Below are 115,343 nucleotides of genomic sequence, written 5' to 3'. Positions count from 1 at the left end.
GAAAGCGATTGGAAAAGGCTCATAGTTTTTATTGATATATCCAACCGTTTCTTGACATGGGCGGTATGCTTTCCGACTATGTTTTGCCAAAAGATCTTAAGGGTCGAGGACCCTGGCTACTTTGTTATGCATCATGTTTACAAACTCTTAGTGATGTGAACAGGGTGGCTTTTTCGTTTCCTGAGTATGGGTACGCCCATTGGTGATACTCAGGCAACAAGTAAACTTTGAGAATAATTCCGTATTATGACTGAACAATATAATGCTGGTGCCATTGAAGTACTGAATGGCTTAGAGCCAGTACGTCGCCGACCAGGGATGTATACGGATACAGCGCGCCCAAACCATTTGGGCCAAGAAGTTATCGACAACAGTGTCGATGAAGCGCTAGCCGGACATGCCTCAAAAGTACAAGTCATCCTACATGCTGACCAATCACTCGAAGTGATCGATGATGGTCGAGGCATGCCTGTTGATATCCACCCAGAAGAGAAAGTATCAGGCGTAGAGCTAATTCTATGTAAGCTACATGCGGGTGGTAAGTTCTCTAACAAAAACTACCAATTCTCTGGTGGTTTGCACGGGGTAGGTATATCTGTAGTAAACGCGTTGTCAAAACGCGTTGAAGTAACAGTTCGTCGTGATGGTCAAGTGTATGAAATTGCATTTGAACACGGCGAGAAAGTGTCTGATCTGACCGTAACTGGCACATGTGGTCGTCGCAATCGCGGTACCAGCGTGCATTTCTGGCCTGATGCGAAGTACTTCGATTCGGCTAACTTCTCTGTGACGCGCTTAGTCAACAACCTGCGCGCAAAAGCGGTTTTGTGTCCGGGCTTAGAAATCACATTAACCGACAAAGTTAATGGCAAAGACTATAAGTGGTACTACGAAGATGGTTTGAAAGACTATCTTGCGGAAGGTGTAAAAGGCTATCCAGTTATTCCTGAAGAACCATTTACTGGTGAGTTCTTGGCGGATACCGAAGCGGCAAACTGGGCGGTAATTTGGCAGCCAGAAGGTGGTGAGATGATCACCGAAAGCTACGTTAACCTGATCCCAACCGCTCAAGGTGGTACGCACGTTAATGGTTTACGCCAAGGCTTGTTGGAAGCGATGCGCGAATTCTGTGAGTTCCGTAATCTATTACCTCGTGGCGTGAAGCTAACGGGTGATGACGTTTTCGACCGCTGTTCTTACGTGCTGTCGGTTAAGATTCAAGACCCGCAATTTGCAGGCCAGACCAAAGAACGTCTGTCTTCTCGTCAAACCGCGGCATTTGTCTCTGGCGTTGTAAAAGATGCGTTCAGTCTTTGGTTGAACGAAAAGCCTCAGCTCGCAGAGCAATTGGCAGAAGTCTGTATCGCTAACGCACACCGTCGTATGCGTGCAGCGAAAAAAGTCGTACGTAAGAAAGTGGCGTCCGGCCCAGCACTGCCAGGTAAGTTGACCGACTGTTCAGCACAGGACTTAAGTCGCACTGAAATCTTCTTTGTGGAGGGTGACTCTGCGGGTGGCTCGGCAAAACAGGCACGTGACCGTGAATTCCAAGCCGTGATGCCACTGCGTGGTAAGATCTTGAACACGTGGGAAGTCTCTGCCGATCAAGTTCTTGCGTCTCAAGAAGTACACGATATCTCCGTTGCTTTGGGTATTGACCCAGATAGCGACAACCTCGAGAGTCTTCGTTACGGTAAGATCTGTATCCTTGCCGATGCGGACTCGGATGGTCTTCACATCGCAACGCTGCTTTGTGCTCTATTTACTCGTCACTTCCGCGCACTAGTGGAAGCGGGCCATATCTATGTGGCGATGCCGCCTCTGTATCGAATCGACTGCGGGAAAGAAGTGTTCTACGCCCTCGATGACGATGAAAAAGATGGCATTTTAGAGCGCTTGTCGAAGAAGAAAGCCAAAATCAACGTGCAACGATTCAAAGGTCTGGGTGAGATGAACCCACTTCAGTTGCGTGAAACCACCATGGATCCGAACACGCGTCGCTTAGTGCAGTTAACCATTGACGACTCTACGGCGACCATGGAAATGATGGACATGCTGCTAGGTAAAAAGCGTGCAGATGACCGTCGTTCTTGGCTACAAAACAACGGCGACTTGGCAGAGGTGTAACGGATGTCTACAGAAATTACCTACGATGGCGTCGAACAATTGCCAATGCGCAAGTTCACTGAAGACGCTTATCTGAACTACTCGATGTACGTAATCATGGACCGCGCCTTGCCATACATTGGCGATGGCTTAAAGCCGGTTCAACGACGCATCATTTATGCGATGTCAGAGCTTGGTCTCTCTGCATCAGCAAAATACAAAAAATCTGCACGTACCGTTGGTGACGTGCTAGGTAAATACCATCCGCACGGTGATTCAGCGTGCTACGAAGCGATGGTATTGATGGCTCAGCCATTCTCTTACCGCTATCCATTAGTGGATGGTCAAGGTAACTGGGGTGCGCCAGATGATCCGAAATCATTTGCGGCAATGCGTTATACCGAAGCAAAACTGTCTAAGTTTGCTGAAGTATTGCTTGGCGAACTTGGCCAGGGCACGGTTGAATGGCAACCTAACTTTGATGGCACAATGAAAGAGCCACAAATGTTGCCAGCACGTCTGCCTCACATCCTGCTTAACGGTGTAACCGGCATTGCCGTTGGTATGGCAACAGACATCCCACCGCACAACGTTCGTGAAATCGCAGATGCGACTATTCATTTGATCGACAACCCGAAAGCAGAACTGCCGGACGTGATGCAGTATGTCAAAGGACCGGATTACCCAACAGAAGCAGAAATTATCTCGCCGCAAGCGGATATCGAGAAGATTTACCGCAACGGTCGTGGCAGCATCAAAATGCGCGCGGTTTGGCATAAAGAAGGTTCTGATATTGTTATCACTTCTTTGCCTCACCAAGTATCGGGTGCCAAACTGCTTGAGCAAATCGCTAACCAGATGCGTGCGAAGAAGCTGCCAATGGTTGACGATCTTCGTGACGAATCGGATCACGAGAACCCAACGCGTATCGTTGTGGTGCCTAAGTCAAACCGCGTCGATTGTGATTTGTTGATGAACCACTTGTTCGCATCAACGGATCTTGAGCGCAGTTACCGCGTTAACTTGAACATGATTGGTTTGGATAACCGTCCTCAAGTTAAAGGTTTGGTGCAAATTCTATCTGAGTGGATCGAGTTCCGTCGTACGACTGTGCGTCGTCGTTTACAACACCGCCTAGACAAAGTCATGGCTCGTCTACACATCTTGGAAGGTTTGTTGGTTGCTTACCTCAACCTAGATGAAGTGATTGAGATCATCCGTACTGAAGACGATCCAAAAGCGGTGCTGATGGAACGCTTTGGTATTACCGATATCCAAGCGGATGCAATTTTAGATACCAAACTTCGTCATCTAGCAAAACTAGAAGAGATGAAGATCCGTGGTGAGCAAGACGAGCTAGAGAAAGAGCGTGAGAAGCTAGAACAGCTACTCGGTTCTGAGCGTCGTCTGAACACACTACTGAAAAAAGAAATCAAAGCAGATGCAGAGAAATACGGTGATGACCGTCGCTCTCCAATGGTTGAGCGTGCAGAAGCAAAAGCGCTGACTGAACGTGACCTCGTACCAAGTGAGCCAATCACGGTTGTGCTTTCTGAGAAAGGTTGGATTCGTCACGCGAAAGGCCATGACGTGGATGCCGAAGGCTTAAACTATAAGTCGGGTGATAAGTATTTAGCGCATGCTCGAGGTAAGAGTAATCAGCCTGCGGTATTCCTAGGTAGTGACGGTCGAAGTTACTCTCTGGAATCGCACTCACTGCCTTCTGCTCGTAGTCAAGGTGAGCCGATTACCGGTCGCTTGAATATTACGGCTGGTAGCAGTATTCGCCAAGTCATCATGAGTGAAGAAGATCAGCTGTGGCTGGTGGGCTCAGATGCAGGTTACGGCTTTGTATGTAAAGGCGCGGACTTACTGTCTAAAAACCGCAGTGGTAAAGCGCTCGTCACTTTACCGGCTAACTCTGAGATAATGACGCCAAAAGAGATTGAAGATTTAGACTCTGATGAAATCTTAGCAATCACTAACCAAGGTCGCATGCTGCTGTTCCCAATCAAAGACTTGCCACAACTGGCGAAAGGTAAGGGGAATAAGATCATCAACATTCCTGCTGCTAAAGCAAAAGAGCGAGAAGAAGTACTATCTCACTTAATGTCTTTACCAAAAGGTGCATCGTTAACGCTGTACGCGGGTAAGCGAAAGTTGGGTCTTAAACCGTCTGATCTTGATAACTTCCGTGGCGAACGTGGTCGCCGAGGTGGGTTATTACCGAGAGGTTTGCAGCGAGTCACTCGCATTGAAGTTGAGCTAGATGATTCCGATACGACGGAAACACCGAGCGATAGCGAGTAACGCACAAATAAAAATCCCAGCCAATGGCTGGGATTTTTTATGCTTCTTGCTTGTCTTCGGCAATGGTGACTTTCAAGGTCATCTCTTTTCCTTTGCGAATGATACCGACGTCCACGGTGGTGCCAGGACGTAAATCGGTGACGATATCCATAACGCTCTGACGCCCTTGCACTTTATTGCCATCAATGCTGATAATGATGTCCTGCTTTTGGAAGCCTGCCGCATTGGCTGGACCATTTGGATCAATACCAAGTACGACAATACCACCTATGTGTTCATTTCCAAGTAGGCGAGCAGTGACCGCATTAATGTCTTGGCCGTCGATTCCAATATAACCACGAATCACGCGGCCATCAGCGATGATTTTCTGCATGATCTTACTCGCTAGCGGCGCAGGGATCGCAAAAGAAATACCGTAAGTTTCTAAGTCTGTCGCTTGCTGAAAAGAGGCGGTGTTAATGCCGACGAGCTCGCCTTGTGTGTTCACTAGGGCTCCACCAGAGTTACCTTCATTGATGGCGGCATCGGTTTGAATGAATGCTTGACGACCGTCGCTAATAGATGAACGACCTGTGGCAGAAATAATGCCGAACGTTGTGGTTTGTCCAAGGTTGTATGGGTTACCGATGGCTAGTACTACGTCGCCCACTTGTGGTTTGTAATTAGAGTTCAGAGGGATTACGGGCAAATTCGAACCTTCGACACGCAGCACGGCTATATCAGTACGTTTGTCTGTCCCTACGAGCTGAGCCGCTGCGGCTCTGCCGTCTTGTAATGCCACAACAATTTGATCAGCTTGAGCAACCACATGATAGTTAGTAATGATGTAGCCTTTCTCACTAACAATGACACCTGACCCCAGGCCTTGAGTCGAGAGTTTACTGCGATCATTCTCAACATACTTACGACTGTAGATGTTTACCACTGCAGGCGCTGCTCTTCGGACCGCTTGATTAAACGTCAACTCGACTGATGCGATATTAACAGGTTGAGGATCAAGCGCGGCAGGAATTACGTTGTTGCGCAAAGATGGAACCGCCAGTAATACCACTGCGGCAGTAGCCAAGCCTAAAAAGACAGAACGTAATAAAAAGCTGAGCATATCCTCTCCATGCGTGAGCGCCAAAATGGCATCGAAGATGAAGAATAGCATTACATTGAAAAATAACAAAAGGGCAGCACGTCATCGCGCTGCCCTTTTCATTAGTTATTGAGCGATAAGGAAAAGTGATCGAGCCTTATCACTCAGCATTATGCATCGAAAACCTTATTTTCTATCACTTTGAAAGTGGTTAACGAATGACAAGATAAATAGTACGTTCACCACGTTGAATATTAAGAGCCAGTACACCTTTGTGTTTCTCTACGATTGTACGAAGCTCGGCAAGGTTTTTCACTCGTTGACGGTTCACACCGATAATAATGTCACCTTGTTGTAATTGATATTGAGCAGCCGGAGAGTTATCTGCAACGCTCGATACTTTAACACCTTGGATTACATCACTTGGTGTTGTATTGCTTAATTCCGCACCTTTGAGTCCCTCATGTAATGTCTCCGCTTTAGCTTTCATATTCGTAGATTCGCCAAGCGTTACATCAAAGGTTTTATTCTTACCATCTCGAACCACACCTAATGTGATTTCTTTACCTGCGCCCAGTGTTGCCACTTTTGCGCGGAGCTCTGAGAAAGTATTAATCGCTTTGCCGTTCACCGATACAATTACGTCACCGGCTTTTAACCCTGCTTTATCGGCTGCGCTGTCCGGTACGACTTGACCAATAAAGGCCCCTTTACTCGACTCGTAACCCAATGCATCAGCTAGCTCAGAGGTTACTTCGCCACCTTGCACACCCAACATGCCGCGTTTGACTTCACCAAACTCTAGAATTTGATCAGTGAGGTTTTTCATCATGTTTGATGGAATCGCAAAGCCAATACCCACATTACCGCCGTTAGGGCCTAAAATCGCAGTATTAATACCGATCAGCTCACCATTAAGGTTGACCAATGCACCACCAGAGTTACCGCTGTTAATTGCGGCATCGGTTTGGATGAAGTTTTCGAAGTTTTCAACGTTTAAGCCACTACGACCAAGGGCTGAAACAATACCCGAAGTCACAGTTTGACCGAGTCCAAATGGGTTACCAATCGCAACCGTAAAGTCACCGACACGCAGTTTGTCGGAATCCGCGACTTTAATCTGCGTTAAGTTTTTCGCTTTCTCTAATTTAAGTAACGCAACATCGGCCATTTCATCACCGCCAACGAGCGTAGCGTCATACTCGCGCCCGTCAAAGAGGCGAACTCGAATCTCATCTGCCCCCTTGATCACATGGTAGTTAGTGACAATATGGCCTTTCTTCGCATCAATAATGACACCAGACCCTAAACCTCTGAACGGGCGCTCTCGCCTTTGTTCCATAGGAAAGTCTGGGCCAAAGAAAAATTGAAATTGCTCGGGAATGCGACTGGTTTGTACTTGTTTACCTTCTACAGCAATACTCACAACAGCTGGGGTCACCTTCTCAAGCATTGGTGCCAAGCTAGGTAACTGTTGGCCATCCACATTCAAAGGTAATGCGGCAGTGGCTTGAACTGGGGCAATAATCGACCCCAAACTCAGAGATAGAACGGTGAGCGCAAGCAGTGGTTTTTTCATCCAATAACTCCTCTTGAAACATGTCTGCCAAAAAGAAATATCCGAACGGTTAGTTCACTTTGTTAATAACTAATATAGGGTCTAGTTCGGACAATCAAAAGGGGAGGCAGTGCACATCCAAGTTAGAGCGAAGGTGAGGTGAAAAAGTTCAAAAAAGGGCCGATACAAATGTATCGGCCCTAGATAGAAGTAAGAGAGAATTATGATGCTTTTGCGGTTACCGCTTCGGGAGCATTAATGATTTCTTTCTCTTGATCCTTCAAAAGACCGGTGGCGCCATTAGCGTAGTCTTTTGGTTGTTCGTTAAACTCTGGTTGATCTTCTGCAATGGTTTCAGACGACATTGCCGTTTTCTTATCAAACGGGTTGTCTTGTTCTGGTAAGTTTGGCAAAAGCTCAGAAGAGGTCTTGGCCATATGTTGGTATAGCTTGGTGTAATCTTTACCTAGGGTGTCCAACATTTCTGCGGTTTGTGCAAAATGATCGACGAGCTCTTGACGTTGTTGCTCTAATTCAAACTTGGCCGCTTCAAGTTCTTTCTGCACAGACTTTTGTTTCTTGTATTCAGGGGTGGTTAGTCTACTAATGACTACGCCTACGATTGTACCGACCAGCAAACCCACAATGGCATAAATCCAAGGCATAACTGCTCCTTATAGTTGTTTTAACAAGTCTTTTACTACTTAGTTACACGCGGTGCTCGTCCATGTTACTATGGCTTGAACAGCCGATAAAGAAAAATAGCAGTATGTCTTCGGGGACTGATAACTACTTCTCTCTATTCTCAAAGTTGACCCCGAGGTAACCCTTTTCTCTATACCTCTATACGACTTAATACGATGACACCACTACAACAATATCAAAAAGACATAGCAGAACACGGGTTTCAGCGTGATGAAGCTCAGTATCAAGCGGTCGTTGCATTAGACAAGCTTTACCATGCTATCGTTGAATTTCAGTCAGCGCCTGTGCCTCAGCTTTCCAAATGGCAAAAGCTAATGGGGAAAAAAATCGACAAGCCTGAACCACCAAAAGGCCTTTACTTTTGGGGTGGGGTAGGTCGCGGTAAAACCTACCTTATGGACGCATTTTTTGATGCTTTACCGACCCAAAGAAAAATGCGCGTCCACTTCCATCGATTTATGTATCGAGTACATGATGAGTTGAAGCTGTTAGGTGATGTCGAAAATCCTCTATCAAAAGTGGCGGATAAATTTAAAGAAGAAGCCGATGTGGTTTGCTTTGATGAATTTTTTGTTTCCGACATTACTGATGCGATGATCCTTGCAACGCTACTTCAAGAAATGTTCAAGCGGCAGATGATCCTAGTCGCGACTTCAAACATCGAGCCGCAGAACTTATATCGTAACGGTTTGCAAAGAGCGCGCTTTTTGCCCGCGATCGATATGATTTTGGCACGTTGTGAAGTGTTGAATGTCGATAGTGGCGTTGATTATCGCTTAAGAACGTTAGAACAGGCTGAAATATACCATTACCCGCTTGATGAGCAGGCTAGCATAAACCTTAACAAATATTATCAGCAGCTGACTGGAGAGCGTCAGTTTGTTGCTCATCAAATCGAAGTTAACCACCGTCAACTAGCGGTGATTGAAGCAAGCGACGGGGTGCTGCATGCGTCGTTTGCTCAGTTGTGTCAAACTGCTCGCAGTCAAAATGACTACATTGAATTGTCTCGTATTTACCACACGGTATTACTGGCAGATGTTCAACAAATGAACCGAAAAATCGATGATGCGGCGAGACGCTTTATCGCGCTGGTCGATGAGTTTTACGAGCGCAATGTTAAGTTGATTATTTCTGCTGAAGTGCCAATGGCCGACTTATATACTGACGGGCAGTTAGAGTTCGAATTTAAGCGCTGTTTGTCTCGGCTTACTGAGATGCAAAGTCATGAGTATCTCGCGCGTGAACATTTGGCCTAGATCCAATGGGTTCTTAAAAAAGTGAAGAAAAAATTAGTGATTTGGCGCAAAAAAAGGTGATTTTTTCTTCGCTCTTCTCTATAATCCTGCGACCCACCGTTACTGCAGACCTGATTATCGAAGTTATTTCGAAATTGAAGGTCGAGAGTACCAACGACTCGAAGGGGTGATGACTGGGCTCTTAGACAGTGTGGGAGCACTATTGGGTGTTCCTTTAAAGTTTAAAATTTAATTAACGGGTTATTGTTAGCATGAAAACTTTCGTTGCTAAACCAGAAACTGTAAAACGCGACTGGTACGTTGTAGACGCTGAAGGTAAAACTCTTGGCCGTCTAGCAAGTGAAATTGCATCTCGCCTACGTGGCAAACATAAAGCTGAATACACTCCTCACGTTGACACTGGTGATTACATCATCGTTATCAACGCTGAGAAAGTTGCTGTAACTGGTAACAAAGCTAAGAACAAAGTGTACTACCGTCACTCTGAATTCCCAGGTGGTCTAAAATCTATCACTTTTGAAAAGTTGATCGATCGTAAACCTGAGATGGCTCTTGAGCTTGCAGTTAAAGGCATGCTTCCACGTGGTCCTCTAGGCCGTGCTATGTACCGTAAGCTAAAAGTTTACGCGGGCGCTGAGCACAACCATGTTGCTCAACAACCACAAGTACTAGACATCTAATTGGGGATTTCGAAAATGGCAGAGAATCAATACTACGGCACTGGCCGTCGCAAAAGCTCAGCTGCACGTGTTTTCATTAAACCAGGCAGCGGTAACATTGTAGTAAACAAGCGTAACCTTGACGAATACTTCGGTCGTCCAACAGCACGTATGGTTGTACAACAACCTCTAGAGCTAGTTGAACTAACTGAAAAGCTAGACCTTTACGTAACAGTTAAAGGCGGCGGTATTTCTGGTCAAGCTGGTGCTATCCGTCACGGTATCACTCGCGCGCTTATGGAATACGATGAGTCTCTACGTCCTGCTCTACGCGCAGCTGGCTACGTTACTCGTGACGCTCGTTGCGTTGAACGTAAGAAAGTTGGTCTACGTAAAGCACGTCGTCGTCCACAGTTCTCTAAGCGTTAATTTCCTCTTATCGGGAATTATGCTTTCAGAGTTACTCTGGAAACTGTGTACCAAAAGCTCGGCTCTATGCCGGGCTTTTTTGTATTTAAAGCAACGAACAGCCTTCACTTATCATCACACTCCGAGCAGGCCTTCTTATTCGTCCTCTTCGTCGAAAGTTTGCCAGTGCTGTTTTATATGTGTGCCTTATTTAATCGCGACTCACCACGCTTTCTCTTGCGATGCTGCATAGATGTATTCATCAGCAAGAATGTCTTTGTATCTTATTCTTCCTGTAACATGTTTTAAAATGACTTACGCTCCTTTTTGAGCATTCTGCGTGCTACAAAATTGAAAATATAAACACAGCAAGCTGAACGCGTAATACGAAATATTTCTCTGCGTAATTAACTGAAAACTACCAAGATAAAAGGTTTTATCCGCTTTCAGCGGGGCTTCTATGTGGTGCTTTCTTGTTACAAATCACATCAATTTTTTATAATTCTGCCGCTTTTGTGACGACGCGAGCGATTTGCCTCACAAATGTTACAAAAAGGTAGCTTTATCTTGTCAAAAAGTAGGGTTTTCTTTATCATTTCCCTCCAATAAATAGAACTAAATTCATTATTTGTTAGCCATGCTCTTATAAGCGGAATAATAACGATCCAAAGGGAGCAAATGGGAGAATGTTTGGATGAGCAACGCGCCTTTAAATAACGGTCGCAGGCGTTTTCTAACCGCTACAACGGCAGTTGTTGGTGGGTTAGGGGCAGTCGCCGTCGCCGTGCCTTTTATCAAATCATGGAATCCGAGTGCTAAAGCCAAAGCGGCGGGCGCACCGGTGGAAGTGGATATAAGTAAAATTGAACCAGGTCAGCTGGTTCGTGTTGAGTGGCAGGGAAAACCTGTATGGATTGTTCGCCGCACTCAAAGCGTTCTGGATAACTTAAAATCGATCGGTGATAAGCTTCGCGATCCACAATCTGAAATGGAGCAGCAGCCTGAGTACGCTCAGAATGAGTTTCGTTCGATTAAGGAAGAGTTTTTCGTCGCAGTTGGTTTCTGTACCCACTTAGGTTGTTCACCAACCTATCTACCTGACTCTTTCTCAGAGCAGGTGCAGGGCGTAAGATCTGGCTTCTTCTGTCCTTGTCATGGTTCTAAGTTCGACATGGCTGGTCGAGTGTTCCAAGGAGTACCTGCTCCGTTGAACCTTGTCGTTCCTAAGCACATGTATTTGAGCGATACCAAGCTCATTGTGGGTGTTGATGAGGGAGATGCATAATGCAAGCAATGTTAGATTGGGTTGAAAAGCGTATTCCTGCAATGAATGCTTATAAAAAGCATTTGTCTGAATACCCAATGCCTAAGAACTTCAACTTTTGGTACCTTTTCGGTTCTCTGGCGATGCTGGTTCTTGTTAACCAAATCCTAACGGGTATTTGGCTAACGATGAACTATGTTCCTTCAGGTGACGGTGCATTTGCGTCTATCGAATACATTATGCGTGATGTAGAGTACGGTTGGCTTCTGCGTTACATGCATTCCACTGGCGCGTCAGCGTTTTTCGTTGTTGTGTATCTTCACATGTTCCGTGGTTTGATCTACGGTTCATACCAAAAACCTCGTGAACTGTTGTGGATCTTCGGTATGTTGATCTTCCTAGTTCTCATGGCTGAAGCGTTCATGGGTTACCTACTTCCATGGGGTCAGATGTCATACTGGGGTGCGCAGGTAATCATTTCCCTGTTTGGTGCTATTCCTGTTATCGGTGATGACCTAACACTTTGGATTCGTGGTGACTACATCATCTCTGGTGCAACGCTAAACCGTTTCTTCGCACTACACGTTATTGCACTGCCTATCGTTTTGCTTCTTCTTGTTGTTCTGCACGTATTGGCGCTGCACGAAGTAGGCTCAAACAACCCGGATGGTATCGAAACTAAGCTGCCAAAAGGCACAATGGGCGACGATTACAAAACGCAATTCAAGTTCCACGATTACTACACGAAGAAATATGACATCATTGATTCGATTCCTTTCCATCCGTACGGCACGGTTAAGGACTTGGTCGGTGTTGCTGGTTTCTTGTTCTTCTTCTGTTACGTGCTGTTCTTTAACCCAGAAATGGGTGGGTACTTCCTTGAGCCGCCTAACTTTGAAGCTGCAAACCCACTGAAGACACCAGAGCATATTGCTCCGGTATGGTACTTCACGCCGTTCTACGCAATCTTACGCGCGGTTCCAGACAAACTATTAGGTGTTATCCTAATGGGCGCGTCAATTGCAGTGCTGTTTGTTCTACCTTGGTTGGATCGTTGTAAAGTTCGTTCATACCGTTACCGTAGCAAACTTCATCTATTGAATATTGTACAGTTCACTATCGCCTTTATCGCTCTGGGTATTTTAGGTGCGTTACCTGCGACACCAACGTACACACTACTATCTCAGATCTTTAGCTTGTGTTACTTCATGTTCTTTGTGTTGCTGTTCTTCTACAGCAAAAATGAAGCAACCAAACCATTACCAGAGAGGGTGACATTCAAATGAAGAAGTGGATTGTAATTCTATTTGCTATGTTGCCATCACTAGCGATGGCAGCTGGGGCCAATGTTCCGCTGGATAAAGCGAATGTTGACCTTACGGATAAAGCTTCGCTACAAAACGGCGCGAAGTTGTTCATGAACTACTGTTTTGCTTGTCACTCTACGCAATACCAGCGTTACGAGCGTGTAGCAACAGACTTGGAAATTCCAACAGACTTAATGAAAGAAAACCTGATTTTCAATCCTGAAGCGAAAATCGGTGATCTAATGGTCAATGCTATGCCACCGAAGCAAGCGGCAAACTGGTTTGGTGCTCCACCACCAGATCTTACGTTGGTTGCACGAGTTCGTGGTGCTGATTGGTTATACACTTACTTACGCTCTTTCTATGTTGATCCATCTCGTCCATTCGGCGTGAACAACATCGTCTTCCCGAGTGTTGGTATGCCGCATGTGCTTGAAGAGCTACAGGGCATCCCGACGCCGATTTACGCTACGAAAATCGTAGATGGCGAAGAAGTACAAGTTGTTGTTGGTACTGAAACCGATGGCACGGGTGAGCTGAGTGAAGGCGAATATGACAAAGCGGTTGGCGATCTCGTTAACTTCTTAGTTTATTCAGGTGACCCAGTGCAGCTTGAGCGTCATGCTCTAGGCTGGTGGGCAATGGGCTTCTTAGTGCTTCTAACCATCGTTGTTGTGATGCTCAAGAAAGAGTATTGGCGCGATGTGCATTAATTGTGCTAAAATACCGTGCTAATTCCCAATTTTAATTGATGTACAATGGAGGCTTAGCCTCCATTGTTTTTATTTGTAAGTGTACTGGAGGGCTCCATGGCTGTAGCTGCCAATAAACGTTCTGTGATGACTCTTTTCTCAAGTGCATCAGATTTGTATAGCCATCAGGTTCGCATTGTACTAGCTGAAAAAGGCGTAAGTGTTGAAGTTGAGCTTGTTGACGAAGCAAACCTTCCTGCTGAGCTTGTTGAGCTAAACCCATATAAATCAGTGCCAACTCTTGTTGACCGTGAGCTAGCTCTTTACGATTCAAAAATCATCATGGAGTACTTGGACGAGCGTTTCCCTCATCCACCTCTAATGCCGGTTTACCCTGTTGCTCGTGGCAACAGCCGCTTGATGATGTACCGTATCGAACGCAACTGGTATTCACTCGCTGAAAAAGTGATGAAAGGTAATGCGGAAGAATCAGAAAAAGCACGCACAAAGCTGCGTAATGATCTTCTGACGTTAGCGCCAATTTTTGCTGAATATGAGTACTTCATGAGCGAAGAATTCAGCTTGATCGATTGTTACCTAGCTCCACTATTGTGGCGTTTGCCTCAACTTGGTATCGATCTTGTTGGCCCTGGTTCAAAAGAAATCAAGGTATACATGAACCGCGTATTTGAACGTGATTCGTTCCTTGCTTCTTTGACTGAAGCTGAACGTGAAATGCGCCTAGTTCGCTAAGCGATTTAAAACACGTTATGGATATTGCAAAAATGACTGCTCGCCGCCCGTATATGCTTCGCGCATTTTACGACTGGTTAGTAGACAATGACTTGACTCCTCACTTGGTTGTGGATGCAACAATGCCAGGGGTGCGTGTCCCGGTTGAATTTATTCAAGATGGTCAAATTATTTTGAATATTGCGCCACGTGCAGTGGGTAATCTTGAGTTAGGTAATGATGCGATTACCTTCCATGCTCGCTTTAGCGGTCGTCCGCACTCAGTGATCGTGCCTGTGTATGCTGTTCAAGCTATTTATGCACGTGAGAATGGTGCTGGTACTATGTTTGAACCAGAAGAAGCGTACACTCACATCGAAGAAGAAGCGATGACCGAGGAAGAATCATCCCCATCGTTCACAACGGTTAGCGATGAGCCTTCTGAGTTAGTTTCTGATTCAGATGCCGAAGAGGACGATGCTCCTCGACCAAAAGGCAAACCAAGCTTAAGAGTGATTAAATAATAAAAAAGCAGCGTAACGCTGCTTTTTTCTTTTTAACTTGTTGAAGATGATTTCAAGCCAGACTTTGGAAATTACTCACTAATCGTAAAGACTTCGACGTTCTCTTCACTTTCTGTACTTGCCTCACTTTCTATTGTTTGTACACCGTCACTCGGTAAGTCTACTTCAACAGGCTCCATTTCGCCGTATTGGAACCCTTTAATGACTTGTTTTACGCCTGAGATATTACGCGCGATTTCTGTCGCTCGATCGCCTTGCTCTGGCGTGACATAACCAAACAGAAAAACGTCGCCATCTTCGGTGATCACTTTAACCTTAACACCATTAAGCTCAGAATCAGTAAGCAAAGCTGACTTTACTTTGGTTGTGATCCAGCTGTCATTGCTAATCTGGGTAACAGTGAGTGGCTCTTTTTGTTTGATTTGATTGTGTATGACTTTTACACCACTAACTTCTCGAGCCCTTCGCTCTAAAGCAAGGATAAGGTCTTGTGTCGGAGCTTGTCCCATAAGGACTACAGTCCCATTATATGAACTGGCAACGACACGAACTTCACCTTTAAACGGTGCTTTATTGCCGATCGCCGCAACTTCGAATTCGATGTTATTGTCCTGCCAGATTTGTTTTGTCGTGCGTGTGTCCGTGACAATATTCGCTGTGGTTGCTGCACCTGCGATAAACAAACCTGCGCAACCACTTAAACTCAATGCTGTTAATAAGATAACAAGGCTACGTATCATAATTCTGACTCTCAGTCTTGGTTACTCTTCGTGAGCAGGGAAAAGCACTTGGTCAATAAGATCACAAAGGCAATGGAGTGTTACCATATGTACTTCGTGAATACGTGCAGTGCGGTGTGATGGAATACGAATTTCGACGTCGTTCTCACCGAGCAGTCCTGCCATCTCTCCGCCATCTTTTCCTGTTAGCGCGATAATCGTCATGTCTCGAGTTACGGCTGCTTCCATCGCTTTGATAATATTTTTACTGTTACCGCTAGTCGACATGGCAAGCAAAATGTCGCCTGGTTGACCAAACGCTCGTACCTGTTTTGAGAAGATTTCCTGGTAGTGGTAATCGTTGGCCACTGCGGTTAGGGTAGTATTATCGGCGGTTAAGGCCATTGCTGGTAGGCTAGGGCGCTCAGTTTCAAAACGGTTTAAAAGACAAGAAACAAATTGTTGAGCGTTTGAAGCACTGCCGCCATTACCACAACATAAAATTTTATTGCCATTAAGCAGGCTCGACACCATCGCTTGAGCTGCATGAGTAATGGCATCAGGCAGCGCCTCTGCTGCTGCGATTTGAATTTGAATACTTTCTGTAAAGCTGTCTTTAATGCTGTCTAGCATCGCTTATCCTTCAGAGATTGCGTTTTCTATCCAGTTGATATCTCGCCCATTATCATGAATGGCGATGACATCAAATCGATAATCGATATTGTGTTTTAAGCGCTTTTGTTGGCTAAGCCAAACTTGTGCGGTTTTGACTAGCTTGCGCATTTTAGCGTGCGTCACCATTTCTGCTGCCGAGCCAAAGTGATTGTTCTTACGGTATTTGACTTCAACAAACACAATAGTTTCACCTTGTTGGAAGATTAAATCAATCTCACCGACCTTAGTCAGAAAATTTTGTTCAATAAAGTTTAAGCCCTGGCGTTGTAAATATTGCTTCGCCAGAGCTTCATATTGATTTCCGATTTGGCGCTTGCTAAAGAGCCCCACGCTCAGCCCAGCTTAGCTCACGCTGTACAACACAATTATTGTCGATACTTAAAATACCGGTTTGGCCGCCAACTGAGTAGCCCGGAACGACCTTCATTTGTGGCAGCTCCCCAATCAATTTATACGCATCCATACCCAGTGCTTTCAAACGTTTTTCCATGTTAGATTGCTCTGACCACAACTCGTTCATTTCAGCGGTCACGCTAGGGTCTGGGTCAATCAGTAATGGGATATCGCTGTAGATGATGCCTGTTAGATCTTCGTAAGTCGCGCCGCCACTGTTGCTACGCGAGCTAGAGAAAATTTGAGGAGCTTTGGCGTCTGGGTTAATCGCTACCTCAATAAATGGCTTGATCAAAGTCAGTTCCGTGCTTCTAGCAACAATATAAACCGCATCGACATCACGACGGCTACGTGGCTGTGTTTCAAGCTTGATACGCATTAGTGATTGCATCTGAGCAATACGTTGTTTGCTTTCTTGCAGACCAAATACTTCATTGATGTCTTTTTGAAGTTGGCGCTTGTCGCCAAAATAACTTGCTGCGACTTTATTAGAGCTGTACTTGCGCCATTCTTTGTTGAACGCTTCAGTTACGCGCTCACCAAAGCTGCCCTTTGGTGCCAGGATCAGAGGGAAGTTATAGCCTTCGCTGAACAAGTGTTTCGCTGCTTGTGCGGCTTCTTGTTCTGGTGATAATGCCAAGTAGCAAATATTGCTATCTGGTTGCACATCTTCGGGAATATTTAGCGCAAGGGCTGGAATCGTAGGACCATTTTCTGAGCCATCCATGGTTGTGTGTAATAGCTCAACGTTTTCTTTTTCTAGGGGACCAACAACAAAGTCGATGTTTTCATTGATCAAACGTTGTTTAATTTGGTCGGCGTTATACGCATTAGTGTCTATTACCGTGAGGGTAGCGCTTGGATCACGGTTACGATCATTCATCATCGCAAACACAAAACCATCACGAATTAATTGCGCTTGTGGCGAGAATTTACCAGTAAGCGGCAGTAACAAAGCGGTGTTGTTTGGTTTAACGATGTCTAGAGAGAGAATGTTTTGAATCTCTTCTGGTGTGTAGATAGCGGCTGGGTGCGATGGGTTCTCGTTTAACCAGCGTTCTAGGGTATTTTTTAGTTGAGATAAGTTGCCCGACAACGTTTTCGCATAAATAGCGAGTTGTAGCCAACCATCCAAAACATCTTCATTTGGCTCTGTTTCTAATGAGGTCAGTTCGTACTCGGAATAGCTGCCAAAGTTCATCCAAATACGGCTAGAAATCTCTCTCTGCTCCGCGGACGATGCATATTGGCCAAATGCAACCAGTTGGCGGTTTGCCTCAAACGCTTGGTTAAGACCTTGATAAGCGTCGGCACGCATCAAGTAATAGTCTTTCCATTGCTCATTTGGCAACTTCCACCAAGGTTTAAAATTCAACAATTGCAGCAACTGAGAGTAATTACCCTGTTTTTGCTGTATGGTCGCACGCGCTAGTTGCCACTCTGCTTGCTGAACTTCGGTTAACTGTTGACGAGCCAGGCGCTTGATCAACATTTCTGCTTGATCAAACTGGTTTGCTTGAATCGCGGCTTTGGTTGCCATGATCAACCAGTCATTTTGTAAACTGCCTTCCGTGCTATCAGCTTGGATCATATAGTTCTGAACAGACTGAGTAGGCTCAAGTGTTACATCAACGCCATCAGGCTGTCTTGGACCTGAAGAACAGGCGGCGAGCGTAATTGCTAGTGCAACAGGAGTAAGTATGCGTGGTACACTGAGTCTCTTATGGTTAATCATTGCCGTGAGTTCTCTATAATTTTGTACAAAATTGTCTCTATATTAATCGTTGAAGTGATGGTAAACAAATGACAGATAAAAATAAGTTGCCGAATGAGGGGCCAACTCTCTATATCGTACCGACTCCAATCGGAAATTTAGCGGATATCACCCAACGTGCTATCGAAATTCTGTCGACTGTGGACATCATTGCCGCTGAGGATACTCGACATACGGGCAAATTACTGTCTCACTTCAATATTCAAACCAAAACTTTTGCTCTACACGACCACAATGAGCAGCAAAAAGCACAAGTTTTGGTAGAAAAGCTGCTTTCCGGTCAGTCTATCGCATTAGTTTCTGACGCTGGTACGCCACTTATCAGCGACCCAGGATACCATTTGGTGACAAAATGTCGTCAAGCGGGCGTTAGAGTTGTGCCTCTTCCAGGTGCTTGTGCGGTCATTACGGCGTTAAGTGCCTCTGGCTTGCCATCGGATCGCTTTAGCTTCGAAGGTTTTTTACCACCGAAAAGCAAAGGTCGTAAGGATAAATTCCTAGAGATTGCTTCGGTAGAGCGTACGTGTATTTTTTACGAGTCACCGCACCGTATTTTAGACTCTCTACAAGACATGTTAGACGTTCTTGGCCCAGATAGAGAAGTTGTGTTGGCAAGAGAGCTAACAAAAACCTTTGAAACCATTCAAGGCATGCCGTTAGGTGAGCTGATTGAATGGGTGAAAAGTGACGATAACCAACAGCGTGGTGAAATGGTATTGTTGGTACATGGCCATCGTGAAACAACAGACGACTCACTACCTGAAGATGCTTTACGCACGTTAGGGATTTTGACCAAAGAGCTGCCTTTGAAAAAAGCAGCTGCTTTGGTGGCAGAAATACATAACTTGAAGAAGAATGCGCTATATAAATGGGGCTTAGAAAACTTAGACTAAGTGCCGCTAGCGAGATAAATGGTCAATGAGGGCTGATGTGTAGGCATCGGCCTTTTTATTATCTATTTTTGGCGCTTTGACTAAAAAGTCATCACTTGGTGCATTCATTTCATCATATCTGTGATCTAACTAGACTCTGAAGTGAGAACTCTATACAATCCGCCCTCGGAGCTGACTGGGTAGTCGCTGCTTTGTTGATGTCCTTCGGGAGACTGACGTCGAAGTCCCTTTGGGAGACTGACGTTGACGTCCTTCGGGAGACTGACAAAGGGGAGGAAAGTCCGGGCTTCATAGAGCAAGGTGCCAGGTAACGCCTGGGGGGCGCAAGCCTACGACAAGTGCAGCAGAGAGAAGACCGCCGATGGCCCGTAAGGGTACAGGTAAGGGTGAAAGGGTGCGGTAAGAGCGCACCGGACGACTAGCAATAGTTCGTAGCAGGGTAAACTCCACCTGAAGCAAGACCAAATAGGCCTCCACATTGCGTTGCTCGCGTAAGGAGGCGGGTAGGTTGCTCGAGCCAGTGAGTGATTGCTGGCCTAGACGAATGGCTACCGCCGCGCAAGCGGAACAGAACCCGGCTTATGTGTCGGCTCCACCTATTCGAGACCCATCATTACTTTTAGTAGTGATGGGTTTTTTGCATTTAATTGACGCAAACTATGTCATTACCAATAAACTTGGCGTAAATCACGTCTAACTTTAGACTTGTGGTGGCGATGATGTAGGAAATCAGTACACTAAAGAATCGCTTCAAGATCATTCAACGAGAAAGCTATGACCGAAACCTTCCAACATATTTCCGTGTTATTAAATGAATCCATTGATGGCTTAGCTATCAAACCAGACGGCGTCTATATTGATGGAACATTTGGCCGTGGCGGTCACAGCCGGACAATTCTATCTAAACTCGGTGAAAATGGCCGACTGTACAGTATCGACCGTGACCCTCAAGCGATCGCTGAGGCAGGAAAAATCAATGACCCTCGCTTCACCATTATTCATGGTCCATTTTCTGGTATTGCTGAGTATGCTGAAGAGTATGGGCTAGTTGGAAAAGTGGATGGTGTTCTGCTGGATTTAGGCGTTTCTTCTCCTCAGTTAGACGACGCAGAGCGTGGCTTTAGCTTTATGAAAGACGGTCCGCTAGATATGCGTATGGACCCGACATCAGGTGTTCCAGTATCTCAATGGTTGATGGAAGCAGACCTCGATGATATCACTTGGGTCATTCGCGAGTTTGGGGAAGATAAACATGCGCGCCGTATTGCAAAAGCGATTGTTGCCTACCGTGAAGATGAAGAAAATGAGCCAATGGTTCGCACAGGTCAGCTGGCAAAATTGATTTCAGATGCCGCACCGAAAAGTTTTAAAGAGAAAAAACACCCTGCGACTCGTGCTTTCCAGGCTTTTCGTATTTACATCAACAGTGAGTTAGAAGAAATTGATACGGCACTTAAAGGCGCGGCGAGCATTCTGGCTCCTGAAGGCCGTTTATCTGTGATTAGCTTCCACTCTCTGGAAGATCGTATGGTCAAACGTTTTATCCGTAAAGAGAGCAAAGGGCCTGAAGTGCCACACGGTATTCCAATGACGGAAGAGCAAATTCGTGCTCTTGGTAGTGCGAATATGAAAGCGGTGAGCAAAGCGATTAAGCCAAGCAAACAAGAAATTGAAATGAACCCTCGTTCGCGCAGCTCTGTGTTAAGAATTGCAGAAAAGCTTTAATTATTATGACGAAATCCACTCCTAATCTTGCTAAGTTGATTGCAACGGATCTCCTCACCGTTGGTCGCTGGCCATTACTGTTGTTGCTATTGATCGTGGCATCGGCAATGGGAGTGGTATTTGCTACCCACCATGCGCGTCAAGCGATCACTGAGAAAGATCACACGTTGGTTGAACGAGAACGGTTAGATAGCGAATGGCGTAACTTAATGTTGGAAGAAACTGCCCTCGCGGAACACAGTCGTGTTCAAGACCTTGCCAAAAAAGAACTTGAAATGAAACGACCTGATGGCGATAAAGAAGTGGTTGTCACGCTCAAATGATTAGAAAAAAATCCAACACGAAACAAGCCAATAAGCGTAAACCTGTAGCAAAAGAGAAAGCGGCTACGGGGGATAAGAAAACCGATAACAAAGCAGTGAAAGTGGCGGTCGAAGAATCTTTCTTGATTCGTTGGCGCTTCCACCTATTACTGTTTTTTGTTTTTTGTGCATTTGCCCTTTTGGTGGCACGCGTAGCCTACATCCAAATCATTGAGCCAGATAACCTGATTAAACAAGGTGACCTACGTTCGGTTCGTGTTAAATCCATTCCTTCTGCTCGCGGTATTATTTCGGATCGAAATGGTGAGCCGCTTGCTGTCAGTGTGCCGGTTGAGGCGGTTTGGGCAGATCCTGCCACTATATTTAAAGAAAACGCGCTAAGCCAGACCAAAAGTTGGCATGCATTAGCGGATGTTCTTGGTATTGACCGACAAGGGTTAATAGACAAAATTAAGCGCAATGAAAAACGTCGCTTTATCTACTTGCAGCGCCAGGTCAGTCCGGCCATGGCGAACTATATTCGTGAGCTAAAGCTGCCAGGTGTTGGCCTTAAGTCGGAATCTCGTCGTTATTATCCTGCAGGTGAGGTTAGTGCTCACTTAGTCGGTGTAACAGGCATTGACGGGCATGGCCTAGAAGGTGTGGAGCGTAGCTACGATGAGTGGCTCACTGGCGCGGCGGGTAAGAAAACTATTCGTAAAGATCGCTATGGTCGTGTTGTGGAAAACATTGCTTGGCAAGACAAGCAAGAAGGTAAATCACTTCAGTTAACCATCGATCAGCGCCTACAGGCGATTGCGTATCGTGCGATTAAGCAAGCCGTTGCGGACCACCGCGCCACTTCAGGTTCCGTTGTCATGTTGGATGTAAAAACGGGCGCCGTATTGGCCATGGTTAATGCTCCTTCTTACAACCCTAACAATCGTAGCGATTGGCAAAGCTATCAAATGCGTAACCGAGTGATCACGGACTCAATGGAGCCCGGTTCGACCATTAAGCCTTTCGTTATTTTAGCCGCCTTAGAAAATGGGATAGCCGATAAAGATACCATCGTAGATACCGGTAATGGTGTCCTACGTTTAGGTGGTAGTCGAGTCAGAGATGTCTCTCGCGTAGGTAAAGCGAGCTTGACCACGATCCTTAAAAAGTCGAGTAATATCGGTGTGACGAAGCTAGCAATGCAAATGCCGGTAGAGGCGCTTCTTGGGCTGTACAGTTCAGTGGGTTTTGGTGAGCTTTCTGGCCTAAACCTAGTTGGGGAAGTGACGGGTATTTTTCCTACACGAACTCGTTGGTCGCCAATTGAGCGCGCCACGATTGCGTTTGGTTATGGTCTATCAATTACACCAATCCAGCTAGCCCATGCTTATGCGACGCTTGGAAACCTTGGCAAATACGAGCCTATTCATATTATCGAAAGCAATGATCATGACATGTCACGCCAAGTGGTGAGTGCGAAGTATGCGCGTCAAGTATTAGACATGTTGGAAACCGTAACTCAAAAAGGGGGCTCGGCTCGCAGAGCGGCAGTTCCTGGTTATCGAGTAGGAGCGAAAACGGGTACATCACGTAAAGCTTCTGCCGGTGGGTACAGCGACGAGTACATCACCTACACGGCTGGGCTTGCTCCGGTTAGCGATCCGCGAATTGCTTTAGTAGTGATCGTAAACGAGCCTCAAGGCGATGACTACTATGGTGGTTCGGTAGCGTCTCCTGTCTTCTCTGAAATCATGAAAGGCGCGCTACAAATACTCAATGTTGCACCTGACGAAAACAAATTCCAACAGTAAGCCCTGTGGTTTACTGAGCAAACAAAATTAAGAAAACCTGAGCCAAAGCTCGGAGAACAAATATGACTAAAGCCATCAGTATGGACGTGCTGCTTTCCCCTTGGGTGGATTGCCCTAGCTTATCGTCCGTTCTTGTTTCTGAATTGGAGCTCGACAGCCGAAGAGTTCAACCTGGAACCACGTTTGTAGCAGTGATTGGCCATGTTGTGGATGGGCGTAAATTCATTGCCTCTGCAATTGAGCAAGGTGCAAATGCAGCCCTGGCGCAAGCCTGCGATGTCAAAACACATGGTACGGTGGAAATCATTGATGATGTTCCCGTCATTTACATTGATAGGTTGGACCAACGTTTATCCGCAATTGCTGGAAAGCTTTATGCTTACCCTGATATGGATTTGATTGGTGTCACCGGCACCAACGGCAAAACCACCATTACCCAGTTAATAGCGCAATGGCTAGAACTGCTTGACCATAAAGCGGCGGTAATGGGAACAACAGGAAATGGCTTCCTCAATAACTTGCAACAAGCTGCGAATACAACGGGGAATGCCGTTGAAATTCAGAAAACGCTTTCCTCTCTCGCAAATCAACAAGCCACATACACCGCGCTAGAAGTATCTTCCCATGGCCTGACGCAAGGTCGTGTCAAAGCATTATCATTTGCGGCGGGCGTGTTTACTAACTTAAGTCGTGACCATCTTGATTACCATGGCACGATGGAAGAGTATGCCAATGCAAAGCTTGGGTTGTTCACGCAACACCAATGTGAACGTGCCATTATCAATGTTGATGATGAAGTAGGTCATCAATGGGCGTCGCAGTTAAGTAATGCGGTCGCTGTTTCGCTCAAACCGAACACTGAATTTGAAAGCGCAATTTGGGCGACGGAAGTCAGTTACGCGGAGTCAGGGATTACTATTAAGTTCCATGGTAAGTTTGGCTCAGGTGAATTGCGCGCGCCATTGATTGGTGAGTTTAATGCAACCAACTTAATGCTCGCTTTTGCGACCTTATTAAGCTTAGGTAAAGAGAAACAAGCGTTACTCGAAACCGCAGGTCAACTGCAACCTGTACTCGGCCGAATGGAGTTATTCCAAACTGAGGATCGTGCCAAAGTCGTGGTCGATTATGCCCATACTCCTGATGCTTTAGAAAAAGCGCTGCAAGCTTTACGAGTTCATTGTGAAGGCCAGCTGTGGGCTATTTTTGGCTGCGGTGGTGATCGCGATGCAGGTAAGCGCCCGATGATGGCGGAAATTGCAGAGCGACTAGGTGATAGAGTGGTGTTGACTGACGATAACCCACGCAGCGAAGATCCGGTTCAGATTGTGAAAGATATGTTAGCTGGGCTGTCAAAACCTGCTGAAGCGATTGTTCAGCATGACCGCTTCAAAGCGCTGTCTTATGCCATTGAAAGTGCTTCGCCAAACGACATTATCTTGTTAGCTGGAAAGGGCCATGAAGATTATCAGATTCGTAATGGCGAAACGATTCATTACTCCGACCGCGAGTCCGCAATGCAACTTTTAGGATTGACCTCATGATCAAAGTAACGTTATCTCAAATTGCAGACATCACTCGTGGTGAGCGATTCGGCGACGAGCTACTTATCGACGCGGTTTCTACTGATACACGAACGATTGAGCGTGGGGCTTTATTCGTCGCGTTAGTTGGGGAGCGCTTTGATGCGCACAACTTTTGCCAACAAGCGGTAGATGCAGGTGCCGGTGCTTTACTCGTAGAAAAACGCTTAGATGTGAATGTGCCGCAAATTGTGGTGTCGGATACCAAACTTGCATTGGGTGAGTTTGCTTCTTGGGTGCATCAAGCATGCAAAACACCTACCGTTGCCATCACCGGAAGTTGCGGTAAAACGACCGTAAAAGAAATGGTTGCGAGTATCCTGCAATTGAAAGGCAAAGTGTTATTCACGGCGGGTAACTTCAATAATGATATTGGTGTTCCGTTGACATTATTGCGCTCACAGCAGGATGATGATTATGCCGTGATTGAGCTTGGTGCTAATCATATAGGTGAAATTGCTTACACGACTCAGTTAGTAAAACCAGATATCGCGTTAGTGAACAATGTAGCCGCCGCTCACCTTGAAGGCTTTGGTTCTATCGATGGCGTGAAACAAGCCAAAGGTGAAATCTACCAAGGCCTTTCAGCTGGTGGTATTGCGATTGTTAACCTAGACAGCAATGGTGAAGCCAAGTGGGATGAAGTGTTAGCAGATAAGAAAGTCATTACTTTTTCACAAAGTAATACTGATGCAGACTTCTTCGCTTCTAACATCGTATTGAACGCCGCAGGTGAAGCAAGCTTTGACTTACATATCGCAGCAAGCTCACAAGAAATTGAACTGTCTCTGGGTATTATAGGTCAACACAACGTTGCGAATGCGATCGCTGCTTCTATTATTGCGTTACAAATGGGCGCCACATCAGAAGAGGTTCGTGCTGGCCTTAAACATTTGAACAAAGTGAAAGGTCGCGTCGAGGTTGAAGCGCTGAGCGAAAAGATAAAATTGATTGACGACAGCTACAACGCGAGCGTGCCAGCCATGAAAGCGGCAGTTGATTTATTGGCCGCTTTCCCAGGTCAACGTTGGCTGATTTTAGGTAATATGGCGGAATTGGGCGAGGAAAGTCTTGCACTTCATCGTCAAGTCGGGGAACATGCTGCCCCACAAAAATTTGAACATGTTCTCACATATGGTGCAGACGCCAAGGTGATCAGTGATCTTTGCCAAGGCATTCATTTTGAGACGCACCAAGAGATGATTGAATACATCAAGCAGCATCTAGACCAAGCCGTTCCTGAAAGCCATACGATGTTGGTGAAAGGAGCGAACGGTGCACGTATGTTTGAAGTCGCTGCTGCTTTGAAGGAGTATTATTAATGATTATTTGGCTTGCCGAGCTGCTACAGCCATACCTGTCTTTTTTCCGATTGTTTGAATACTTGTCTTTTCGAGCAATCCTAAGCGTATTAACCGCTCTAGGTCTGTCATTATGGATGGGACCAATCATGATCAAGCGTTTGCAAATGCTGCAAATTGGTCAGGTAGTGCGTAACGAAGGTCCTGAATCTCACTTTAGTAAGCGTGGTACCCCAACAATGGGCGGTATCATGATCTTAGCGGCCATCTCAATCACGATTTTGCTATGGACAGACTTATCCAACCCTTACGTATGGGCGGTACTGACAGTCTTACTTGGCTACGGTGCGGTCGGATTTGTTGATGATTATCGTAAAGTGGTGCGAAAAAATACCGATGGCTTGATCGCGCGTTGGAAGTACTTCTGGCAGTCGTTGATCGCGTTTGTCGTCGCTTTCGCATTGTATGCTTACGGTAAAGACACAGCAGCAACTCAGCTAGTGGTGCCATTCTTTAAAGACATCATGCCGCAGCTTGGTTTGATGTATATCATTCTGACTTACTTTGTCATTGTAGGTACAAGTAACGCGGTCAACCTGACTGATGGTCTAGACGGTTTGGCAATCATGCCAACGGTTCTTGTTGCAGCAGGCTTCGCGGTTATTGCATGGGCGACCGGTAACGTTAACTTCTCTGAATACCTTCATATACCATACTTACCACATGCTTCTGAGTTAGTTGTCGTATGTACAGCAATCGTAGGTGCAGGCCTTGGTTTCTTGTGGTTTAACACGTACCCAGCACAAGTGTTCATGGGCGATGTGGGCTCACTAGCGCTTGGCGGTGCATTGGGCACCATTGCTGTTCTAGTTCGTCAAGAGTTGGTGTTGGTGATCATGGGTGGCGTATTTGTAATGGAAACGCTATCAGTCATCCTGCAGGTAGGTTCTTACAAATTACGTGGTCAGCGCATTTTCCGTATGGCACCAATTCACCACCACTACGAATTGAAAGGTTGGCCAGAACCTCGCGTAATCGTGCGCTTCTGGATTATTTCTATGGTTCTTGTTCTGATTGGTCTTGCGACATTGAAAGTGCGTTAATCGCGCTTTCCAAGAACAAGATTTACAGTGTGATCAAATATGGAACGTTGGCAAAACATACATAGTGTTGTCGTCGTAGGGCTCGGTATTACCGGGCTCTCTGTCGTTAAACACCTAAGAAAAAATCAGCCACAACTTGTGGTCAAAGTCATTGATACTCGTGTAAACCCTCCCGGTGCAGAGCGCTTGCCGGAAAGTGTTCAACTGCATAGTGGTGGTTGGAATACAGACTGGCTTTCTGACGCGGATCTTATCGTGACCAACCCTGGTATTGCGCTAGCGACACCAGAGATCCAAGCCGTATTAGCAAAAGGTACGGCAGTAGTAGGTGATATCGAGTTATTCGCTTGGGCGGTGCAGAAACCGGTGATTGCGATTACGGGCTCAAACGGTAAGAGCACAGTAACCGACCTCACAGGTGTGATGGCTAAGGCTGCAGGTTTGGATGTTGGCGTTGGTGGTAACATCGGTGTGCCTGCACTGGATTTGTTAGAACAAGACGCAGACCTATATGTACTCGAACTCTCGAGCTTCCAGTTAGAAACGACGTCAAGCTTAAAGCTCAAAGCCGCTGCGTTTCTGAATCTTTCTGAAGATCATATGGATCGTTATCAAGGCATGTCTGACTATCGACAAGCTAAGTTGCGTATTTTTAACCATGCTGCTCTTGCAGTCGTGAACCGTGATGATCAAGAAACCTTCCCAGACGCAGAGATGCCATTGGTGACATTTGGCAGCGACAATCAGGACTTTGGTCTCGAGGTGGATGGCAACCGTACTTGGCTGCTCGATCACGGTCAACGAGTTGTCGCAAGTGATGAGCTTAAGTTGGTTGGTAAGCACAACTTATCTAACGCTCTGGTTGCTTTAGCGCTATTAAAAGCGGCGGACGTAAACTATCACAAAGCATTGAATGCACTTAAAAATTACACGGGACTGACACACCGATGCCAGGTGGTTGCGGATAATCAAGGCGTCAAATGGGTGAATGACTCTAAAGCAACTAATATTGCCAGCACTATGGCTGCGCTATCTGGTTTGGAATCGACAGGCAAGCTCTACTTACTCGTTGGTGGTGTTGGCAAAGGTGCTGACTTCTCGCCATTAAAACCGATCTTCGCGACGCTTAACTTGCAACTGTGTTGCTTTGGCGCTGATGGCGATGAATTTATGCCACTGCATGAATCTGCAATACGTTTCGACACTATGGAAGATGTGATTCAACAAGTATCTTCGCAGTTAAAACCAGGTGATATGGTGATGCTGTCTCCTGCATGTGCTAGCTTTGATCAATTCGACAACTTTATGGCAAGAGGTGATGCTTTCGCTGCTCTTGCTCAGAAATATGCATAATTAAAGGTTACACACTTCGTGGGTTTAGGTAACGTTAAACGCAGTATTGGCAATTGGCTCAAGCATCCAGCCCCAGAGGCGATGTTTGATCGTCAGTTAGTGTGGATTGCACTGGGTTTGATGTTGACTGGTTTGGTCATGGTAACCTCTGCATCATTTCCAATCAGCTCTCGATTAACGGAACAGCCGTTCCACTTTATGTTTCGTCATGCGACGTTTCTCGTGCTGGCGTTAGGGACCTCCGCTGTTATTTTGCAAGTGCCTTTGCAAGAGTGGTTTAAGAAGAGCCATTACTTACTTTGGGCTTCTTTCGCACTGTTGATCATCGTGCTCTTGGCGGGTAAGTCGGTTAATGGTGCGTCTCGTTGGATTCCCCTCGGGCTGTTTAACCTTCAGCCAGCGGAGGTCGCGAAGCTATCGCTGTTTATCTTCATGTCTGGTTACTTAGTTCGAAAGCAAGACGAAGTACGACAAACGTTCTTTGGTGGCTTTATGAAGCCAATCATGGTGTTTGCCTTCTTCGCAGTATTACTACTTGGTCAGCCAGACTTGGGGACGGTGGTCGTGATGCTGGTCACGCTGTTTGGCATGCTTTTTATCGCAGGTGCAAAACTAACCCAGTTTCTCGCCTTGATGGTGGCAGGTATCGGCGCTGTGGTAGGTTTGATTCTCGTCGAGCCATACCGTATGCGACGAGTAACCTCCTTCCTTGACCCGTGGGAAGACCCATTTGGCAGTGGCTATCAGTTGACTCAGTCTTTGATGGCGTTTGGTCGTGGTGAATGGTTCGGTCAAGGTCTCGGTAATTCAATTCAAAAACTGGAATATCTACCGGAAGCGCATACCGACTTTGTGTTTGCCGTACTTGCTGAAGAGCTTGGTTTCGTAGGCGTAGTGCTGGTCTTAATGCTGATTTTTAGCTTGGTGCTAAAAGCGGTTTACATCGGCAAGCGTGCATTTGAAGAAGGCGAAATGTTCGGAGGTTATCTGGCTTTCGGAATTGGTATTTGGTTTGCGTTTCAAACCTTGGTTAATGTTGGAGCTGCCGCCGGTATTGTTCCAACAAAAGGTTTAACACTTCCACTCATCAGTTATGGTGGTTCTAGTCTAATAATTATGTCCGTCGCAGTGTCCATATTACTGCGTATCGATTACGAATGCCGCTTGAAACGCGAGCAACAACAATCAGAACAACAAACTAATGAAACAAAATAAACGTTTGATGGTGATGGCTGGTGGTACTGGCGGTCACGTATTCCCAGGTTTGGCGGTAGCAAAACAGCTTCAAGAGCAAGGTTGGGAGATCCGTTGGTTAGGTACGGCGGATCGAATGGAAGCGGATTTGGTGCCAAAACATGGCATTGAAATCGACTTTATCAAAGTGAAAGGGTTACGAGGTCAAGGCGTTAAACGTCTTCTTGCAGCACCATTTCAAATTATCAATGCCATTATGCAGGCTCGTGCTCACATGAAACGCTGGCAGCCAGACGCAGTGCTTGGTATGGGCGGTTATGTTAGCGGCCCGGGCGGTATTGCCGCTTGGATGAGTGGTATTCCTGTTGTTCTGCATGAACAAAATGCAGTAGCAGGTTTAACGAACCAATGGTTATCGAAAATCGCTAAGAAGGTTTTTCAGGCTTTCCCAGGCGCTTTTCCAAATGCCGAAGTGGTTGGGAACCCAGTTCGTGAGGACGTGACTCAATTAGCAGCGCCAATTGAGCGCATGCAAGAGCGCCAAGGTCCAATTCGCATTTTGGTTATGGGTGGCAGCCAAGGCGCACGTATTCTTAACCAAACTCTGCCAGACGTGATGTCGAAATTGGGCGAAGATTACTGTATTCGTCATCAAGCGGGCAAAGGTGCCGCCGAAGAAGTGAATGCAGCATACCAAGCTAATGGTGTGGTAAATGCAGAAGTAATGGAATTCATTGATGACGTTGCAGAAGCTTACGCATGGGCTGACCTTTTAGTTTGTCGCTCTGGAGCGTTAACCGTTTCTGAAGTCTCGGCGGCAGGTGTAGGCGCTATTTTTGTTCCATTCATGCACAAAGACCGCCAGCAAGCACTTAATGCAGACCACTTGGTGGATTGCGGCGCGGCGAAAATGATTGAACAACCAGATTTAACCGTTGAGTCTCTGACTCAGCAGATCCAACAATTGGATCGCCAAGCTTTACTTACAATGGCTGAGCAAGCGCGTGGCGCTGCAAAATTGAATGCTGACCGAGTTGTCGCACAAGCCATTGTCGCTTTGACCGAAAAGCGTTAACCGAATTATTGAGAATAGAATTGATGACAATCCAACATACACAAGACTTAGCTCAGATTCGCGCAATGGTGCCAGAGATGCGCCGCGTGAAATCCATCCACTTCATCGGTATTGGTGGTGCGGGCATGAGCGGCATTGCAGAAGTGCTGTTGAACGAAGGCTACCAAATCACAGGTTCTGATCTATCAGAGAACGCTGTGACAGAGCGTTTGGTATCAAAAGGTGCGACGGTATTTATTGGTCATCAAGCCAGTAATGTAGAAAAAGCCAGTGTGGTTGTTGTGTCAACGGCGATCAACGAAGAAAACCCAGAAGTGATGGCGGCACGTGAATTACGCATCCCTATTGTACGCCGCGCAGAGATGTTGGCTGAATTGATGCGATTCCGTCACGGTATTGCCGTTGCGGGTACACACGGTAAAACCACGACGACCGCTCTTGTTACTCAAATCTATTCTGAAGCCGGTCTTGATCCAACGTTTGTGAATGGCGGTTTGGTGAAAAGCGCAGGTACAAATGCGCGTCTAGGCTCGAGTCGTATTCTAATTGCAGAGGCAGATGAAAGTGACGCGTCATTCCTGCATTTGCAACCAATGGTGAGCATTGTTACCAATATCGAAGCCGATCATATGGATACCTATGGTGGTGACTTTGAAACCTTAAAGCAAACCTTCATCGATTTCCTTCATAATCTACCGTTTTACGGCCAAGCAATTGTTTGCATTGATGATCCTGTGGTTCGAGAGTTAATCCCACGTATTAGTCGTCAAGTGATAACTTACGGTTTTTCTGAAGATGCCGACGTACGTATTGAAGATTATCGTCAAGAGGGGCAGCAAGGCAAATTTACGGTAGTACGTAAAGGGCGAGCTAACTTAGATATCACGCTGAATATTCCAGGTCGTCACAATGCATTGAATGCGTCTGCTGCGATTGCGGTTGCTACTGAAGATGACATTGAAGACGATGCGATCCTAAAGGCAATGGCTGGTACGCAAGGTACGGGAAGACGTTTTGATCACCTTGGCGAGTTTGATACTGGCAACGGCCATGCAATGCTTGTTGATGATTACGGCCATCATCCAACAGAAGTGGATGTAACCATTAATGCAGCACGCAGTGGTTGGCAAGACAAGCGTTTGGTGATGATTTTCCAACCGCACCGTTATAGCCGTACTCGTGATTTATACGATGATTTCGCGAATGTGCTTGAACAGGTGGATGTATTGATCATGCTGGATGTTTACGCAGCGGGTGAAAAGCCGATTGCAGGTGCTGATGGGCGCGCTTTATGTCGCACAATTCGCAGCCGAGGCAAGGTAGACCCGATTTTTGTTCCAGAAATCGAGCAATTACCTTCAGTTTTAGCTAACGTTATACAAGACGGCGACCTAATCTTAACGCAAGGTGCGGGTGATATTGGTAAAGTGGCGAAACAGCTGGCAGGTCTTAAATTGAATATAAACAAGATGCTTGGCTGACACATATTGTTGATGCGAAGGACAGATAAAGACTCAGATCTCGATTTTGCGTCAATATCATTGTGATTTATTGCTATCAGTGTTTGATAGTTTACAAGAGCTCAGTATAATCCCAAGGTTAAAGTCAAGACTTTTACCTCTGCGTAATTATATGGGTAAAAAGTACACGACAAAAGTCAGGAAACGAAGACGTTGTTGAATATTGCACTGAATGACGAGCGACCAAATACGGGTAACAACCCTGGTCGCCAAGAAAAAATCTTGGGTGCGTTATTTTTCGTTGTGGTTGTGACTTTAATTAGTTCTGTTTTGTACGCGGCGATCAGTTGGATGTGGGATGACCAAAGGTTACCTCTCTCCAAAATAGTACTTCAGGGGAAACTGGAGTATGTCCAAGCTGACGATGTGCAGGCTGCATTTAGTCGAATCGATCACATCGGTACATTTATGTCCCAGGATATTGATGTATTACAGCAAAGTGTCGAAGCTCTGCCATGGGTAGCGCATGCCGCAATCCGAAAGCAGTGGCCGGATACAGTAAAAGTTTTTTTGACGGAGCATCAACCAGAAGCCATTTGGAATGGCAACGAACTGTTAGATAAAAACGGGTTCGTTTTTGATGGAGATGTTGCTCTGTTGCAAGAAGAAAAAGTGAAGCTGTACGGACCCAAAGATAGCGGACCGGAAGTCTTACAGACTTACCGTGATTTGAGTCCTAAGTTTCAGCAATTGGGTTTAGCGATATCGTCTCTGGTATTAAACGAGCGACGAGCTTGGCAAATCATCCTTGATAACGGTATTCGATTAGAGCTCGGTAAAGAGTCTCTTCTTGAGCGTATAGAGCGCTTTTTTAAGCTCTATAACAAGCTTGGCAGTGACACGCAAAGAATCAGTTATATCGATCTTAGGTACGATACAGGAGCCGCAGTTGGTTGGTTTCCTGAACAAGAGTTAGAAGAGAGTACAGATGACTAAGGCCGCTGATGACAACATTATTGTTGGTCTTGATATAGGCACTGCAACCGTATCGGCTCTAGTGGGTGAGGTTTTACCAGACGGTCAAATTAATATTATTGGCGCAGGTAGTAGCCCCTCACGCGGCATGGATAAAGGTGGCGTGAATGATTTGGAGTCGGTTGTAAAATCAGTACAACGTGCAATTGATCAAGCTGAATTAATGGCAGAGTGCCAGATCAGCCGAGTCTTCATTTCGTTGTCTGGTAAGCATATCGCAAGCCGAATTGAAAAAGGTATGGGCACGATTTCTGATGAAGAGGTGTCTCAAGAAGACATGGATCGCGCTATCCATACCGCAAAATCGATTAAAATCGGTGATGAACAGCGAATTCTTCATGTGATCCCGCAAGAGTTCACCATTGATTACCAAGAAGGAATCAAAAATCCGCTTGGTTTATCTGGGGTAAGAATGGAAGTGAGTGTCCACCTTATCTCATGCCATAATGACATGGCACGCAACATTATTAAGGCGGTAGAACGCTGCGGCCTTAAAGTAGAACAACTCGTATTTTCTGGGCTTGCTGCTAGTAATGCAGTAATCACCGAGGATGAAAGAGAGCTTGGAGTTTGTGTGGTTGATATTGGCGCCGGCACGATGGATGTGGCCATCTGGACTGGCGGTGCGTTACGTCACACAGAAGTATTTTCGTACGCAGGAAATGCTGTAACCAGTGATATTGCTTTTGCTTTTGGCACGCCAGTGAGCGATGCTGAAGAAATAAAAGTCAAATATGGCTGTGCTTTGAGTGAACTGGTCAGTAAGGATGACACGGTTAATGTACCAAGCGTAGGTGGACGACCATCACGTAGCCTGCAACGTCAAACGTTGTCAGAAGTGATTGAGCCACGCTACTCTGAGCTTATGGGACTGGTTAACCAAACTATCGACTCTGTACAAGCAAAATTGCGCGAAGAGGGTATCAAGCACCATCTGGCTGCGGGAGTTGTACTCACCGGCGGTGCTGCGCAAATGGACGGAGTGGTAGAATGTGCGGAACGCGTATTCCGCAATCAAGTAAGGGTCGGCAAACCGCTCGAAGTCAGCGGATTAACTGACTATGTAAAAGAGCCGTACCATTCTACGGCAGTTGGATTACTTCATTACGCAAGAGACATGCAGTCTAGCGACGATAGCGATTATAATGAACCTAAACGCTCATCTGTAACTGGCTTTTTCGATAAATTGCGTAACTGGATACAAAAAGAGTTTTAACCTGAGTTGCAGGATAAACGGAGACAACACATGTTTGAACCGATGATGGAAATGTCTGACGATGCAGTAATCAAGGTCGTTGGGGTTGGTGGCGGCGGTGGTAACGCCGTTGAACACATGGTGCGTGAATCCATCGAAGGTGTGGAATTCATCAGCGTCAACACTGATGCGCAAGCACTTCGTAAGACAAGCGTTGGCAATGTAATTCAGATCGGTGGTGATATCACTAAAGGTCTGGGTGCAGGTGCTAATCCACAGGTTGGCCGTGACGCAGCTCTCGAAGACAGAGATCGAATTAAAGATTCCCTGACTGGCGCCGATATGGTGTTTATCGCAGCTGGTATGGGTGGCGGTACCGGTACTGGTGCAGCGCCTGTTATTGCTGAAGTGGCTAAAGAGCTTGGCATTCTAACAGTAGCGGTAGTAACTAAACCGTTTAGTTTTGAAGGTAAAAAGCGTTTGGCATTTGCTGAGCAAGGTATCGATGAGCTCTCTAAGCATGTTGACTCTTTGATCACGATTCCAAACGAAAAGCTACTTAAAGTACTTGGTCGTGGTGTAACACTACTAGAAGCTTTTGCAAGCGCTAACGATGTTCTTAAGAATGCCGTTCAAGGTATTGCTGAGCTAATTACTCGCCCTGGCATGATCAACGTCGACTTTGCGGACGTAAGAACTGTAATGTCTGAAATGGGTCACGCAATGATGGGTAGCGGCATCGCCAAAGGTGAAGACCGTGCTGAAGAAGCGGCTGAAATGGCAATTTCTAGCCCACTTCTGGAAGACATCGATCTAGCGGGCGCTCGTGGTGTTCTTGTCAATATTACTGCTGGTCTGGATATGCGTCTTGACGAGTTTGAGACGGTTGGTAATACAGTGAAGGCATTCGCTTCTGACAATGCGACTGTTGTTATCGGTACTTCTCTAGACCCTGATATGACTGACGAAATCCGCGTAACAGTTGTAGCGACAGGTATTGGTAATGAGAAAAAGCCAGATATCACGCTAGTTGCGGGTGGTAAAGCTAAAGTGGCACCGACGCCGCAAGCTCAACCACAGCAACAAGCAGCGGCAACGCAAGCTGAAGAAAAACCGGCACAGACTTTGCAGAATAATCAAGTGCAAGAGAAGCCACAGGTAACTCCTCAGCCGACAAACACTGCTCCTTCTTCTCCAGCTTCGTCGAGCCAAAGTTCTGCGGCTCCAAAGCAAGAAAAGGAAAGTGGTTATTTAGACATACCGGCATTTTTGCGTCGTCAGGCTGATTAATCTTTAACCCATAAATTTGACATGGCTCAAAATTATGGTAGCATTCACGGTCGACGTTACAGACGGCCGTGTTTTGTAGCAAATTTTTGAGAGGCAAGCAGATGATCAGACAACGTACTCTGAAAGAAATAGTGAAAACAACTGGTGTGGGTCTCCACTCTGGTCGTAAAGTCACACTTACTCTGCGCCCGGCTGCTGCAAATACAGGTATCATTTACCGTCGTACAGATGTAAATCCACCTGTAGATTTTCCAGCTGATCCAGCTTCGGTTCGTGACACCATGCTTTGTACTGCATTGGTAAACGATGAAGGTGTGCGTATTTCAACTGTTGAGCACTTGAATGCGGCACTTGCTGGTATGGGCATCGATAACATTATTGTCGAAGTAGACGCACCTGAAATTCCGATCATGGATGGTAGTGCAAGCCCATTTGTATACTTGCTACAACAAGCAGGTATCGAAACGCAAAATGCGCCAAAACGCTTCATCCGTATCAAAAAGCCAGTTCGTTTTGAAGATGGTGATAAATGGGCAGAATTTGTACCATTTAACGGCTTCCGTATGGACTTCGAAATTGAGTTTAATCACCCAGCGATTGAATCAGACGAGCAACGTTTGCTGTTTGATTTCTCGTCAAAAGGCTTTGTTCGTGAGATTTCTCGAGCACGTACGTTTGGCTTTATGCGTGATATCGAATATCTACAATCTCAAAACCTAGTTTTGGGTGGTAGTTTTGACAATGCTATCGTTTTGGATGATTACCGTATTCTTAATGAAGAAGGTCTACGCTTTGAAAATGAGTTTGTGACTCACAAAGTGTTGGATGCGATTGGTGACCTTTACATGTGTGGCCACCCAATCATTGGTGAATTCCGTGCCTTTAAATCTGGCCACGGTTTAAATAACCAACTGTTACGTGCTGTTCTTGCAGATCAGGAAGCGTGGGAGTGGACTACATTCGAAGAAGAAGTCGGCTCACCAGTAGCATTCGCAGAACCAAATATGGTGCTTGCGTAAATACTTGGCATTAGAATTAATAAAAAAACCAGGCTTATGCCTGGTTTTTTGCTATTTGGCTTTAATCCTGGATTTATCAATAACATTCAAGCTTTCAGCATATTGAAATAACGTTCACTTACGATCTTCCTTTTCTGCCATATCGGCTAATCGTTTTAAACGCTCTTGAATTTTCGGTGGCGCCATGTCGGCAATCGTCATTAATGACTTTGCTGCAGATTCGGTTAGTGGTGGACGCTTAGGTCTGTCGCCTTGTTGAAAGCGGTTTCGATATAGTGAAGGATTGATCCTCACTTCAACGCTCATCAGCTTGGCAAAGCCTTGAGTACGAAGTTTATTTAGGATCATGAGGCGATCGTAATCGATCTTCATTTTGATCGCGGCACTAGAGACATCGATCAATAGATGGCCGTTACGAACATTCGCTACTCGGCAATGATCGGCCGTCCCCGTGGGTAAGACCTCTTGCAAAGCTTGGTTAAGCTGTAAGATTTCTCCAGCATGTTCTTGAATCTGCTTGAACTGTGACTCAGCAATAACATCTTCAGTCGAGGTTGGACGGTGATCACGCATAGGTAAAATCTAATTTTGTTGAGATATAGCTATTCTAGAGCAGCTTTCTATCAAGGTATAGTTTACATTAACGTCTTTAGCTTCAGTTTTACAATGTAGCAAGGTAAAAAGCAAAGTTTGCTCTGGATGGATTACACATATTGCGGTATGCAATATCGGCTAATCAGTCACCACTTTAAGTAAAAACTTCAGAGTGCTTCAAACAAATACGTCTATTTATGGTTGTATCGATTAAAAATCCTTACACTAAGCCACATTGTTTCAAAACTTAGCCTTGAAATATGGATGTTTGAACTCAATATCTTTGATAAATGATTTATCTCAGTATTCTTAGTTCCAAACTGGCAGAGACTGAAGGCATTATGAGTAGATCGGGAACGGTCTGAATAAAGAGAGATTCACGAAAAATGATAACTAAGCTACTGACAAAAGTGATTGGCAGTCGCAACGACCGAACACTGCGCCGCCTTAGAAAAATTGTAAAAGAAATTAATAACTATGAGCCAACATTCGAGGCTCTAAGTGACGAAGAGCTAAAAGCAAAGACGGTTGAATTCCGTGAGCGCCTAGAGAAGGGTGAAACTCTTGATAAACTACTTCCAGAAGCTTTTGCTACGGTTCGTGAAGCATCTAAGCGTGTCTACGGTATGCGCCACTTCGACGTCCAGCTTATCGGTGGTATGGTTCTAAATGCGGGTCAAATCGCTGAAATGCGTACGGGTGAAGGTAAAACGCTGACGGCAACGCTTCCTGCTTACCTAAATGCCCTAGCTGGTAAAGGCGTTCATATTGTAACAGTGAACGATTATCTAGCTAAACGTGATGCAGAGACAAACCGCCCTCTATTTGAATTTTTAGGTATGACTGTTGGCGTAAACGTGCCAAACATGCCTCCTCAAGAGAAAAAAGAAGCGTACCAAGCTGACATTCTATACGGAACCAACAATGAATTTGGTTTTGACTACCTTCGTGACAATATGGCTTTCCGTAGCGAAGATCGCGTACAACGTGAACGCTTCTTTGCAGTTGTCGATGAGGTGGACTCAATCCTAATTGATGAAGCTCGTACCCCTTTAATCATTTCTGGTCCTGCTGAAGATAGCTCTGAGCTATACACCCGAATCAACCTTTTGATCCCGCATCTTAAAAAGCAAGACAAAGAAGACTCTGAAGAATATCGTGGTGATGGTCACTACACTGTTGATGAGAAATCAAAGCAAGTATACCTCACAGAAACGGGCCAAGAGTACGTTGAAGAACTGTTGGTGAAAAATGGTCTTATGGAAGAGGGTGACACACTTTACTCTCCGACTAACATCAGCATGTTACATCACGTGAATGCCGCTTTGCGTGCTCATGTGTTGTTTGAGCGCAACGTTGATTACATCGTTACTGACGAAGGTGAAGTAGTAATTGTTGATGAACATACTGGTCGTACAATGCCAGGTCGTCGTTGGTCTGAAGGTCTTCACCAAGCAGTAGAAGCGAAAGAAGGCGTTAAGATTCAAAACGAAAACCAAACTTTGGCTTCGATTACCTTCCAGAACTACTTCCGCTTATACGAAAAACTGTCTGGTATGACAGGTACTGCGGATACTGAAGCGTTTGAGTTCCAATCTATTTATGGCTTGGAAACGGTGGTTATCCCAACCAACAAACCAATGATTCGTAACGATATGCCGGATGTGGTGTACCGTACCGAAGCTGAGAAGTTTGCTGCAATCATTGAAGATATCAAAGAGCGCGTTGCGAAAGGTCAGCCAACATTGGTTGGTACAGTATCGATTGAAAAATCAGAACTTCTTTCTAACGCATTGAAGAAAGCGAAGATCAAACACAACGTATTGAATGCGAAATTCCATGAAAAGGAAGCGGAAATTGTTGCTGAAGCAGGTATGCCTGGTGCGGTAACTATCGCGACCAACATGGCCGGTCGTGGTACGGATATTGTGCTTGGCGGTAGTTGGCAATCAAAAGTGGAAGCTTTGGAGAACCCAACTCAAGAACAAATCGATGCGATTAAAGCAGAGTGGAAAGTGGTACATGATCAAGTACTAGATGCTGGTGGTCTACACATCATTGGTACTGAGCGCCACGAATCTCGCCGTATTGATAACCAGCTACGTGGTCGTTCTGGTCGTCAAGGAGATGCAGGTTCATCTCGCTTCTACCTATCTATGGAAGACTCTTTGTTACGTATTTTCACTTCTGATCGTATGGCGAGCCTTATCCAAAGTGGTATGGAAGAAGGTGAAGCAATTGAATCGAAAATGCTTTCTCGCTCAATTGAAAAAGCACAGCGCAAAGTGGAAGGTCGTAACTTTGATATCCGTAAGCAGCTACTAGAATACGATGATGTGGCGAACGATCAGCGTAAGGTTGTCTACGAGCTGCGCGACGAATTGATGAACGTTGAAGACATCAGCGGTATGATCGAGCAAAACCGTGAAGATGTGCTAACCGCGGTTATTGATGAGTACATCCCGCCACAATCACTAGAAGATATGTGGGACGTTGAAGGTCTGCAAGAGCGCTTGAAAGCAGACTTCGATCTTGATGCGCCAGTGAAGCAATGGCTTGAAGAAGACGATAAGCTTTACGAAGAGGCGCTACGCGAGAAGATCATCAATCTAGCCGTTGAAGTGTACAAAGAGAAAGAGGAAGTGGTGGGTGCCCAAGTGCTTCGTAACTTCGAGAAATCGGTTATGCTTCAAACTCTGGATACGCTTTGGAAAGAGCACTTGGCAGCAATGGATCACTTGCGTCAGGGTATTCACTTACGCGGCTATGCGCAGAAGAACCCGAAACAGGAATACAAGCGTGAATCGTTTGAACTGTTTGAAGGTCTACTAGAAGCGCTGAAAACTGATGTGATTACTGTTCTATCTCGCGTTCGAGTTCAGCAACAAGAAGAAGTTGAACGTATGGAAGAGCAACGTCGTGCGCAAGCTGAAGAGGCCGCTCGTCGTGCTCAAGCGCAACACGCAGCAGCACAAAACCCTCTTTCTGAAGGTGAAGAATCTGAAGAAGGTTCAAGTCAGCCAATGGTACGTGATGAACGCAAAGTAGGTCGCAATGAGCCTTGCCCTTGTGGTAGTGGTAAGAAGTATAAACAGTGCCACGGCAAAATCGACTAACGTATTAGTCAGATAATTTTTTAAAGAGTCGCCTAGGCGGCTCTTTTTTTAAGCAAATTCTGTGGCTGTCGAATTTCATAAGTTTTGATAGCATCGGATAGTTTTAGAGATTCAAAGACCGTTGAAGTGTAACGGCTTGAGAGTTAGGAACCCCTATGAAAAGAATTCACATAGTCGCGGCTATTATTTTTAACCAAGACAAATCAAAAATTTTTATTACAAAGCGTCCAGACGACAAGCATAAAGGCGGGTTTTGGGAGTTTCCCGGCGGGAAAGTCGAGTCAGGAGAAAGTATTGAACATGCTCTAGCAAGAGAACTTGAAGAAGAAGTAGGAATTGAAGTTACTGAGCAAGCCCTTTTCGAGCATTTGGAATATGACTATCCAGACAAATCACTTAAGTTTGATTTTATTACGGTATCTAAGTTCAGTAATGAGCCTTACGGCCGAGAAGGTCAAGAAGGTCGCTGGGTTGAGATAAGAGAATTGGGTAACTATGCCTTTCCTGAAGCGAACGTGCCTATCTTGGAGCGTGTCGTAAAAGAGTTCGCTTAAGCCTGATGAACTTGCTTGTGGTAACCACGGTATGTTGTTAGTTTAAACAGATTAAGCGAAACGAGAGAACGAGAGCAAACCTCGTTATCCAGAGAAGGAGAGAAAGCGCAATGGTTCGTATTGCAATCGCAGGAGCAGCAGGCCGAATGGGCCGTAATTTGGTTAAAGCTTCACACCTTAACCCAGAGGCGACAGTGAGCGCGGGATCAGAACGACCTGAGTCCTCACTTGTCGGTGTCGATATCGGTGAACTTTGTGGTGAAGGCAAATTCGATGTGTTCTTAACGGATGATCTTGCTAAAGACGTCGATAATTTTGATGTAATCATCGATTTTACTGCCCCAGTAAGTACGTTGGCGAATCTTGAACTGTGTAAGAAGCATGGAAAGAGTATTGTGATTGGGACGACTGGTTTCAGTGATGCAGAGCGTGAACTGATTGACGAAGCCGCTAAGCAAGTGCCTGTTGTCATGGCTCCTAACTACTCTGTTGGTGTGAACCTAGTATTTAAGCTTCTTGAGAAAGCAGCCAAAGTGATGGGCGACTACTGTGATGTTGAGATTGTCGAAGCACATCATCGTCATAAAGTTGATGCTCCTTCTGGTACCGCTATCGGGATGGGCGAAGCCATTGCTGGTGCGATGGGCAACAAGCTGAATGATGTAGCTGTCTATGCGCGAGAAGGTATCACAGGTGAACGTACTAAAGATGAGATCGGCTTTGCTACAATTCGCGCTGGCGATATTGTCGGTGAGCACACAGCCATGTTTGCTGATATCGGGGAACGAGTGGAGATAACGCACAAAGCGACCGATCGTATGACGTTTGCTAATGGCGCCGTCAAGGCCGCTGTTTGGTTGAGTGCCAAACCAGCGGGCTTTTATACCATGACAGATGTTTTGGGATTGAATGAACTCTAAATACATAATTATTCGCCGGCGGTAGCCGGCTTTTTTATATCTATAGAATTATTTGTAAATGAAATGATTCTAACAGAAAGTATTTTGGTGCTTACTTTTGTTGTTGTTTTGGTTGTTTTGTGGGTATTTTTAGTTTTGATGTCTAAAAACTAATGTCTTTTCTGTTGGGTGAACGTTTGCGTGAAAAACTCATACTTTTTTGTGATCTCTAAAAAGTTCAAATTTGTAAAATTCATTAAACCTCTATGCCTCTCTATTTAATAGCATGTAAAAGTTATCTTTTTGGGCCTTACTGATTCAAAATGACCTTACTCGCTAGAAATTAATCATTTATTTTTGATTGTAGGTTGACAGGTTTCGAGTCCAACTTTAGAATACCGCCAATTTGTCTGAAATACCTATTTATGTAGATTTTATAGGTAAAGGAAGGCATGTTTGCAGTTTGATTTATTTTTTTTGCATTTTTATTCTGGAGGTTGTCTTGGGTAAATTAGCACTGTTGGTCCTAGAAGATGGGACAGTGTTCCGCGGAGTGTCCATAGGGGCAGATGGTCTTTCCGTTGGTGAAGTCGTTTTTAATACCTCGATGACGGGGTATCAAGAAATCCTCACTGATCCTTCCTATTCTCAGCAAATCGTCACTCTCACTTATCCTCACATTGGCAATACCGGAACCACTTCCGAAGATGAAGAATCCTCTTCCATTCATGCACAAGGCCTTGTGATTCGCGATCTTCCTCTAATCGCTTCTAACTTCCGTAACGAACAATCCCTCTCTGATTATCTTAAGTCGCAAAATATCGTTGGCATCGCTGATATCGATACTCGTAAGCTCACTCGTATCCTGCGTGAAAAAGGTGCTCAAAACGGCTGTATTGTTGCGGGCAACAACCTAGACGAAGCTTTGGCACTAGCGAAAGCAAAAGAATTCCCAGGCTTAAAAGGAATGGACCTTGCGAAAGAAGTTACAACAAAAGAAGCGTATCAATGGAAGCAAGGTTCGTGGACGCTTGAAGGTGGACTTCCAGAGGCGAAAGATGACAGCGAGCTGCCATACCACGTTGTCGCTTACGACTTCGGCGCAAAACGCAACATCTTACGAATGTTGGTTGACCGCGGCTGCCGCTTAACGGTTGTACCTGCAGAAACGTCAGCGGAAGAAGTTCTGGCACTAAATCCAGATGGCGTATTCTTATCGAACGGCCCTGGTGACCCAGAACCATGTACTTACGCGATTGAAGCAACCAAAGTGTTCCTAGAAAAAGGCTTGCCAATTTTTGGTATTTGTCTAGGTCACCAAATTCTGGCGCTAGCATCAGGTGCGCAAACGGTGAAAATGAAGTTTGGTCACCACGGTGCAAACCACCCAGTAAAAGATTTAGAGCGTAACGTTGTGATGATCACTTCGCAAAACCACGGCTTTGCGGCAGATGAAGCAACGTTACCGGAAAACTTACGTGCTACTCACGTATCGCTATTTGATGGCTCTTTGCAAGGTATCCACCGCACAGACAAGCCAGCATTTAGCTTCCAAGGTCACCCAGAAGCGAGCCCAGGTCCACATGACGCGGCACCGCTATTTGACCACTTTATCGAACTAATCAAAAAACACAGCGCTTAATTCGGAGTAGTAGATAATGCCAAAACGTACTGACATTCAAAGTATTCTAATTCTTGGTGCTGGTCCGATTGTTATCGGTCAGGCATGTGAGTTTGACTACTCTGGCGCACAAGCGTGTAAAGCTCTTCGCGAAGAAGGCTACCGAGTTATCCTGGTTAACTCTAACCCAGCAACCATCATGACTGACCCAGAGATGGCAGATGCGACTTACATTGAGCCGATTCAGTGGGAAGTTGTACGCAAGATCATCGAGAAAGAACGTCCTGATGCAGTTCTGCCAACTATGGGTGGTCAGACAGCACTTAACTGTGCGTTAGATTTAGAGAAGCACGGCGTTCTCGCAGAGTTTGGCGTAGAGATGATTGGTGCAACGGCTGATGCAATCGACAAAGCGGAAGACCGTTCTCGTTTTGATAAAGCGATGAAGTCTATCGGCCTTGAGTGTCCTCGCGCAGATACAGCGAAGAGCATGGAAGAAGCTTACAAAGTTTTAGATATGGTTGGCTTCCCTTGTATCATTCGTCCATCGTTCACCATGGGTGGCACTGGTGGTGGTATCGCGTACAACAAAGAAGAGTTCGAAGAAATCTGTCGTCGCGGTCTGGACTTATCTCCGACCAACGAACTTCTTATCGATGAGTCACTAATCGGTTGGAAAGAGTACGAAATGGAAGTCGTTCGTGACAAAGCGGACAACTGTATCATCGTATGTTCAATCGAGAACTTTGACCCAATGGGTATCCATACGGGCGACTCAATCACGGTTGCTCCAGCACAAACACTGACTGACAAAGAATACCAGCTTATGCGTAATGCATCGCTAGCCGTTCTACGTGAGATTGGTGTTGAAACAGGTGGTTCAAACGTACAGTTTGGTATCAACCCGAAAGATGGTCGTATGGTCATCATCGAGATGAACCCACGTGTATCTCGCTCTTCTGCGCTAGCATCAAAAGCAACAGGCTTCCCAATCGCGAAAATTGCCGCGAAACTGGCTGTTGGCTTTACGCTAGACGAACTACAAAACGACATCACAGGTGGTGCAACACCTGCGTCATTTGAACCAACTATCGACTACGTCGTAACTAAGATCCCTCGCTTTAACTTCGAGAAATTTGCTGGTGCAAACGATCGTCTGACAACTCAGATGAAATCGGTTGGTGAGGTAATGGCGATTGGTCGTAACCAACAAGAATCTCTTCACAAAGCACTGCGTGGCCTAGAAGTTGGCGCAACTGGTTTTGATGAGATGGTCGATCTGGAAGCGCCAGATGCACTGACTAAGATTCGTCACGAACTTAAAGAAGCAGGTGCAGAGCGTATCTGGTACATCGCCGATGCATTCCGAGCGGGTATGTCAGTCGACGGTGTGTTCAACTTGACTCAAATCGACCGCTGGTTCCTGGTTCAAATCGAAGAAATTGTAAAACTCGAAGAACAAGTCAAGGCGGGCGGCTACGCAGGTTTGACCAAAGAAGTGCTTCGTCAGATGAAACGCAAAGGCTTCTCTGATGCTCGCTTGTCTAAATTGCTTGGTGTCGCTGAAAGTGAAATTCGCCGTGCTCGTGAGCAGTTTGATATTCATCCGGTTTACAAACGTGTGGATACATGTGCAGCAGAGTTTTCTTCTGACACGGCTTACATGTACTCATCTTACGATGAAGAATGTGAAGCAAACCCAACAGACAAAGATAAGATCATGGTTCTTGGTGGCGGTCCAAACCGTATCGGCCAAGGTATCGAATTCGATTACTGTTGTGTTCATGCATCACTTGCGCTGCGTGAAGACGGTTACGAAACCATTATGGTTAACTGTAACCCAGAAACGGTATCTACTGACTACGATACGTCTGATCGTCTGTACTTCGAGCCAGTAACTCTGGAAGATGTACTGTCTATCGCTCGCGTTGAAAAACCAAAAGGTGTGATTGTTCAGTACGGTGGTCAAACGCCACTTAAACTGGCTCGTGCTCTAGAAGCGGCTGGTGTGCCAATCATTGGTACTAGCCCAGATGCTATCGACCGTGCGGAAGACCGTGAACGCTTCCAAGCCGCTGTTGACCGTTTAGGTCTACTTCAGCCAGAAAACGCGACAGTAACAACGATGGAGCAAGCGGTTGAGAAATCGAAAGAAATTGGCTTCCCATTAGTTGTTCGTCCATCTTATGTACTCGGTGGTCGTGCGATGGAAATCGTATACGACGAGCAAGACCTGCGTCGCTACTTCAACGAAGCAGTAAGCGTATCGAACGAGTCTCCAGTTCTGCTAGACCGTTTCTTGGATGATGCAACCGAAGTTGATATTGATGCTATCTGTGACGGTGAACGCGTCGTTATCGGCGGTATCATGGAGCACATCGAACAAGCGGGTGTTCACTCTGGTGACTCTGCATGTTCACTGCCTGCATACACGCTAAGTCAGGAAATTCAAGACAAGATGCGTGAGCAAGTTGAGAAGTTAGCATTCGAACTCGGTGTGCGCGGTTTGATGAACACGCAGTTTGCTGTGAAAGATAACGACGTTTATCTAATTGAAGTGAACCCTCGTGCTGCTCGTACGGTACCATTCGTATCGAAAGCGACAGGCGCTCCTCTAGCGAAAATCGCTGCACGTGTAATGGCGGGTCAATCTCTAGAGTCACAAGGCTTTACTAAAGAGATTATCCCTCCTTACTACTCAGTGAAAGAAGTGGTTCTGCCGTTCAACAAATTCCCTGGTGTTGACCCTCTATTGGGCCCTGAAATGCGCTCAACAGGTGAAGTAATGGGTGTGGGTGCAACGTTCGCAGAAGCTTACGCGAAAGCAGAGCTAGGTTGTGGTGCGGTTTATCCTGAAGGTGGTCGTGCGCTACTGTCTGTACGTGAAGGTGATAAAGAGCGTGTTGTTGACCTAGCTTCTAAGTTAGTGAAACTGGGTTACCAGTTGGATGCGACACACGGTACAGCTGTAATTCTGGGCGAAGCGGGTATTAACCCACGTTTGGTAAACAAAGTACACGAAGGTCGTCCACACATTCTTGACCGCATCAAGAACAACGAATACACCTACATCGTAAACACGGCTGCTGGTCGTCAAGCGATTGAAGATTCGAAAGTTCTACGCCGTGGTGCACTGGCTGAAAAAGTGAACTACACAACGACACTGAATGCAGCGTTCGCTACATGTATGTCTCATACTGCAGACGCAAAAGCGTCAGTAACTTCGGTTCAAGAGTTACACGCTAAAGTGAAAGCGAGTCTAGACGCGTAACAGATAAAAATCAGTAAGCTCATTAATCAGGGCTTACATGACAACCTCATTGCCCGCTCATTTGAGCGGGCTTTTTTATATCGAGGTTTTTCTAAAATGAAGAGCATTAAAGTGTGCTAGGAACGATTGGTATGCTTCGCTTTTGAAGATCATTAAGCTAATGATGGCAAGCAATGTACCCAAAGATGAAGAAATAGTACTACCATTTGCTACAACAAAATTAATGCTGCAAGTGAGAATGATAAAAGAGATAGTAAGTAAGTTTATTTTTGCAGCAACACTTAATCCTTTGCTTATTGTCAGAATGTTTGGAATGCATACAACAACAACCGTAATAGCTCCCAATGTAAGGAGGTAAGTATCTAGAGCAATGTGTTGAGTGAAAGAAAACCAGTCATTCCAAATGCTTAAGCTAATAGCCAGACCAATAGTCAATGCCAAGTATAAACATATACTTAGTGAGATGTTTGCTATGCTAATTGATTTAGTATTCAACTTTCAATTCCTCATAGATTCCAATAGCAAGATTTCTTAACTCTCCCGAATAACCGCTTCCTACTATGCTAATTGAGCCTCCAATTGCATCTAGAAGCTGATGAGAAATGGATGCGGATATTGTTGCTTGTGAATACCTCTTAGGAATTTCTCCTGACAACATTAGCTGTTTACGAGCTTTATTCGAAATGCTCGGAAGGTTTTTACGGATGATTTCTTTAGTTAATCTTGTTCTTTCTTGTCTGTTTAAGCCTTTTAGAATCTCGGGAACGCCTTTCTTAGTGGTTTGCTTAAGAGATTGAACCATTTTTATCGTTTGATATCCACTAGCGCCCGCTCCAGCTAAGGAGATGTAATCTAAAGCTTTAGTTGTATTTTGATACCACTCATTACTGTCTATATCCGATAATTTGTCTGGTGATTTAGATACCATACGGGTTCTTGCTACTCCAATAGCACATTGAGCTGTGGCAGCAACAGTAGCGGCGTGTGAGATATAGGACATAGTTACGCCCACAGGACCACTTACTGGTATTGTTAGCCCCGAACCAACTACCCCAATCCAGCCAATCGCTGCACCAATACAGCTAATGCTCGCTGATAGAAGCTCTTGATTGAATCTTGATTTTGACTCTTCCTGTTTTATTTTTTTTGCAAATTCTTGAGATGATTGTAATTTTATCGGTTCTCGTAGAATGATAAAGGTAGGATTGATATGGCATGTGGATTTAAAGTCTCTTAAGCGTACAACGGTGAATTTGTTATCAATATAAATTACACCCGCACCGCTAGTCTCTGGTTTAGCGTCAATAACGCTGAATAGCTGATTAATATTCACTATCTGTTCGATTTTTAAGCGTAATTGCTGTTCTTTTATTGATGGTCGAGTCAGTAAGGCTTCCATTATTTTCGTTTTTTATCAGATTAAATATTTCCTATTAAGACAGCATTTTCTTTTTCTATCAAAATATTAAGAGGCTCTTGAGGTGAGGCTCTATATTTGGATGTAATTGATATTTTTAATGTATCATTCTCTAGATTTATTAACTGATGAAAATTAGGAATAGATTGGTGTCTTGACTTTCCATTGGTAGTTTTGTGAATAAGTGCTACCGTTTCTTCCTCTTTGATACCTCTTCAAAAAGGAAGTGTAGTGGAAATCACGGTTGAAATTTTGTTGGCCTTATTTTTGGTTGCGACTGCCGCAGGCTTTATTGATGCGATGGCTGGTGGGGGAGGGCTCATTACGCTCCCTGCGCTTTTGGCTGCGGGGTTGAGTCCGACTCAAGCTCTAGCGACCAATAAGTTACAAAGTTCGTTTGGCAGTTTCTCTGCTAGCTGGTATTTCGTGCGTAACGGTATTGTTAGCTTAAAGGAAATGCGTTTTGCGATACTCTGCACTTTTATAGGCGCTGCAATCGGTGCCGAGGCTGTGCAGTTTATTGATGCTAGCGTACTCACCAGTTTGATCCCTGTTCTTTTGATAGCCATTTCCCTCTATTTTTTACTCGCGCCAAGTACGCGAAAAATCGATGGAGAACCAAAGTTATCTGAAGCGATGTTTGCGCTATGCATTGGTGGCGGGATCGGTTTCTATGATGGCTTTTTTGGCCCTGGGACTGGATCTATTTTTACTGTTTGTTTTGTTGCACTAGGTCACTTTTCTTTGGTCGAAGCCACAGCTAGAACCAAAATCCTCAATTTCACGTCAAACATAGCGGCACTACTCTTTTTTATCTTAGCTGGGTTGCCAGTGTGGAAGCTTGGCTTAACTATGGCTGTTGGCGGTTTTCTTGGTGCTCAGTTAGGGGCGAAGGTCGTGGTAAGTAAAGGGCAAAAATGGATTCGTCCTCTAGTTATAGTGATGTCGATGCTTATGGCAACGAAACTTCTTTGGCAACAACATCAGCAATGGATTCTGTCAGTGCTTTAACTCGTTCGCTACGATATGTGCTGTGACGTAAGCAGATATGTATTGGTCGAACTAACTGATCTAGCTCTTCAAAGTCATAGCAGAACTTAGATGTGATATTAAGTGTCGTTAGGATAGATTTAGGGATTAAAGCGGGAGCCATACCTCCCAAAGCCAGTTGTGCTGCCGCAGTATACGAATCCATTTCCATCAAAGGTTCGATTCCGTGTTTGGATAAAATAGCTTGTTGATATGTGTTGGCAGGGTTAGTTAGGTCATTGGTCAAAATAGCTTTAGGTAGTTGTGAAAGTGAATGTCGACTGACAATTGAGAAAGGTTCATCGGCGAGGTGAAGGCTCATTAATCCATGATGAGGTGGCAGATAGCCAGCGCAAAATCCCAATGTTGCTTTGCCTGATTTCACATTCTCAATAATGCGTGGCGTATGATTGGTCGATATTCGTATGTACTGATCATGGGCAAAGTGTTCTGCCATGATCATGCTGAGGTATCCAGCGACTAAGGTTTCAGAGCAGTCTATCTTGATCAAAGAAGTATCTTCTATTTGTTGTTGATCATAGATCTGACCTCTTAACTCATTGAACGTTGGCTCGATCGTGTTGATGAGCGCAAGGCCATCGGAGGTCAGCTTTATGTGCCGACCATTTGGCTCTATCAATTTTTTTCCTAACTTCTTCTCTAGATTTGAAATACGTTTACTCACGGCAGATTGACTAATATAGAGTTGACTGCCTGTGCGGCTCATGGTTTTTTCTTTACTGAGGACAAGTAACGTTTCAATACCTTCAAGCAACATAATGATTAATGAAAGTTAGGAATGGTTGAGATAATTTAGCGAATTGCCCAAGAATTGGCGAATCAAATGAGCATAAATGAGAGGAGCCGACACTTGGTTGACTCCATGATGAGTGATGTTGTTGGTGTTTAACGGTTAATGGCGAAAGTTGGCAGGGATAGATGCCAACGAATCGCACCGAGACGTATAATGAGCGTTGAGATTACACCAGCGAGTAAAGCCGTTGAGTGGTCATAACCCATGTTTACCGCCATCGTATGGAAGATGCCGCCAATAATACATGCCGTAGCATAGACTTCACTTCTTAATACCATAGGAACTTCGCGAGCCAGCACGTCTCGTATAATGCCACCGCCACAGCCAGTAATAACTCCCATTATCACCGCGACCATCCCAGATGCATTGTAGGCGAGTGCCTTTTCTACTCCTATTCCCACAAATACAGCGAGACCGATGGCATCACAAACGGGTAATACCCACCATGAGAGTCGCTTGGGTCTTCGAATAACAAGCATGGTTAGTAGACACGTAACAAATATCACCCATAAGTAAGTCGTATCTGTTATCCAAAATACGGGAGTGGCACCAAGCGCCATGTCTCGGATTGTTCCGCCACCTATAGCAGTCACACTGCCGAGCACGATAACGCCGAATGGATCCATTTTTAAACGGCCCGCCAGTAATACGCCAGAGATAGCGAAAACAGCGGTACCGAACAAATCGATCATATAAAGCAGCATGGAGTCCATGTTACTTAGTACCTTTAAATAGTGTGAGAAAAAATGGGCGGAAATTGTACGGTATTTGCCACGAAATCGTTAGCGTTTTTGACGAACGCTTTTAAAGTGCTCACACACTTCCTTGATCGCGTTCAATGTGCGTGGTGTCGGACGGTTAATCCAATCAGAGTTTAGGGGCCAGATGTGTTTGTTTTTAAGAGCAAGAAGCTCATTACTCCACTCAGCCCACATACCATCGTTACTCATTGCGTGACGAGAAGTAAAAATAACCTCTGGCTGGCGAGTAATGACTTGCTCGATGCTAACTTGAGGATAAGGCGCGCTGGATGCGGCGAAAATGTTCTCACCACCGCAAAAAGTAAAGACTTCACTTGGCCAGTTCTTTCCAGCGACAGTGATGATAGGCTTTTCACTCAACTGATAAAAGTAACTAACTTTCTCGTTCGTGTTGTACTGTTCTTTTAGTGTACTCAGCTGCGTTCTAAAATCTTCAGCGGCCTTTTTTCCTACTTGTGGAGTTTCGCTGTATTGGCTGAGTTGCTCAATATTATTGGCGATATCTTCTAATGAACCTGTAGTGGAGTAATAGATAGGAATACCGAACTGTTTAATTTTCTCCAACTCTTTAGCGGGGTTTCCGGCTGGCCAAGCAATCACTAAGTCCGGCTGAAGAGCAATAATGCGCTCTAATTTAATTCCTTGATAATTTGAGACTCTTTCTAGCTGCTTTGCCTGTTCTGGATAATCGCTCATTTCGCTGACAGCAACAAGCTGCTCTCCTAGCCCTGCTGCAAAGGCAATTTCGGTGGCATGTGGAGCTAAACTTATAATGCGTTGAGCGGGTTGAGCGAAGGTCGCTGTCGAAACAAACAGCGTTAATGCGAAGCATAATTTATTCATCATAATCCTTGATAAATTATTCCTAAAAGCAAACTTTGGATTGCGATCCAAGCCAGGACGCGCCAAACGAGCAGCGTATGTATTTGTGAAAGGTGAATAGCCGATGGCGCAATACGCCCACCGATTTTTGCGCGCTCTGCACGCACACCTTGATAGATAGCAGGGCCGCATAAAGACAGTTGTAGTTTGTGTCCGATAGTACATAACACCCAGCTAGGTCCTGGTAAGGGCCAAGACTTCGCTTGCTGTTGTATTCCAGAGAGCACATTACTTGTATTCTTTCCGGCAGCTAAAAGTATGGCAAAGAGACGAAGTGGAATAATATCCAGAGTAGCAACCAGTTGAATCACAGGTTTACCAAAGGGCAAATATTGGCGTCGGCTAGGGGACCACACTCGCGCTAATTCTGTTGTGAGTCGATACATTAGCGCACCAATACCACCTGTTAGTGCGTACCAAAATAGCACGCCGATCACGTTGCGGCTGTATCCCATAATCAGGGTTTCTGAGCCAGCTTTACCTATGCCAACGATCGAGAGGTTACCAGTGTCGCGATTAAGATATGGTTGCAGTAATGCTCGACATTGGGCTTTGTCTTCCGAAGAGATACTTGTGACGAGCTGTTTCGTTAACGTTTCGCTGTTGCGCCAGTCTAGCGCAAGGATCAATAGAACCAGTTCATATAAAGGGATTTGCCAAACAAATGGCTTTACTGCAATCAGTAATATCAAGCAAGGAAACAGCATCAAGCCTAGTGCAAGACTGCCTGAGATTACACTCTGTGAGTAATTGTGATTATTGTTCACTTTGTTGGCTAGCTGTTCTGCTAGCTTTCGCCATAAAGTGATGGGGTGCGCTGAATGGGGGATTGGCACTAGAAGGTGCAAGATCAGTGCGCCCCACATTATAAGGAGCGCACCGTTGGCATAAAATGACTGAAAAACTTCTTCCATGAATGAGTCGTTTACTTAATGAGTTCCAGCATTTTGAATACCATTTCGGAAGAGCTTTTTGCTGCTAGAGGTAGGAACTCATCAAAGCTCATTGGTGATTCTTTATCAGCGACATCAGAGATTGCACGCACAACAACAAACGGTGTGTTGAATTGGTGACAAGTTTGAGCGATAGCAGATGCTTCCATTTCTACAGCGATAACAGACGGAAAGTGTTTACGAATAAACTCTTGACGCTCAGCAGTACAAACAAACGCATCGCCAGTACAAATTAGGCCGCGAACCGCATGAGTGTTTTCCATTTGTGCTAGGGCTTTTTCGGCTAAGTCCATTAGCTTGTCATCCGCTTTGAATGCAGCTGGTTGACCGGCCATTTGGCCAATCTCATAACCAAAAGCGGTTACGTCTGCATCGTGATGACGAACTTCTGTAGAGATAACTACATCGCCAAGGTTTAAGCTTGAATCGAAACCGCCAGCAGAGCCTGTGTTAATCACAACGTCTGGTTGGTATTCATCAAGAAGGATTGTCGTGCCCACTGCCGCTGCAACTTTACCGATGCCCGATTGTAGTACGACGACTTCAACATCGTTAATTTGACCAGAGAAAAACGTACAACCTGCTTTATTTACAGTTTTGCAGTTTGTAATTGCTTGCTTCAGGATGGTCACTTCTTGTTCCATCGCACCGATGATACCAACTTTCATAACACTCTCTTTAAGTAAATATTTTAGTTGGCCGAGAGTATAGCACTCCCCGTTGGCAGTTTTCTATTTGATGAGCTTCGCTTGAGTGAGCTTTTCTCGTAATTGATCGGCGCGCTTTCTGTTTACGCCAAAGTCAGAGTAGCCCACACGAGATTCCGAGCGCACAATCAGTTGGTCTCCTGCTATTTTTAGTTCGAGGTCATCCACGAAGCGCATGATTTTAGATGTGCACTCGATACGAAGGTAGTTGCTTTCTTTCACCGCTGTTTTCGCGCCTGGCAGTTCAAGCGCAACTTGCTCAATAGCGTCGATGTTCGCTGAATCAACTAAGATAAATGGCGTTAGGTTGTATTTTTCTCGCGTGTCTTGGGTGGAGACGCAGTTTGGTTTGTCACCACAAGGTGATTGAGAACGATCCGTCATGGTTTTGACTCCTTGGCTACAAGCGGTTAAGCCGAGCAAAGTAATGGAAAGGAGAGCGGCTTTTTTCATTGGTTTTATCCCTTATCATAGGAATTTAATTATATGTAATAAAAGAAAAAAGGATCCAATAGTAGGATCCTTTTTGATACGTTAACAGTGATTAAACTTCGAGGTAATCGAGGATGCCTTCTGCCGCTTTTCGTCCTTCATCAATTGCGGTTACGACAAGATCAGAACCTCGTACCGCATCGCCGCCCGCGAAGATCTTTTCATTGCTGGTCTGGAATTGGAACTCTTGCTTCGCAGGGGCTTTGATACGACCCCACTGATCCAAATCGACATCAAACGGTGCTAACCAGTCCATTTTGTGCGGCTGGAAACCAAACGCCATGATAACAACGTCTGCTGGTAGAACGTGCTCGCTGCCTTCAACGGGCTCTGGGCGTCGGCGACCCGCTTCATCAGGTTCACCAAGTGCGGTTTTCACCACTTTGACCCCCGAGACTTTGCCTGACGCATCCACTTCAACTCCCAAAGGCTGAAGGTTGAACATGAACTTCACGCCTTCTTCCTTTGCGTTTTTTACCTCGCGACGAGAGCCTGGCATGTTGGCCTCATCACGACGATAAGCACAAACTACGTTGGAGGCACCTTGGCGAATTGAGGTACGAACGCAGTCCATTGCGGTATCACCACCACCCAGTACGACGACTTTCTTTCCTGCCATATCGATAAAGGGTTGGTTACTCTCAAGACCCATGACTTTGTAGGTGTTCGAAACTAAAAATGGCAGCGCGTCATACACACCCGGCGCATCTTCATTATCTAGACCTGCACGCATGTATTTATAGGTGCCAACGCCCAAGAAAACAGCATCGTATTCATCAAGTAGCTCTTGCATTTGGACATCTTTGCCTACTTCCATGTTCATGCGGAACTCGACGCCCATTTCAGTGAACACACGACGGCGGTTTTCCATCACGCCTTTTTCAAGCTTGAATGAAGGAATACCGAAGGTCAGAAGGCCTCCAATTTCAGGGTAGCGGTCAAACACGACTGGCTTAACGCCATTGCGCACTAGGATATCCGCGGCAGCCAAGCCAGCTGGGCCAGCTCCAATGATTGCAACCTTTTTATCGGTCCACTCCACCTTGGACATATCTGGCTTCCAGCCCATTTCAAACGCTTTGTCAGTAATGTACTTTTCTATGTTACCGATGGTGACGGCACCAAAGTCATCATTAAGCGTGCATGAACCTTCACATAGGCGGTCTTGAGGACAAACGCGCCCACATACTTCCGGTAGGCTATTGGTTTGATGCGATAGTTCAACCGCTTCAAGAATACGGCCTTCATTGGCAAGTTTTAACCATTGAGGGATGTAGTTGTGGACTGGGCATTTCCATTCACAATATGGGTTGCCACAATCTAAGCAGCGATCCGCTTGTGCAGTCGCCTGTTGTTTAGTGAACGGTTCATAGATTTCAACGAACTCGATCTTACGAACTTTGATAGGCTTTTTCGCAGGATCTACACGCTGCACATCGATAAATTGATAAACGTTCTGGCTCATGATTCAAACATCCTCCATGATTACTGTGCTTGAACACGCAGCTCTGCAGCACTGCGGCTCTGGTGACCAAGTAGCGTGCGAAGATCTGCCGCTTGTGGTTTCACCAAATAGAACTTTGGAATCCATTCATCAAAGTTCGCCAAAATATTTTCAGCATGACTCGACCCTGTTTCTTCAAGGTGTTCCGCAATTAGGCCACGCAAATGTTCTTGGTGGATGTAAAGATCGGACAATGAGATGGCTTCTACTGACTCAGTATTGACTCGACCTTCAAAGCTTTGGTTTTCATCCAGAACATAGGCAAAGCCCCCGGTCATACCCGCGCCAAAGTTCACACCTGTCGCACCAAGAATGGCAACAATACCGCCAGTCATGTACTCACAAGCGTTATCGCCAGCACCTTCAATGACGGCTATCGTACCTGAGTTTCGTACGCCGAAACGCTCACCTGCTTTACCGGCTGCAAATAGTTTACCGCCGGTCGCGCCGTACAGACAGGTGTTACCAATGATGGTTGCTTCATTACACTTAAATGCAGTGCCAAGGTGAGGTTTGATAACCACTTTACCACCCGCCATGCCTTTGCCCACGTAGTCGTTCGCATCGCCCGTGAGGTAAAGCTCTACACCACCTGCGTTCCAAACACCAAAGGACTGGCCTGCGGTGCCGTCAAGATAGATTTTGATAGGGGAAGCCGCCAACCCTTGGTTGCCATAGCGTTTTGCTATTTCGCCAGATAAGCGTGCACCAACAGAACGATCAGTGTTGATGACATTGTAGAAGAAACTTGCCGATTGACTGTTTTCGACCGCATGCATGGCATCATCAACGATCTTTTGGTTGAGCTCAGCTTTATCAAACGGTTTGTTTGGCTCTGTCCAAAATAGCGGATGGCCCTCAGGTGATACTGGAGCTTCTAGAATATTGGATAGATCCAGCTTGGTCTGTTTCGCTGTAAATCCCTCTACTGCCTCAAGTAAATCGGTACGACCAATCAAGTCCGTCAGCTTTTCAACGCCAAGTTCGGCGAGTAATCCGCGCACTTCGTCTGCCAGGCCGATGAAGTAATTCATCACCATTTCTGGTAGACCTTTGAAGTATTCTTTACGCAGTGTCTCGTCTTGAGTCGCAACCCCAGTTGCACAGTTGTTGAGGTGACAAATTCGTAGGAACTTACAACCCATAGCGACCATTGGCGCAGTACCAAAACCGAAGCTTTCTGCACCTAAAATTGCGGCTTTAACTACGTCTAAACCAGTCTTTAGACCACCGTCTACCTGTAGGCGGATCTTATGACGCAGACCATTAGCAACCAGAGCTTGTTGTGTCTCTGCCAACCCCAACTCCCAAGGGCTACCAGCGTATTTTACCGAAGTTAATGGGCTTGCTGCGGTACCACCGTCGTAACCCGAAATGGTAATAAGATCAGCGTAAGCCTTGGCTACACCCGTTGCGATGGTGCCGACACCTGGCTCGGAGACGAGTTTTACCGAAACCAGCGCATTCGGGTTGACTTGTTTAAGGTCGAAGATCAGCTGGGCCAAATCTTCAATCGAATAGATATCGTGATGCGGAGGAGGGGAGATCAGAGTCACGCCTTGTACCGAATAACGCAGTTTTGCGATTTCTGCGGTGACTTTGTGTCCTGGTAGCTGTCCACCTTCACCCGGTTTCGCACCTTGTGCCACCTTGATTTGCAGTACATCCGCATTAGCCAGGTAATGCGGCGTTACACCAAATCGGCCAGAAGCAATCTGTTTGATACGTGAGTTACGCTCAGTACCGAAACGGCGAGGATCTTCACCGCCTTCACCCGAGTTAGAGTAACCACCAAGACGGTTCATCGCCGTTGCAAGTGCTTCATGCGCTTCTGGGCTAAGTGCGCCAATGGACATTGCCGCTGAGTCAAAGCGTTTGAACAGTTCAGTGCGTGGTTCTATTTGCTCAAGTGGAAGCGGTGAGTCTGATTTTTTCAGCGACATTAAGTCACGCAGCATGGCAACAGGGCGTTGGTTTACCTGCTTAGCAAAGCTCTGATAGTCGTTACTTTCGCCAGATTTAACGGCCTGTTGCAGCGTGCCGACGACATCCGGGTTGTAAGCATGATATTCACCTCCATGGACGTACTTTAACAAGCCGCCATGATCAATCGATTTGCGTTTCGCCCATGCTTTACGAGATAAGTTTGTAAGATCTTGCTGGAAGTCGTCAAAATTCGCGCCTTCAATTCGAGTTGTGACGCCTTTAAAACACAGATCGACCACATCTTGGCTCAAGCCAACTGCTTCAAACAGTTGTGAGCAGCGGTAAGAGGCGATGGTTGAGATCCCCATTTTCGACATGATCTTGTACAGGCCTTTGTTGATGCCGTATTGGTAGTTTTGCATCACATCGCGGTAGTCTTTCTCTAGTACTTTATCATCAATCAGTTTACCTAACGCTTCATAAGCAAGGTATGGGTAAACCGCAGTGGCACCAAAACCAAGCAAGACGGCAAATTGGTGTGGATCACGGGCTGTTGCGGTTTCGACAACAATGTTGGCATCGCAACGTAAGTTCGCGTCAATCAGACGAGTTTGAACGGCGCCGACTGCCATTGCTGCCGGAATTGGCAACTTACCTTTGACCAAGGCTCTGTCCGAAAGAACCACTAAAACCGTGCCTTCACGAACGACTTGTTCTGCTTGCTCACACAGATCATCAATGGCTTGTTTGAGATCTTTCTGTTGTGGATCGTAGTTGATATCGAGAATGGTATTACGGTAATGATCGTCACTCAGCTCTAGTAGTTGCTGCATGTCTGAATAGAGCAGTACTGGAGAATCAAAGGTTACACGATGCGCGTGGCCATCGGTTTCACAGAAGACGTTCATCTCCTGGCCGATGCTGGTCGCCAGCGACATGACGTGTTTCTCACGCAGCGGATCGATTGGTGGGTTGGTGACCTGAGCAAACTTCTGACGGAAGTAGTCAGTCACCAAGCGCTCTTTCGAAGAAAGAACCGCCATCGGGGTGTCATCACCCATCGAACCGACGGCTTCTTGCCCCATATCACCGAGGACACGCAATACTTGATCGACTTCTTCATTGCTCATGGCAAACTGCTTTTGATAAGTCTTAAGCAAGTCTTCATCAAAGCTACGCTCACCTACTTGATCTTCAGGCAGCTGAGAGAACGGCGTTAGTTTGCGAACGTTGTTCTCCATCCATTCGCGATAAGGGTGACGAGATTTCAGATCATTATCGATCTCGCTAGATTGCCAAAGCTTACCTTTACGAGTGTCGATGACGAGCAATTCCCCCGGACCTACACGACCTTTTTTGGCAACTTCATCTGGGGCGTAATTCCAAATCCCTACCTCAGATGCCAGAGTGATCAGCTTGTCTTTGGTAATTACATAACGCGCAGGACGTAGACCGTTTCGGTCTAGGTTACAAGCAGCATAACGACCATCGGACAGTACGATACCTGCTGGGCCATCCCATGGTTCCATGTGTTTGGAGTTGAAATCGTAAAACGCACGCAAATCCGGATCCATATCCGGGTGGTTTTGCCATGCTGGCGGTACGAGCATACGCATGGCACGGAAGATATCCATGCCGCCAGCTAAGAAGAGATCTAGCATATTATCTAGGCTAGACGAGTCTGAGCCTGTCTCGTTCACAAACGGTGCTGCAGTTTGTAGGTCAGGCAGCAGTGGTGACGAGAACTTGTAAGCACGAGCGCGTGCCCATTGTCGGTTACCTTCAATGGTATTGATCTCACCATTATGAGCAAGGTAGCGGAACGGTTGAGCTAATGGCCAACGCGGTTGAGTGTTGGTAGAAAAACGCTGGTGGAACAGACAGATAGCAGATTCCATACGTAGATCGGCAAGATCAAGATAAAAGCGCGGTAAGTCCGCAGGCATGCATAGGCCTTTGTACACCAAAACTTGAGTCGATAAGCTACAGATGTAGAAATCCAGATCTTCGGTGATTTGTTTCTCGATGCGACGGCGTGCGATGTAGAGACGACGTTCAATGTCGCGTTCGCGCCAACCTGCCGGTGCAGAGACAAAGACTTGCTGAATATTTGGAAGCGAGTTGGCCGCAATTGGACCGAGTACTTCTGAATTAGTTGGTACTTCACGCCAACCAGCCACAGTTAGCGTCTCTTGCGCCAGTTCTTTGTTGACGATGTCTTTAGCGAGTTGAGCTTTGACTGGATCTTGGTTGAAGAAAATCATCCCTACGGCGTATTGCTTGCCAAGGTTGAAACCATTTTCTTCGGCAATAAGACGTAAATAGGAATCGGGCTTTTGTAATAGAAGACCACAACCATCACCAGTTTTACCATCGGCGGCGATACCACCACGGTGAGTCATGCGGTCAAGTGCAGAAATTGCTGTACGTACCAGCTTGTGGCTTTGTTCGCCTTCCATATGCGCGATCAAGCCAAATCCACAGTTGTCTTTCTCAAGACTTGGATCATAAAGAGCCATTGCAATTCTCCCTTTGCTTATCCGTCATCCCGACAGATATATCAACACTGCTTACGTTGATATCGATGACTAACTATGCGTCATCTTTATAGCTTTATGTATAATTATTCAGTAGAAGTTGTGAAATATTTAACATTTTTTGAGTGTTTTATTTTCATCAACTTCACAAGCTATAGCTTATTGTAAAAAAGGTCAAGTTATTAGTGGATCATCACGTGAATATGCGATTTACCATTTAATAAGCTAAAATAGTTTAATAATTTCAAATAGATAGAAAATTGATTGTTACAAAAAAGTAACATTTGATTCTGTGGGAGATAAAAAAGACCAGCATAAAATGCTGGTCAAAATAGAAAGATTGGAAGGAATTGTTTTCTTTCTTCACCGATAGCCATCGATATTGCTGATGGCTATTAGGCAATTGAAAGAGAGAAGCATCTGCTTCGTTAAGCAGAAAGCATCAGTGAATCTGCTTTTGCTTCTAGGTTTGTGCCACCCATTAAGTAATCATCGATAGCACGGGCACATTCACGGCCTTCGTTGATACAACGAACCACCAAAGATTGGCCTGTTCGCATATCACCAGCAGCAAATACACCTTCTTGGTTAGTAGCAAAACCTTGAGTTGCTACGTTACCACGATCATCTAGCGCGATATCCAGTTGAGCAAGTACGCCCGTTGGTTCAGGGTGTAGGAAGCCCATCGCTAGAAATGCTATATCACATGGAATCACCCGCTCGCTGCCTTCTACTTCTTTGAAGCTTGGACGCTCGCCAGGTTTTGCATCTTGCCAAACGATATCAGCTAGACGAAGACCGGTAACTTCACCTTTGTCATTGCCGATGAACTCTTTGGTTAAGATGTTCCAGTGACGATCAACGCCTTCTTCATGAGATGTCGAAGTACGTAGGATCATCGGGTACTGTGGCCAAGGCATATTGGCAGGACGCTTTTCTGGTGGAATCGGCATGATTTCCACTTGAGTTACACTTGCTGCGCCGTGACGGTTTGATGTTCCCACACAGTCTGAACCCGTATCACCACCACCGATAACCACAACATGTTTACCCGCAGCGTGAATTTCTTCCGTTTTCAGGTCCATGTTATTGGCGCGACGGTTGTTTTGACCTAGGAATTCCATCGCGAAGTGAACGCCTTTTAGTTCACGACCCGGAACGGGCAAATCACGTGGAACCGTTGAGCCACCGGTTAGTAGAACCACATCGAACTCTTGACGCAATTGTTGAGCATTTACATCAACACCGACGTGTTGGTTTACTTTAAACTCAATGCCAGCTTCTGCCATTAGATTGATCTTGCGATCAATGACTTCCATGCTCAGTTTAAAGTCTGGGATACCAAAACGTAGTAGACCGCCCACTTTCTCGTCTCGCTCGAATACCGTCACAGTATGACCTGCGCTGTTTAGCTGCTCAGCAGCTGCAAGGCCAGCAGGACCTGAACCAATGATCGCAACGGTTTTGCTAGTGCGAGAGCGTGGTGTTTTTGGTTTGGCGTACCCTTCACGATACGCCGTTTCTACGATGGTTTTTTCGATATTACAGATAGTGATTGGGTCTTGGTTGATACCAAGAACACAAGCACTTTCACATGGAGCAGGGCAAACACGACCAGTAAACTCTGGGAAGTTGTTCGTCGAGCTTAGGATGTTCCAAGCTTCTTCCCAGCTATCACGATAAACCGCGTCGTTAAATTCTGGGATGATGTTACCGATAGGGCAGCCGTTATGACAAAACGGCACGCCACAATCCATACAACGAGAAGCTTGAGTATTGATCTTGTCACCAAACTCCTCGTTCAGAACGAACTCTTTGTTGTTCTTGATGCGTTCAGCTGGGTCAATCTTCTGTGGTAGTTCACGACCATGCTCTAAAAATCCAGTAGGCTTACCCATTATACGGCCTCCACTTGAGTTTCGTTTCCTTGAGACAGTGCTTCAGCTTTGCGTTTTTGAAGAACCGCTTTGTAGTCACGCGGCATTACCTTAGCCATAGAGGCTAGGCTAGCTTCAAAATTGTCTAGGAAAGACTGAGCGACTTCACTTCCTGTGAATTGAACATGCTTAGTTAGCATGTCGAGTAATAGATCTCTGTCTTCTTGCTCGATTGGATCTAGGTCTACTAGCTCTGGGTTCAGTTTCGACTCAAAGTCACCTGATTTATCCCATACGTATGCCACGCCGCCACTCATACCTGCGGCAAAGTTACGACCTGTTGAACCTAGGATAATTGCTGCACCGCCCGTCATGTATTCACAACCGTGGTCACCGACGCCTTCTACTACTACTTTCGCGCCTGAGTTACGAACACAGAAACGTTCACCAGCCATACCGCGAATGAAAGACTCACCCGAAGTTGCACCGTAGAAACACACGTTACCAACCACGATGTTGTCTTCCGCGACAATACTTGATTTTGCATCTGGGTAAAGTACTAAGGTACCGCCAGATAAGCCTTTACCCCAGTAGTCGTTCGCGTCGCCTTCCACTTCGAACTTCACGCCCTTAGCTAGGAATGCACCGAATGACTGACCCGCAGAACCTTTGAACTTCACGTTCATTGGCTGAGGTAGACCGGCATCTTTGTACACTTTCGAGATTTCGTTCGACAACATGGTACCTGCAGAGCGGTCCGTGTTAACGATAGGGAACTCGGCATTCACCGCTTCGCCTTTCTCGAGTGCAGGAATCGCTGCTTGAATCAGCTTACGGTCTAGCACTTCTTCTAGGTTGTGGTTCTGTTGAGCTTGGTTGAATACACCATCAGCTTCACGTGGTTGCTCAACGTGGAGAACAGGAGACAGATCTAGGTTCTTGTATTTCCAGTGAGAAATGTCTTGGCGAATCTTCAGCTTCTGACCTTGACCGACCATCTCATCGATAGTGCGGAAGCCAAGTTCAGCCATGATTTCACGTAGACCTTGTGCCATGTATTGGAAGAAGGTAACGACGTCTTCTACGCGACCATCAAAGCGCTCGCGAAGTGTTTTGTTTTGAGTCGCGATACCAACAGGACAGGTGTTCTTATGACACTTACGCATCATGATACAACCTTCAACCACCAATGCTGCGGTTGCCACGCCCCATTCTTCTGCACCGAGTAGTGTTGCCACTGCAAGGTCGCGAGGTGTCTTCATCTGACCATCCGCTTGAACCACGATACGGTTACGTAGACCGTTCTTTAGTAGCGTTTGGTGCGTTTCTGCCAAGCCAAGTTCCCAAGGAAGACCGGTATGACGGATTGAAGACATTGGTGATGCACCTGTACCACCGTCGAAACCAGCGATAAGTACAACGTCCGCTTTCGCTTTCGCTACACCAGAAGCGATCGTACCTACGCCAGCTTCCGATACCAGCTTCACGTTTACACGGCCCGCGCGGTTCGCGTTCTTCAAGTCATAGATAAGCTGAGCCAAATCCTCGATTGAGTAGATATCGTGGTGTGGCGGTGGCGAGATAAGGCCAACGCCCGGAGTTGAGTGACGTGTAGCACCGATCCAGTCATCTACTTTATCGCCTGGTAGCTGACCACCTTCACCTGGCTTCGCGCCTTGAGCCATCTTGATTTGTAGCTCTTCAGCGTTAGTTAGGTAGTAAGAGGTTACGCCGAAACGACCTGAAGCCACCTGTTTGATTGCAGAGCGTTCCCAATCGCCGTTCTCTTTGCGCTCGAAACGCATTGGGTCTTCACCACCTTCACCAGAGTTCGATTTCGCGCCAAGACGGTTCATCGCAACAGCCAGTGTGGAGTGTGCTTCGTAAGAAATAGAACCGAATGACATTGCACCTGTCGCGAAGCGTTTCACGATGCTTTCAATTGGCTCGACGTCGTCGATAGAGATAGAACCAGCGGGGTTCTTAATGAACTCAAGTTGGCTACGCAGGGTTACCGCGTTGTCACCTTGCTTATCTACAGCAGTCGCGTATTGCTTGAACTGATCGTAGTTCTTGTTGCGCGTAGACTCTTGCAGTAGAGAAATGGTTTCTGGGTTGAATAGGTGCTTCTCACCACGCTGTTTCCATTGGTAAACACCACCAACATCCAGCATTTGAATTGGGATTTCGCGTTGTGGGTAACCGATGCGGTGACGGATAAGTACTTCTTTGGCGATATCATCAAGGGTTAGACCTTGGATACGAGAAACCGTCCCTGTGAAGTATTTGTCGACCACGGATTTGTGGATACCCAATGCTTCGAAGATTTGCGCACCATGGTACGACTGTAGCGTAGAGATGCCCATCTTCGAGAAGATCTTCAGAAGACCGCCATTGATCGCTTTACGGTAGTTGTTGAACAGATCGCGAGGGTTCGCTTCTGGATCCAACTTCTTCGTACGTTGAAGTTCAATGATGGTTTCAATCACTAGGTAAGGGTTAACCGCATTCGCACCGTAACCAAGTAGCGTTGCAAAGTGGTGCGTTTCACGCGCGTCACCAGTTTCAACCACGATGTCACACTTCGCACGTAGACCTTTACGGATCAAGTGGTGGTGTACTGCGCCAACTGCCAGCATTGCTGGGATCGCCGCGTGGTTTGAATTCACTGCGCGGTCAGTGAGTAGGATGATTGAATAACCATCGATAACCGCGTCTTCTGCGTATTGGCAGATACGTTTTAATGCACGCTCAAGTTTGCCTTGATCTTCACTAGCTTGGAATACGATATCCAACGTTTTCGCTTGTAGGTGCTCGTTATCGATCGCACGCAATTTTTCAAGCTCAGAGTTGGCTAGAACAGGCGATTCCAATTCTACTTTCTGACAGTGAAGTGGTGTTTCAGTCAGAAGGTTTTGGTCTTTACCCAAGTAAGTGTTCAGCGACATAACCATGCGCTCACGGATCGGGTCGATCGGTGGGTTAGTTACCTGTGCAAACAGCTGCTTGAAGTAGTTTGAAAGGTGCTGAGATTGATGAGAGAGAACCGCAAGAGGCCAGTCGGCACCCATTGCTGATAATGGTTCTTTCGCGTCATTCGCCATTGGAACGATGATTTCGTTCACTTCTTCAGTGCTTACGCCAAACGCTTGTTGGCGGTGTAGAAGGTGTTCTGGCTTAGGTTGGCTGAACTGGTTGCTCGCATCTGGCAGCTTCTTCAAGCTCAGTAGGTTTTCTTCTACCCACTTCTCGTAAGGCTGTGCCGTTGCGATGGTGTCTTTCACTTCTTCATCAGAGATGATTCGACCTTGTTCTAGGTCTGCAACGAAGATACGACCTGGCTGTAGGCGACCACGGAACTCAACGTTTTCTGGTTCTATATCCACAACACCAGATTCAGATGCCATCACTAGGAAGTTATCTTTGGTCACTGTGTAGCGAGAAGGGCGCAAACCGTTACGGTCTAGTGTCGCACCAACTTGAACACCATCAGTAAAACATACGGAAGCCGGGCCATCCCATGGTTCCATGATGTTCGCATGGTACTGATAGAACGCGCGACGTTTAGGATCCATGTTTTTGTTTTCTTGCCATGCTTCAGGAATCATCATCATCAATGCGTGTGGCAGGCTGCGACCAGACAGAACTAGGAGCTCAAGTGCCATGTCAAAGTTAGATGAATCCGAGCTGCCTTCCTGACAGATTGGAAGAAGCATGTCGATTTCAGCCTGAGTGAACAGGTCTGATTCTAGGATTGCTTCACGGGCTTTCATCCAGTTCAAGTTACCGCGAACTGTATTGATTTCGCCGTTGTGGGCAATGTAACGGAAAGGCTGTGCAAGACGCCATTTCGGGAAGGTGTTGGTAGAGAAACGAGAGTGTACCAGTGCCAGTGCAGTCACCATGGTCGGGTTTTGCAGATCGAGGAAGTACTGAGGTACTTGCTCAGTCGTTAACTGACCTTTGTACACTAATGTCTTGTAAGACATGGAGTTAATGTAGAAGTCGTCACCAATGTTCGAAACGCTTTCTAGGCAAACGCGTACGGTGTAATTACGAAGTACGTAAAGTTTGCGTTCTAGCTCTTCAGGCGTGATGCCAGGGCCGCCGGAGATAAACACGTGCTCAAATTGAGGCTCTGTGCTTAGAGGATCGGCACCAATCATGGAGTTGTCGGTTGGTAATACGCGGTAGCCGATGACTTCGAGATCTAAGCGTTTGGCATTACGCTCTAAAATGTCACGGCATTGTTCGCGTTTGTATTCGTCTTTCGGGAAAAGAACGACACCAACACCATACTTTTCAAACGAAGGCAGTTTAATGCCTAGCTTAACGGCTTCTTCTAATAGGAATTCATGAGGTTTTTGTAGCAAGATACCCGCACCGTCACCGCTGCATGGGTCACAACCTTGACCACCACGGTGTTCCATGCGAGCCAGCATATCCAATGCTTGAGTCACTACTTCATGAGATTTACGGTTTTTAAGGTGAGCAACAAAACCGATACCACAAGCGTCATGCTCCAGTTCTGGAGTGTACAGACCCTGTGGATTTTGCTCTCTATCTACCATAGATACATCCTTCCAGTTCAATGTCGACGCAAAAGTACCGGGCAGCAAATACTACCTAGACTATTGATTACGTCTTGTCCTTTATATTTATTATCGCCACCGATCTAGGTTGACCGGTCTTGATTCCTTTCCGTATCTCGCAGGAAAAGTTTTACGAGAAAAACAATCCTTGGTGGTATCCCTTTATTTATTATCACTATCTAGTGATTTATATAGGTAGGAGTGGGATAACACCGACAAATCCCGCAGTGTGCTTTGTAATAAAAGTCACAAAAATAACGGGGTTGTGTAAGTATCCTACAATTTTGTCACTTCAGAATGCAATGAAAAAGTCGGCGTTGTGACCCAATTTTTTCGTTTAATTATGCATTTTTAGTTTAACATTTACGCAACATGAACGATTTTTGCCTTTAATTATGCAAGTTTATTGATTTTGACCCGCATGATGGGTGTTTGAATTGATTAATATTGTGTGTTTTTTCTTGCAGGGATGTAATTTATTTACACAGATCGTAGTGAGATTGATTACGATTTATTGTTGGTGAGAATTTATGCAGTTACATGAGTTGGTCAATACAATCGGCCAAGATCTTCAGCGTCGATACGGTGAAAAGGTTCATAAGTTAACATTGCACGGTGGATTTAGTTGCCCTAACCGCGATGGCACGATTGGGCGGGGAGGATGTACATTTTGCAATGTGGCTTCGTTTGCAGATGAAGAAGTCCAGATAAAAAGCATTCACGAACAGTTAAAAGATCGCGCAGGTGAAATTCACAGAGCGAAGAAGTATCTCGCTTATTTTCAGGCCTACACCAGTACCTATGCCGAAGTACAAGTTCTCAAAAACATGTATGAGGAAGCACTAAAGGCTGCAGACATGGTTGGTCTTTGTGTGGGGACGCGTCCTGATTGCGTCCCTGATGCGGTATTGGATTTACTGTCGGGCTATGTACAGCAAGGTTATGAAATTTGGCTAGAACTAGGTCTTCAAACCGCCAACAATGACACCCTAAAACGTATCAATCGTGGTCATGACTTTGAGTGTTATGCCGAAATCACTAAGCGTGCGCGAACACTCGGAATCAAGGTTTGTACTCACTTAATTGTGGGTTTACCCAAAGAAACCCGCGCCGAAAATATTGAAACGCTGCAAAAAGTGTTGGCCGTGGGAACGGATGGCATCAAGTTACATGGCTTGCATATTGTCGAAGGTAGCACCATGGCGAAAGCTTGGCGTGCTGGAAAGCTAGAAGCCCCTGAATTAGAAGAATATGTTGCGATCGCCAGTGAAATGATTCGTATGACACCACCAGATGTGATTTATCATCGCGTTTCATCAGCAGCCAGGAGGCCCACGTTATTATCGCCTCTGTGGTGTGAAAACCGTTGGCTAGCGATGACGGAAATTGGTCGAGATCTCAGTGCTCATGGTGCTCAAGGGAGTCTTACGGGGAATACCTTTATCTATACTAAACCGGAATTAATAGCAGATCGCTCAATAAATAACTGATATATTTTAACCAGTGTTTTTTGAAGGTTTAAACGATGGATCAGTTACTCAATTGGCTTTGGGGTGGTCAAGGCGGTTATGGCTATGTCGTCTTGTTATTAATCGCAGGCGTGTGTGCGTTAGCACTGATCTATTTGCACTTTCAGACGTCACTTAAGAAACTAGTAACGGATTCTCCCTATCCAGTCATAGTGGTGGACACTAGCCATGCTCAGCTCTTGCTATCTAACCAGGCTGCGATGCAGTTATTAGGCATTCGCTCTTTGGGAACGGGGTATTTGTATCCTGCTTTATTCGATATTCATGAGCTTGAGCAGTTTCTCGATCGCTTCTCTAGTCGTCATTTTCGTCAGCAGGCTTTTGACTGGCGACTATCTGATAGTGAATCTATTAAAGTGGAGCTGTCAGGCAGAAAGAGTTTATTGCGCAATCATCGAGTTTGGATTCTTTATGCTCAGCCATATCAAGCCACTCACCAAGAGCAGCAACAAGAACTTGCCCAATTAATCATCGCACGTTCGGCATTAGACTCACTTTCAGAGCTAATTTGTACCCAAGACCGCCAAGGCAATCTGTTAACGACCAATCGAGCATTTGATCAATTCTGGCAAGGGCGAAGGGAAGAAGCTTGCGCATCCAAGACCTTGGGTGAGATGACCAGAAAAAGCGAACGTAAATGGACAACGGATCCACAAGGTCGAAGTTGCTTACTGGAAGTCAATCAAAACTCTCTTGTTTCGCCGAGTGGTGAGCTTATCGGTACGCTGTCTATTAGTCATGACGTGACTGAATGGCACAAGATGCAACAGAATCTGCGAGATGAAATGGAGCGTCGCAAAGATACAGAGGTGGCGCTAGCGCAAAGAGATACTATCTTACAAACGATTCTGGATGCCAGTCCGGACTCTATTGGTATTTTCAATGAGAACATGGTCTATCAAGCGTGTAATCAGCCTTTTGTTAAGGCGTTAGGCATTTCAAAAATTTCTGATTTGATAGGTAAGCGCCTCCAAGACGTGATTCCTAAAGAGATGTACGCGCGCTTAGCAGACAGTGACTTAGAAGCATTACGCCAGTTAGAGCCAGTTCGATACATAGATAAAGTCGTGAGTAGTGATGGTAAAAGTACGTGGTTTGATGTGGTGAAATCGCCTTTTAAAGATAAAGCATCAGGAACGAATGGTGTGCTGATCATGGCGCGTGATATTTCTGAGCGTTATCTTGCAGAACAAAAGTTGGAAAAAGCCAACCTAGAGTTAGAAAAATTGAGCTTTATGGATAGCTTAACTCAAGTATCGAACCGACGCCGTTTCGATGAACAACTGCAGGTATTGTGGTACCACCATGCTAGAGAAAAGCTGCCGCTCACCATCATGTTATGTGACATCGACTTTTTCAAAGATTACAACGACTGTTACGGTCACCAACAAGGTGATGAAGCGTTAGTCAGTGTCGCTACCGTGTTTACACAAGTCATCAATCGTTCTTCGGATTGTGTTGCGCGTTATGGTGGCGAGGAGTTTGGTTTTATATTGCCGAATACCACCACGGAAGGTGCGCGCAACGTAGCGCAGCGTATTCATGAGAAAATTCTACAGCTTGATATGGAACACGACAGTTCAGAAGCATCTGAACGCCTTACCGTCAGTATCGGTCTGGTCTCTTACATTCCTCAGCATGGTGATGAACCCGAAATGGGCATCGCTATGGCTGACAGTGCGTTATATCAAGCTAAAGCTGATGGACGTAATCGCACCTGTATTCACCCCAGTTCTTGCTAACGCTTTGTGACCGCTTGCTCTAAGTTGATAGCTGATTGTTTAAATCACCGTATTAAACACGTTAAACTTACAGAAGCCTGTGCGCTCGTTGGTTTATCTTTCTATCTCGTGTCACAAGCGCAGATCGCACCGTGTGTTTTTCACTAATCAAACAGACCTAAATTGCGTTAGGTCGAGTGCATTTACCTGTTTTTCATCATCGAATGGCGCTATCTAGCCACCACCATGGAGTAGTTAATGAAACCCATGAAAAATCTCGCCCAGTATTATGTCGACTTGCTAGTCAAACTGGGGATTGTTCGCTTCTCTATTTTGCTAGCCCTTGCGCTGGTGGCATTAGCTGTTGTGGTGCAGGTAGGGATTACTTTAGCTCTTAAAGGGCGAGTAGATGATATCGACATTGTCCGTTCGGTGTTTTTTGGTCTATTGATCACCCCTTGGGCGGTTTACTTCCTCTCTGTGGTTGTCGATCAACTAGAAGAGTCTCGCCAGCGTTTAACTAAGCTGGTGTCCAAACTGAAGGACATGCGTTCGCGAGATCAAGAGTTGAATTACCAACTTCAACAAAACATTGAAAAGCTTAACCAAGAAATTGAAGAGCGTATTAAAGCGGAAGAAGCACGTGAAGAGGCGATGCAAGACCTCGAAAACGAGGTGTTCCAACGCGAACGTACTCAATTAGAGTTGGCAGAACGTACCGCATTACTGCGTTCATTTATTGATGCCTCACCAGACTTAATTTACTACCGCAATGCGGATGGTGTTTTCTCTGGCTGTAACCGCGCGATGGAAGAGCTAACGGGCAAGAAAGAGCACCAGTTAGTCGGATTAAGCCCTTGGGATGTGTATAGCAAAGAAATCGCCGAGCATATCGTTGATACTGACCAAAAGGTTTTTGCCGATAATCAAGCGATTACTTACGAGCAATGGCTCGAATACCCAGATGGTCGCAAGCATTACTTTGAGCTGCGTAAAGTGCCATTTTACAGCAAAGATGGCCGCCACCTTGGTCTCGTTGGGTTCGGTCGTGATATCACTGAACGTAAGCGCCATGAAGAGTCGTTAGAGAAAGCAAGCCGCGACAAAACTACCTTCATCTCAACCATCAGTCATGAGCTGCGAACGCCGCTGAATGGCATTGTAGGCTTAAGTCGTATGCTTCTAGATAGTCCGTTGACAGAAGAGCAGCGTAAACACATGCAGACCATCAATGTGAGTGCGATTACGCTAGGTAACATCTTCAACGATATTATCGATATGGATAAATTTGATCGCCGTAAGTTAGAACTATTACCTGCGCCACTTAACTTCGAAGACTTCGTCGCAGAGATTGAGAGTATCTCTGCTCTGATGGCGGAACAAAAAGGGTTACGCTTTGACTTAGAACGTTTAAGCGACTTGCCAAAAGCAATTGAAGTGGATGCAACCCGTCTACGTCAGGTGATTTGGAACTTGGTCAGCAACGCAATGAAGTTCACCAAAGAAGGTGGCGTTGTGATGACAGTGAGCGCGGATGTCGAAGACGATTTTGCGACCATTATTATGGAAGTGGAAGACACTGGTATTGGTATCCCAGACGAAGAGCTAGATAAGATCTTTGCGATGTACTACCAAGTGAAATCAGGCAAGGACAACCTGCATGCGGTCGGTACAGGTATTGGTTTGGCGGTATCTAAGCAACTGATCAATATGATGGATGGTGACATTACGGTTACCAGTGAGGAAGGCTTTGGTAGCACTTTTACTGTATCGATCCACGTTCCGATTGTTGAACTAGCTGAGCCAGTCATTGATGCGAAACGCGACAATGTGCGCCTCAACATATTTATGGTCGAAGACATCGAGCTTAACGTAACTGTGGCTAAATCGTTACTTGAGAGCCTAGGGCACTCTGTCACCGTGGCAATGACGGGCCAAGAAGCGTTAGTGAACTTTGTGCCAGAAAAATACGACTTAGCGTTGTTGGATATCCAACTGCCTGATATGACGGGCTTTGATGTCGCCAATTATTACCGCAAGCATTATAACAATCTTCCTCCATTGGTCGCCTTAACTGCTAATGTAATGAAAGATCGTCGTGAATACTTAGATAACGGCATGGATGATGCGATCAGTAAGCCGCTGGCAGTGAATGCTATTCAGTCAGTGATTGATAAATTCTTCGCTCACCAGTTAGAACAACCTAAGGAAGTGGTGAGCGGTCCCGAAACAGTGGAAGAGCCAGTGCCTTCTCCTGTGATTGAGACACATTTGCTCGATATGGATATGTTAGAGTCTTACGTCGACATTGTTGGTGCAAAACCTGTCTACGACAGCATAAAAATGTTTGAAGATATGATGCCAGACTATATCGATGTCTTAGATTCGAACATGACAGCGAAAGATCAAGATGGGATTGTTTCTGAAGCGCATAAAATCAAAGGTGCTGCAGGTTCAATTGGCCTGAAACGTATCCAAAGTGTGGCGCAAAAAGCGCAATCGCCCGATATGCCTGCATGGTGGGAAAACATTTCAGACTGGGTTGAAGAGATCAAAAATGAATACCAAAACGATATTCAAGTCCTCAAAAGTTGGTTGGAACAAAGGAAATAACATGAAAAGAATCGCACCATTGGCGTTAGTCATGGCATTGATGGCAGGCTGTAGTTCCGTTCCAAATGTGAATTGGCAACAAAACAGTCAGATTACGATTAATGAGGTTAATGTTGAGCTCAAAAGTAATTTATGGGTGAACCTCATGCCGAATATTGGGGACGTGGAAGAGCAAAGTATTCAAGGTGCACTTTACCTCGAAGGAGATCAGTTACTTCCTGCAAATCTAACGGCAGAAGCTCTTATTATTAAACAGGGGCAAAAAGAGTGGTTGGTGGACAGTGCGTCTTTAGATACTCGAACGCACAGTGAAAGCCGATGGGAGGTGGCGTTCTCGTCTCACATTGATGTGAACACAGAAAAATCGGTTGATATCGCAGTGCTTCTAGACGATGCGGGTAAACAGCGTTGGTTAGTCGAAAAGTACGTGAAGATTAACAAGGTTTATTAACCGCAATGATGTTGCATTAGTCGTTAGACTCAAAACAAAAAGGGCTTGCTCAATGAGCAAGCCCTTCGGATATTAGCGGTTAAATCTAGTCTTCTAGATCGCCACAGAAGCGGTAACCTTCGCCGTGGATAGTGGCGATGATTTCTGGCGTGCCTGAAACAGACTCAAAGTGCTTACGGATACGACGAATCGTTACGTCTACAGTACGGTCGTGTGGCTTAAGTTCACGACCAGTCATCTTCTTAAGAAGATCTGCACGAGTTTGAATCTTACCCGGGTTCTCACAGAAGTGCAGTAGTGCGCGGAACTCAGAGCGAGGTAGCTTGTAGCTATCACCAGCAGGGCTTACTAGAGAGCGGCTGTTGATGTCTAGTACCCAACCGTTGAATTCATACTTTTCTACCGAGCGCTTCTCTTCTTGCACCGCGTTAGAGCTCATTGAGCGACTAAGTAGGTTACGTGCACGAATAGTTAGCTCACGTGGATTGAATGGTTTAGTGATGTAGTCATCTGCACCAATCTCAAGACCTAGGATCTTGTCTACTTCATTGTCACGGCCTGTCAGGAACATTAAAGCAATGTTCGCTTGCTCGCGTAATTCACGCGCTAGTAGAAGGCCATTCTTGCCTGGAAGATTAATGTCCATAATAACCAAGTTGACTGAGTTATCAGACAACACTTGGTGCATCTCTTCACCGTCACTGGCTTCAAAAACAGCGTATCCCTCTGCTTCAAAAATACTCTTAAGAGTGTTACGAGTTACTTGCTCATCTTCAACGATAAGAATCTGCGGGGTTTGCATTGGCGGTACCTAAATTTGTGACAAAATTGTGCTAATAGAATAAATTCTAGGCAAAAATATAACATACAGGTAATGTGATTTTGATAATAAATCAAGTTGATCAAAAAAACACTTCTTTCAGTTATCCGCCCTCCATGGAATTTTGCCAACTCACCAGTATCCAATGGCGACGTTTATTCTAAAGGGCTTGTTTACCTTTCATTTCCTGCTTTCAGTGGGGCCTGAAACGTAAACACCCTAAGATATTGAGCGGATTTTATATTGTTAACAGCATGCTAACAATGCTCAAATGTTAATTCCATTCAGTTTGTTGATTTATATCAATTGATGAAATGTAACTGTTATTAATCGTTTAAGACTTATGATAGAAAAAAGTAATACGAACATAGACGCTTCGTTATGGAATGCTTATTCAGAATCTTTTTTCAGATTCGAAGCCGAGTGGCGTGTTTCAAACTATGCTGTGATAACCGCTTGGAACCCATACAGTAACTTGAGGTCCAAAGAAGAGAACAGCATAAACAATCACGCGTTAGAAAAACAGCTACAGCACGTTAATTACGCGCCTGTCACGGTAGGTGATAGCGCTTTTACATGGTATGAGGAAAGCTTTGCCGTCGAGTTGTCGCCAGAGGTAGCCGTTGAATTGGCGAATGACTTTCAACAAAACGCGATTTATTACGTCATTAATGACCAACTTTATCTTATTGCGTGCTCGCAGCCGAAAGTTTTTCATACGTTAGGCTCCATTAAGCCTCGGCTCGTATAGAAGGTATAGAAAAGGATACTGCTCACTGAAGCACCGCTTGGGTGAGAAAATTCACGGAGGAAATATGAGAGACATTACACCCGATATTTGTGACCAATTTGAAGACCAAGTGAGCTTGCTTACTTTACCATTGCAGAACTTTGGTCAACGTAGCGCTTTTTACGGTGAAATCGTTACGGTGCGCTGCTATCACGATAACTCGAAAGTGCGTGAAGTACTGGGCGAAGATGGAACGGGTAAAGTATTGATTGTTGACGGGCATGGATCGTGTCAGAGAGCATTACTCGGCGATCAATTAGCGATACTCGGAATAGAAAATGGGTGGGAAGGCATCATTGTCTATGGTGCAATACGCGACGTAGCACAAATATCTCAAATGGACATTGGCGTTCAAGCTCTTGGCACCAACCCGTTTAAAACAGAGAAGCGTGGGATAGGAGAGGTAAACGTAACCTTAACGATGCAAAACCAAATCGTTCAACCTAAGCACTACGTTTACGCGGACTGGAACGGTGTATTGATTTCTAAGCAAAAGCTGGACTTCTAAAAACGAAAGCCTAGACCAACTTCAAAGCCTTGTTGCCAATCTTGGTAATCAAGAGTCGCGTGAAGATCCAGTTTATCGGTAATTTTTACGCGACTTGAGACTTCAGCCGCGAGGCTACTGTCGTCTTGGCGAATACCTTCCGCTGTTTCGTTCTTGTAAGAGCGAACTGTACTTTTCAGCGTGACACGATCATTAAAGTGATAGCTGATCCCACTCAAAAAACCACTTTGATTTTGGGTAGGAGAGTTATTGACTCGTGCACCGACATAAACGTCTACCGAATCAAAAAGTTCGTAAGCGTAACCCGTATCGATATTCCAAACATCAAAACTGTCAGACTGATAACTGTCGCTGGAAATGAATAGTTTATGAGGAGAAGGGGATGTTTTACCTGGAAGCGGCGGAAGCTCGTTGGCTAGACAAACACCAGGCACAAAAAACAGCAACAGAAAAAGCCCTCTTTTCATGTTCACCACTCCTTGTGTCAACTTTTTTATTAGTATGCGCCCAAAGCTTCTCACTATTAAAGCATAGAATATGAAAGCTAGCTCACCTATTTTCTAAATAATTCGATCCTATGAACATAAGTCACAGTTAAGTTGTTGTTATGTGTCACAACCCTCTCGAATTATTTGATCGTACGTTTTATGGCAAAGATCAGACTAGTTATTAGATAAAAAACCGAACTGGTGATGATGGTTAAGTCCTTTACAAAAACTAACTGTAGATTTTCAAATGATCAATAATGTGTAATTAACTATAAATATCAATGACATTGATTAGCAGAAATCTCTGAAAGATGGAAAAACAAACAATTTTTTGTTGACTATGTATCAGAAACTCGGTAAACGTAGAGTTAAGCAAACACAATTAACGTTGAATATTTATTTATGCCATCTAACAGCCTAGTAGTAATGACCACGACCATTATTATTACCGACACGACACATGTTGGGGCAGGCTGCTGAGCGAAAGAAATTCACAAAAAAGGCCTGTATCCAACAAGATACAGGCCTTTTTTTATGCTTTTTTTATCCAGAATTTAGACAAATTTAAGAAGATATACCGGAGGAAGGGATGCGAGTATTGAAGTTTGGCGGATCATCACTAGCTGATGCAGATCGCTTTTTGAGAGCGGCAGACATTATTGCCAATAACGCTCAACAAGAAGAAGTAGCGGTTGTTCTTTCCGCTCCTGGTAAAACAACAAACAAATTGGTTGCGGTCATTGAAGGCGCATTGCGCAATGGTGAAGCAGAACTACAAATCAAAGAGTTGGAGGAGTCGTTTAAAACGCTCTTCACTCAAATCCAAGCAGTACTACCCAATATCGATGGTTCAGCTTTCGATAACCAAGTGAAAACTTCTCTCTCTCAATTACGCCAATTCGTTCATGGCATCAATCTTCTTGGCATGTGCCCAAACAATGTTAATGCACGTATTATTAGCAAAGGCGAACGCGTTTCGATTCAATTGATGAAAGCGGTGTTAGAAGCCAAAGGCCAGCCAGCACATCTTATCGACCCAGTTGAATACCTATACGCAAAAGGTGATCACCTTGAAGCCATGGTTGATGTAGATGTTTCAACGCAAAACTTCCGCCAAAACCCTCTTCCTCTGGGCCATGTGAATATCATGCCTGGCTTTACCGCAGGTAACGAGAAAGGTGAATTGGTAACACTTGGTCGCAATGGCTCTGATTATTCGGCGGCGGTTCTTGCGGCGTGTCTGCGCGCAGATTGTTGTGAGATCTGGACTGACGTAGACGGTGTATACAACTGCGACCCTCGTTTAGTGGAAGATGCTCGCTTACTTAAATCTCTTAGCTACCAAGAAGCAATGGAGCTTTCTTACTTCGGTGCTTCCGTTTTGCATCCGAAGACCATTGCTCCTATCGCGCAGTTCCACATCCCATGTCTGATCAAAAACAGCTTTAACCCACAAGGTGCAGGTACCCTGATTGGGCAAGACACTGGTGAAGACAACCTGGCGATCAAAGGTATCACGACGCTAAACGACCTAACTATGGTTAACGTCTCCGGCCCAGGTATGAAGGGTATGGTTGGCATGGCAAGCCGCGTGTTTGGCGCAATGTCTTCCGCTGGTGTGTCTATTGTTCTTATTACTCAGTCTTCTTCTGAGTACAGCATTAGCTTCTGTATTGAGGCAGAAGATAAAGCAAAAGCGCAACAAGTACTGGCCGATGCGTTTGAGTTGGAACTGAAAGATAGCTTATTAGAGCCGGTCGAGTTTATTGATAATGTTTCAATCATAACGTTGGTTGGTGACGGCATGCGTACATCGCGCGGTGTTGCATCTCGCTTCTTCTCATCTCTTGCTGAAGTGAACGTAAACATTGTGGCAATTGCACAGGGCTCATCTGAGCGTGCTATCTCAGCCGTGATTCCTGAAGACAAAATCTCTGAAGCAATCAAAGCGTGTCACGAAAACCTCTTCAACTCTAAGCACTTCCTAGACGTCTTCGTGGTTGGTATTGGTGGCGTTGGTGGTGAGCTGGTGGATCAGATCGAGCGTCAACAGGCGAAGCTTGCGGAAAAAGGCATCGTTATTCGCGTGTGTGGCTTGGCAAACAGCAAAGGTCTTTTACTTGATAGTGAAGGTCTGCCACTCGAGCATTGGCGTGATCGTATGTCGGCAGCGACAGAAGAGTTCAGCCTAGCGCGTTTGATTTCTTTGGTTCAACGTAACCACATCATCAACCCAGTATTGGTTGACTGTACATCAAGTGAAGATATCGCGAACCAATACGCTGATTTCCTAGCAGCTGGTTTCCATGTCGTTACACCAAATAAAAAAGCAAACACAGCAAGCATGGCTTACTACCATCAGCTTCGCGATGTTGCGCGCAGCTCTCGTCGCAAGCTGATGTACGAAACAACTGTGGGGGCGGGTCTACCGGTAATCGAAAACCTGCAAAACCTAATCTCAGCGGGTGATGAGCTAGAGCGCTTTAGCGGTATTCTTTCTGGCTCTCTGTCATACATCTTCGGTAAGTTAGATGAAGGTATGAGCCTAAGTGAAGCAACTAATATCGCAAAAGAAAATGGTTTTACTGAACCGGATCCTCGTGATGATCTTTCTGGTATGGATGTCGCGCGTAAGCTTCTGATCCTGGCTCGTGAAGCAGGCATGTCTCTAGAACTAGAAGACGTTGTGGTTGATCAAGCTCTGCCACCAGGCTTTGATGATTCTGGTAGCGTTGATGAATTTATGGCGCGTTTACCTGAAGCAGACGCTTACTTTAAAGAGTTATCTGCAAAGGCAGCGGAAGAAGGCAAAGTACTGCGCTACGTTGGTGAGATTAATGAGGGCAAGTGCACAGTAAGCATCGCAGCGGTGGATGAAAACGATCCAATGTATAAAATCAAGGACGGTGAAAACGCACTGGCATTTTACAGCCGTTATTATCAGCCAATCCCACTAGTGTTACGTGGCTATGGTGCAGGCACCGAAGTAACGGCTGCGGGTGTATTTTCTGACGTGATGCGTACTTTAGGTTGGAAACTAGGGGTATAACAATAATGAGTTCAAGTGATATGGATGTAGTGGTTTATGCCCCAGCATCAATTGGTAATGTAAGCGTTGGCTTTGATGTGCTGGGGGCTGCCGTGTCTCCAGTGGATGGCACACTATTGGGTGACCGTGTATTGGTGAAATCTGGGGCTGATCCGTTCAGCCTTAAAACGGCGGGTGATTTTGTTGAGAAATTGCCAACTGAACCAAAAGAGAACATCGTCTACGACTGTTGGCTCGTGTTTGCTCGTGAGTTAGACAAAAAAGGCGTTGAGCTAAAACCACTTGAGATGACGCTAGAAAAGAACATGCCAATTGGCTCTGGTTTAGGCTCAAGTGCATGTTCTATCGTTGCTGCATTAGATGCATTGAACCGATTCCATGGACAGCCACTTAACGAGACAGAATTACTAGCGCTGATGGGAGAGATGGAAGGCAAGATCTCTGGTGGTATTCACTACGACAACGTTGCGCCATGTTACCTTGGTGGTGTGCAACTGATGCTTGAAGAGTTGGGTATCATCAGTCAAGATGTGCCTTGCTTTGATGATTGGTACTGGGTGATGGCGTATCCGGGTATCAAGGTATCAACGGCGGAAGCGCGTGAGATCCTACCATCTCAATACCGCCGACAAGATATCATCGCTCATGGTCGCCACCTTGCGGGCTTTATTCATGCGTGTCATTCTGGTCAGCCAGAACTTGCTGCAAAAATGATCAAAGACGTGATCGCAGAACCGTATCGTGAGAAACTGCTTCCAGGTTTTGCGAATGCACGTCAATACGCAGCGTCTGCGGGTGCATTGGCAACCGGTATTTCTGGCAGTGGTCCGACACTGTTCAGTATTTGCAAAGAGAAAGATGTCGCTGAGCGAGTTGCTCGCTGGTTAGAACAAAACTACGTACAAAACGAAGAAGGATTCGTCCACGTTTGTCGTCTAGATAAGCAGGGTTCGAAAGTAACAGGAAGTGAGCTATGAAGCTTTACAATATAAAAGAAAATGATGAACAAGTTTCCTTTGGCCAAGCCGTTCGCCAAGGGTTAGGTCGCAATCAAGGCCTATTTTTCCCATCGGAATTACCAAAATTTGAAGATATCGATGCGCTGCTTGCAGAAGACTTTGTCTCTCGTAGCACTAAGATTCTATCGGCGTTAATTGGAGATGAACTTACAGAGGAGCAAGTGAATGCTCTTGTTGATGCTGCATTCCAATTCCCTGCGCCAATTAATCAGGTCAAAGACGGTGTTTACGCTCTGGAACTGTTCCATGGTCCAACGCTTGCATTTAAAGACTTTGGTGGTCGCTTTATGGCGCAATCTCTTGCTGCGGTTTCGGACGGCGGCAAGATCACTATCCTAACTGCAACTTCCGGCGATACTGGCGCAGCCGTTGCGCATGCTTTCTACGGTATGGAAGACATCAACGTTGTGATTCTTTACCCGAAAGGCAAGATCAGCCCACTGCAAGAGAAGCTATTCTGTACGCTTGGTAAGAACATCCATACTGTCGCGATCGATGGAGACTTCGATGCGTGTCAGGCACTGGTTAAGCAAGCTTTTGATGATTCTGCACTGCGTGAAGAGATCGGTCTGAACTCTGCCAACTCAATCAACATCAGCCGTTTGATGGCGCAAATCTGTTACTACTTTGAAGCAGCTGCGCAAATGAGCAAGCAAGAGCGTGAAAACCTAGTGGTATCAGTACCAAGTGGTAACTTTGGTAACCTAACTGCTGGTCTACTGGCAAAAGCGCTGGGCTTGCCTATCAAACGCTTTATCGCGGCAACTAATGCCAATGACACTGTTCCTCGCTACCTAGAAACAGGTAAGTGGGAGCCAAAACCAACAGTCGCAACAACATCGAACGCGATGGACGTGAGCCAACCAAACAACTGGCCTCGTATCGAAGAGCTATGCCGTGTGAAAGAGTGGGGCTTGGAGACGCTAGGTAAAGGCGCAGTATCTGATGAGCAAAGCGCACAGTCAGTAAAAGATCTATACGCCATGGGTTACCTGTGTGAACCGCACGGTGCTATTGCTTACCGAGTGCTTGAAGAACAACTGCAAGACGGTGAAACCGGTCTGTTCCTATGTACTGCTCACCCTGCGAAGTTCAAAGAAGTGGTGGATGATATTCTAGAATCCGATATCGACCTTCCTGCACCGCTAGCGAAGCACGCTGCGATGGAGCTGCTATCGGAAGATCTCGACGCAGACTTTGACGCATTGAAACAAGTACTGCGCCGCGTGCAGTAAGCTTCAAAGTATAGTAAGTATCAAAAACAGAAATAACGAGAGGTGAATGAGTAATCATTCACCTTTTTTATTGTCGGTAAGTTTTGACTCTCTTTATGATTGAGAAACGAACTTAACTAAATGAGATGGAAAGAGAAGCATGCATTTTTTGATTTTTCTTGGCTCAGTGAGAAACAGCACGCCACCACGACCAGCCCGTTTAGGAATGCGAGTCAGTAAAGCGTGTGAAAAACTCATCGCGAGTCAACATTCGCAACATACGGTCGAAATCATCGACCCTTTGAATTACGACTTTGGCGATGTGTTTAAGCCCGAGTTTGCTTATCACCGCTCTAAAGTTCCGCAGCACCTAAGTGAGTTGGCAGATAAAATCAAACATGCGGATGGGTATGTGATGGTTAGCCCGGAATATAACCATTCGATGAGTCCTGCTTTGGCGAACATGCTTAACCATTTCGGCAGTTCGCTGTTTTCTTACAAGCCGAGTGCTATCGTGACCTATTCTGCCGGACAATGGGGTGGTGTTAGAGCTGCTGTTTCTATGCGTACCTTCTTATCTGAACTTGGATGTCTACCTGTCTCTGCGATGATCCACATTCCGAAAGCGCAAGAAGTGTTTGATGAACAGGGCGTTGCTGCGGATGAGTCGGAGCAGACGCAGTGGGACAACTATATGAATCGCACTATGCATCAAATGATTTGGTGGGCAGAAGGGGCGTCACTGCAAAGAGATAGGCTTGATCCAACCTCTTTAGCGCAAGCGTTTCAGAAAGATCCTTCGCAAAGAAATGCACCTTAGAGGCGAGTTGCTTTCCATTATAGAAAGGGTTTAGAGGGATTCTGAAACAAAAAAAGCTTGGTCATTGCAGACCAAGCTTTTTAAATTCTAGCGAGCTAGTTTACTGAGAGATTATAGAGTCTCAGTAAAAGTACGAGCGATTACATCACGTTGTTGCTCTGGAGTTAGCGAGTTAAAACGTACGGCGTAACCAGAAACACGAATAGTTAGTTGTGGGTATTTCTCTGGGTGTGCAACTGCATCTTCTAGTGTTTCGCGTTTAAGCACGTTCACGTTTAGGTGTTGGCCGCCTTCGATACGAGGAGCAGTTTCGATTGCAACTTCACGGCTTTCGTATTCACCTAGGTCGCTGATTGCGATAACTTGGTCTGCTTCGTAGCCAGCAGTTGCAGCAACACAACGAGCTTCATTTTTTTCGCTATCTAATAGCCAGATAGAGTTTAGTAGGTCGTCGTTTGCCGCTTTTGTAATTTGGATACCTTGGATCATCACTATCTCCTAGACCACTTACGTGGTGATTATTGGTGTTAATTTTCGAATTTTCGTTGAGCTGAGTATTATATAGCTAATATCCACTATTTTAATATTGATTTAAGTCAAAAAACAACCAAAAACATTATTTTTATTAAGGTGATTTTATTGAGTTAAATCAATAAAACCTTTGAAAACAAAATAATTACAATTTATTTGATAATATAAAAAATATTTAATAACTGATTTTGTTGTAAATTTACTACAAATTGAGATTAAAGTTTAAACTGGTTAACGCAACTATCTGTATTTAGGTAGCAATACTGAAAGTCTAAAGTGATTAAATGACAAACATGAAAAACAAGCTTGGGAATAAACTCATTGGTGCACATGTCTCTGCTGCTGGTGGGGTCGATCAAGCTCCGTTGAGAGCTCGTGAAATTGGCGCGAATGCATTCGCACTATTTACAAAAAACCAACGCCAGTGGGCGGCGAAGCCTTTAGAATCAAAAAACATCAGTGCGTTTAAAGCGAACTGTAAAATGCTGGGTTTCGGAGCAGAACATATTCTTCCCCATGATTCTTATCTGATTAACTTGGGTGCGCCGGAAGAAGAAAAGCTGAATAAATCCCGCGCGGCATTTATTGATGAAATGGAGCGTTGTAATCAGTTGGGGCTGACTTTGCTTAACTTCCATCCGGGTAGTCACCTAAAGAAAGTCTCTGAACAGGAGTGTCTCGCGACGATCGCCGAGTCGATCAATCTTGCGCATAAAGCGGTGCCGAATGTGATCGCTGTTATCGAAAATACGGCAGGTCAAGGCACTAACTTAGGCTGGAAGTTTGAGCACCTTGCTGAAATCATCGAGCAAGTGGAAGATAAAGATCGTGTCGGCGTTTGTATTGATACCTGCCATACCTTTACGGCTGGTTATGACTTACGTACAAAAGAAGATTGCGAGCGCACCTTTGCAGAGTTCGACCGTATCGTAGGTATGCACTATTTAAGAGCAATGCATCTAAATGATTCAAAAGTAGAGTTTGCCAGCAAAGTAGATCGCCACCATTCTCTTGGTAAAGGAGAGATCGGGTGGGATTGCTTTGAGTACATCGCGAAAGACCCTCGTTTTGATGGTATCCCTCTGATTTTAGAAACAATTGATCCAGATATTTGGCAGCAAGAGATCAACACGTTGCGTCAATTCCATTTAGCGGCCATTGACAGTTAATGGCGTAACCACAAAGTTGGCACCTTTCTTTCTTAGTCATTGAACATCAATCTCTGAATTAGCAAAGAAGGATGCCAACATGTCTCGACCACTCTCTTTTACTCCTTATGCTTACACTCGTCGCGTGCTTCGCTTACCGATGCCTAATCGTCACATTACCGGACAGGGGCACTTTCGAACGCCACAGAAGCATTAGTCTTTTATTACTTGTCTCAAGTTCGTGGTAAGTTTTTGTTTGTTTGAGTTTCGCTCGTTAGAATAGAAGCAAAATTTAGGACAGGAACTTTCCATGAATCAGTCACCCACTTGGCACGATGTGATCGGCGAAGAGAAAAAGCAGAGCTACTTTGTAGACACCTTGAATTTTGTTGAAGCCGAACGCGCCGCAGGCAAAGCTATTTTTCCTCCCGCAAAAGATGTCTTTAACGCGTTTCGTTTTACCGAGTTCAAAGACGTTAAGGTCGTGATTCTAGGACAAGACCCATACCACGGCCCAAATCAGGCGCATGGCCTGTGTTTCTCTGTACTTCCTGGCATTAAAACGCCACCGTCACTGGTTAATATGTATAAAGAGCTGGCGCAAGATATTGAAGGTTTCCAAATCCCTCAGCATGGTTTTTTGCAAAGCTGGGCTGAACAAGGCGTATTGTTACTCAATACGGTATTAACGGTGGAGCAAGGTAAAGCGCATTCACATTCAAAGACAGGTTGGGAAACGTTTACTGATCGAGTGATTGAAGCCATTAATCAGCATCAAGAAGGTGTAGTGTTCTTGCTGTGGGGGTCACACGCGCAGAAGAAAGGGCGCTTTATCGATCGCAACAAGCACCATGTGTTAGCTGCCCCACACCCATCGCCACTCTCAGCACATCGAGGCTTTTTCGGTTGTAAGCATTTCTCTCAAGCAAACCAGTTGCTTACATCACAAGAAAAAGCACCAATTAACTGGCATTTGCCATTAACGGTATAAATGAAGAGACAGCGATCATGGATGCTATGATCGCTGTTTTTTTGAGCATGCTCGAGGCTGATAGTAAATTTCTCATGTACACTTACTAAAAGTAGGTGTTAAGGAGAGACGCTATGATGATCGAAAGAATTCGACGCGAACATGGTTATATGGTTCGTCTGTTGGCGATACTGCGCCATAAGCTTAATGAGATAAAAAAAGAACGTGTAATCAACTATGCGTTAGTAAGCGAGATTGTTGATTACCTCTCTAATCATTCGGAGAAAGTACACCACCCGAAAGAAGATATCCTCTATCACCACTTTCTTGAACACTATGGTAAGCAACAAACCATGGAAAATTTAGAGAAAGAACATCTAGAGTTAGCGAGTAAAACCAGAGAGTTTTCATCCGTGATAGAGATGATCCTTCAGGATGCTGTTGTGCCACAAGACATGTTTGTCGCTCACCTAGAAGATTTCATAGAATCGCAAAGGCACCACTTGGAGCTAGAAGAGCGAAAAATTTTGCCTCTCATTGAAGAGTTATTTACCACAGAAGATTGGCAGCATGTCGAGAGCTTATGGAGCGTCAGTGAGGATGATCCTGTGTTTGGTGACACGATTGCTGATCGTTATAAGCAGTTGGCCGAACGTGTTCGTCAAAGTGATACTGAGTATGTTTAAGCCTGAGTGATGAAACCTGAGCGAGCGAAAGCCGTCTCTCGGGTTTGTGAGATACATTTCTTATTTATTGGGAATCAACCGAAAATTTAGTGTGCATATTTCTCGGCAAAAAGTACGGAAGATTCTCATTGAGTAATAATGGTATTCATACTTAAACCTTGGTACATAAACTCACGGTGTTTACGGTCACTGTAAACAAAAAACAAAAGGCACCTGTAAGGTGCCTTTTGTTTGAATTAGAGTTTAATGTCTTCCAAGTTATAATCGGTACAGACATCAAGTTCGCGCAGCTCTTTAAGCAAATTGCGTCTGTCGTTCATCTCTTCTATTTCACGCCACTTTCGCTTTACTGGTTTGGCACGAGATTTGGTTGTTGAGGTAGTATCCAGATTAAAAATGTCATCTAGTTGAAAGCCTTCCATAAGCCACCTTTACCTTTCTTAAGCTAAACTGTTGTAACCAGTCCTTGTGGAGTTTTTTAAGTACCACAATAGCCGTGAGAATAACCATGATATATTTCGCATTTGTGTCGGTAGCATGACATTTTCGTGCAAAAATATTCTCAAAATCACACTTTTTATTGCAACGATGTGGATAAAAAATGCACAAACGATCTCAAGAAAACGATTAAATAGAGAGATTTTCTATGTTAATTCGATTTGATGAATGGGTGCACTGCGCAAAGGTTAAAGTTGCATAAAATCAGTTTGATGGAATAGTGTTCAATTAGATGGTAAGTCACTAGCGTAAATTTATGTAACACCTTGTGAATACTAGCTTGTTCTTGTTTATACGGTTTGCCATTCCATTTTATGAAGAATAATTATTTATGTTGGTGTTTGGTAATTGAAATGTTGCGCAGTTTGAGTGTTAAGTCTTCTATTTATGTTATTTTTTGGTGACTTTATAGTGAAAAATAACAACATTATTCTTGTTGTTGCATATTGATTTTTGCGCTCCTAGGTTGCATTATCCGCCCGTCAAAAAATACGCTGGTACGTAAAATGGATGCATGAAGCGACGTTTACGATTCTAGATTGCCCATAAACATTACTTAAAAAGCTAAGCACACTTTGACACTTAGCAGGCAATTTGGTGGATGGCTAGGACGCATAGACTGGCGCAACTCACTTTGAGGTACACATGACAGACTTAATCAATTTGATGAACGATCTCCTCTGGGGCTCGATTCTGGTTTATCTTCTTGTTGGTGTTGGTATTTACTTCACCGTTCGATTAGGGTTCATTCAGTTCCGCCATTTCGGCCACATGTTCTCTGTTCTTAAGAACAGCCGTAAAGCAGACAAAGCTGGTATTTCCTCTTTCCAAGCGCTTTGTACTAGTCTTGCTGCACGTGTTGGTACAGGTAACATGGCGGGCGTTGCAGTTGCATTGACTGCGGGTGGTCCTGGTGCGATCTTCTGGATGTGGCTGATTGCAATGCTTGGTATGGCAACATCGTTTGCTGAGAGCACACTGGCGCAGCTATACAAAACCAAAGATGATGATGGCAACTACCGTGGTGGTCCTGCCTACTACATGGAAAAAGGCCTGGGCATGCGTTGGATGGGCGTGTTGTTCTCAGTTTTCCTAATCATCGCTTTTGGTTTGGTATTCAACGCCGTACAAGCTAACTCAATTGCCAATGCAATGAGCAACGCATTTGGTTGGAATAACCTGTATGTCGGTATTGCCGTTGTTTTACTGTCTGCAATTGTTATTTTCGGTGGCATCAAGCGTATCGCAAGAGTTGCTGAGATGATCGTTCCGATCATGGCACTACTTTATCTAGCCCTAGCGCTGTTCATCATGTTCTCTAACCTAGAGAAATTACCTGATGTATTGATGCTTATCTTTAAGAGTGCATTTGGTCTGCAAGAAGCAGCAGCAGGTGGTCTTGGCTACGCAATTGCACAGGCAATGATTAACGGTATCAAGCGCGGTCTATTCTCGAATGAAGCAGGTATGGGTTCTGCACCTAACGCGGCAGCTTCAGCAACACCTTACCCACCACACCCAGCGTCTCAAGGTTACGTACAGATGCTAGGCGTGTTCATGGATACGATCGTTATCTGTTCTGCGACAGTGGCTATCATCCTGATGTCTGGTGAGTATGTCGGTCAAGCAACAGAAGTGACGGGTATCGAGCTAACTCAGCGTGCATTGAGCTCACAAGTTGGCGATTGGGGCGGCATCTTTGTTGCTGTGGCAATCTTCTTCTTTGCGTTTACTTCAATCATTGCAAACTACTCGTATGCTGAAACGAACTTAATCTTCCTAGAGCACAATCATAAAGCGGGCTTAAGCATTTTCCGCGTTATTGTTCTTGGTATGGTGATGTTTGGTGCACTAGCTTCGTTACCAGTCGTATGGTCGCTTGCTGACGTCTCTATGGGTCTGATGGCGATAGTCAACTTGGTGGCGATCATCTTGCTATCTGGCATCGTGATTAAACTGGCCAAAGATTACAACCGCCAGCTTGGTGAAGGAAAAGTGCCAACATTTGATGCGAATGACTTCCCGGAGCTGAAATCTCAGCTTGAAGAAGGCATTTGGTACAACGATAAAAAAGACTAAGTGAGCTATCACTCATAGTTGAAAGCTATTAGTACGATGTAAAAAGCCATGCAGACAATGCATGGCTTTTTTTGTACCCTATTAAAAACAAAATTAGAGAAGGGAAAGTCATGCTTATCGTAGTTTCTCCAGCGAAGACTCTTGATTACGAGTCTCCGTTAGCGACAGAAAAATTTACTCAACCTGAGTTGGTCGAATACTCAAAAGAGCTTATCGATGTTTGCCGCAAACTGACTCCTGCTGATGTTGCCTCTTTAATGAAAGTGAGCGACAAGATTGCCGATTTAAATGTGGGCCGATTCCAAGAGTGGAGTGAAACGTTTACCACGGAAAACTCACGACAAGCCATTCTTGCATTTAAAGGTGACGTTTACACAGGGCTAGACGCCGAAAGTTTATCTGAAGCGGACTTCGAATATGCTCAAGATCATCTGCGTATGCTATCGGGTCTTTATGGTTTACTAAAACCACTTGATTTGATGCAGCCATACCGTCTTGAAATGGGTACCAAGCTTGCAAACGACAAGGGTACGAACTTGTACCAGTTTTGGGGCAATGTAATTACGGACAAGCTTAACGAAGCGATTTCTGCTCAAGGTGATAATGTCCTTATCAACCTTGCATCAAATGAATACTTTAAAGCGGTTAAGCCAAAGAATTTAGATGCGCAAGTGATCACGCCAGTATTCAAAGATTGTAAGAATGGTCAATACAAGGTCATCAGTTTTTACGCGAAGAAAGCGCGCGGTATGATGGCGCGTTACATCATTGAAAACCGTGTTGAGAGCGTTGCAGACCTGACTAAGTTTGATACGGCGGGTTACTACTTTGTGGAAGATGAATCCACGCCAACAGAGTTAGTATTTAAACGCGAAGAGCAAAAATAAAGCTAATTGAGACGTAGTCTACGTTAATCTCTATCAGCACAAACGAAAAAGGGTTGGCATTGCCAACCCTTTGTTATTTTCTAGCTTGAGCTACTTGGCCCCAACAAGATTACTTCTTCTTAGCGGTTTTCTTTTTCGCTACTTTTTTCTTGTCGTCTTTTTTCTTTTTCTTCTTAAACACAGGCTTTTTGTGTTTAGGACGCATCTCTTTCACGAAACGCTCTTTGATGTCTTCTTTCACATAACGTGCAACGCGATCCATCATTGGTTGGTCGTGTGCTTCTACGATTGAGATAGCGTTACCTTTCTTACCTGCGCGAGCCGTACGGCCGATACGGTGAAGGTAAACATCAGCCGTGCGCGGCATGTCGTAGTTGATAACGTGTGATACATCCGGAAGATCGATACCACGCGCAGCAACGTCCGTCGCGAGCAGAACGTTCACAGTTCCATCGCGGAAGCGAGAAATCGCATTGTTACGACGATCTTGCGGCATTTCACCTTGAATCCAAGAACATGGAATCTGTGCGCTTTCAAGCTGCGCTCGTAGCTCAGCCAAACGCTCACGAGTCTTTAAAAAGACGATAGTGCGCTCAGCTTGCTGAGTAATAATGTGTTTTAGTAATTCCAGTTTGTGTTCAGCATCATCAGCTCGGTGGTACCACTGAGCAATTTTCTTACGCTCACGCAGCGGCGATTTTGCGTCGATCTCTGCTGGGTCATTCAACAGATCAGCGGTAAAGCCTTCTACGCCTTTCCCTTCTAACGTTGCTGAAAACAGAAGGGTTTGCTTACGCCAGCGACATTCGTTAGATAGGCGATCGACAGTAGGAGCAAAACCCATATCTAGCATACGGTCTGCTTCATCAAGGATTAACCATTCGATTGCACGACAATCAAAACGTTCTGCATCAATGTATTCTTTTAAACGGCCAGGTGTCGCAACCACAATGTCTTGCGTTGTTGCAAGGATGTCGGCGTGCTCTTGGTACTGAACACCACCAGTGATGGTGAAAATGTTGAGTTTGGTATTTTTTGCCAAAGCACGTGCTTGATCGGCAATTTGCATCGCCAGTTCGCGAGTAGGCGTTAGGATCAAAATACGCGCAGGCCCAGGCTTACGACGAGGGAAGTCTTGCAAGTATTGCAATGCTGGCAGGACGAAGGCGGCCGTTTTACCAGTTCCTGTTGGCGCTGACGCTAGAATGTCACGACCGTCCAACGCTTGTGGAATCGCTTCTGCCTGAATTTTTGTTGGGCGTTCGTAACCCATCTCTTCAATGGCTTCAAGTAGGTTTTGGTCTAGATCAAGTTCAGCAAAGGTTCTGATCACAATGAGTTCTCCACAAGCAAAGCTTGGTTAATGGTTCGCCACAACAGCATAGAATACAAAAAGGTCGCACATTATAAAGTGATTGGTGATAAGGATCACATGTTATTTCACATCTTAAGATAAAACTCGCGGGTTAACTGGATGAAATCATCACTATAGCCGTCATTTGAACGGATAATTAAATGTGACGTCTGCAAATCGCAAGGTCGTTTTGACAGTTCAAATAACAGTCGGTGTACTGGTTTCTTTTCTGATGGTTGCACACGACAGATCCTCGATAGATACCAACCTTGGTTTAATGCTAGCTCAATGAACTGCTCGCCTTCGGTGATTGGTAACACAAAACTAGCTCTCCCTTCGTCATCAAGCAAATGATAGCAACGCTGTAGCAATGCGTTATGGCCTAGCGTATCAGTGTGCCTCGCGGTTGCACGTTGACTGTGTTTCGATTGCTCGCCGCTGTTGAAGTAGGGCGGGTTACAAATGATGCGTTGGAATGGATGTGTCGGCGTAAAGTACAGTATGTCGGTGTGATGCACACTTACACGATCTGACCAAGGAGACTGGGCCATATTTTTTTGCGCGGCAGCAAAAGCTGTTAATTCGATATCGACCGCGGTTATTTGAGCTTCCGTAAAGCGTTGAGCACACATCAGGGCAAGCAGGCCAGTGCCAGTGCCAATATCGAGAATTTTAGCGTCGTTAGGGCTTTGAATCCAAGCACCAAGCATTACCCCATCTGTGCTGACTGGCATACCACTCTCGCCGCCCTCAATACAAAATTGCTTAAAATTGAAGCCTTTAGTTTTCAGTTTTTTGTTCTTCATGATTGTTTTATATTTGCTCAATAATTAAGTAGATTGCTCTATTGTTTATTAATTGTATAGATTGTTGTTTTGTTGGTTATTAAATTGTATTGTTAATTGATCGAGATAAAGAACTGGTCTGTTATTTGGATCTGGTTATATCCACTGCTTTTAAGTTTGAAAACTAAATTAATATGGTGTTTTTTTCTTAAAGGTTGCCAAATGATGAGTCTTTCGTCATTATGCGGCGAAAATTTTATAGATTGAACCACGTGTACTTATTGACTTTAGGTATACAAAAAGTGGTCTAAGCATACACAACATTCATTAATTAAAAGACAAGGGTTATCTGTGAAGCAGACGTTAAAACTAACAGATATTATCGCAGTAGGCTTTATGCTATTTGCGTTCTTTTTAGGTGCGGGCAATATTATCTTTCCACCTCTAGCGGGTCAGTTAGCGGGTGAAAACTTAATGCCAGCTATGTTTGGTTTCTTGCTAACAGCGGTAGGTCTACCTCTTATTACTATCGTTGCTATTGCTGTTGCTGGTGGTTCTTGGGATCACTTGACGCAAGATCTTCCGAAAAAAGCGGCAGTTCTTATGGCTGCACTGATTTTCATCATCATTGGTCCTGCGTTTGCAGCGCCTCGTACTGGCCTAGTGGCTTACGAGATGGCGGTGAAACCTTTCTTCCTTGAGGCGTCACAAACGCATCTGACAGCGTTCTCAGTGATCTTCTTTATCGCAGCGATGATGTTCTCATGGTTCCAAGGCCGTTTGATCGATCTTATCGGTAAAGTACTGACACCAGCATTGTTCGTTGGTTTGATCATTCTTGCTGTCGCTGTCTTCCTTGATCCTCAGGGCGATATGATTGGCGCGCACGGTGAATACCTAACGCAGCCTCTGACCAAAGGCTTCTTAGAAGGCTACAACACAATGGATACGTTCGCGTCATTGATGTTTGGTATGCTGATGGTTGATGCACTGCGCGGTAAAGGCATTACTGAGCGCTCTGCAACTACTAAATATCTGATCTATGCAGGTTGTATTGCTGCTGCTGGTCTTGCGTTTGTTTACATCTCACTATTTTACTTAGGTGCGACGAGTGCAACGGTTGCTGCTGGTGCTGATAATGGCGGCCTAGTGCTTAGCCAATACGTTCAAGCGTTGTTTGGTCCATACGGTCAAATCGTTCTGTCTGTCATCGTATTGCTAGCGTGTCTGACAACCGCGATTGGCTTGATTTCTGCGTGTTCAGATTTCTTCAGCTCGAAAACACCACTGTCATACAAGCAATGGGTACTGATTAATGGTTCTGTTTGTGCATTGGTTGCAAACGTTGGTCTTGCACAGCTGATTTCTCTGTCAGTGCCAGTATTGTTTGCGCTGTACCCTGTGGCGATTGCGTTGGTTGCACTAACATTTGTGCGCAGCAAACTGCCAAATCCACGTTTTGCTTACCGCGCGGTACTGCTTGTATCTCTGTTGTTTGCGTTGGTTGATGCGGCAAAAGTATCGGGTATTGATGTTTCTGCGTTTAACATGTTGCCACTATTCGAAGTCGGCATGGGTTGGGTGCTTCCAACATTTGCGGCTATCGTGTGCATGTTCTTCATCGCGAAACCTCGCCCAGAACTAGCACAAGAAACCGCGTAATCACTTCGCGTTATCAAGATAATAAAAAGCCCGATGAATTACTTCATCGGGCTTTTTACTTTTTAATGATGACGTGTTTGCGCTATTAAAGCGTGTCGTGGAATTCCACAAGAACTTGTTCACACCATTTTTCGATGCGTTCATCACTCAGTTCGTACTGTGAGTCTTCATCTAACGCAAGTCCAACAAACTTGCTGCCATCTTCGATCAGTGCTTTCGATGCTTCAAATTCGTAGCCTTCATTTGGCCAGTAACCGATAAAGGTTGCGCCTGTGGCTTGTAATTCATCGTGAAGTAAGCCCATCGCATCTAAATACCACTCTCCGTAACCTTCTTGGTCACCCAGGCCAAACAGCGCTACAACTTTGCCTTTCAGTGGCGTGGTCGCGATGTCTTGCCAAATCGCGTTCCAATCTTCTTGAATTTCACCAAAATCCCAAGTTGAGATGCCAAGGAGTAATAAGTCGTAGTCCGCCATTAGTGATAACGGTGTCTCTTTCACATTGTGAATGTCGACAAGGTCTTCACCAATAAGGGTACGAATTTTCTCTGCTGCCATTTCTGTGTAGCAGGTCGTTGAGCCGTAAAAGAGTCCGATTTTCATTATATTCGTCGTTATTTGTGTTGCTGTTGTGGAAGATTCTAACCATAAATTGAGGAAGATTGCAGCGAATATCCTATGTGGGATGATTTTTTATGGTATTGGATTGGCAGGTGCTTTAATCTAAATACTGTAAATATAAACAGATAAGGAAGCATTCATGACGGCACAACAGCCTGTCAATCAACAAGATTTTTCGCTTGTTGAGCAATTCTTAGATGCGATGTGGATGGAGCGTGGCCTATCAGAGAACACGTTGGCTTCCTACCGAAACGATTTAATGAAGCTGCTCGTGTGGATGGAAAAACATCGATACCGTCTTGATTTTATCAGTTTGTCTGGCTTGCAAGAATATCAAAGCCACCTTGTAGATTTAGATTACAAACAGACGTCTCGTGCGCGTATGTTGTCGGCGATTCGCCGTTTATTCCAATACCTGCATCGTGAGAAGGTGCGCGCTGATGACCCGAGTGCGCTCTTGGTTAGTCCTAAACTGCCACAACGTTTACCCAAAGATATTAGTGAAGAACAAGTGGACGCGTTGCTCGAAGCGCCAGACCCGAATGACCCTATAGAATTGCGCGATAAAGCGATGCTAGAGCTACTCTACGCAACAGGATTGCGTGTGACAGAGCTCGTCAGTTTGACCATGGAAAATGTTAGCTTGCGCCAAGGGGTGGTGCGCGTGACAGGTAAAGGTGGTAAAGAACGCCTGGTTCCTATGGGGGAAAATGCGGTCGATTGGATCGAGACGTTCATTCAACAAGGGCGCCCTGCGTTACTTGGTGATACATCATCCGATATTGTTTTTCCTAGTAAACGCGCAAGGCAAATGACTCGTCAGACGTTTTGGCACCGTATTAAGTACTATGCTTTGATAGCAGGGATTGATACTGATCAGCTGTCGCCGCACGTACTGCGTCATGCCTTTGCCACGCATTTATTGAACTATGGCGCAGATCTCAGGGTCGTACAGATGCTTTTAGGACATAGTGACTTATCGACCACGCAAATTTATACTCACGTGGCGACTGAACGATTGAAGCAGATCCACAGTCAACACCACCCAAGAGCGTAACATTGGTTAGATTCATCCATGTCTTCTTGGAAAAACGATTTTACATTAAGGTGAATTTCATGAGCGTATTACGCCGACTAACTCTGCTGACTTTACCATTTTTTGTTACCGCTTGTGGTGCAGAAGAAAGTCAGGCTCAAACGGAGACTCCTGCGCAACAAGTAGCGCCAGCTGCACAAAGCGGCTTTGATGAAGCAGCATTAAAAACTAAGTTCTCAAAGCTTGGTTTATCTATCGTTGATATTCAACCATCAGACGTCGCTGGCTTATTGGAAATTCAAACCAATGGCGGGATCCTGTTTGCTTCAAATGATGGTAGCCACTTTATCGCCGGTACGCTTTATGCCATTAATGATGATGGCAGTTACAAAGATGTCATAGCAGAGCGTCAAGCGCCGCTTAACGCCGAGAAAATTGCGCAGTTCTCCGATAGCATGATCGAATACAAAGCCGACGATGAAAAGTACGTTGTGACCGTATTCACTGATATCACTTGTGGTTACTGTGTGCGTCTGCATAGCCAAATGCAAGGCTATAATGATCTAGGTATCACAGTGCGTTACATGGCTTACCCTCGCCAAGGTGCAACTGGCCCTGTGGCAGAGCAAATGGCAACGATTTGGTGTGCTGAAGAGCCGGCGTCGGCAATGCACAACGCGAAAGTGAATCGTACATTTGATAACCCTGCGAAAGACTTAAAACAGTGTAAAGAAACCATCCAGGCGCATTACAATCTAGGTCGCCAATTGGGTATTTCTGGTACGCCAGCAATCTTCTTACCGAATGGCGAAATGGTTGGTGGCTACCTACCACCTGCAGAGCTATTGAAACGTTTAAAGCAACTATAATCCATTAGGAGCAGAGCCGGCAAAGTTGTCGGCTCTTTCAAGCATGATAGAAATTCAACGACGTCCTGAACCAGATCTTTCCCTTCTTCCTGATTCCATTCCTCCGATTCTTAAACGTATCTACATCAACCGTGGGATAACGGATCTTTCACAATTAGAAACGTCGGCCCGTGGGTTGCATTCATATCAAAAACTCGGGGGGATTGAGCAAGCTGTCGATCTTTTGTTTCAGGCGATAAAAGAACAAAAACGCATCATCGTTGTCGGTGATTTTGACGCTGATGGCGCGACAAGCTCAGCATTATCAGTGCTCGCGCTGCGCATGCTTGGTAGTCACAATGTGGATTATCTAGTGCCAAATCGTTTTGAAGACGGTTATGGGTTAAGCCCAGAAGTCGTTGACCAAGCCCTAGAGCTTGGCGCTGAGATGATCATGACGGTGGATAACGGCGTCTCATCAATCGAAGGCGTGCGTTACGCAAAAGAAAATGGCATTACCGTGCTCGTTACCGATCACCACTTACCAGGACAAGTGTTGCCTGATGTGGATGCAATGGTGAACCCAAACCTTGACAGCTGTAGCTTTCCATCTAAAGCGCTTGCGGGTGTGGGGGTCGCGTTTTATCTCATGATGGCACTATGCGTTCATATGCGAAAACACAATTGGTTTGCAGAACAGGGGATGCAAGAGCCCAAGTTGATGGAACTGATTGACCTTGTTGCACTGGGTACCGTCGCCGATGTCGTTCCATTGGATGAAAACAACCGCATTCTTGTACACCAAGGTTTGCAACGTATTCGTGCGGGCAAAGCGCGTCCCGGCATCCAAGCGTTAATTGAGGTCGCTAAGCGCGATGCGCGTCGTTTAGTTGCGTCCGATTTTGGCTTTGCTTTAGGTCCACGTATTAACGCAGCAGGCCGTCTTGATGACATGTCTTTCGGTGTTGAACTGCTGATGTGTAACAACATCCACGCAGCTCGTCGCATGGCAAGTGAATTGGATGGCTTAAACCAGACTCGTAAAGAGATTGAAGAAGGCATGAAGCAAGAAGCGATGGCTTTCTGTGAGCGCCTTCAGTTTGGTGAAGGCAATGAGCTTCCTTATGGCTTAGCCTTATTCCAACGTGATTGGCACCAAGGTGTGATTGGTATTTTGGCTTCGCGCATTAAAGAGAAGTTTCATCGTCCAGTCATTGCATTTGCTGATGGTGGAGAAGGGACGATTAAAGGCTCGTGTCGTTCTATTCCGGGGCTACACATGCGCGATGCGTTGGATTTCATCGACACGCAAAACCCGGGTTTGATCATCAAGTTTGGTGGACACGCCATGGCAGCAGGCTTAACGATTAAAGAGCAGGATTTTGAGCGTTTCAGTCGTTTGTTTGATGAAGTGGTAAAAAAGGAACTCGATGAAGCGGCGCTAAAAGGCGTGATCATGTCAGATGGCGAACTTAAGCCGGAAGAGTTCTCTATGCATGTTGCTGAACAGCTGCGATCGGGTGGCCCTTTTGGACAAGCTTTCCCAGAGCCAATCTTTGATGGTGAGTTTAAAGTACTGCATCAAAAGCTGGTGGGTGAGAAGCATCTTAAATTGATGTTAGAGCCGCTTTATAAAGGTCACCCTACCAATGTGATGATCGACGGTATTGCATTCAATGTTGATCTACGTCGATGGCCAGATGCATCGGTTAAAACAGTACGTCTCGCGTATAAGCTGGATGTGAATGAATTTCGTGGTAATCAATCATTGCAATTGATGATCGACCATATCGAAGCTAAGTAATACCTAGATTAACCTTTCTTATAGAGTACGGTTGCCCCTAAGTGGGTGTAAAATTTTATGACCGTGCTCTCTCTCACCGCAATCTGATTTCTCATCCGAAATTTTCCTGTATCTCGGTCACATTTTTCAGTAGAATTTCTCGGTTAAATTCTATTCTAAAATGTTGAGTAAACATGTTTGAAATCAATCCAATTAAAAACCGTCTGCAGGACGTGTCTCAGCGCACAAATGTCCTGAGGGGGTATCTTTGACTATGACGCGAAGAAAGAGCGTCTAGAAGAAGTCAACGCAGAACTTGAACAACCAGATGTATGGAACGAACCTGAGCGTGCGCAAGCACTGGGTAAAGAGCGTGCATCACTAGAAGCGGTTGTTGAAACCATTGATCAACTAGAGCAAGGTGTGGAAGATGTAGAAGGTCTTCTTGAGCTGGCTGTAGAAGAAGAAGATCAAGAAACATTTGACGAAATTGAACCAGAACTTGCTGAGTTGGAAGAGAAGCTAGAAAAGCTTGAATTCCGTCGTATGTTCTCTGGCGACCACGATAGCTCTGATTGTTACATCGATTTGCAAGCAGGTTCTGGTGGTACAGAAGCACAAGACTGGACTAACATGCTGCTGCGTATGTACCTACGTTGGGCAGAAGCGAAGGGCTTCAAAGCTGAAGTGATTGAAGTCTCTGAAGGTGAAGTCGCGGGTCTTAAGTCGGCAACAGTTCGCATCTCTGGTGAGTATGCGTACGGTTGGTTACGCACTGAAACGGGCGTTCATCGTCTTGTTCGTAAATCTCCGTTCGATTCAGGCGGTCGTCGCCATACGTCATTTGCTTCTGCGTTCATCTATCCAGAGATTGATGAAAACATCGACATCGACATTAATCCTTCCGACCTACGTATTGACGTTTACCGTGCGTCAGGCGCAGGTGGTCAGCACGTAAACACCACAGAATCTGCGGTACGTATTACGCACGTACCTACGAACACAGTGGTTCAGTGTCAGAATGACCGTTCTCAACATAAGAACAAAGATCAGGCAATGAAACAGCTTCGAGCGAAGCTATTTGAGCTTGAATTGCAAAAGCAAAATGCGGAAAAACAAGCTAATGAAGACGCTAAGTCTGACATTGGCTGGGGTAGCCAGATCCGTTCTTACGTATTGGATGACTCACGTATTAAGGACCTCCGTACGGGCATTGAAAACCGTAATACTCAAGCGGTTCTTGATGGCGATCTGGACAAATTTATTGAAGCTAGCCTGAAATCAGGTCTATAAAGCTTTTCACCGACAAAAACAGGATACATCGAAAATGACTGATGCTGTTCAAAACGAAACTGTACTAGAAGAAAATAAGCTGATTGCTGAACGCCGCGCTAAACTGGATGCAATCCGAAAGAGCTGCAAAGCGAACGGCCATCCAAACGACTTCCGTCGTGACGCACTAGCGGGCGACCTTCAGAAAGAGTTCGGTGAAAAGACGAAGGAAGAGCTAGAAGAGCTTAACCACGTAGTAGCAATCGCAGGCCGTATCATGGCTAAACGTGGTCCATTCTTGGTAATTCAAGAAACTTCTGGCCGTATCCAAGCTTATGCTGACAAAGCGGTTCAAAAAGTACTTAAAGAAAAATACCAAGGTCTAGATATCGGTGACATCATCGGTGTTAAAGGTGCACTTCATAAGTCTGGTAAAGGTGACCTATACGTGAACATGGAAGAGTACGAGTTGCTAACCAAAGCACTACGTCCACTTCCAGAAAAGTTCCACGGTCTAACTGACCAAGAGATGCGTTATCGCCAACGTTACGTTGACCTGATCGTTAACGAAGACTCTCGTCAAGCGTTTGTAGTACGTTCTAAAGTAATGTCTGCAATCCGCAACTTCATGATCTCTAAGCAGTTCATGGAAGTTGAAACGCCAATGATGCACGTTATCCCTGGCGGTGCGAGTGCGCGTCCATTTATCACGCACCACAACGCACTAGACATGCCAATGTACCTACGTATCGCGCCAGAGCTATACCTGAAGCGTCTAGTTGTTGGTGGTTTTGATCGCGTATTCGAAATCAACCGTAACTTCCGTAACGAAGGCCTTTCTCCACGCCACAACCCAGAATTCACAATGATGGAATTCTACATGGCGTACGCAGACTACAAAGATCTGATGGACCTAACTGAAGAACTACTAAGCTCAGTGGCGCAAGAAGTTCTAGGTTCAACGTCAATGCCTTACGGTGATGAAACGGTTGAGTTTGGTGGTACTTACACTCGTATGAGCATGTTCGAAGCAATCAAGCACTACAACCCAGACCACGCGCAAATCCAAGCGCTAACAGAAGAAGACCTACAAAACCGTGATCTAATGGTTTCTATCGCGAAATCTGTTCACGTTGAAGTAGAACCTTTCTGGACATGTGGTCAGCTTCTTGAAGAGATCTTTGGTGAAACAGCAGAACCTAAGCTAATGCAGCCTACGTTCATCACTGGTTACCCAGCAGATATTTCTCCACTAGCTCGTCGTAGCGACGATAACCCGTTCTTTACAGACCGCTTTGAGTTCTTTATCGGTGGCCGTGAAGTAGCGAACGGTTTCTCAGAGCTTAACGATGCTGAAGACCAAGATGCACGCTTTAAAGCACAGGTTGAAGCGAAAGAGTCTGGTGACGACGAAGCAATGTTCTACGATGCAGACTACATCACTGCTCTAGAGCACGGCCTACCGCCAACAGCAGGCCAAGGTATCGGTATCGACCGTTTGGTTATGCTACTGACTAACACGCACACTATCCGTGACGTGATCCTATTCCCTGCAATGCGCCCGCAAGCGTAATTCGATAGGATGAGTAAAAAACCACCTTCGGGTGGTTTTTTTTTGCCTTTTAGTTAAGTTAATTCAAGTTGTTGCATTTGCTTTTTAATGGGATATGCAAATAAACATTCGCCAAATCTCAATCTATTGCATAGTCTTAATACTGAGACAGACGTGAGGGGGCGGAGTCTCGATAATGTTACCCGCTCGCAAAGATAAGTTTGTGGCACAAAATTTCTATTAACAATGAAAAAGGGTTAGAGAATGGCTGGGCAGTTTAAGATGGATTCCATCCCGGGATCGCTTGTGGTAGTTGGCGGTACTTATGAGCCTTGGTTATCGGTACTGGAGCAAGTGGGCTGGAAGTGTCATCAAGTAGGTGACTTACGCAAAGCTAATACGCTGTTAGAAGATATTGGTCCATGTATCGGTATTGTTGATCTCAGCCATGACGAGTTCAGCTTGAATGGTTTGGCGAACTTAGTCAGCTCTCACAAACACGTACGTTGGTTAGCGTTTATTCGTGAATCTCAGCTTGGCACTGACACCATATGCCAGTTCATTGTTAACTTTTGTATCGATTTTTTCACAGCGCCGATCCCAGATGCACAGTTATTAAGCACAATAGGTCACCAGCTTGGCATGCTTAAGTTGGAGAAAAAAGTTTGGCCTAGTTTTGGTAGCAGTTTAGATATGGGTTTGATCGGTGAATCTATCCCGATGAAACGTTTACGCGATCAAGTGAAGCGCATTGGTCCAACGGACGTCAGTATTCTGATTTCTGGGGAAAGTGGGACTGGTAAAGAGGCGGTTGCTAGGGCCATCCATAAAGTCTCTTCACGCTCTCATAAACCGTTTATGGCAATTAACTGTCGCGCACTCAATGAACAACGTTTCCAAGCTGAAGTATTTGGTATTAACGCCGATGAAGATATGGAAGCATGCCTGCTTGAACAAGCAGATGGAGGCACCGTGTTGTTTAACGACATTCTTACCATTTCAAAAGAGCAGCAAATGAATCTGCTGAGATTCTTGCAAGAAGGCACCATTGATACCAAAGATGGCGTAAAAGCGGTTAACGTGCGTATTCTTGCTGCTAACTCGTCAGATGTTGAAAAAGCTTTGATTGACGGTGACTTCAATGAAGAGCTTTACCATTACATCAACGTTCTGCGCATCAATGTCCCTAGCTTGAAAGAACGTGCGAGTGACATCGCATTGCTGGCTCGTTTCTACTTACAAGAGTTCTCAAAAGAGTACAACTCGCAAGCAAAAAGCTTTTCTGAGGATGCATTCAAGGCACTGACACGTTATTTCTGGCCTGGAAATGTGCGTGAGCTGATGAACCAAGTGAAGCGAGCGGTATTAATGTCCGACAGCGTAATGATTGAAGAGCATCACTTAGATTTACCTCAACGTAATGACTCAAAGCGCAGCTTGAAATCAATCCGTGAGAAGAGTGAACGTGATGCGTTGCTGGTTGTTTTGGAATCTCATTCTGGTCAAGTTTCAAATGCGGCGAAAGAGCTCGGAGTTTCGCGTGCAACCATGTATCGACTACTTAATAAACATAACTTGATTTCCGAACAAGCCATGTAGTTGGCCTTTCCCTGTGTTAAATAGGCGAATAAATACAATAAAAGAGAGTGGCCACAGAGCTGCTCTTTTTATTTTTTGTTTGGTTTGATTTATAAAATCCGCAAATTTATATATTCCTCAGGTGAATATGTTATACATAAAAGTATATGAAACTAAATTGCGGTGTATTGATTTGTTTTTAATCAAAAAGGCAAAAAATGTTTGATATATATTCATCAAAGCTTACAATTTAACCGTAACTCAATGAGTTATACCTTTCATAAACGGATTAATTTTTAGCTAGGAGGCGCAAGATGAAACATTACGTTGTTAACACCACTGCTTGCGCTGATCGTATGCCTATCGCTCCGATAACCCTTAAATCGGATGATACCAATACCACTGGCTCACAAGATAAAAATTAATCCGTAACCTATCATATTTATTACTAGGCTGCGGGAAAGTAGCGGCTTAGTATCAACAGAATATTTCTGTTCATTTTACGCACTATTTTTCCCAGTCGAATACATCGATAATCGGAGAAAATATTATGCGTCACTCTATTTACTTACAATTGGCCACTTTGCTATTGAAAGCAGACCTTAAACGCGAAGAAAAGCAATGGCAGCGAACCATACGCCGAACTGCTCATGATATTCCATGGACGAATGTTCATCTATTGAGAGATATTGGTTTAGATCGCGATGGTCGTTCTACACGTGCCAATGTTCCGGATGCAGTAAAAGTTGAACGTCGAGTTCGTCACCTTCGTCGAGTTTTAACGTCGCGAATAATGACGTAATCGTTAGCGTGTTGGACTGACTGAGTTGCTAACGAGTCATTCAACACGCTTAACTTTTTATATGAAGTATGACTTCATTGGATAAAACAGCTGATCTTGAAGATCAGCTGTTTTCGTTTGAAGGTGGTACTGTTAAGGGCAAGGATTCGAGTAAGTTGTACCTATTGCTTGAATTTCAGTAAGTAGTTCGTCGCTAAGTTGCAAATCAATACTGTCGATATTGGCTTTTAATTGGTCTAGGTTTGTTGCTCCTATAATGTTAGAAGCAACAAATGGACGCTGATTGACAAACGCGAGCGCCATTTGTGCAGGGTTTAGACCATGCTCTTGAGCTAAATTGACGTAAGCTTCGGTCGCTTTAACACCTTGTGGAGTGAAGTAGCGCGCAAAACGCTCCCACTTAGTGCATCGAGCGCCTTCAGGTTTTGCCCCGTTTAGGTATTTACCACTCAGGCAGCCAAATGCCAAAGGAGAGTAGGCAAGTAACTGAACGCCTTCGTAATGGCTGATTTCAGACAAGCCAACTTCGAAGCTGCGGTTCAATAAGTTATATGGGTTTTGAATGGAGACAATTCTTGGCAAATCGTGTTTTTCTGCCAAACGCAGTAGCGACATCACCCCCCACGGCGTCTCGTTGGATACGCCGATATAGCGCACTTTACCTGCATTCACTAATTCAGTAAGCGCTTCCAACGTTTCAATTAACGTGACTTCTTCTTGTTTGTCAGGGTATGGGTAGTTGAGTTGACCAAAGCAGTTGGTTTGACGCTGCGGCCAATGTAGTTGGTACAAATCGACATAATCGGTTTGTAGACGATTAAGGCTGTCATCAATTGCTGTATGGATGTGGCGACGATTAAGGCTCATGTTGTCTCTAATGTGAGGAACATTTCGAGGGCCTGCCACTTTTGTTGCCAGTACTACTTTTTCTCTTTTGCCGCTTTTTGCTAACCAATTACCGATGTATTGCTCGGTGAGCCCTTGTGTTTCCGAGTTTGGCGGTACAGGGTACATCTCTGCGGTATCGATGAAGTTCACCCCATGATCGAGGGCAAAGTCGAGCTGCTCAAAGGCGTCCTTTTCTGTGTTTTGCTCGCCAAACGTCATAGTGCCGAGGCAGATTTTACTGATCTCAAGTGATGAGTGCGGTAGTTTTGTGTATTGCATATCACGTCCTTGAAGAGTTACCGACTAAATAAGTGACTCCAATATAGGGGATTTTTAGCCGCAATCGCAAATGATTTACGTATAAAGGAAGAGCAAACTCGAAAGCTACAGTTAGCCTAACTACACTTAAATGATCGTGTGAAGGAGGTATGTTATGCAGAAGCATCAATTGGACATGTGGCTACATGGTCCACATAAAGATACTTATAAAACTCCCAAAGTATTTGTGATTGGGTGTTCTGATGTCTCTGACTATCTTTTAGCTGTGGAGTACAAGCATCAACTTGAGCCGATTAAAGACGGTGAAGACCCGATACATTTTGGCTCTCTAGACTTAGTAAAAGAAGAACTATTGAGGCTAGGGGTCGATAAAGCGTATTTAAGGCTGCGCAATGCGTATGACGAATGTGGCACTGAAGAGGCAGCCTCGTACTGCGATATTGAGTTATCGCTCGTGACGCACTAAATAGCTGATATGGTTTTATTCTGGTTGAGTGTTAATGTAGTGCTTGAGTAAGATCTGTTCAGTAAACTGTGTTCTAAGGTAAAAGCCTCGGGGCAGAGTTTTCATCGGCTTACCATTTGAGTTGTATGCTTCGGTGAGCGCTTTTGCATTTGCGGCTTTAGGGCGAAGATGCAGCGCTTCTCCGTGTCTGGCGGAAATTTGATCAAATCTTCCCAAGACGATCATCTCCATTAACTCTTCCCAGTCATTTCGCAAAATCCGCTCTTCTTCTTCATCTGGTGACCAAATGAGTGGACTGCCCACACGTCTTTCAGCGAGTGGGATTTCTCGTTCTCCTTCTACGGGTACCCAAAGCACACGAGATAGCTTGTTTCGAACATGACTTGTTTCCCATGTAAGACCATGAACACCAGTGAGGGGAGCCACAGAAACAAAGGTTGTTTCTAAAGGTTTGCCAGAATAACTGATCGGAATACTTTTCAACTCGATCCCTAGTTTTGCGAAATCTTGTTGAGGTTTACTGCCAGCTGGAGCGCCCAAGTGCCATTCGAGTAATTGACCCACCCAACCTTTATCACGTTTTAAGTTTTCAGGAACAATCATATTCGCCTCGGCGGCCAACTCAGCAAAACTGAGTCCTGCCATATCATGCGCTCGTTCCAATAGCTCTGCTTCTGTTTGTGGTTCTGGTTTCATAGTTACAAGGTGGTATTACAAAAAATATAGTTTATCAAACTCCGACCAAATCTACTGTTTAAGATTTCACCGAGGCGGTGTAAGAACGATCAATTCATAACTTATCCACAGGTGGAGGAGGTATTGATAAGATCCTGACGGGGTCTGTATGAATAAACAGGGGTTAAAATGCATTTTTGGGGTTGATTTTGTTGTAATCATCTAAACGAATAGCAGGTAAGTGTGGATAAATAGCCTGTTGGTGGATCTTTGACCGATCTGAGTTTGGTGAAAAGATCATCAAGAAATTGAAGATCGAATTATCGTTATTTTTAAAAATAAATACTTTTTTATCAATGTTTTATGTTTGTTTTTTTGTTTATTCATTTGTTTTTCATTTGATGGGATTGAACTGAATTACTCATTTGAATTGAATTCTTCACAAAGTTATTCACAGAAAAGGTGAATAAATGTGGGCAATGTCTCACTCTTGTGTTGATAAGGTATGGTTTGATTAAAAGATATCCAAAAATGCTGAAAAGGTAATAAATCTTGCTCATATCACATCAGTAAGTTTGCTAGTAATGGGGATATGTGGAAAAATCACGGTAATAAAAAATTTATTCATAGAGGTTAGCCAGTGATAGATGGCGATGGTTACCGACTTAATGTTGGTATTGTGATATGTAATAACCATGGTCAGGTCTTCTGGGCTAAACGATACGGGCAACACTCATGGCAATTTCCACAAGGTGGGATTGACGAAGGTGAAACCCCTGAACAAGCCATGTTCAGGGAGTTATACGAAGAAGTCGGTTTAACGAAAAAAGACGTTAAGATCATTGCAACAAGTCGTCATTGGTTAAGATATAAGCTACCAAAGCGATTGGTGCGTTGGGACTCCAAGCCTGTTTGTATCGGCCAAAAACAGAAATGGTTTCTGCTGAGATTAGAATGCGATGAGTCTCGCATTAATATGCAACGCGGAAAATCCCCTGAATTTGATGGTTGGCGCTGGGTAAGTTACTGGTATCCAGTTAGGCAAGTTGTTTCTTTCAAGCGAGATGTTTATCGACGAGCGATGAAAGAATTTGCATCCTTAGCCATGCCTTTTCGAGAGAGAAAAGCGAAAGGGAAAAGAAAAAAGCAACGTAGAGGATAATCATGCTCAGTCAGCTAAGGGAAATAGTTGAGAAAGTCTCCAGGGTCGATGATGTGCATCTGGCACTCGATATATTGGTGAAAGAGACTTGTGCTGCCCTTAGTACTGAGTGCTGTACTATCTATCTTGCTAATGAAGAAATGCAGCGCCTTGAGTTAATGGCAACTCAAGGCCTTATTTTTGAAGGTGATAGTATTCATATCAACTTCAATGAAGGCTTGGTTGGGTTGGTAAAACGAAGCGCTGAACCCCTTAACCTTGCCGAAGCCTCAAAACACCCCGAGTTCAAATTCTTTCCTCAACTCGGCGAACAGATTTACCACTCTTTTTTAGCTACTCCAATCATTCATCGTAAACAAGTTTTAGGTGTGTTGGTGATCCAACAAAAAACACCGCGCTTGTTTAGTGAAATGGAAGAATCGTTTCTTGTTACCTTATCCGCTCAGTTAGCGGTGCTCATTGCACATGCGCAGAATCTTGGGCATTGGCAGTTAGCATCTAAACCCACGGTATTAAAAGGTTTGCCTGCGTCTACTGGTGTCGCGATTGGAGAGTTTTGGTTCGACAATACCCAGCCGAGTTTATCGGATGTTTTCCCTTCGTCCACGTTAGATAAGGAACGCGAGCACGAGACACTACTGGTGGCCATAGAGCGAGCGTTAAATGACTTTCGCCGTATGCGGAAAAAACTGGACAGTGAAATCAACAAAGATGCGCTGGCGATCTTCGATCTGTTTACTCACTTACTGAATGATCCGATGCTTCGCGGTGATTTGAAGAAGCAGATTGAAAAAGGAGACAGGGCAGACTGGGCGTTACGCCAAGTTGTAGAGTCATACTCGAATCGATTTGCCAGAATGTCGGATGTATACATGCGTGAAAGAGCGCAAGATATCCGAGAGTTAGGGCAAAGGCTGCTCTATTTTCTGCACAACAGCGAGCAAGAAAATTCTGCAATTGATCGTCCCATTATTTTGGTGGCGAATGAACTCACTGCCACCTTGCTCGCTTCTGTACCTAAAGAGTTCTTGTTAGCCGTCGTATCATTAGAGGGAGGCGCTAACTCTCACGCTGCCATTTTATCTCGAGCTCTTGGGGTCCCTGCGGTCATGGGCGCCAACATTAATCCGGATGTGGTGAATGGCAAACTCGGGATAGTCGACGGCTATACGGGTGAGATCTTCTTAGAGCCAAACCGCCAGTTGTTGCGAGAGTATCGCAGCTTAGTAAGCGAAGAGTCTGAATTGTTTGCCATGGTAAACAAGGACCTCGCACTCCCTGCGGTTACGCAAGATAATCACCATATCGAAATTATGCTGAATGCGGGACTCAGTGCAGACAGTAATATTGCCATCAACACAGGTGTTGATGGTGTTGGGTTGTACCGAACTGAGATTGCATTTTTACTTCAGCATCACTTTCCTTCGGAAGATGAGCAGTATCATCAATACAAAGCAATACTTAACAGCTATCCGAATCAACGAGTAGTGATGCGTACTTTGGATATTGGTGGTGACAAACCTTTGCCGTATTTGCCCATCGAAGAAGATAATCCGTTTCTAGGCTGGCGTGGCATTCGTTTTACATTGGATCATCCAGACATTTTCTTGATCCAGTTGCGTGCAATGTTAAGAGCGAGTGCAGAAAGCGGAAACTTAAGTATCTTATTGCCAATGGTGTCAGGGGTTAAAGAGCTAGACGATGCCATTAGCTTGATTAATCAAGCTCACAGCGAAGCCGTTTTGCTTGATGATAGAATTCAATTCCCACAAATTGGGGTCATGATTGAAGTACCATCGATGGTGTATCTGTTGCCAACGATTGCTCACCGTGTTGATTTTGTTTCTGTCGGGACAAACGATTTAACTCAGTATTTATTAGCGGTAGATAGGAACAATTCGCGCGTAGCGGATGTCTATGAATCTATGCATCCTGCGGTACTGTTAGCGCTTAAGCAAATCCATGAGGTGTGTGATAAATATCAGGTGCCCGTGTGTATTTGTGGTGAGCTAGCGGGTGATCCATTTGGCGCTCTTCTCTTACTTGGGTTAGGGTATACCAGTTTGAGTATGAACACCTCCAATGTGGCTAAGGTGAAATATTTGATTCGTCATAGCCAACAAGAAGAATTAGAAAAATTAGCGGAGCAAGCAATGACAAAGTCCTATGGTGAGGACATTCATCAAATGATGCATGACTTCTTCATTCAACAGGGCTTTGCGGGCTTTATCCGTGCAGGTAAAAAGTAGGAAATCGTGACCGTCTCTTTATTTTTGTTATTGTTGGCGCTAGGCGCTTTTGTGGGTGTGATGGCGGGGTTACTCGGTATCGGTGGTGGTTTGATTGTTGTTCCTGCCTTGTTGTATTTGCTTCCTCTTGCTGGGATCTCTCCAGAAATGAGTATGCACATGGCCTTAGCCACTTCGTTAGCGAGTATTATTGTCACGTCTGGCTCATCGGCGATGAATCACCTTAAGCTCGGCAATGTCGATATGTTTGTCGTAAAATGGTTGATGCCTGGTGTGGTCATTGGTGGCTTTGTTGGTGCCAATATTGCTGAGTGGATCCCTACACACTATTTGCCGAAAGTGTTTGGTGTCATTGTTCTTTGCCTGTCAGTACAAATGTTTCGTTCCATTAAAGTTACGAGCAGTAAACCTATGCCGAGCAGCTCTGTGACTGTAGTTTACGGCACGGGAATTGGTGTCGTATCAAGCCTTGCTGGTATTGGTGGTGGCTCACTGTCGGTACCATTTTTAAATAAACATGGGATAGAGATGCGTAAAGCGGTGGGCTCATCCTCCGTTTGTGGTTGCGTGATTGCTATTTCTGGTATGATCGGCTTCATCTTACATGGCTATAAAGTGGAAGGCTTACCTTCATACAGTATTGGCTATGTTTATCTTCCCGCTTTATTAGCGATTGCTATGGCCTCGATGCTCACAACAAAAGTGGGTGCGAAGCTCGCAACTAACCTTCCAACTGCGGTATTAAAAAAGATATTCGCGGTGTTCTTAATGTTTGTTGCAGCGACCATGCTGCTCTAAGTTTGTACCCAAGTCATTCTCGCTGAACCAAGCATCTAGAGGTTACTTGGGTATATTTATTTTGTTGTGATAAGAAGAGAATGATTTATGTCTCAGGGATATATTGAATTTCCCAATATTGATCCGGTTTTAATCTCTATTGGTCCTGTTTCGGTTCGTTGGTACGGTTTGATGTACCTTGTGGGCTTTATGTTTGCTCTATGGTTAGCGAACCGACGTGCAGATAAGCCTGGAAGTGGTTGGACACGAGAGCAGGTTTCTGATTTGTTGTTCGCAGGCTTCCTTGGCGTGGTGATTGGTGGCCGTGTAGGCTACGTGCTTTTCTACAATTTTGAGCTCTTCCTGGCTGACCCTTTGTATCTATTTAAAGTGTGGACCGGTGGTATGTCTTTCCACGGGGGCTTACTGGGTGTGATTACTGCGATGTTCTGGTATGCACACAAAAACGGGCGAACTTTCTTCGGTGTTGCTGACTTTATCGCGCCGCTTGTGCCATTTGGTTTGGGTATGGGGCGTTTAGGTAACTTCATGAACAGCGAGTTGTGGGGCCGAGTAACGGATGTGCCTTGGGCGATCGTTTTCCCAAATGGCGGTCCACTGCCACGTCATCCATCGCAGCTTTATGAAATGGCGCTTGAAGGTATCGTACTTTTCTTCATCTTGAATTGGTTCATCAAGAAACCTCGTCCTCTAGGTTCTGTTTCAGGGCTATTTTTAGCTGGATATGGTACATTCCGCTTCTTAGTTGAGTACGTGCGCGAACCAGACGCTCATTTGGGTTTATTCGGTGGCTTTATTTCCATGGGACAGATTTTATCCCTGCCAATGGTGGTTATCGGTGTCCTCATGATGGTTTGGGCATACAAACGTGGTCATTACAAAGACGAATTACCACAAAAGACGAAGTAAGGTATTGGTGTGAAACAGTATTTAGATTTGTGTCAACGCATCGTTGACCAAGGTGTTTGGGTTGAAAATGAGCGTACAGGCAAGCGCTGCCTGACCGTAATCAACGCGGATTTAACCTACGATGTTGCGAACAATCAATTTCCGTTGGTCACCACACGTAAAAGTTTTTGGAAAGCGGCCGTTGCAGAGCTATTAGGGTATATTCGTGGTTACGATAATGCGGAAGATTTTCGTAAGCTGGGCACGAAAACCTGGGATGCCAATGCCAACCTAAATGATGCCTGGTTGAATAACCCATACCGTAAAGGTGAAGACGACATGGGCCGTGTCTATGGGGTTCAAGGGCGCGCCTGGGCGAAACCTGATGGTGGTCATGTTGACCAACTACGTAAGATAGTGGATGACTTAACGCGTGGTGTTGATGATCGCGGTGAAATCTTGAACTTCTACAACAAAGTACCCCTCAAAAAACTACTAGTTAGTGAGTGGGTGAGTGAGTTGCCTTTTATATCAAGACTTTTAAGATGCTTTAATACTAGTAGTCACTACCAGTACCCACTACAAGTTACTCAAGGAGCCTAGCAATGAAACAATATCACGACTTAATGAAAAGAATCCTTGAAGAGGGTGCAGAAAGGGGAGACAGAACAGGTACAGGTACACTTTCAGTCTTTGGTCATCAAATGAGATTTAACCTATCAGAGGGTTTTCCGCTGGTTACAACGAAGAAATGTCATTTACGATCCATTATCCATGAACTCCTTTGGTTCTTGAAAGGAGACACCAACATCACTTACCTAAAAGAAAATGGTGTAAGTATTTGGGATGAGTGGGCAGATGAGAATGGTGATCTTGGCCCTGTTTACGGATATCAGTGGCGGTCTTGGCCTAATTCTGACGGTAGCCACACTGACCAGATTGCGAATGTGGTAGATGCTATTAAGAACAACCCAAATAGCAGAAGACACATGGTTGTTGCCTATAACCCATCTTTTGTAGATGAGATGGCACTACCTCCATGTCATGCGATGTTTCAGTTTTATGTAGCAAATGGCAAGCTTTCGTGTCAGCTTTATCAGAGAAGTTGCGACGTTTTCTTGGGGCTTCCGTTTAATATTGCCTCTTATGCGCTTTTAACTCATATGATTGCACAACAGTGTGATTTAGATGTTGGAGACTTTGTTTGGACTGGAGGGGATACTCATCTTTACCTTAATCACTTAGAGCAAACTAACCTCCAGCTTTCAAGAGAACCATATCCACTTCCAGAGCTGAAAATCAACCGCAAACCTGACAGCTTATTTGACTATAAGTTTGAGGACTTTGAAATCGTAGGCTACGAATCTCACCCTCATATCAAAGCTCCTGTAGCCGTATAAGCAGCTTGCCCCTAAAGGCTTAGCAAGGTGATGGTCTCATTGCGTGAAACCATCACCCTGCCAAAACGCATAGTTCACTACTCGCTAGGCATTTATGATTTTTCTTGACCATTCGCTGAAACACGTTTGTGGACAAAGGCGAGTTTGACAGCCGCAAGCAAGTCTCTCTCAAAAAAGGCCGTTTGGCAGTATTGATTTATTGCTTAATGTTCCCGACTGCAAAACGTCGGAATCAAGATGAACCCTTTGTGATAAAATGCGTTTGAATAGATGATATAAAAATTAATTTAAAATAAAGGTATATTTTTTTTAATTAATCTGTATAGTGGTCTTTGCTCTGACACAGAGTTGTTTCAAGATAAAATATAAAGAAAGTTTTCCAGCGTCATCCCTAGCAAGTTTCTCTCTGTAATCTCCTTAATGCTCTATCCTAAAATAATACCTATGTTCAGTGCACCTTAATTTTAATTTTATAAGGGGCATAATATGTCTAATCAAGTAATTGGTACAGTAAAGTGGTTTAACGAAACTAAAGGTTTTGGTTTTATTTCTCAAGAAAATGGCGATGATTTATTTGTTCATTTCAGAAGCATTTTAGGCGATGGCTTTAAGAAGCTTATTGAAGGCGAGCAGGTTTCCTTTACTGTAGGTAAAGGTCCTAAAGGCCTTCAAGCAGAAAATGTAACGACTATTTAGTCTTACAATTGAATTTACACTGCCTCGTCATACGCCTGGCGAGGTAGTTGCTCTGACAAAGATTTGTTTCAAGATAAAATATAAAGATAGTTTTCCAGCGTAATCCCTAGCAAGTTTCTCTCTGTAATCTCCTTAATTACCTATCCTAAAAATACTTATGTTCAGTGCACCTTAATTATAATTTTTTATAAAGGGGCATAATATGTCTAATCAAATATTTAATAATGAGAATAGAAATAATAAAAACAAATCTATTCAAAATAAAGAAACATCAATACATAAAAAAATAAAGATGAATAGCCTTCTCCAAAGGATTGCTAATGGTGAGACTGGTGTTGTTTTAGAGGAACTACTTTGAAAAATCACGGTAGAAAGAAGATCTGGTTTAAGTTAAAAAAGTGCGAATCATACACTAAAAAAATTTTATTATATTGAATGTAAGGTTTGTACAAGGTTGCTCATAGAAAGACTATGCTCTTCAACAGATGAGCTTTGGAAATAGCAACAACGAAATATCTGGGGCACACATCATATTATGACAAGTGGAACGTTAAGTTGCTTAAACTGTAGGAGCGATGAAACATACTCGTAGTGCTCAGGTTTGTGAGATGAGGTAATAACCATTCTATGATGGTTTTTTGCCGTCCATACTCCTTGATAATCAGTTGCTTGCCTAGTCCAGCTTTTAGGCAGAAACCAAGTCAGTTCGAACGTTTAAGCGTGAAACAATGCCATATTGAAAGCATCACACCACTACGTCTCCTCAAAAGGAATAGGACCATGCCGACCTAAAACACACCGTGATGGATAGCGAAACTATCTTCATGAAAAGTCTAACGAACGCCAAGCGCTCAGCTGAGCATCATGCGCCAGAGGGTGCAATACTAATTAAGATTAGAGATTTAATGGATCAGATGCTAAGTCGAATAACGCTTGATGCTTGATGCTTGATGCTTGATGATAGCTGGGTAGATAGCTGTGAAGACTGACGTTGGTTAGCAATCATGATTCGTTTTTCGTAGTAGCCTTTGACACAGTTTGGATTGTTTGTCTGACAAGGTTTGCTCACGATTAAGTTGATCTCGTAAACCTGTCAGCATGTCTCGGTCCAAGTTGCTCAGCTTTTCGGAATGTAAGAGGAGTGTCGTATTGATAAGCTCAGAGAGGTTTCGTGAACTCATAGTCCCCACTCTTTATCCCACTTTTTTTGTTCTTCAATCTCTTCTATGCGTTTGCGAACACCCATTTTTTTCAACTCTTCTGGTATTCGTTTAATCCCTTTCTGATTAATACTAAATTGCTTCTGCTTTTGTGTCGGTTTAGGTAACTTGCTCATATATCATCCTATTGATGCTAAGAAAGATGATTTTATTCAGATTAGAATAAAGCCATTTCAATTCATTATCTCTTATTAATGTATCGTTCCGCGTTTGCAAAAAGTTTATCGCATGCTTTTTTCTGTGCTAAATATTCTGATGAACTTTCAGTCATAGAGTCGAGAATTTCTTTCGCTTCTTGATATTCTTTTACCATCGCAGCGAATCGTTCTTCGAAGTTGTTTTTCTGTGTTTTCTTGCTTGATTTTCTTACTGGTTTTCTCATATTGCTTCTTATCTTATCGATCCAAAAATTTATTTTATTCGTATTTCGAACGTTCAGAATCTTTATTAAAAAATAAAGTAAAAAAGTCTCCTCGACAGAAGAGACTTTTTATAAATATCTTACACTAACGTAACATTATCCGCTTGAGGACCTTTGTTACCTTGTTCAACAACAAAAGAAACCTTTTGGCCTTCAGATAATGTTTTGAAGCCATCACTAACAATTGATTTGAAGTGAACAAATAGGTCAGAACCGCCGTTATCAGGAGTGATAAATCCAAAACCTTTGGATTCATTTAAGCCTGTTGATTTATTTGACATAATATATCTCGATACATTGATTAAGTTAAAAAGAAAGCTACTAAATAAGGAATGAAGAAAAAGGTATCGCAGGATAAATATGACGAATTTAATCGAATAAAAACTGAGAAGATCTTGAACTAAATATTTTACTAATAGCTCATCGTTTGAGATTCTGACACTATACACTATATGAACATAATAGATATCTATTTCTTGATTGATTTTTATTGTCCATAAAATCAATGACATAAAAAGTGAAAGGCTGAATTGAAATCAACAGTATCATTAAAAATAATTATTGCAAAACAGATATTCGATACAAGCATGATCCCTAATTCTAACTTTGAATGGGGCAAAACATTGCTAGCGATGATCACCGCTGATAAGCCTTTGGACAACACCTTAATAGAGGCTTTGCTAATTTAGCTGCATTTAAAGGGTTAAGAGCGGTATTGAAAATACTCTAATCTGATGGCCAAATTCACTCATCCACTGAACTAAGATCTATCTAATTTTGAAAATCAAAATGTCGCTTAACGACGTGTCCAAACTTGCTGGTGCAGATCATTCTGGTTGATAGAGGGTGAAAGGGCTTATTTTCTTCTTTCTCTCTATCCGCAACAACCGTACGAATTACCATCACATAATTAATTCAGGTCCATAGTCTAATACATTGAAATAACATAGAATAATGTGACTATTATTCAAAGATGCGTAATGTTATGGGTGAGTTTTCAAAGTATGTTGGTGAAGTAGGCGAAGGGATTGTCAATGACTTCCTTATCTTGTTTAGATGGAAGAACATGTGCAAAAACAAGGAATTACCTTGTTGTACTCCTGCTCATAATAAAAAGACCCACGGGATTGACTCGCTTTTTATCTATAATTCACCATTGCAGAAGCAATCACTCGTAAGTGTAGTGGTTTCAACAAAATACTCGTCTAAACCTTATGATAAGGTTAGTACAACTTTTGGTTCACATTTCAGGGACATAGCCCATACCGTGGAATGCTATGGCAAGTCTCGTCTTAAAAGAGATTTAACCAAGGGGTTCAAAGGCAGCTCTCGCAAGGACGATGTAGGTGTTCTATTTTACATCAATAATGATAACAGTGGGACAAAAGACGACATCAAGCAGGACATAGCCAAGCGTCGAATTGGTGGTGATTTGAAGTTCAATACCATCCATGTGATTGACAATGCAAGAGCAGACTTCCTGTATGAATCACTGAATTTCATCAATAATAAATACTCGTCCTATGAGTTCTTCTGTTTAACGACATCACTAAATGTAGCAGCAAATAACCAGACAAACCACTCGCCTATAATGCCTGTCGAGTACATCACATCACCAATCATTCCTCTATCTGTATCAACCGATTCAGGCAAGAAGTTCGTAATGCTATGTGATTTTGCATTCACACAAGAGTCTCTAGTGCTTGTCTACAAACTTGCACGTAAGTTGTGTGCTGAGTTTGCCAACCATTATGAAATCTATTTCCAAAACTACAACTCACTAGAGCATGACCCTATCCGTGATGAGGTCAAAATGTCCTCTGAGTCAGAAGCAGAAATCGAGCTATTCGTTGGAACCTACAACAAGAGCTTTAGGAGCGAAGTTAATGGCTGACACCAATTTCATACCGTGGGGTGAGAACCTGAAAGGCTTAGTTAGCCAAACCAAGTGTACCGCTACGATAATCAATGACATTCTGCGAGAACGTGGTGTATTCTGTTCATCCTCTGAGAAGGTTAACACTGTACCAAACTTGATTAAGTCACTACTTAGTCCAGCAGAATCATACGAGTTACTAAACGGTATCAAGACCAAAGAGAAGCTAGATAAGGTCAACTTTCGTAGCTATGAGGTTAAGCAAGATAGTGACCTTCTTGATTTGGTAAGTGGGTTAATGGATACCGATGACCTTCAATCCAATGATTACGTAAATTATCAGATTTCCGACTTTAATGACTTCACATCCCTAGACGGAACAAGTTCTAACTCCCTCATACTTGATTTCGAGGTCTGCCGTAAGGACATCCTTGATGATTGGTATGAATCAGAGAAGTTCTTCAAGGGTTCGGTTGAAATCAAGAAAGGCTCAGATGACAACAAAGCCATAAGCATGAGTGTTAAATTGAATCACTCATCACCTGAAACTAAAGAAGTTGCGGATAAAGTCATCTCTATCGTAGAAAAGTCCCTTATTGAAGATGGTGTGATTGACGAGCCAAAGCAAGGCGGTCGAGTTCTCTTCGATGACTTTACTAACGAGAACAGGATTAATTTCTTGAACTCTCTTGCTTCTCAGCACACTGGTTACGACTTCTACCACACGAAGATTGATGATTTCAGCTTCACCCCAGATAAGGATTTGGACACAAAACACCTCAAGCAGGATACCAACCTTCTTGAGAAGGACATCAACAGACTCCGCGTATCAGGTGATTTAGAAAAGATTATTACGGTGAAGTGGAAGCACATTCACCCTTACATTAAAGCGACTAAGGTAGTCGCCACCTACACTATTGACCATAAATCCTATTCGGGTGAATGCAGGGTCTCTTACGAGTTTAGTGACTACAACAAAAGGAAGTTGATTAACCCAGAGTTGTGCATCAACTTTGTCAATCTAAAGCTCAAAGGCGCACCACCATCTGTTATTCATAACGTCCAGTCAATCATCATGAGAGAGATTGAAACCCGTAAGAATGAGTTACTGGCAAAATACAAGAAGCCATAAGCCCCAAATATAAAAAAGGGAGGTGAT

Annotated in this window: 98 protein-coding genes, 1 other RNA gene and 1 other annotated feature; of the genes, 67 read left to right on the top strand and 32 right to left on the bottom strand. The window is 44.8% G+C overall.

The window, feature by feature from the left end; genetic code table 11:
- The first annotated feature begins 246 nt into the window (after nt 1-246).
- Together parE and parC are read left to right on the top strand one after the other, a co-directional pair.
- Complete coding sequence (gene parE, locus R7E38_RS10450) at nt 247-2,127, top strand: DNA topoisomerase IV subunit B (protein ID WP_005387417.1); 1,881 nt, start codon at nt 247-249, stop codon at nt 2,125-2,127.
- A 3-nt stretch (nt 2,128-2,130) separates the two neighbouring features.
- On the top strand, nt 2,131-4,416 hold the full coding sequence (parC, locus tag R7E38_RS10445; RefSeq protein ID WP_017633605.1) for a DNA topoisomerase IV subunit A: 2,286 nt from the start codon (nt 2,131-2,133) through the stop codon (nt 4,414-4,416).
- A gap of 37 nt (nt 4,417-4,453) precedes the next feature.
- Here parC and degS read toward each other — a convergent pair whose 3' ends face one another.
- From degS to zapG, 3 genes are all read right to left on the bottom strand, one after another.
- A complete protein-coding gene (degS, locus tag R7E38_RS10440) occupies nt 4,454-5,518 on the bottom strand; it encodes an outer membrane-stress sensor serine endopeptidase DegS (RefSeq protein WP_017633606.1) in 1,065 nt (354 codons plus the stop codon).
- A 190-nt stretch (nt 5,519-5,708) separates the two neighbouring features.
- The gene (locus R7E38_RS10435) at nt 5,709-7,076 is read right to left on the bottom strand and encodes a Do family serine endopeptidase (RefSeq protein ID WP_025768400.1); all 1,368 of its coding nucleotides are present in this window, start codon (nt 7,074-7,076) and stop codon (nt 5,709-5,711) included.
- A gap of 200 nt (nt 7,077-7,276) precedes the next feature.
- Nucleotides 7,277-7,720, bottom strand: a complete 444-nt coding sequence (zapG, locus tag R7E38_RS10430) for a Z-ring associated protein ZapG (RefSeq protein ID WP_005379861.1) — start codon at nt 7,718-7,720, stop codon at nt 7,277-7,279.
- Between the two features lie 195 nt (nt 7,721-7,915).
- On the opposite strand from zapG, the gene zapE reads away from it, so the two are divergent.
- From zapE to sspB, 8 genes are all read left to right on the top strand, one after another.
- Nucleotides 7,916-9,019 carry a cell division protein ZapE gene (gene zapE / locus R7E38_RS10425; protein ID WP_005387411.1) on the top strand — a complete coding sequence of 368 codons (1,104 nt, stop codon included), beginning with the start codon at nt 7,916-7,918 and terminating at the stop codon, nt 9,017-9,019.
- Nucleotides 9,020-9,270: 251 nt separating this feature from the next.
- Entirely contained in the window at nt 9,271-9,699 is a 429-nt protein-coding gene (gene rplM, locus R7E38_RS10420) for a 50S ribosomal protein L13 (protein WP_005372872.1), read from the top strand.
- Between the two features lie 15 nt (nt 9,700-9,714).
- The gene (rpsI, locus tag R7E38_RS10415; RefSeq protein WP_005372876.1) at nt 9,715-10,107 is read left to right on the top strand and encodes a 30S ribosomal protein S9; all 393 of its coding nucleotides are present in this window, start codon (nt 9,715-9,717) and stop codon (nt 10,105-10,107) included.
- A 673-nt stretch (nt 10,108-10,780) separates the two neighbouring features.
- Nucleotides 10,781-11,371, top strand: a complete 591-nt coding sequence (gene petA / locus R7E38_RS10410; RefSeq protein WP_005372877.1) for a ubiquinol-cytochrome c reductase iron-sulfur subunit — start codon at nt 10,781-10,783, stop codon at nt 11,369-11,371.
- Nucleotides 11,371-12,636, top strand: a complete 1,266-nt coding sequence (locus R7E38_RS10405; RefSeq protein ID WP_226083806.1) for a cytochrome b — start codon at nt 11,371-11,373, stop codon at nt 12,634-12,636. Before petA ends, R7E38_RS10405 begins: the two co-directional genes overlap by 1 nt.
- Nucleotides 12,633-13,370, top strand: a complete 738-nt coding sequence (locus R7E38_RS10400) for a cytochrome c1 (protein WP_226083808.1) — start codon at nt 12,633-12,635, stop codon at nt 13,368-13,370. The genes R7E38_RS10405 and R7E38_RS10400 overlap by 4 nt, the downstream gene beginning before the upstream one ends.
- A 96-nt stretch (nt 13,371-13,466) precedes the next feature.
- Nucleotides 13,467-14,102 (top strand): stringent starvation protein SspA, encoded by a 636-nt coding sequence (gene sspA / locus R7E38_RS10395; protein ID WP_005372897.1) that lies wholly within the window; start codon nt 13,467-13,469, stop codon nt 14,100-14,102.
- 17 nt (nt 14,103-14,119) lie between these two features.
- Nucleotides 14,120-14,605 (top strand): ClpXP protease specificity-enhancing factor, encoded by a 486-nt coding sequence (sspB, locus tag R7E38_RS10390; protein ID WP_005387408.1) that lies wholly within the window; start codon nt 14,120-14,122, stop codon nt 14,603-14,605.
- A 71-nt stretch (nt 14,606-14,676) separates the two neighbouring features.
- On the opposite strand, the gene R7E38_RS10385 is transcribed toward sspB, so the two are convergent.
- Genes R7E38_RS10385 through R7E38_RS10370 form a run of 4 tightly spaced genes read right to left on the bottom strand, consistent with a single transcriptional unit; the run spans nt 14,677 to nt 18,127 of the window.
- Nucleotides 14,677-15,345, bottom strand: a complete 669-nt coding sequence (locus R7E38_RS10385) for a BON domain-containing protein (protein ID WP_017633609.1) — start codon at nt 15,343-15,345, stop codon at nt 14,677-14,679.
- Between the two features lie 21 nt (nt 15,346-15,366).
- Nucleotides 15,367-15,957 carry a phosphoheptose isomerase gene (locus tag R7E38_RS10380; protein ID WP_005372901.1) on the bottom strand — a complete coding sequence of 197 codons (591 nt, stop codon included), beginning with the start codon at nt 15,955-15,957 and terminating at the stop codon, nt 15,367-15,369.
- 3 nt (nt 15,958-15,960) lie between these two features.
- A complete protein-coding gene (locus R7E38_RS10375) occupies nt 15,961-16,329 on the bottom strand; it encodes a YraN family protein (protein ID WP_005372903.1) in 369 nt (122 codons plus the stop codon).
- Nucleotides 16,316-18,127, bottom strand: coding sequence for a penicillin-binding protein activator (locus R7E38_RS10370; RefSeq protein ID WP_005372905.1), 1,812 nt, complete (start codon nt 18,125-18,127; stop codon nt 16,316-16,318). Before R7E38_RS10370 ends, R7E38_RS10375 begins: the two co-directional genes overlap by 14 nt.
- 68 nt (nt 18,128-18,195) lie before the next feature.
- Here R7E38_RS10370 and rsmI point away from each other — a divergent pair, with 68 nt between their 5' ends.
- The 16 genes from rsmI (at nt 18,196) to lpxC (ending at nt 36,505) form a co-directional block, all read left to right on the top strand.
- On the top strand, nt 18,196-19,059 hold the full coding sequence (rsmI, locus tag R7E38_RS10365) for a 16S rRNA (cytidine(1402)-2'-O)-methyltransferase (RefSeq protein WP_005372907.1): 864 nt from the start codon (nt 18,196-18,198) through the stop codon (nt 19,057-19,059).
- 167 nt (nt 19,060-19,226) lie between these two features.
- Nucleotides 19,227-19,657: RNase P RNA component class A (gene rnpB / locus R7E38_RS10360), an RNA gene on the top strand.
- Nucleotides 19,658-19,833: 176 nt separating this feature from the next.
- A complete protein-coding gene (gene rsmH, locus R7E38_RS10355) occupies nt 19,834-20,784 on the top strand; it encodes a 16S rRNA (cytosine(1402)-N(4))-methyltransferase RsmH (protein ID WP_005372918.1) in 951 nt (316 codons plus the stop codon).
- Between the two features lie 5 nt (nt 20,785-20,789).
- Complete coding sequence (gene ftsL, locus R7E38_RS10350) at nt 20,790-21,107, top strand: cell division protein FtsL (RefSeq protein ID WP_005372920.1); 318 nt, start codon at nt 20,790-20,792, stop codon at nt 21,105-21,107.
- Complete coding sequence (locus R7E38_RS10345) at nt 21,104-22,897, top strand: penicillin-binding transpeptidase domain-containing protein (RefSeq protein ID WP_086046525.1); 1,794 nt, start codon at nt 21,104-21,106, stop codon at nt 22,895-22,897. The genes ftsL and R7E38_RS10345 overlap by 4 nt, the downstream gene beginning before the upstream one ends.
- Nucleotides 22,898-22,959: 62 nt before the next feature.
- Complete coding sequence (gene murE / locus R7E38_RS10340; protein WP_226083810.1) at nt 22,960-24,441, top strand: UDP-N-acetylmuramoyl-L-alanyl-D-glutamate--2,6-diaminopimelate ligase; 1,482 nt, start codon at nt 22,960-22,962, stop codon at nt 24,439-24,441.
- Nucleotides 24,438-25,802: a UDP-N-acetylmuramoyl-tripeptide--D-alanyl-D-alanine ligase gene (locus tag R7E38_RS10335; protein WP_170890662.1), complete on the top strand. Its 1,365-nt coding sequence runs from the start codon at nt 24,438-24,440 to the stop codon at nt 25,800-25,802. The genes murE and R7E38_RS10335 overlap by 4 nt, the downstream gene beginning before the upstream one ends.
- Complete coding sequence (gene mraY / locus R7E38_RS10330; RefSeq protein WP_005372931.1) at nt 25,802-26,884, top strand: phospho-N-acetylmuramoyl-pentapeptide-transferase; 1,083 nt, start codon at nt 25,802-25,804, stop codon at nt 26,882-26,884. The genes R7E38_RS10335 and mraY overlap by 1 nt, the downstream gene beginning before the upstream one ends.
- Nucleotides 26,885-26,923: 39 nt before the next feature.
- Complete coding sequence (murD, locus tag R7E38_RS10325) at nt 26,924-28,237, top strand: UDP-N-acetylmuramoyl-L-alanine--D-glutamate ligase (protein WP_017821485.1); 1,314 nt, start codon at nt 26,924-26,926, stop codon at nt 28,235-28,237.
- A gap of 18 nt (nt 28,238-28,255) precedes the next feature.
- Nucleotides 28,256-29,452, top strand: a complete 1,197-nt coding sequence (gene ftsW, locus R7E38_RS10320) for a cell division protein FtsW (protein WP_005396444.1) — start codon at nt 28,256-28,258, stop codon at nt 29,450-29,452.
- Nucleotides 29,439-30,506, top strand: coding sequence for an undecaprenyldiphospho-muramoylpentapeptide beta-N-acetylglucosaminyltransferase (gene murG / locus R7E38_RS10315; protein ID WP_025768408.1), 1,068 nt, complete (start codon nt 29,439-29,441; stop codon nt 30,504-30,506). Before ftsW ends, murG begins: the two co-directional genes overlap by 14 nt.
- Before the next feature lie 23 nt (nt 30,507-30,529).
- The gene (gene murC, locus R7E38_RS10310; RefSeq protein WP_005387395.1) at nt 30,530-31,987 is read left to right on the top strand and encodes a UDP-N-acetylmuramate--L-alanine ligase; all 1,458 of its coding nucleotides are present in this window, start codon (nt 30,530-30,532) and stop codon (nt 31,985-31,987) included.
- A 192-nt stretch (nt 31,988-32,179) separates the two neighbouring features.
- A complete protein-coding gene (locus R7E38_RS10305; protein ID WP_025768409.1) occupies nt 32,180-32,962 on the top strand; it encodes a cell division protein FtsQ/DivIB in 783 nt (260 codons plus the stop codon).
- Nucleotides 32,955-34,217, top strand: coding sequence for a cell division protein FtsA (gene ftsA, locus R7E38_RS10300; RefSeq protein WP_005372946.1), 1,263 nt, complete (start codon nt 32,955-32,957; stop codon nt 34,215-34,217). Before R7E38_RS10305 ends, ftsA begins: the two co-directional genes overlap by 8 nt.
- Nucleotides 34,218-34,247: 30 nt before the next feature.
- Entirely contained in the window at nt 34,248-35,486 is a 1,239-nt protein-coding gene (gene ftsZ / locus R7E38_RS10295; protein ID WP_017633617.1) for a cell division protein FtsZ, read from the top strand.
- Between the two features lie 101 nt (nt 35,487-35,587).
- Nucleotides 35,588-36,505, top strand: a complete 918-nt coding sequence (gene lpxC / locus R7E38_RS10290; protein ID WP_025768410.1) for a UDP-3-O-acyl-N-acetylglucosamine deacetylase — start codon at nt 35,588-35,590, stop codon at nt 36,503-36,505.
- A 114-nt stretch (nt 36,506-36,619) separates the two neighbouring features.
- Here the strand turns inward: lpxC and R7E38_RS10285 are convergent, their stop codons facing one another.
- Nucleotides 36,620-37,078: a DUF721 domain-containing protein gene (locus R7E38_RS10285; RefSeq protein ID WP_025768411.1), complete on the bottom strand. Its 459-nt coding sequence runs from the start codon at nt 37,076-37,078 to the stop codon at nt 36,620-36,622.
- 407 nt (nt 37,079-37,485) lie between these two features.
- On the opposite strand from R7E38_RS10285, the gene secA reads away from it, so the two are divergent.
- The 5 genes from secA to carB all read left to right on the top strand — a co-directional run bounded on the left by secA (nt 37,486) and on the right by carB (nt 46,560).
- Nucleotides 37,486-40,215 (top strand): preprotein translocase subunit SecA, encoded by a 2,730-nt coding sequence (gene secA, locus R7E38_RS10280; RefSeq protein WP_005387389.1) that lies wholly within the window; start codon nt 37,486-37,488, stop codon nt 40,213-40,215.
- 155 nt (nt 40,216-40,370) lie between these two features.
- Nucleotides 40,371-40,769: an 8-oxo-dGTP diphosphatase MutT gene (mutT, locus tag R7E38_RS10275; protein ID WP_005387387.1), complete on the top strand. Its 399-nt coding sequence runs from the start codon at nt 40,371-40,373 to the stop codon at nt 40,767-40,769.
- Nucleotides 40,770-40,879: 110 nt separating this feature from the next.
- Entirely contained in the window at nt 40,880-41,689 is an 810-nt protein-coding gene (dapB, locus tag R7E38_RS10270; RefSeq protein WP_005381860.1) for a 4-hydroxy-tetrahydrodipicolinate reductase, read from the top strand.
- A 481-nt stretch (nt 41,690-42,170) separates the two neighbouring features.
- Nucleotides 42,171-43,310: a glutamine-hydrolyzing carbamoyl-phosphate synthase small subunit gene (gene carA, locus R7E38_RS10265; RefSeq protein ID WP_017821483.1), complete on the top strand. Its 1,140-nt coding sequence runs from the start codon at nt 42,171-42,173 to the stop codon at nt 43,308-43,310.
- A 16-nt stretch (nt 43,311-43,326) separates the two neighbouring features.
- Complete coding sequence (carB, locus tag R7E38_RS10260; protein ID WP_005381854.1) at nt 43,327-46,560, top strand: carbamoyl-phosphate synthase large subunit; 3,234 nt, start codon at nt 43,327-43,329, stop codon at nt 46,558-46,560.
- A 75-nt stretch (nt 46,561-46,635) separates the two neighbouring features.
- Here the strand turns inward: carB and R7E38_RS10255 are convergent, their stop codons facing one another.
- Nucleotides 46,636-47,055, bottom strand: a complete 420-nt coding sequence (locus tag R7E38_RS10255; RefSeq protein ID WP_155396149.1) for a hypothetical protein — start codon at nt 47,053-47,055, stop codon at nt 46,636-46,638.
- Nucleotides 47,045-47,959, bottom strand: a complete 915-nt coding sequence (locus tag R7E38_RS10250) for a hypothetical protein (protein ID WP_025768414.1) — start codon at nt 47,957-47,959, stop codon at nt 47,045-47,047. Before R7E38_RS10250 ends, R7E38_RS10255 begins: the two co-directional genes overlap by 11 nt.
- 249 nt (nt 47,960-48,208) lie before the next feature.
- Here R7E38_RS10250 and R7E38_RS10245 point away from each other — a divergent pair, with 249 nt between their 5' ends.
- A complete protein-coding gene (locus R7E38_RS10245; RefSeq protein ID WP_017821480.1) occupies nt 48,209-48,988 on the top strand; it encodes a TSUP family transporter in 780 nt (259 codons plus the stop codon).
- On the opposite strand, the gene R7E38_RS10240 is transcribed toward R7E38_RS10245, so the two are convergent.
- The 10 genes from R7E38_RS10240 to gltB (R7E38_RS10195) all read right to left on the bottom strand — a co-directional run bounded on the left by R7E38_RS10240 (nt 48,930) and on the right by gltB (R7E38_RS10195) (nt 66,030).
- A complete protein-coding gene (locus R7E38_RS10240; RefSeq protein ID WP_017821479.1) occupies nt 48,930-49,784 on the bottom strand; it encodes a LysR family transcriptional regulator in 855 nt (284 codons plus the stop codon). The two genes, R7E38_RS10245 and R7E38_RS10240, sit on opposite strands and share 59 nt — an antisense overlap.
- Nucleotides 49,785-49,912: 128 nt before the next feature.
- On the bottom strand, nt 49,913-50,533 hold the full coding sequence (locus R7E38_RS10235) for a TRIC cation channel family protein (RefSeq protein ID WP_005387377.1): 621 nt from the start codon (nt 50,531-50,533) through the stop codon (nt 49,913-49,915).
- A gap of 69 nt (nt 50,534-50,602) precedes the next feature.
- Nucleotides 50,603-51,424, bottom strand: coding sequence for a vitamin B12 ABC transporter substrate-binding protein BtuF (btuF, locus tag R7E38_RS10230; protein ID WP_226083830.1), 822 nt, complete (start codon nt 51,422-51,424; stop codon nt 50,603-50,605).
- Nucleotides 51,424-52,377, bottom strand: a complete 954-nt coding sequence (locus tag R7E38_RS10225; RefSeq protein ID WP_017821477.1) for a cobalamin biosynthesis family protein — start codon at nt 52,375-52,377, stop codon at nt 51,424-51,426. The genes btuF and R7E38_RS10225 overlap by 1 nt, the downstream gene beginning before the upstream one ends.
- 11 nt (nt 52,378-52,388) lie before the next feature.
- The gene (gene mtnN / locus R7E38_RS10220; protein WP_005381837.1) at nt 52,389-53,084 is read right to left on the bottom strand and encodes a 5'-methylthioadenosine/S-adenosylhomocysteine nucleosidase; all 696 of its coding nucleotides are present in this window, start codon (nt 53,082-53,084) and stop codon (nt 52,389-52,391) included.
- Between the two features lie 63 nt (nt 53,085-53,147).
- Entirely contained in the window at nt 53,148-53,576 is a 429-nt protein-coding gene (locus tag R7E38_RS10215; RefSeq protein ID WP_017633627.1) for a DUF1499 domain-containing protein, read from the bottom strand.
- Nucleotides 53,577-53,667: 91 nt separating this feature from the next.
- Nucleotides 53,668-55,080 (bottom strand): FAD-dependent oxidoreductase, encoded by a 1,413-nt coding sequence (locus R7E38_RS10210; RefSeq protein WP_053304346.1) that lies wholly within the window; start codon nt 55,078-55,080, stop codon nt 53,668-53,670.
- A 20-nt stretch (nt 55,081-55,100) separates the two neighbouring features.
- Nucleotides 55,101-59,564 carry a glutamate synthase large subunit gene (gene gltB, locus R7E38_RS10205; protein WP_226083814.1) on the bottom strand — a complete coding sequence of 1,488 codons (4,464 nt, stop codon included), beginning with the start codon at nt 59,562-59,564 and terminating at the stop codon, nt 55,101-55,103.
- Between the two features lie 446 nt (nt 59,565-60,010).
- Nucleotides 60,011-61,480, bottom strand: a complete 1,470-nt coding sequence (locus R7E38_RS10200; protein WP_226083816.1) for a glutamate synthase subunit beta — start codon at nt 61,478-61,480, stop codon at nt 60,011-60,013.
- Entirely contained in the window at nt 61,480-66,030 is a 4,551-nt protein-coding gene (gene gltB / locus R7E38_RS10195; RefSeq protein WP_226083818.1) for a glutamate synthase large subunit, read from the bottom strand. The genes R7E38_RS10200 and gltB (R7E38_RS10195) overlap by 1 nt, the downstream gene beginning before the upstream one ends.
- 551 nt (nt 66,031-66,581) lie before the next feature.
- On the opposite strand from gltB (R7E38_RS10195), the gene R7E38_RS10190 reads away from it, so the two are divergent.
- The 4 genes from R7E38_RS10190 to R7E38_RS10175 all read left to right on the top strand — a co-directional run bounded on the left by R7E38_RS10190 (nt 66,582) and on the right by R7E38_RS10175 (nt 72,365).
- Nucleotides 66,582-67,541, top strand: coding sequence for a TIGR01212 family radical SAM protein (locus tag R7E38_RS10190; protein WP_017633631.1), 960 nt, complete (start codon nt 66,582-66,584; stop codon nt 67,539-67,541).
- Between the two features lie 35 nt (nt 67,542-67,576).
- Complete coding sequence (locus tag R7E38_RS10185) at nt 67,577-69,322, top strand: GGDEF domain-containing protein (protein ID WP_226083820.1); 1,746 nt, start codon at nt 67,577-67,579, stop codon at nt 69,320-69,322.
- A 237-nt stretch (nt 69,323-69,559) separates the two neighbouring features.
- The gene (gene arcB, locus R7E38_RS10180; RefSeq protein ID WP_005381826.1) at nt 69,560-71,914 is read left to right on the top strand and encodes an aerobic respiration two-component sensor histidine kinase ArcB; all 2,355 of its coding nucleotides are present in this window, start codon (nt 69,560-69,562) and stop codon (nt 71,912-71,914) included.
- 1 nt (nt 71,915) lies between these two features.
- Complete coding sequence (locus R7E38_RS10175) at nt 71,916-72,365, top strand: hypothetical protein (RefSeq protein WP_054574283.1); 450 nt, start codon at nt 71,916-71,918, stop codon at nt 72,363-72,365.
- Between the two features lie 85 nt (nt 72,366-72,450).
- Here R7E38_RS10175 and arcA read toward each other — a convergent pair whose 3' ends face one another.
- Nucleotides 72,451-73,167: a two-component system response regulator ArcA gene (gene arcA / locus R7E38_RS10170; protein ID WP_005381824.1), complete on the bottom strand. Its 717-nt coding sequence runs from the start codon at nt 73,165-73,167 to the stop codon at nt 72,451-72,453.
- Between the two features lie 361 nt (nt 73,168-73,528).
- Here arcA and R7E38_RS10165 point away from each other — a divergent pair, with 361 nt between their 5' ends.
- Both R7E38_RS10165 and R7E38_RS10160 read left to right on the top strand, forming a co-directional pair.
- Nucleotides 73,529-73,936, top strand: a complete 408-nt coding sequence (locus tag R7E38_RS10165; protein ID WP_053306886.1) for a DUF3293 domain-containing protein — start codon at nt 73,529-73,531, stop codon at nt 73,934-73,936.
- A gap of 64 nt (nt 73,937-74,000) precedes the next feature.
- The gene (locus tag R7E38_RS10160; RefSeq protein ID WP_005381822.1) at nt 74,001-74,483 is read left to right on the top strand and encodes a putative 4-hydroxy-4-methyl-2-oxoglutarate aldolase; all 483 of its coding nucleotides are present in this window, start codon (nt 74,001-74,003) and stop codon (nt 74,481-74,483) included.
- Here R7E38_RS10160 and R7E38_RS10155 read toward each other — a convergent pair.
- A complete protein-coding gene (locus R7E38_RS10155; protein ID WP_167415017.1) occupies nt 74,480-74,950 on the bottom strand; it encodes a ribonuclease regulator in 471 nt (156 codons plus the stop codon). The genes R7E38_RS10160 and R7E38_RS10155 overlap by 4 nt on opposite strands.
- Before the next feature lie 423 nt (nt 74,951-75,373).
- Between R7E38_RS10155 and thrL the strand changes: the two genes are divergently transcribed.
- The 5 genes from thrL (at nt 75,374) to R7E38_RS10130 (ending at nt 81,073) form a co-directional block, all read left to right on the top strand.
- Nucleotides 75,374-75,451 (top strand): thr operon leader peptide, encoded by a 78-nt coding sequence (thrL, locus tag R7E38_RS10150; protein WP_074192076.1) that lies wholly within the window; start codon nt 75,374-75,376, stop codon nt 75,449-75,451.
- Nucleotides 75,387-75,506, top strand: a sequence feature (Thr leader region). Its footprint overlaps the gene before it by 65 nt.
- Before the next feature lie 54 nt (nt 75,507-75,560).
- Entirely contained in the window at nt 75,561-78,020 is a 2,460-nt protein-coding gene (gene thrA / locus R7E38_RS10145) for a bifunctional aspartate kinase/homoserine dehydrogenase I (RefSeq protein WP_047102037.1), read from the top strand.
- 20 nt (nt 78,021-78,040) lie between these two features.
- Nucleotides 78,041-78,997, top strand: coding sequence for a homoserine kinase (gene thrB, locus R7E38_RS10140; RefSeq protein WP_167415670.1), 957 nt, complete (start codon nt 78,041-78,043; stop codon nt 78,995-78,997).
- Nucleotides 78,994-80,274, top strand: coding sequence for a threonine synthase (gene thrC, locus R7E38_RS10135; RefSeq protein WP_238853053.1), 1,281 nt, complete (start codon nt 78,994-78,996; stop codon nt 80,272-80,274). The genes thrB and thrC overlap by 4 nt, the downstream gene beginning before the upstream one ends.
- 139 nt (nt 80,275-80,413) lie before the next feature.
- Nucleotides 80,414-81,073, top strand: coding sequence for an NADPH-dependent FMN reductase (locus R7E38_RS10130; RefSeq protein ID WP_238853054.1), 660 nt, complete (start codon nt 80,414-80,416; stop codon nt 81,071-81,073).
- Between the two features lie 111 nt (nt 81,074-81,184).
- On the opposite strand, the gene grcA is transcribed toward R7E38_RS10130, so the two are convergent.
- Nucleotides 81,185-81,562 carry an autonomous glycyl radical cofactor GrcA gene (gene grcA / locus R7E38_RS10125; protein ID WP_005381814.1) on the bottom strand — a complete coding sequence of 126 codons (378 nt, stop codon included), beginning with the start codon at nt 81,560-81,562 and terminating at the stop codon, nt 81,185-81,187.
- Between the two features lie 326 nt (nt 81,563-81,888).
- On the opposite strand from grcA, the gene nfo reads away from it, so the two are divergent.
- The 3 genes from nfo to R7E38_RS10110 all read left to right on the top strand — a co-directional run bounded on the left by nfo (nt 81,889) and on the right by R7E38_RS10110 (nt 84,408).
- Complete coding sequence (gene nfo / locus R7E38_RS10120) at nt 81,889-82,773, top strand: deoxyribonuclease IV (RefSeq protein ID WP_238853055.1); 885 nt, start codon at nt 81,889-81,891, stop codon at nt 82,771-82,773.
- A gap of 289 nt (nt 82,774-83,062) precedes the next feature.
- A complete protein-coding gene (gene ung / locus R7E38_RS10115; RefSeq protein ID WP_005382846.1) occupies nt 83,063-83,743 on the top strand; it encodes a uracil-DNA glycosylase in 681 nt (226 codons plus the stop codon).
- Nucleotides 83,744-83,856: 113 nt separating this feature from the next.
- On the top strand, nt 83,857-84,408 hold the full coding sequence (locus tag R7E38_RS10110) for a hemerythrin domain-containing protein (protein WP_005381807.1): 552 nt from the start codon (nt 83,857-83,859) through the stop codon (nt 84,406-84,408).
- 236 nt (nt 84,409-84,644) lie between these two features.
- Here the strand turns inward: R7E38_RS10110 and R7E38_RS10105 are convergent, their stop codons facing one another.
- Nucleotides 84,645-84,830, bottom strand: a complete 186-nt coding sequence (locus tag R7E38_RS10105; RefSeq protein ID WP_005381805.1) for a DUF3545 family protein — start codon at nt 84,828-84,830, stop codon at nt 84,645-84,647.
- Nucleotides 84,831-85,551: 721 nt separating this feature from the next.
- Here R7E38_RS10105 and R7E38_RS10100 point away from each other — a divergent pair.
- Complete coding sequence (locus R7E38_RS10100) at nt 85,552-86,985, top strand: alanine/glycine:cation symporter family protein (RefSeq protein WP_005381800.1); 1,434 nt, start codon at nt 85,552-85,554, stop codon at nt 86,983-86,985.
- A 110-nt stretch (nt 86,986-87,095) separates the two neighbouring features.
- Entirely contained in the window at nt 87,096-87,872 is a 777-nt protein-coding gene (yaaA, locus tag R7E38_RS10095) for a peroxide stress protein YaaA (protein ID WP_005382848.1), read from the top strand.
- A 109-nt stretch (nt 87,873-87,981) separates the two neighbouring features.
- On the opposite strand, the gene srmB is transcribed toward yaaA, so the two are convergent.
- A complete protein-coding gene (srmB, locus tag R7E38_RS10090) occupies nt 87,982-89,205 on the bottom strand; it encodes an ATP-dependent RNA helicase SrmB (protein ID WP_005381797.1) in 1,224 nt (407 codons plus the stop codon).
- A gap of 107 nt (nt 89,206-89,312) precedes the next feature.
- Nucleotides 89,313-90,032, bottom strand: coding sequence for a tRNA1(Val) (adenine(37)-N6)-methyltransferase (locus R7E38_RS10085; protein WP_226083823.1), 720 nt, complete (start codon nt 90,030-90,032; stop codon nt 89,313-89,315).
- Between the two features lie 330 nt (nt 90,033-90,362).
- Between R7E38_RS10085 and brnQ the strand changes: the two genes are divergently transcribed.
- Nucleotides 90,363-91,673, top strand: coding sequence for a branched-chain amino acid transport system II carrier protein (brnQ, locus tag R7E38_RS10080; RefSeq protein WP_005381792.1), 1,311 nt, complete (start codon nt 90,363-90,365; stop codon nt 91,671-91,673).
- 85 nt (nt 91,674-91,758) lie between these two features.
- On the opposite strand, the gene fldB is transcribed toward brnQ, so the two are convergent.
- Nucleotides 91,759-92,277: a flavodoxin FldB gene (gene fldB, locus R7E38_RS10075; RefSeq protein ID WP_005381790.1), complete on the bottom strand. Its 519-nt coding sequence runs from the start codon at nt 92,275-92,277 to the stop codon at nt 91,759-91,761.
- 157 nt (nt 92,278-92,434) lie between these two features.
- Here fldB and xerD point away from each other — a divergent pair, with 157 nt between their 5' ends.
- The 7 genes from xerD to R7E38_RS10040 all read left to right on the top strand — a co-directional run bounded on the left by xerD (nt 92,435) and on the right by R7E38_RS10040 (nt 101,166).
- A complete protein-coding gene (gene xerD, locus R7E38_RS10070) occupies nt 92,435-93,352 on the top strand; it encodes a site-specific tyrosine recombinase XerD (protein ID WP_005381788.1) in 918 nt (305 codons plus the stop codon).
- A gap of 59 nt (nt 93,353-93,411) precedes the next feature.
- Nucleotides 93,412-94,200, top strand: a complete 789-nt coding sequence (dsbC, locus tag R7E38_RS10065) for a bifunctional protein-disulfide isomerase/oxidoreductase DsbC (protein WP_226083824.1) — start codon at nt 93,412-93,414, stop codon at nt 94,198-94,200.
- A 43-nt stretch (nt 94,201-94,243) separates the two neighbouring features.
- Nucleotides 94,244-95,983: a single-stranded-DNA-specific exonuclease RecJ gene (recJ, locus tag R7E38_RS10060; RefSeq protein WP_005381784.1), complete on the top strand. Its 1,740-nt coding sequence runs from the start codon at nt 94,244-94,246 to the stop codon at nt 95,981-95,983.
- 173 nt (nt 95,984-96,156) lie between these two features.
- A protein-coding gene (prfB, locus tag R7E38_RS10055; protein ID WP_100068604.1) for a peptide chain release factor 2 occupies nt 96,157-97,255 on the top strand; the annotation gives its coding sequence in 2 pieces (ribosomal slippage) (nt 96,157-96,231 and nt 96,233-97,255; 1,098 coding nt in all).
- A 34-nt stretch (nt 97,256-97,289) separates the two neighbouring features.
- Complete coding sequence (gene lysS, locus R7E38_RS10050; RefSeq protein WP_005382861.1) at nt 97,290-98,807, top strand: lysine--tRNA ligase; 1,518 nt, start codon at nt 97,290-97,292, stop codon at nt 98,805-98,807.
- Between the two features lie 243 nt (nt 98,808-99,050).
- Entirely contained in the window at nt 99,051-100,385 is a 1,335-nt protein-coding gene (gene vpsR, locus R7E38_RS10045) for a cyclic-di-GMP-binding transcriptional regulator VpsR (RefSeq protein ID WP_017635067.1), read from the top strand.
- Between the two features lie 529 nt (nt 100,386-100,914).
- On the top strand, nt 100,915-101,166 hold the full coding sequence (locus R7E38_RS10040; protein WP_005381776.1) for a hypothetical protein: 252 nt from the start codon (nt 100,915-100,917) through the stop codon (nt 101,164-101,166).
- A gap of 132 nt (nt 101,167-101,298) precedes the next feature.
- Here the strand turns inward: R7E38_RS10040 and R7E38_RS10035 are convergent, their stop codons facing one another.
- Complete coding sequence (locus R7E38_RS10035; RefSeq protein ID WP_005381774.1) at nt 101,299-102,333, bottom strand: NADP(H)-dependent aldo-keto reductase; 1,035 nt, start codon at nt 102,331-102,333, stop codon at nt 101,299-101,301.
- A 154-nt stretch (nt 102,334-102,487) separates the two neighbouring features.
- Between R7E38_RS10035 and R7E38_RS10030 the strand changes: the two genes are divergently transcribed.
- Nucleotides 102,488-102,799 carry a DUF6482 family protein gene (locus R7E38_RS10030; RefSeq protein ID WP_005381772.1) on the top strand — a complete coding sequence of 104 codons (312 nt, stop codon included), beginning with the start codon at nt 102,488-102,490 and terminating at the stop codon, nt 102,797-102,799.
- A 15-nt stretch (nt 102,800-102,814) separates the two neighbouring features.
- Here the strand turns inward: R7E38_RS10030 and mutH are convergent, their stop codons facing one another.
- Complete coding sequence (gene mutH / locus R7E38_RS10025) at nt 102,815-103,495, bottom strand: DNA mismatch repair endonuclease MutH (protein ID WP_017821501.1); 681 nt, start codon at nt 103,493-103,495, stop codon at nt 102,815-102,817.
- A gap of 619 nt (nt 103,496-104,114) precedes the next feature.
- Here mutH and rppH point away from each other — a divergent pair.
- From rppH to R7E38_RS09985, 8 genes are all read left to right on the top strand, one after another.
- Nucleotides 104,115-104,636: an RNA pyrophosphohydrolase gene (gene rppH, locus R7E38_RS10020; RefSeq protein ID WP_005381953.1), complete on the top strand. Its 522-nt coding sequence runs from the start codon at nt 104,115-104,117 to the stop codon at nt 104,634-104,636.
- Between the two features lie 2 nt (nt 104,637-104,638).
- Complete coding sequence (ptsP, locus tag R7E38_RS10015; RefSeq protein ID WP_226083825.1) at nt 104,639-106,885, top strand: phosphoenolpyruvate--protein phosphotransferase; 2,247 nt, start codon at nt 104,639-104,641, stop codon at nt 106,883-106,885.
- Between the two features lie 6 nt (nt 106,886-106,891).
- Nucleotides 106,892-107,683, top strand: coding sequence for a sulfite exporter TauE/SafE family protein (locus R7E38_RS10010; RefSeq protein ID WP_213901859.1), 792 nt, complete (start codon nt 106,892-106,894; stop codon nt 107,681-107,683).
- Between the two features lie 87 nt (nt 107,684-107,770).
- The gene (lgt, locus tag R7E38_RS10005) at nt 107,771-108,592 is read left to right on the top strand and encodes a prolipoprotein diacylglyceryl transferase (protein WP_005381948.1); all 822 of its coding nucleotides are present in this window, start codon (nt 107,771-107,773) and stop codon (nt 108,590-108,592) included.
- Between the two features lie 9 nt (nt 108,593-108,601).
- The gene (locus tag R7E38_RS10000) at nt 108,602-109,174 is read left to right on the top strand and encodes a thymidylate synthase (RefSeq protein WP_347880013.1); all 573 of its coding nucleotides are present in this window, start codon (nt 108,602-108,604) and stop codon (nt 109,172-109,174) included.
- A 2-nt stretch (nt 109,175-109,176) separates the two neighbouring features.
- Nucleotides 109,177-109,971 carry a thymidylate synthase gene (thyA, locus tag R7E38_RS09995; protein WP_137034316.1) on the top strand — a complete coding sequence of 265 codons (795 nt, stop codon included), beginning with the start codon at nt 109,177-109,179 and terminating at the stop codon, nt 109,969-109,971.
- 486 nt (nt 109,972-110,457) lie between these two features.
- Complete coding sequence (locus R7E38_RS09990; RefSeq protein WP_005380677.1) at nt 110,458-110,667, top strand: cold-shock protein; 210 nt, start codon at nt 110,458-110,460, stop codon at nt 110,665-110,667.
- A 202-nt stretch (nt 110,668-110,869) separates the two neighbouring features.
- A complete protein-coding gene (locus R7E38_RS09985; protein WP_020196713.1) occupies nt 110,870-111,025 on the top strand; it encodes a hypothetical protein in 156 nt (51 codons plus the stop codon).
- 819 nt (nt 111,026-111,844) lie between these two features.
- Here R7E38_RS09985 and R7E38_RS09980 read toward each other — a convergent pair.
- The 3 genes from R7E38_RS09980 to R7E38_RS09970 form a co-directional block, all read right to left on the bottom strand.
- On the bottom strand, nt 111,845-112,003 hold the full coding sequence (locus R7E38_RS09980; RefSeq protein ID WP_171822351.1) for a hypothetical protein: 159 nt from the start codon (nt 112,001-112,003) through the stop codon (nt 111,845-111,847).
- Between the two features lie 65 nt (nt 112,004-112,068).
- Nucleotides 112,069-112,269 (bottom strand): hypothetical protein, encoded by a 201-nt coding sequence (locus tag R7E38_RS09975; RefSeq protein ID WP_020196715.1) that lies wholly within the window; start codon nt 112,267-112,269, stop codon nt 112,069-112,071.
- 119 nt (nt 112,270-112,388) lie between these two features.
- The gene (locus R7E38_RS09970) at nt 112,389-112,589 is read right to left on the bottom strand and encodes a cold-shock protein (RefSeq protein WP_318081772.1); all 201 of its coding nucleotides are present in this window, start codon (nt 112,587-112,589) and stop codon (nt 112,389-112,391) included.
- Nucleotides 112,590-113,575: 986 nt separating this feature from the next.
- On the opposite strand from R7E38_RS09970, the gene R7E38_RS09965 reads away from it, so the two are divergent.
- Nucleotides 113,576-114,202: a hypothetical protein gene (locus tag R7E38_RS09965; protein ID WP_240701398.1), complete on the top strand. Its 627-nt coding sequence runs from the start codon at nt 113,576-113,578 to the stop codon at nt 114,200-114,202.
- On the top strand, nt 114,195-115,316 hold the full coding sequence (locus R7E38_RS09960) for a hypothetical protein (RefSeq protein WP_053321080.1): 1,122 nt from the start codon (nt 114,195-114,197) through the stop codon (nt 115,314-115,316). The genes R7E38_RS09965 and R7E38_RS09960 overlap by 8 nt, the downstream gene beginning before the upstream one ends.
- Nucleotides 115,317-115,343: the final 27 nt, after the last annotated feature.

The sequence above is a fragment of the Vibrio sp. Vb2131 genome, assembly GCF_033338535.1.
GTDB classification, from domain to species: Bacteria; Pseudomonadota; Gammaproteobacteria; order Enterobacterales; family Vibrionaceae; genus Vibrio; species Vibrio alginolyticus.
This window is presented reverse-complemented; position numbering and strand designations above follow the sequence as displayed.

Excerpts from the sequence above, each read along its gene's own strand:
- parE (WP_005387417.1), top strand. The coding sequence starts at position 247 with ATGACTGAACAATATAATGCTGGTGCCATTGAAGTACTGAATGGCTTA.
- parC (WP_017633605.1), top strand. The coding sequence starts at position 2,131 with ATGTCTACAGAAATTACCTACGATGGCGTCGAACAATTGCCAATGCGC.
- degS (WP_017633606.1), bottom strand. The coding sequence starts at position 5,518 with ATGCTCAGCTTTTTATTACGTTCTGTCTTTTTAGGCTTGGCTACTGCC.
- R7E38_RS10435 (WP_025768400.1), bottom strand. The coding sequence starts at position 7,076 with ATGAAAAAACCACTGCTTGCGCTCACCGTTCTATCTCTGAGTTTGGGG.
- zapG (WP_005379861.1), bottom strand. The coding sequence starts at position 7,720 with ATGCCTTGGATTTATGCCATTGTGGGTTTGCTGGTCGGTACAATCGTA.
- zapE (WP_005387411.1), top strand. The coding sequence starts at position 7,916 with ATGACACCACTACAACAATATCAAAAAGACATAGCAGAACACGGGTTT.
- rplM (WP_005372872.1), top strand. The coding sequence starts at position 9,271 with ATGAAAACTTTCGTTGCTAAACCAGAAACTGTAAAACGCGACTGGTAC.
- rpsI (WP_005372876.1), top strand. The coding sequence starts at position 9,715 with ATGGCAGAGAATCAATACTACGGCACTGGCCGTCGCAAAAGCTCAGCT.
- petA (WP_005372877.1), top strand. The coding sequence starts at position 10,781 with ATGAGCAACGCGCCTTTAAATAACGGTCGCAGGCGTTTTCTAACCGCT.
- R7E38_RS10405 (WP_226083806.1), top strand. The coding sequence starts at position 11,371 with ATGCAAGCAATGTTAGATTGGGTTGAAAAGCGTATTCCTGCAATGAAT.
- R7E38_RS10400 (WP_226083808.1), top strand. The coding sequence starts at position 12,633 with ATGAAGAAGTGGATTGTAATTCTATTTGCTATGTTGCCATCACTAGCG.
- sspA (WP_005372897.1), top strand. The coding sequence starts at position 13,467 with ATGGCTGTAGCTGCCAATAAACGTTCTGTGATGACTCTTTTCTCAAGT.
- sspB (WP_005387408.1), top strand. The coding sequence starts at position 14,120 with ATGGATATTGCAAAAATGACTGCTCGCCGCCCGTATATGCTTCGCGCA.
- R7E38_RS10385 (WP_017633609.1), bottom strand. The coding sequence starts at position 15,345 with ATGATACGTAGCCTTGTTATCTTATTAACAGCATTGAGTTTAAGTGGT.
- R7E38_RS10380 (WP_005372901.1), bottom strand. The coding sequence starts at position 15,957 with ATGCTAGACAGCATTAAAGACAGCTTTACAGAAAGTATTCAAATTCAA.
- R7E38_RS10370 (WP_005372905.1), bottom strand. The coding sequence starts at position 18,127 with ATGATTAACCATAAGAGACTCAGTGTACCACGCATACTTACTCCTGTT.
- rsmI (WP_005372907.1), top strand. The coding sequence starts at position 18,196 with ATGACAGATAAAAATAAGTTGCCGAATGAGGGGCCAACTCTCTATATC.
- rsmH (WP_005372918.1), top strand. The coding sequence starts at position 19,834 with ATGACCGAAACCTTCCAACATATTTCCGTGTTATTAAATGAATCCATT.
- ftsL (WP_005372920.1), top strand. The coding sequence starts at position 20,790 with ATGACGAAATCCACTCCTAATCTTGCTAAGTTGATTGCAACGGATCTC.
- R7E38_RS10345 (WP_086046525.1), top strand. The coding sequence starts at position 21,104 with ATGATTAGAAAAAAATCCAACACGAAACAAGCCAATAAGCGTAAACCT.
- murE (WP_226083810.1), top strand. The coding sequence starts at position 22,960 with ATGACTAAAGCCATCAGTATGGACGTGCTGCTTTCCCCTTGGGTGGAT.
- R7E38_RS10335 (WP_170890662.1), top strand. The coding sequence starts at position 24,438 with ATGATCAAAGTAACGTTATCTCAAATTGCAGACATCACTCGTGGTGAG.
- mraY (WP_005372931.1), top strand. The coding sequence starts at position 25,802 with ATGATTATTTGGCTTGCCGAGCTGCTACAGCCATACCTGTCTTTTTTC.
- murD (WP_017821485.1), top strand. The coding sequence starts at position 26,924 with ATGGAACGTTGGCAAAACATACATAGTGTTGTCGTCGTAGGGCTCGGT.
- murG (WP_025768408.1), top strand. The coding sequence starts at position 29,439 with ATGAAACAAAATAAACGTTTGATGGTGATGGCTGGTGGTACTGGCGGT.
- murC (WP_005387395.1), top strand. The coding sequence starts at position 30,530 with ATGACAATCCAACATACACAAGACTTAGCTCAGATTCGCGCAATGGTG.
- ftsA (WP_005372946.1), top strand. The coding sequence starts at position 32,955 with ATGACTAAGGCCGCTGATGACAACATTATTGTTGGTCTTGATATAGGC.
- ftsZ (WP_017633617.1), top strand. The coding sequence starts at position 34,248 with ATGTTTGAACCGATGATGGAAATGTCTGACGATGCAGTAATCAAGGTC.
- lpxC (WP_025768410.1), top strand. The coding sequence starts at position 35,588 with ATGATCAGACAACGTACTCTGAAAGAAATAGTGAAAACAACTGGTGTG.
- R7E38_RS10285 (WP_025768411.1), bottom strand. The coding sequence starts at position 37,078 with ATGCGTGATCACCGTCCAACCTCGACTGAAGATGTTATTGCTGAGTCA.
- secA (WP_005387389.1), top strand. The coding sequence starts at position 37,486 with ATGATAACTAAGCTACTGACAAAAGTGATTGGCAGTCGCAACGACCGA.
- mutT (WP_005387387.1), top strand. The coding sequence starts at position 40,371 with ATGAAAAGAATTCACATAGTCGCGGCTATTATTTTTAACCAAGACAAA.
- dapB (WP_005381860.1), top strand. The coding sequence starts at position 40,880 with ATGGTTCGTATTGCAATCGCAGGAGCAGCAGGCCGAATGGGCCGTAAT.
- carB (WP_005381854.1), top strand. The coding sequence starts at position 43,327 with ATGCCAAAACGTACTGACATTCAAAGTATTCTAATTCTTGGTGCTGGT.
- R7E38_RS10250 (WP_025768414.1), bottom strand. The coding sequence starts at position 47,959 with ATGGAAGCCTTACTGACTCGACCATCAATAAAAGAACAGCAATTACGC.
- R7E38_RS10240 (WP_017821479.1), bottom strand. The coding sequence starts at position 49,784 with ATGTTGCTTGAAGGTATTGAAACGTTACTTGTCCTCAGTAAAGAAAAA.
- R7E38_RS10235 (WP_005387377.1), bottom strand. The coding sequence starts at position 50,533 with ATGGACTCCATGCTGCTTTATATGATCGATTTGTTCGGTACCGCTGTT.
- btuF (WP_226083830.1), bottom strand. The coding sequence starts at position 51,424 with ATGAATAAATTATGCTTCGCATTAACGCTGTTTGTTTCGACAGCGACC.
- R7E38_RS10225 (WP_017821477.1), bottom strand. The coding sequence starts at position 52,377 with ATGGAAGAAGTTTTTCAGTCATTTTATGCCAACGGTGCGCTCCTTATA.
- mtnN (WP_005381837.1), bottom strand. The coding sequence starts at position 53,084 with ATGAAAGTTGGTATCATCGGTGCGATGGAACAAGAAGTGACCATCCTG.
- R7E38_RS10215 (WP_017633627.1), bottom strand. The coding sequence starts at position 53,576 with ATGAAAAAAGCCGCTCTCCTTTCCATTACTTTGCTCGGCTTAACCGCT.
- R7E38_RS10210 (WP_053304346.1), bottom strand. The coding sequence starts at position 55,080 with ATGAGCCAGAACGTTTATCAATTTATCGATGTGCAGCGTGTAGATCCT.
- gltB (WP_226083814.1), bottom strand. The coding sequence starts at position 59,564 with ATGGCTCTTTATGATCCAAGTCTTGAGAAAGACAACTGTGGATTTGGC.
- R7E38_RS10200 (WP_226083816.1), bottom strand. The coding sequence starts at position 61,480 with ATGGGTAAGCCTACTGGATTTTTAGAGCATGGTCGTGAACTACCACAG.
- gltB (WP_226083818.1), bottom strand. The coding sequence starts at position 66,030 with ATGGTAGATAGAGAGCAAAATCCACAGGGTCTGTACACTCCAGAACTG.
- R7E38_RS10190 (WP_017633631.1), top strand. The coding sequence starts at position 66,582 with ATGCAGTTACATGAGTTGGTCAATACAATCGGCCAAGATCTTCAGCGT.
- R7E38_RS10185 (WP_226083820.1), top strand. The coding sequence starts at position 67,577 with ATGGATCAGTTACTCAATTGGCTTTGGGGTGGTCAAGGCGGTTATGGC.
- arcB (WP_005381826.1), top strand. The coding sequence starts at position 69,560 with ATGAAACCCATGAAAAATCTCGCCCAGTATTATGTCGACTTGCTAGTC.
- R7E38_RS10175 (WP_054574283.1), top strand. The coding sequence starts at position 71,916 with ATGAAAAGAATCGCACCATTGGCGTTAGTCATGGCATTGATGGCAGGC.
- arcA (WP_005381824.1), bottom strand. The coding sequence starts at position 73,167 with ATGCAAACCCCGCAGATTCTTATCGTTGAAGATGAGCAAGTAACTCGT.
- R7E38_RS10165 (WP_053306886.1), top strand. The coding sequence starts at position 73,529 with ATGATAGAAAAAAGTAATACGAACATAGACGCTTCGTTATGGAATGCT.
- R7E38_RS10160 (WP_005381822.1), top strand. The coding sequence starts at position 74,001 with ATGAGAGACATTACACCCGATATTTGTGACCAATTTGAAGACCAAGTG.
- R7E38_RS10155 (WP_167415017.1), bottom strand. The coding sequence starts at position 74,950 with ATGAAAAGAGGGCTTTTTCTGTTGCTGTTTTTTGTGCCTGGTGTTTGT.
- thrL (WP_074192076.1), top strand. The coding sequence starts at position 75,374 with ATGCCATCTAACAGCCTAGTAGTAATGACCACGACCATTATTATTACC.
- thrA (WP_047102037.1), top strand. The coding sequence starts at position 75,561 with ATGCGAGTATTGAAGTTTGGCGGATCATCACTAGCTGATGCAGATCGC.
- thrB (WP_167415670.1), top strand. The coding sequence starts at position 78,041 with ATGGATGTAGTGGTTTATGCCCCAGCATCAATTGGTAATGTAAGCGTT.
- thrC (WP_238853053.1), top strand. The coding sequence starts at position 78,994 with ATGAAGCTTTACAATATAAAAGAAAATGATGAACAAGTTTCCTTTGGC.
- R7E38_RS10130 (WP_238853054.1), top strand. The coding sequence starts at position 80,414 with ATGCATTTTTTGATTTTTCTTGGCTCAGTGAGAAACAGCACGCCACCA.
- grcA (WP_005381814.1), bottom strand. The coding sequence starts at position 81,562 with ATGATCCAAGGTATCCAAATTACAAAAGCGGCAAACGACGACCTACTA.
- nfo (WP_238853055.1), top strand. The coding sequence starts at position 81,889 with ATGACAAACATGAAAAACAAGCTTGGGAATAAACTCATTGGTGCACAT.
- ung (WP_005382846.1), top strand. The coding sequence starts at position 83,063 with ATGAATCAGTCACCCACTTGGCACGATGTGATCGGCGAAGAGAAAAAG.
- R7E38_RS10110 (WP_005381807.1), top strand. The coding sequence starts at position 83,857 with ATGATGATCGAAAGAATTCGACGCGAACATGGTTATATGGTTCGTCTG.
- R7E38_RS10105 (WP_005381805.1), bottom strand. The coding sequence starts at position 84,830 with ATGGAAGGCTTTCAACTAGATGACATTTTTAATCTGGATACTACCTCA.
- R7E38_RS10100 (WP_005381800.1), top strand. The coding sequence starts at position 85,552 with ATGACAGACTTAATCAATTTGATGAACGATCTCCTCTGGGGCTCGATT.
- yaaA (WP_005382848.1), top strand. The coding sequence starts at position 87,096 with ATGCTTATCGTAGTTTCTCCAGCGAAGACTCTTGATTACGAGTCTCCG.
- R7E38_RS10085 (WP_226083823.1), bottom strand. The coding sequence starts at position 90,032 with ATGAAGAACAAAAAACTGAAAACTAAAGGCTTCAATTTTAAGCAATTT.
- fldB (WP_005381790.1), bottom strand. The coding sequence starts at position 92,277 with ATGAAAATCGGACTCTTTTACGGCTCAACGACCTGCTACACAGAAATG.
- xerD (WP_005381788.1), top strand. The coding sequence starts at position 92,435 with ATGACGGCACAACAGCCTGTCAATCAACAAGATTTTTCGCTTGTTGAG.
- dsbC (WP_226083824.1), top strand. The coding sequence starts at position 93,412 with ATGAGCGTATTACGCCGACTAACTCTGCTGACTTTACCATTTTTTGTT.
- recJ (WP_005381784.1), top strand. The coding sequence starts at position 94,244 with ATGATAGAAATTCAACGACGTCCTGAACCAGATCTTTCCCTTCTTCCT.
- lysS (WP_005382861.1), top strand. The coding sequence starts at position 97,290 with ATGACTGATGCTGTTCAAAACGAAACTGTACTAGAAGAAAATAAGCTG.
- vpsR (WP_017635067.1), top strand. The coding sequence starts at position 99,051 with ATGGCTGGGCAGTTTAAGATGGATTCCATCCCGGGATCGCTTGTGGTA.
- R7E38_RS10040 (WP_005381776.1), top strand. The coding sequence starts at position 100,915 with ATGCGTCACTCTATTTACTTACAATTGGCCACTTTGCTATTGAAAGCA.
- R7E38_RS10035 (WP_005381774.1), bottom strand. The coding sequence starts at position 102,333 with ATGCAATACACAAAACTACCGCACTCATCACTTGAGATCAGTAAAATC.
- R7E38_RS10030 (WP_005381772.1), top strand. The coding sequence starts at position 102,488 with ATGCAGAAGCATCAATTGGACATGTGGCTACATGGTCCACATAAAGAT.
- mutH (WP_017821501.1), bottom strand. The coding sequence starts at position 103,495 with ATGAAACCAGAACCACAAACAGAAGCAGAGCTATTGGAACGAGCGCAT.
- ptsP (WP_226083825.1), top strand. The coding sequence starts at position 104,639 with ATGCTCAGTCAGCTAAGGGAAATAGTTGAGAAAGTCTCCAGGGTCGAT.
- lgt (WP_005381948.1), top strand. The coding sequence starts at position 107,771 with ATGTCTCAGGGATATATTGAATTTCCCAATATTGATCCGGTTTTAATC.
- thyA (WP_137034316.1), top strand. The coding sequence starts at position 109,177 with ATGAAACAATATCACGACTTAATGAAAAGAATCCTTGAAGAGGGTGCA.
- R7E38_RS09990 (WP_005380677.1), top strand. The coding sequence starts at position 110,458 with ATGTCTAATCAAGTAATTGGTACAGTAAAGTGGTTTAACGAAACTAAA.
- R7E38_RS09985 (WP_020196713.1), top strand. The coding sequence starts at position 110,870 with ATGTCTAATCAAATATTTAATAATGAGAATAGAAATAATAAAAACAAA.
- R7E38_RS09980 (WP_171822351.1), bottom strand. The coding sequence starts at position 112,003 with ATGAGCAAGTTACCTAAACCGACACAAAAGCAGAAGCAATTTAGTATT.
- R7E38_RS09975 (WP_020196715.1), bottom strand. The coding sequence starts at position 112,269 with ATGAGAAAACCAGTAAGAAAATCAAGCAAGAAAACACAGAAAAACAAC.
- R7E38_RS09970 (WP_318081772.1), bottom strand. The coding sequence starts at position 112,589 with ATGTCAAATAAATCAACAGGCTTAAATGAATCCAAAGGTTTTGGATTT.
- R7E38_RS09960 (WP_053321080.1), top strand. The coding sequence starts at position 114,195 with ATGGCTGACACCAATTTCATACCGTGGGGTGAGAACCTGAAAGGCTTA.